The 112157-nt window shown below is 73.1% G+C and carries 101 protein-coding genes, 5 tRNA genes and 1 pseudogene (1 of these 107 only partly in view); 62 read left to right on the forward strand and 45 right to left on the reverse strand.

Features of this window, described 5'->3' with window-relative positions; all coding sequences use genetic code 11:
* The first annotated feature begins 54 nt into the window (after positions 1 to 54).
* The 11 genes and pseudogenes from rsfS (at position 55) to ACZ5D2_RS11735 (ending at position 11812) form a co-directional block, all read left to right on the forward strand.
* Entirely contained in the window at positions 55 to 501 is a 447-nt protein-coding gene (gene rsfS / locus ACZ5D2_RS11685) for a ribosome silencing factor (protein ID WP_030008628.1), read from the forward strand.
* The gene (locus ACZ5D2_RS11690; protein ID WP_371681272.1) at positions 498 to 1154 is read left to right on the forward strand and encodes a histidine phosphatase family protein; all 657 of its coding nucleotides are present in this window, start codon (positions 498 to 500) and stop codon (positions 1152 to 1154) included. The genes rsfS and ACZ5D2_RS11690 overlap by 4 nt, the downstream gene beginning before the upstream one ends.
* A gap of 113 nt (positions 1155 to 1267) precedes the next feature.
* Positions 1268 to 1340 (forward strand) — tRNA-Ala (locus ACZ5D2_RS11695).
* Positions 1341 to 1484: 144 nt separating this feature from the next.
* Positions 1485 to 1718: a hypothetical protein gene (locus ACZ5D2_RS11700; RefSeq protein ID WP_030229679.1), complete on the forward strand. Its 234-nt coding sequence runs from the start codon at positions 1485 to 1487 to the stop codon at positions 1716 to 1718.
* 146 nt (positions 1719 to 1864) lie between these two features.
* A tRNA-Ala gene (locus ACZ5D2_RS11705) sits at positions 1865 to 1937 on the forward strand.
* A 258-nt stretch (positions 1938 to 2195) separates the two neighbouring features.
* Complete coding sequence (gene leuS, locus ACZ5D2_RS11710) at positions 2196 to 5069, forward strand: leucine--tRNA ligase (protein WP_371678576.1); 2874 nt, start codon at positions 2196 to 2198, stop codon at positions 5067 to 5069.
* Between the two features lie 131 nt (positions 5070 to 5200).
* The gene (locus ACZ5D2_RS11715) at positions 5201 to 5920 is read left to right on the forward strand and encodes a hypothetical protein (RefSeq protein ID WP_371678577.1); all 720 of its coding nucleotides are present in this window, start codon (positions 5201 to 5203) and stop codon (positions 5918 to 5920) included.
* Between the two features lie 61 nt (positions 5921 to 5981).
* On the forward strand, positions 5982 to 6827 hold the full coding sequence (locus ACZ5D2_RS11720; RefSeq protein ID WP_371678578.1) for a DegV family protein: 846 nt from the start codon (positions 5982 to 5984) through the stop codon (positions 6825 to 6827).
* A gap of 956 nt (positions 6828 to 7783) precedes the next feature.
* Entirely contained in the window at positions 7784 to 8419 is a 636-nt protein-coding gene (locus tag ACZ5D2_RS11725) for a ComEA family DNA-binding protein (RefSeq protein WP_371678579.1), read from the forward strand.
* Positions 8416 to 10794: pseudogene (locus tag ACZ5D2_RS11730) on the forward strand (ComEC/Rec2 family competence protein); the annotation flags it as partial. The gene ACZ5D2_RS11725 and the pseudogene ACZ5D2_RS11730, both read left to right, overlap by 4 nt.
* Positions 10795 to 10930: 136 nt before the next feature.
* Positions 10931 to 11812 (forward strand): YceI family protein, encoded by an 882-nt coding sequence (locus tag ACZ5D2_RS11735; protein ID WP_371678580.1) that lies wholly within the window; start codon positions 10931 to 10933, stop codon positions 11810 to 11812.
* 8 nt (positions 11813 to 11820) lie between these two features.
* On the opposite strand, the gene ACZ5D2_RS11740 is transcribed toward ACZ5D2_RS11735, so the two are convergent.
* The gene (locus tag ACZ5D2_RS11740; protein ID WP_371678581.1) at positions 11821 to 12063 is read right to left on the reverse strand and encodes a hypothetical protein; all 243 of its coding nucleotides are present in this window, start codon (positions 12061 to 12063) and stop codon (positions 11821 to 11823) included.
* A gap of 61 nt (positions 12064 to 12124) precedes the next feature.
* Between ACZ5D2_RS11740 and holA the strand changes: the two genes are divergently transcribed.
* On the forward strand, positions 12125 to 13117 hold the full coding sequence (holA, locus tag ACZ5D2_RS11745; protein ID WP_371678582.1) for a DNA polymerase III subunit delta: 993 nt from the start codon (positions 12125 to 12127) through the stop codon (positions 13115 to 13117).
* Between the two features lie 162 nt (positions 13118 to 13279).
* Here holA and ACZ5D2_RS11750 read toward each other — a convergent pair whose 3' ends face one another.
* Positions 13280 to 14071 carry a hypothetical protein gene (locus ACZ5D2_RS11750; protein WP_371678583.1) on the reverse strand — a complete coding sequence of 264 codons (792 nt, stop codon included), beginning with the start codon at positions 14069 to 14071 and terminating at the stop codon, positions 13280 to 13282.
* 274 nt (positions 14072 to 14345) lie between these two features.
* Positions 14346 to 14612: a 30S ribosomal protein S20 gene (gene rpsT / locus ACZ5D2_RS11755; protein ID WP_266788134.1), complete on the reverse strand. Its 267-nt coding sequence runs from the start codon at positions 14610 to 14612 to the stop codon at positions 14346 to 14348.
* A 250-nt stretch (positions 14613 to 14862) separates the two neighbouring features.
* Between rpsT and lepA the strand changes: the two genes are divergently transcribed.
* The 4 genes from lepA to ACZ5D2_RS11775 all read left to right on the forward strand — a co-directional run bounded on the left by lepA (position 14863) and on the right by ACZ5D2_RS11775 (position 20856).
* On the forward strand, positions 14863 to 16728 hold the full coding sequence (gene lepA / locus ACZ5D2_RS11760) for a translation elongation factor 4 (protein ID WP_030226936.1): 1866 nt from the start codon (positions 14863 to 14865) through the stop codon (positions 16726 to 16728).
* A 291-nt stretch (positions 16729 to 17019) separates the two neighbouring features.
* Positions 17020 to 18912: an AMP-dependent synthetase/ligase gene (locus ACZ5D2_RS11765; protein ID WP_371678584.1), complete on the forward strand. Its 1893-nt coding sequence runs from the start codon at positions 17020 to 17022 to the stop codon at positions 18910 to 18912.
* A gap of 56 nt (positions 18913 to 18968) precedes the next feature.
* Positions 18969 to 20201: a radical SAM family heme chaperone HemW gene (gene hemW, locus ACZ5D2_RS11770; protein ID WP_266838951.1), complete on the forward strand. Its 1233-nt coding sequence runs from the start codon at positions 18969 to 18971 to the stop codon at positions 20199 to 20201.
* Positions 20202 to 20301: 100 nt separating this feature from the next.
* Positions 20302 to 20856, forward strand: a complete 555-nt coding sequence (locus ACZ5D2_RS11775) for a Uma2 family endonuclease (RefSeq protein WP_371678585.1) — start codon at positions 20302 to 20304, stop codon at positions 20854 to 20856.
* A 6-nt stretch (positions 20857 to 20862) separates the two neighbouring features.
* Here ACZ5D2_RS11775 and ACZ5D2_RS11780 read toward each other — a convergent pair whose 3' ends face one another.
* Together ACZ5D2_RS11780 and ACZ5D2_RS11785 are read right to left on the reverse strand one after the other, a co-directional pair.
* The gene (locus tag ACZ5D2_RS11780; protein ID WP_371678586.1) at positions 20863 to 21663 is read right to left on the reverse strand and encodes a DUF3097 domain-containing protein; all 801 of its coding nucleotides are present in this window, start codon (positions 21661 to 21663) and stop codon (positions 20863 to 20865) included.
* A gap of 28 nt (positions 21664 to 21691) precedes the next feature.
* Positions 21692 to 22423 (reverse strand): MBL fold metallo-hydrolase, encoded by a 732-nt coding sequence (locus ACZ5D2_RS11785; RefSeq protein WP_371678587.1) that lies wholly within the window; start codon positions 22421 to 22423, stop codon positions 21692 to 21694.
* A 210-nt stretch (positions 22424 to 22633) separates the two neighbouring features.
* Here ACZ5D2_RS11785 and hrcA point away from each other — a divergent pair, with 210 nt between their 5' ends.
* From hrcA to ACZ5D2_RS11805, 4 genes are all read left to right on the forward strand, one after another.
* The gene (hrcA, locus tag ACZ5D2_RS11790) at positions 22634 to 23650 is read left to right on the forward strand and encodes a heat-inducible transcriptional repressor HrcA (RefSeq protein ID WP_030226948.1); all 1017 of its coding nucleotides are present in this window, start codon (positions 22634 to 22636) and stop codon (positions 23648 to 23650) included.
* Positions 23651 to 24787: a molecular chaperone DnaJ gene (gene dnaJ, locus ACZ5D2_RS11795; RefSeq protein ID WP_266838944.1), complete on the forward strand. Its 1137-nt coding sequence runs from the start codon at positions 23651 to 23653 to the stop codon at positions 24785 to 24787.
* 145 nt (positions 24788 to 24932) lie between these two features.
* Positions 24933 to 26024, forward strand: coding sequence for a nitronate monooxygenase (locus ACZ5D2_RS11800; RefSeq protein WP_371678588.1), 1092 nt, complete (start codon positions 24933 to 24935; stop codon positions 26022 to 26024).
* On the forward strand, positions 26021 to 26764 hold the full coding sequence (locus tag ACZ5D2_RS11805; protein ID WP_371678589.1) for a 16S rRNA (uracil(1498)-N(3))-methyltransferase: 744 nt from the start codon (positions 26021 to 26023) through the stop codon (positions 26762 to 26764). The genes ACZ5D2_RS11800 and ACZ5D2_RS11805 overlap by 4 nt, the downstream gene beginning before the upstream one ends.
* 12 nt (positions 26765 to 26776) lie before the next feature.
* Here ACZ5D2_RS11805 and ACZ5D2_RS11810 read toward each other — a convergent pair whose 3' ends face one another.
* Both ACZ5D2_RS11810 and ACZ5D2_RS11815 read right to left on the reverse strand, forming a co-directional pair.
* Positions 26777 to 27106 (reverse strand): hypothetical protein, encoded by a 330-nt coding sequence (locus ACZ5D2_RS11810; protein ID WP_371678590.1) that lies wholly within the window; start codon positions 27104 to 27106, stop codon positions 26777 to 26779.
* Positions 27103 to 28032, reverse strand: a complete 930-nt coding sequence (locus tag ACZ5D2_RS11815; RefSeq protein ID WP_371678591.1) for a MerR family transcriptional regulator — start codon at positions 28030 to 28032, stop codon at positions 27103 to 27105. The genes ACZ5D2_RS11810 and ACZ5D2_RS11815 overlap by 4 nt, the downstream gene beginning before the upstream one ends.
* Positions 28033 to 28202: 170 nt before the next feature.
* Between ACZ5D2_RS11815 and ACZ5D2_RS11820 the strand changes: the two genes are divergently transcribed.
* The 9 genes from ACZ5D2_RS11820 to ACZ5D2_RS11860 all read left to right on the forward strand — a co-directional run bounded on the left by ACZ5D2_RS11820 (position 28203) and on the right by ACZ5D2_RS11860 (position 35649).
* Positions 28203 to 28562 (forward strand): histidine triad nucleotide-binding protein, encoded by a 360-nt coding sequence (locus ACZ5D2_RS11820; protein WP_371678592.1) that lies wholly within the window; start codon positions 28203 to 28205, stop codon positions 28560 to 28562.
* 3 nt (positions 28563 to 28565) lie between these two features.
* The gene (locus tag ACZ5D2_RS11825) at positions 28566 to 29471 is read left to right on the forward strand and encodes a ribonuclease Z (RefSeq protein ID WP_371678593.1); all 906 of its coding nucleotides are present in this window, start codon (positions 28566 to 28568) and stop codon (positions 29469 to 29471) included.
* A 238-nt stretch (positions 29472 to 29709) separates the two neighbouring features.
* Positions 29710 to 30810, forward strand: a complete 1101-nt coding sequence (locus tag ACZ5D2_RS11830; protein ID WP_371678594.1) for a carbohydrate kinase family protein — start codon at positions 29710 to 29712, stop codon at positions 30808 to 30810.
* A gap of 142 nt (positions 30811 to 30952) precedes the next feature.
* Positions 30953 to 31990, forward strand: a complete 1038-nt coding sequence (locus tag ACZ5D2_RS11835; protein ID WP_371678595.1) for a PhoH family protein — start codon at positions 30953 to 30955, stop codon at positions 31988 to 31990.
* 13 nt (positions 31991 to 32003) lie between these two features.
* Complete coding sequence (gene ybeY, locus ACZ5D2_RS11840) at positions 32004 to 32501, forward strand: rRNA maturation RNase YbeY (protein WP_356210774.1); 498 nt, start codon at positions 32004 to 32006, stop codon at positions 32499 to 32501.
* On the forward strand, positions 32498 to 33808 hold the full coding sequence (locus ACZ5D2_RS11845) for a hemolysin family protein (protein WP_371678596.1): 1311 nt from the start codon (positions 32498 to 32500) through the stop codon (positions 33806 to 33808). Before ybeY ends, ACZ5D2_RS11845 begins: the two co-directional genes overlap by 4 nt.
* Entirely contained in the window at positions 33805 to 34158 is a 354-nt protein-coding gene (locus ACZ5D2_RS11850; protein ID WP_371678597.1) for an MmcQ/YjbR family DNA-binding protein, read from the forward strand. Before ACZ5D2_RS11845 ends, ACZ5D2_RS11850 begins: the two co-directional genes overlap by 4 nt.
* Before the next feature lie 45 nt (positions 34159 to 34203).
* Positions 34204 to 34581, forward strand: coding sequence for a cytidine deaminase (locus tag ACZ5D2_RS11855; RefSeq protein WP_468928800.1), 378 nt, complete (start codon positions 34204 to 34206; stop codon positions 34579 to 34581).
* Positions 34582 to 34635: 54 nt separating this feature from the next.
* Positions 34636 to 35649 (forward strand): aminoglycoside phosphotransferase family protein, encoded by a 1014-nt coding sequence (locus tag ACZ5D2_RS11860; protein ID WP_371678599.1) that lies wholly within the window; start codon positions 34636 to 34638, stop codon positions 35647 to 35649.
* On the opposite strand, the gene ACZ5D2_RS11865 is transcribed toward ACZ5D2_RS11860, so the two are convergent.
* Positions 35630 to 36943 (reverse strand): MFS transporter, encoded by a 1314-nt coding sequence (locus ACZ5D2_RS11865; protein ID WP_371678600.1) that lies wholly within the window; start codon positions 36941 to 36943, stop codon positions 35630 to 35632. The genes ACZ5D2_RS11860 and ACZ5D2_RS11865 overlap by 20 nt on opposite strands.
* Positions 36944 to 37014: 71 nt before the next feature.
* On the opposite strand from ACZ5D2_RS11865, the gene ACZ5D2_RS11870 reads away from it, so the two are divergent.
* From ACZ5D2_RS11870 to era, 3 genes are all read left to right on the forward strand, one after another.
* Positions 37015 to 38121, forward strand: coding sequence for a GlxA family transcriptional regulator (locus ACZ5D2_RS11870; RefSeq protein ID WP_371678601.1), 1107 nt, complete (start codon positions 37015 to 37017; stop codon positions 38119 to 38121).
* A 107-nt stretch (positions 38122 to 38228) separates the two neighbouring features.
* Positions 38229 to 39512 carry a beta-xylosidase gene (locus ACZ5D2_RS11875; protein ID WP_371681273.1) on the forward strand — a complete coding sequence of 428 codons (1284 nt, stop codon included), beginning with the start codon at positions 38229 to 38231 and terminating at the stop codon, positions 39510 to 39512.
* 923 nt (positions 39513 to 40435) lie between these two features.
* A complete protein-coding gene (gene era, locus ACZ5D2_RS11880) occupies positions 40436 to 41386 on the forward strand; it encodes a GTPase Era (RefSeq protein WP_371681274.1) in 951 nt (316 codons plus the stop codon).
* On the opposite strand, the gene ACZ5D2_RS11885 is transcribed toward era, so the two are convergent.
* The 4 genes from ACZ5D2_RS11885 to ACZ5D2_RS11900 all read right to left on the reverse strand — a co-directional run bounded on the left by ACZ5D2_RS11885 (position 41383) and on the right by ACZ5D2_RS11900 (position 44492).
* A complete protein-coding gene (locus ACZ5D2_RS11885) occupies positions 41383 to 42060 on the reverse strand; it encodes an SAM-dependent methyltransferase (protein WP_371678602.1) in 678 nt (225 codons plus the stop codon). The genes era and ACZ5D2_RS11885 overlap by 4 nt on opposite strands.
* Positions 42061 to 42238: 178 nt before the next feature.
* Positions 42239 to 43057: a GNAT family N-acetyltransferase gene (locus tag ACZ5D2_RS11890; protein WP_371678603.1), complete on the reverse strand. Its 819-nt coding sequence runs from the start codon at positions 43055 to 43057 to the stop codon at positions 42239 to 42241.
* A 54-nt stretch (positions 43058 to 43111) separates the two neighbouring features.
* Positions 43112 to 43384 carry a protealysin inhibitor emfourin gene (locus ACZ5D2_RS11895; protein WP_266838926.1) on the reverse strand — a complete coding sequence of 91 codons (273 nt, stop codon included), beginning with the start codon at positions 43382 to 43384 and terminating at the stop codon, positions 43112 to 43114.
* A gap of 28 nt (positions 43385 to 43412) precedes the next feature.
* Positions 43413 to 44492 (reverse strand): M4 family metallopeptidase, encoded by a 1080-nt coding sequence (locus tag ACZ5D2_RS11900; protein WP_371678604.1) that lies wholly within the window; start codon positions 44490 to 44492, stop codon positions 43413 to 43415.
* Positions 44493 to 44855: 363 nt separating this feature from the next.
* Here ACZ5D2_RS11900 and leuA point away from each other — a divergent pair, with 363 nt between their 5' ends.
* A complete protein-coding gene (gene leuA, locus ACZ5D2_RS11905; protein ID WP_371678606.1) occupies positions 44856 to 46619 on the forward strand; it encodes a 2-isopropylmalate synthase in 1764 nt (587 codons plus the stop codon).
* Positions 46620 to 46708: 89 nt separating this feature from the next.
* Here leuA and ACZ5D2_RS11910 read toward each other — a convergent pair whose 3' ends face one another.
* Positions 46709 to 47467, reverse strand: coding sequence for an SDR family NAD(P)-dependent oxidoreductase (locus ACZ5D2_RS11910; protein WP_371678607.1), 759 nt, complete (start codon positions 47465 to 47467; stop codon positions 46709 to 46711).
* A 180-nt stretch (positions 47468 to 47647) separates the two neighbouring features.
* Here ACZ5D2_RS11910 and ACZ5D2_RS11915 point away from each other — a divergent pair, with 180 nt between their 5' ends.
* The 4 genes from ACZ5D2_RS11915 (at position 47648) to ACZ5D2_RS11930 (ending at position 52230) form a co-directional block, all read left to right on the forward strand.
* Positions 47648 to 48343 (forward strand): TerB family tellurite resistance protein, encoded by a 696-nt coding sequence (locus tag ACZ5D2_RS11915; protein WP_266838922.1) that lies wholly within the window; start codon positions 47648 to 47650, stop codon positions 48341 to 48343.
* Between the two features lie 624 nt (positions 48344 to 48967).
* A complete protein-coding gene (locus ACZ5D2_RS11920; protein WP_371678608.1) occupies positions 48968 to 50512 on the forward strand; it encodes a nucleobase:cation symporter-2 family protein in 1545 nt (514 codons plus the stop codon).
* A gap of 138 nt (positions 50513 to 50650) precedes the next feature.
* Positions 50651 to 51397: a DNA repair protein RecO gene (recO, locus tag ACZ5D2_RS11925; RefSeq protein WP_280917620.1), complete on the forward strand. Its 747-nt coding sequence runs from the start codon at positions 50651 to 50653 to the stop codon at positions 51395 to 51397.
* A gap of 11 nt (positions 51398 to 51408) precedes the next feature.
* Positions 51409 to 52230, forward strand: a complete 822-nt coding sequence (locus ACZ5D2_RS11930) for an isoprenyl transferase (protein ID WP_371678610.1) — start codon at positions 51409 to 51411, stop codon at positions 52228 to 52230.
* Between the two features lie 183 nt (positions 52231 to 52413).
* Here the strand turns inward: ACZ5D2_RS11930 and ACZ5D2_RS11935 are convergent, their stop codons facing one another.
* Genes ACZ5D2_RS11935 through ACZ5D2_RS11950 form a run of 4 tightly spaced genes read right to left on the reverse strand, consistent with a single transcriptional unit; the run spans position 52414 to position 55558 of the window.
* Positions 52414 to 52842, reverse strand: a complete 429-nt coding sequence (locus tag ACZ5D2_RS11935; RefSeq protein ID WP_266838918.1) for a Fur family transcriptional regulator — start codon at positions 52840 to 52842, stop codon at positions 52414 to 52416.
* A 51-nt stretch (positions 52843 to 52893) separates the two neighbouring features.
* Complete coding sequence (locus ACZ5D2_RS11940; RefSeq protein ID WP_371678612.1) at positions 52894 to 53757, reverse strand: metal ABC transporter permease; 864 nt, start codon at positions 53755 to 53757, stop codon at positions 52894 to 52896.
* Complete coding sequence (locus tag ACZ5D2_RS11945) at positions 53757 to 54572, reverse strand: metal ABC transporter ATP-binding protein (protein ID WP_371678613.1); 816 nt, start codon at positions 54570 to 54572, stop codon at positions 53757 to 53759. Before ACZ5D2_RS11945 ends, ACZ5D2_RS11940 begins: the two co-directional genes overlap by 1 nt.
* Complete coding sequence (locus ACZ5D2_RS11950; RefSeq protein WP_371678614.1) at positions 54572 to 55558, reverse strand: metal ABC transporter substrate-binding protein; 987 nt, start codon at positions 55556 to 55558, stop codon at positions 54572 to 54574. Before ACZ5D2_RS11950 ends, ACZ5D2_RS11945 begins: the two co-directional genes overlap by 1 nt.
* Positions 55559 to 55712: 154 nt before the next feature.
* On the opposite strand from ACZ5D2_RS11950, the gene ACZ5D2_RS11955 reads away from it, so the two are divergent.
* Positions 55713 to 57095 (forward strand): glycine--tRNA ligase, encoded by a 1383-nt coding sequence (locus ACZ5D2_RS11955; RefSeq protein WP_371678615.1) that lies wholly within the window; start codon positions 55713 to 55715, stop codon positions 57093 to 57095.
* A gap of 81 nt (positions 57096 to 57176) precedes the next feature.
* Here ACZ5D2_RS11955 and ACZ5D2_RS11960 read toward each other — a convergent pair whose 3' ends face one another.
* The 4 genes from ACZ5D2_RS11960 to ACZ5D2_RS11975 all read right to left on the reverse strand — a co-directional run bounded on the left by ACZ5D2_RS11960 (position 57177) and on the right by ACZ5D2_RS11975 (position 61276).
* Positions 57177 to 57911: a VC0807 family protein gene (locus ACZ5D2_RS11960; RefSeq protein WP_371678616.1), complete on the reverse strand. Its 735-nt coding sequence runs from the start codon at positions 57909 to 57911 to the stop codon at positions 57177 to 57179.
* Between the two features lie 157 nt (positions 57912 to 58068).
* A complete protein-coding gene (locus tag ACZ5D2_RS11965; RefSeq protein WP_371678617.1) occupies positions 58069 to 58662 on the reverse strand; it encodes a TetR/AcrR family transcriptional regulator in 594 nt (197 codons plus the stop codon).
* A gap of 21 nt (positions 58663 to 58683) precedes the next feature.
* Complete coding sequence (locus tag ACZ5D2_RS11970; RefSeq protein ID WP_371678618.1) at positions 58684 to 59736, reverse strand: aldo/keto reductase; 1053 nt, start codon at positions 59734 to 59736, stop codon at positions 58684 to 58686.
* Positions 59737 to 59827: 91 nt separating this feature from the next.
* On the reverse strand, positions 59828 to 61276 hold the full coding sequence (locus tag ACZ5D2_RS11975) for an MFS transporter (protein WP_371678619.1): 1449 nt from the start codon (positions 61274 to 61276) through the stop codon (positions 59828 to 59830).
* 34 nt (positions 61277 to 61310) lie between these two features.
* Between ACZ5D2_RS11975 and dusB the strand changes: the two genes are divergently transcribed.
* The 4 genes from dusB (at position 61311) to ACZ5D2_RS11995 (ending at position 67542) form a co-directional block, all read left to right on the forward strand.
* On the forward strand, positions 61311 to 62471 hold the full coding sequence (gene dusB / locus ACZ5D2_RS11980; protein WP_371678620.1) for a tRNA dihydrouridine synthase DusB: 1161 nt from the start codon (positions 61311 to 61313) through the stop codon (positions 62469 to 62471).
* 366 nt (positions 62472 to 62837) lie between these two features.
* Positions 62838 to 65546 (forward strand): pyruvate, phosphate dikinase, encoded by a 2709-nt coding sequence (ppdK, locus tag ACZ5D2_RS11985; RefSeq protein WP_266838908.1) that lies wholly within the window; start codon positions 62838 to 62840, stop codon positions 65544 to 65546.
* A 423-nt stretch (positions 65547 to 65969) separates the two neighbouring features.
* Complete coding sequence (locus tag ACZ5D2_RS11990; protein ID WP_371678621.1) at positions 65970 to 66998, forward strand: ArsR/SmtB family transcription factor; 1029 nt, start codon at positions 65970 to 65972, stop codon at positions 66996 to 66998.
* A 139-nt stretch (positions 66999 to 67137) separates the two neighbouring features.
* A complete protein-coding gene (locus ACZ5D2_RS11995) occupies positions 67138 to 67542 on the forward strand; it encodes a VOC family protein (RefSeq protein ID WP_266838906.1) in 405 nt (134 codons plus the stop codon).
* Positions 67543 to 67548: 6 nt separating this feature from the next.
* Here the strand turns inward: ACZ5D2_RS11995 and nirD are convergent, their stop codons facing one another.
* From nirD to ACZ5D2_RS12010, 3 genes are read right to left on the reverse strand one after another with little or no spacing between them, the layout of a single operon-like run.
* Positions 67549 to 67881, reverse strand: coding sequence for a nitrite reductase small subunit NirD (gene nirD, locus ACZ5D2_RS12000; protein WP_266838905.1), 333 nt, complete (start codon positions 67879 to 67881; stop codon positions 67549 to 67551).
* Positions 67878 to 70403: a nitrite reductase large subunit NirB gene (gene nirB, locus ACZ5D2_RS12005; RefSeq protein ID WP_371678623.1), complete on the reverse strand. Its 2526-nt coding sequence runs from the start codon at positions 70401 to 70403 to the stop codon at positions 67878 to 67880. The genes nirD and nirB overlap by 4 nt, the downstream gene beginning before the upstream one ends.
* A 1-nt stretch (position 70404) precedes the next feature.
* Positions 70405 to 71694: an NAD(P)/FAD-dependent oxidoreductase gene (locus ACZ5D2_RS12010; RefSeq protein WP_371678624.1), complete on the reverse strand. Its 1290-nt coding sequence runs from the start codon at positions 71692 to 71694 to the stop codon at positions 70405 to 70407.
* 157 nt (positions 71695 to 71851) lie between these two features.
* Between ACZ5D2_RS12010 and ACZ5D2_RS12015 the strand changes: the two genes are divergently transcribed.
* The 3 genes from ACZ5D2_RS12015 (at position 71852) to ACZ5D2_RS12025 (ending at position 74367) form a co-directional block, all read left to right on the forward strand.
* Positions 71852 to 73147 carry a ferredoxin reductase family protein gene (locus ACZ5D2_RS12015; RefSeq protein ID WP_468928811.1) on the forward strand — a complete coding sequence of 432 codons (1296 nt, stop codon included), beginning with the start codon at positions 71852 to 71854 and terminating at the stop codon, positions 73145 to 73147.
* Between the two features lie 121 nt (positions 73148 to 73268).
* Positions 73269 to 73553 carry a hypothetical protein gene (locus ACZ5D2_RS12020; protein ID WP_371678626.1) on the forward strand — a complete coding sequence of 95 codons (285 nt, stop codon included), beginning with the start codon at positions 73269 to 73271 and terminating at the stop codon, positions 73551 to 73553.
* Positions 73554 to 73590: 37 nt separating this feature from the next.
* Positions 73591 to 74367 (forward strand): sulfite exporter TauE/SafE family protein, encoded by a 777-nt coding sequence (locus ACZ5D2_RS12025; protein ID WP_371678627.1) that lies wholly within the window; start codon positions 73591 to 73593, stop codon positions 74365 to 74367.
* A 28-nt stretch (positions 74368 to 74395) separates the two neighbouring features.
* Here ACZ5D2_RS12025 and ACZ5D2_RS12030 read toward each other — a convergent pair whose 3' ends face one another.
* The 4 genes from ACZ5D2_RS12030 to ACZ5D2_RS12045 form a co-directional block, all read right to left on the reverse strand.
* A complete protein-coding gene (locus ACZ5D2_RS12030) occupies positions 74396 to 75064 on the reverse strand; it encodes a class F sortase (protein WP_371678628.1) in 669 nt (222 codons plus the stop codon).
* 149 nt (positions 75065 to 75213) lie between these two features.
* Positions 75214 to 75756 (reverse strand): hypothetical protein, encoded by a 543-nt coding sequence (locus tag ACZ5D2_RS12035; RefSeq protein ID WP_371678629.1) that lies wholly within the window; start codon positions 75754 to 75756, stop codon positions 75214 to 75216.
* 177 nt (positions 75757 to 75933) lie between these two features.
* On the reverse strand, positions 75934 to 77376 hold the full coding sequence (locus ACZ5D2_RS12040; RefSeq protein WP_468928814.1) for an ATP-binding protein: 1443 nt from the start codon (positions 77374 to 77376) through the stop codon (positions 75934 to 75936).
* On the reverse strand, positions 77373 to 78077 hold the full coding sequence (locus ACZ5D2_RS12045) for a hypothetical protein (protein WP_468928815.1): 705 nt from the start codon (positions 78075 to 78077) through the stop codon (positions 77373 to 77375). Before ACZ5D2_RS12045 ends, ACZ5D2_RS12040 begins: the two co-directional genes overlap by 4 nt.
* Positions 78078 to 78247: 170 nt before the next feature.
* Between ACZ5D2_RS12045 and ACZ5D2_RS12050 the strand changes: the two genes are divergently transcribed.
* Positions 78248 to 78697: a gamma-glutamylcyclotransferase family protein gene (locus ACZ5D2_RS12050; protein WP_371678632.1), complete on the forward strand. Its 450-nt coding sequence runs from the start codon at positions 78248 to 78250 to the stop codon at positions 78695 to 78697.
* Between the two features lie 31 nt (positions 78698 to 78728).
* Here the strand turns inward: ACZ5D2_RS12050 and dnaG are convergent, their stop codons facing one another.
* The 4 genes from dnaG to ACZ5D2_RS12070 all read right to left on the reverse strand — a co-directional run bounded on the left by dnaG (position 78729) and on the right by ACZ5D2_RS12070 (position 84146).
* Entirely contained in the window at positions 78729 to 80636 is a 1908-nt protein-coding gene (gene dnaG, locus ACZ5D2_RS12055) for a DNA primase (protein WP_371678633.1), read from the reverse strand.
* Between the two features lie 34 nt (positions 80637 to 80670).
* On the reverse strand, positions 80671 to 81945 hold the full coding sequence (locus ACZ5D2_RS12060) for an NAD(P)/FAD-dependent oxidoreductase (RefSeq protein ID WP_371678634.1): 1275 nt from the start codon (positions 81943 to 81945) through the stop codon (positions 80671 to 80673).
* A gap of 93 nt (positions 81946 to 82038) precedes the next feature.
* Positions 82039 to 83355 carry a deoxyguanosinetriphosphate triphosphohydrolase gene (locus tag ACZ5D2_RS12065; RefSeq protein ID WP_371678635.1) on the reverse strand — a complete coding sequence of 439 codons (1317 nt, stop codon included), beginning with the start codon at positions 83353 to 83355 and terminating at the stop codon, positions 82039 to 82041.
* Between the two features lie 56 nt (positions 83356 to 83411).
* A complete protein-coding gene (locus ACZ5D2_RS12070) occupies positions 83412 to 84146 on the reverse strand; it encodes a sirohydrochlorin chelatase (protein ID WP_371678636.1) in 735 nt (244 codons plus the stop codon).
* Positions 84147 to 84799: 653 nt separating this feature from the next.
* Here ACZ5D2_RS12070 and ACZ5D2_RS12075 point away from each other — a divergent pair.
* The 5 genes from ACZ5D2_RS12075 to ACZ5D2_RS12095 all read left to right on the forward strand — a co-directional run bounded on the left by ACZ5D2_RS12075 (position 84800) and on the right by ACZ5D2_RS12095 (position 89410).
* Positions 84800 to 85414 carry a SanA/YdcF family protein gene (locus ACZ5D2_RS12075; RefSeq protein ID WP_371681275.1) on the forward strand — a complete coding sequence of 205 codons (615 nt, stop codon included), beginning with the start codon at positions 84800 to 84802 and terminating at the stop codon, positions 85412 to 85414.
* 60 nt (positions 85415 to 85474) lie between these two features.
* Positions 85475 to 86245 (forward strand): glucose 1-dehydrogenase, encoded by a 771-nt coding sequence (locus ACZ5D2_RS12080; protein ID WP_371678637.1) that lies wholly within the window; start codon positions 85475 to 85477, stop codon positions 86243 to 86245.
* A gap of 94 nt (positions 86246 to 86339) precedes the next feature.
* Positions 86340 to 86504 (forward strand): hypothetical protein, encoded by a 165-nt coding sequence (locus tag ACZ5D2_RS12085; protein ID WP_371678638.1) that lies wholly within the window; start codon positions 86340 to 86342, stop codon positions 86502 to 86504.
* Between the two features lie 45 nt (positions 86505 to 86549).
* Positions 86550 to 88631, forward strand: coding sequence for a molybdopterin oxidoreductase family protein (locus ACZ5D2_RS12090; protein ID WP_468928819.1), 2082 nt, complete (start codon positions 86550 to 86552; stop codon positions 88629 to 88631).
* Between the two features lie 89 nt (positions 88632 to 88720).
* Positions 88721 to 89410 (forward strand): DUF6445 family protein, encoded by a 690-nt coding sequence (locus ACZ5D2_RS12095; protein ID WP_371678640.1) that lies wholly within the window; start codon positions 88721 to 88723, stop codon positions 89408 to 89410.
* On the opposite strand, the gene ACZ5D2_RS12100 is transcribed toward ACZ5D2_RS12095, so the two are convergent.
* Positions 89407 to 90096 carry a hypothetical protein gene (locus ACZ5D2_RS12100; protein ID WP_468928821.1) on the reverse strand — a complete coding sequence of 230 codons (690 nt, stop codon included), beginning with the start codon at positions 90094 to 90096 and terminating at the stop codon, positions 89407 to 89409. The genes ACZ5D2_RS12095 and ACZ5D2_RS12100 overlap by 4 nt on opposite strands.
* 289 nt (positions 90097 to 90385) lie before the next feature.
* Between ACZ5D2_RS12100 and ACZ5D2_RS12105 the strand changes: the two genes are divergently transcribed.
* Entirely contained in the window at positions 90386 to 91453 is a 1068-nt protein-coding gene (locus tag ACZ5D2_RS12105; protein ID WP_371681276.1) for an RNA polymerase sigma factor, read from the forward strand.
* A 67-nt stretch (positions 91454 to 91520) separates the two neighbouring features.
* On the opposite strand, the gene ACZ5D2_RS12110 is transcribed toward ACZ5D2_RS12105, so the two are convergent.
* The 4 genes from ACZ5D2_RS12110 to ACZ5D2_RS12125 all read right to left on the reverse strand — a co-directional run bounded on the left by ACZ5D2_RS12110 (position 91521) and on the right by ACZ5D2_RS12125 (position 97149).
* Complete coding sequence (locus ACZ5D2_RS12110; RefSeq protein ID WP_371678642.1) at positions 91521 to 93443, reverse strand: ABC transporter ATP-binding protein; 1923 nt, start codon at positions 93441 to 93443, stop codon at positions 91521 to 91523.
* On the reverse strand, positions 93440 to 95173 hold the full coding sequence (locus ACZ5D2_RS12115) for an ABC transporter ATP-binding protein (protein WP_371678643.1): 1734 nt from the start codon (positions 95171 to 95173) through the stop codon (positions 93440 to 93442). The genes ACZ5D2_RS12110 and ACZ5D2_RS12115 overlap by 4 nt, the downstream gene beginning before the upstream one ends.
* A gap of 175 nt (positions 95174 to 95348) precedes the next feature.
* Entirely contained in the window at positions 95349 to 96794 is a 1446-nt protein-coding gene (locus ACZ5D2_RS12120; RefSeq protein WP_371678644.1) for an FGGY family carbohydrate kinase, read from the reverse strand.
* Between the two features lie 52 nt (positions 96795 to 96846).
* The gene (locus ACZ5D2_RS12125) at positions 96847 to 97149 is read right to left on the reverse strand and encodes a YtxH domain-containing protein (RefSeq protein ID WP_371678645.1); all 303 of its coding nucleotides are present in this window, start codon (positions 97147 to 97149) and stop codon (positions 96847 to 96849) included.
* Between the two features lie 145 nt (positions 97150 to 97294).
* Here ACZ5D2_RS12125 and ACZ5D2_RS12130 point away from each other — a divergent pair.
* The 3 genes from ACZ5D2_RS12130 (at position 97295) to ACZ5D2_RS12140 (ending at position 97703) form a co-directional block, all read left to right on the forward strand.
* A tRNA-Asn gene (locus tag ACZ5D2_RS12130) sits at positions 97295 to 97367 on the forward strand.
* Positions 97368 to 97372: 5 nt separating this feature from the next.
* Positions 97373 to 97445 (forward strand) — tRNA-Asn (locus tag ACZ5D2_RS12135).
* Between the two features lie 184 nt (positions 97446 to 97629).
* Positions 97630 to 97703 (forward strand) — tRNA-Ile (locus tag ACZ5D2_RS12140).
* 89 nt (positions 97704 to 97792) lie between these two features.
* On the opposite strand, the gene ACZ5D2_RS12145 is transcribed toward ACZ5D2_RS12140, so the two are convergent.
* Positions 97793 to 98062 carry a hypothetical protein gene (locus tag ACZ5D2_RS12145; RefSeq protein ID WP_371678646.1) on the reverse strand — a complete coding sequence of 90 codons (270 nt, stop codon included), beginning with the start codon at positions 98060 to 98062 and terminating at the stop codon, positions 97793 to 97795.
* A 269-nt stretch (positions 98063 to 98331) separates the two neighbouring features.
* Between ACZ5D2_RS12145 and ACZ5D2_RS12150 the strand changes: the two genes are divergently transcribed.
* Complete coding sequence (locus ACZ5D2_RS12150) at positions 98332 to 99318, forward strand: LuxR C-terminal-related transcriptional regulator (protein WP_371678647.1); 987 nt, start codon at positions 98332 to 98334, stop codon at positions 99316 to 99318.
* A 151-nt stretch (positions 99319 to 99469) separates the two neighbouring features.
* Here ACZ5D2_RS12150 and ACZ5D2_RS12155 read toward each other — a convergent pair whose 3' ends face one another.
* The gene (locus ACZ5D2_RS12155) at positions 99470 to 100684 is read right to left on the reverse strand and encodes a carboxylate-amine ligase (protein ID WP_468928825.1); all 1215 of its coding nucleotides are present in this window, start codon (positions 100682 to 100684) and stop codon (positions 99470 to 99472) included.
* Positions 100685 to 100898: 214 nt separating this feature from the next.
* On the opposite strand from ACZ5D2_RS12155, the gene ACZ5D2_RS12160 reads away from it, so the two are divergent.
* A complete protein-coding gene (locus ACZ5D2_RS12160) occupies positions 100899 to 102152 on the forward strand; it encodes an MFS transporter (protein ID WP_266838879.1) in 1254 nt (417 codons plus the stop codon).
* A 36-nt stretch (positions 102153 to 102188) separates the two neighbouring features.
* Here the strand turns inward: ACZ5D2_RS12160 and ACZ5D2_RS12165 are convergent, their stop codons facing one another.
* Together ACZ5D2_RS12165 and ACZ5D2_RS12170 are read right to left on the reverse strand one after the other, a co-directional pair.
* Complete coding sequence (locus ACZ5D2_RS12165) at positions 102189 to 103541, reverse strand: carboxyl transferase domain-containing protein (protein ID WP_468928828.1); 1353 nt, start codon at positions 103539 to 103541, stop codon at positions 102189 to 102191.
* A gap of 17 nt (positions 103542 to 103558) precedes the next feature.
* Positions 103559 to 104293: a LysE family transporter gene (locus ACZ5D2_RS12170; protein ID WP_371678651.1), complete on the reverse strand. Its 735-nt coding sequence runs from the start codon at positions 104291 to 104293 to the stop codon at positions 103559 to 103561.
* A 70-nt stretch (positions 104294 to 104363) separates the two neighbouring features.
* Here ACZ5D2_RS12170 and ACZ5D2_RS12175 point away from each other — a divergent pair, with 70 nt between their 5' ends.
* Together ACZ5D2_RS12175 and ACZ5D2_RS12180 are read left to right on the forward strand one after the other, a co-directional pair.
* Positions 104364 to 104804 carry an Lrp/AsnC family transcriptional regulator gene (locus tag ACZ5D2_RS12175; RefSeq protein WP_371678652.1) on the forward strand — a complete coding sequence of 147 codons (441 nt, stop codon included), beginning with the start codon at positions 104364 to 104366 and terminating at the stop codon, positions 104802 to 104804.
* A 190-nt stretch (positions 104805 to 104994) separates the two neighbouring features.
* Positions 104995 to 106041 carry a magnesium transporter CorA family protein gene (locus ACZ5D2_RS12180; RefSeq protein WP_468928831.1) on the forward strand — a complete coding sequence of 349 codons (1047 nt, stop codon included), beginning with the start codon at positions 104995 to 104997 and terminating at the stop codon, positions 106039 to 106041.
* Here ACZ5D2_RS12180 and ACZ5D2_RS12185 read toward each other — a convergent pair.
* Positions 106038 to 107684 (reverse strand): sensor histidine kinase, encoded by a 1647-nt coding sequence (locus ACZ5D2_RS12185; RefSeq protein WP_468928833.1) that lies wholly within the window; start codon positions 107682 to 107684, stop codon positions 106038 to 106040. The two genes, ACZ5D2_RS12180 and ACZ5D2_RS12185, sit on opposite strands and share 4 nt — an antisense overlap.
* Positions 107681 to 108718, reverse strand: a complete 1038-nt coding sequence (locus ACZ5D2_RS12190; protein ID WP_266838874.1) for a rod shape-determining protein — start codon at positions 108716 to 108718, stop codon at positions 107681 to 107683. Before ACZ5D2_RS12190 ends, ACZ5D2_RS12185 begins: the two co-directional genes overlap by 4 nt.
* 221 nt (positions 108719 to 108939) lie before the next feature.
* Here ACZ5D2_RS12190 and ACZ5D2_RS12195 point away from each other — a divergent pair, with 221 nt between their 5' ends.
* Complete coding sequence (locus ACZ5D2_RS12195) at positions 108940 to 109638, forward strand: esterase/lipase family protein (RefSeq protein WP_468928835.1); 699 nt, start codon at positions 108940 to 108942, stop codon at positions 109636 to 109638.
* Positions 109639 to 109689: 51 nt separating this feature from the next.
* On the opposite strand, the gene ACZ5D2_RS12200 is transcribed toward ACZ5D2_RS12195, so the two are convergent.
* The gene (locus ACZ5D2_RS12200) at positions 109690 to 110283 is read right to left on the reverse strand and encodes a hypothetical protein (RefSeq protein WP_371678659.1); all 594 of its coding nucleotides are present in this window, start codon (positions 110281 to 110283) and stop codon (positions 109690 to 109692) included.
* A gap of 78 nt (positions 110284 to 110361) precedes the next feature.
* On the opposite strand from ACZ5D2_RS12200, the gene ACZ5D2_RS12205 reads away from it, so the two are divergent.
* Positions 110362 to 111081 carry an SCO2400 family protein gene (locus tag ACZ5D2_RS12205; protein WP_371678660.1) on the forward strand — a complete coding sequence of 240 codons (720 nt, stop codon included), beginning with the start codon at positions 110362 to 110364 and terminating at the stop codon, positions 111079 to 111081.
* A gap of 93 nt (positions 111082 to 111174) precedes the next feature.
* On the opposite strand, the gene ACZ5D2_RS12210 is transcribed toward ACZ5D2_RS12205, so the two are convergent.
* Entirely contained in the window at positions 111175 to 111597 is a 423-nt protein-coding gene (locus ACZ5D2_RS12210; RefSeq protein WP_371678661.1) for a MarR family winged helix-turn-helix transcriptional regulator, read from the reverse strand.
* A gap of 107 nt (positions 111598 to 111704) precedes the next feature.
* Here ACZ5D2_RS12210 and ACZ5D2_RS12215 point away from each other — a divergent pair, with 107 nt between their 5' ends.
* Positions 111705 to 112157: the beginning of an NADP-dependent oxidoreductase gene (locus ACZ5D2_RS12215; protein WP_371678663.1), read on the forward strand. 570 nt of this gene lie beyond the right edge of the window; only the first 453 of its 1023 coding nucleotides appear in the window; the start codon lies at positions 111705 to 111707; its stop codon lies beyond the right edge, outside the window.

Consider the following 112157-nt stretch of genomic DNA (forward strand, 5'->3'; position numbering starts at 1 on the left):
GGCGGTACATGAGACCCTTGTAAGGATCTGCCCGCCAACCCGAAAGCATGGCCAGTGACCGCCACGGACCGCTCCATCGAGCTCATCACCGCCGCCGCCCAGGCCGCGGCCGACCGGCTCGCGCACGACATCATCGCGTACGACGTCAGCGACGTGCTGTCGATCACCGATGCCTTCCTGCTCGCCTCCGCGCCCAACGACCGCCAGGTCAAGTCGATCGTGGACGAGATCGAGGAGCGGCTGCTCAAGGAGCTCGGTGCCAAGCCGGTGCGCCGCGAAGGCGACCGCGACGCCCGCTGGATCCTGCTCGACTACGTCGACATCGTCGTGCACGTCCAGCACAGCGAGGAGCGCGTCTTCTACGCGCTGGAGCGCCTGTGGAAGGACTGCCCCGAGATCGAGCTCCCCGAGGACGCCAAGCTCACCATCGGCAAGGCCGAGGAGCACGCCAAGCTGCGCGAGGCGGCGGGCGACGACGAACTGGACGGTGATCTGTTCTGAGCACGGCCGACGCGGGCAAGTCCGGCAGGAAGATCGTCCTCTGGCGGCACGGCCAGACCTCGTGGAACCTGGAGCGCCGCTTCCAGGGCTCCACGGACATCCGGCTGACCGAGACCGGTGTGGCGCAGGCGCGCCGTGCCGCCCGGCTGCTCGCCTCCCTCCGGCCCGACGCCATCGTGGCCTCCGACCTGAGCCGGGCCTCCGCCACGGCGGCCGAGCTGGCCGCCGTCACGGGCCTGCCGGTGGAGCACGACGAGGCGCTGCGCGAGACGTACGCCGGTGACTGGCAGGGGCTCACCCACGAGGAGATCCTCGACAAGTACGGCGAGCAGTACGCCGCGTGGAAGCGTGGCGAGCCCGTCCGCCGCGGCGGCGGCGAGCTGGAGACCGAGGTGGCCGACCGTGCCGCCCCGGTGGTCCTGCGCCACGCCGGCCAACTGCCGGAGGGCGGCACGCTCGTCGTCGTCAGCCACGGCGGCACCATCCGTACGACGATCGGCCGCCTGCTGGGCCTGGAGGCGCACTACTGGGAAGGCCTCGGCGGCCTCTCCAACTGCTGCTGGTCCGTCCTCGGCGAGGGCGCGCGCGGCTGGCGCCTGATGGAGCACAACGCCGGCACGCTGCCGGAGCCGGTCCTCGGCGACGACGACTGAGGGCCGCCGCAGGGCGCCTCGGACCCGGATTTCACTTTCCGGCTGGTCACAGGCTAGAGTTCTTCTTGTTCGCAGCGAAGAACACCGGAAACGGGGGAAGCGCGGCGGAGAGCGGGGCTATAGCTCAGTTGGTAGAGCGCCTGCATGGCATGCAGGAGGTCAGGAGTTCAATTCTCCTTAGCTCCACAGTGAAGGATCCCGTCCCCAACAGGGGGCGGGATCCTTGCGTTTGTTCCCTTTGCGCTTGCTGACCCGGCCGGTACGGGCATGGCAGAATCGGACGGCCGGAGGGGGACACGACGGCCCGACGCGGGAGGGAGTCGCTGACGGATGGGTGCACACCGGCGGCGGTGCGACTGGTGCGACAACGGCACGCCGATCGTGCGGGACATGGACCCGGTCAATCCCGACTACCAGTACTGGTGCGAGGAATGCGCGCGGGCGCTGATCATAAAAGGCGACCCGATCGAGACGTACCGGGAGCTGGAGGGCGAGCCGATCTACGGCCGGCTGCTCGACGAGCACTGCACGCTGAAGCGGTTCTACCAGTTCGCACGCGCGTGACGCGGTAAGTCTGGATGATGTGGGTCATATCGGACATGGCTCGGGTTCCGCGGAAACCGATTTTTGGACCAGGGCCATGACCGTGTAATGTTTGGGACGTCGCCAAGGGGAACCGGAAACGGGAAGCCGGGCGGCAGGCAAGACGAGGGGCTATAGCTCAGTTGGTAGAGCGCCTGCATGGCATGCAGGAGGTCAGGAGTTCAATTCTCCTTAGCTCCACAGTGAAGAAGCGGGCCGCCCGGATCGGGTGGCCCGCTTCTCGTTGTGCCCGTTGTGCGGAACGGCAGAGCGTCCGCGGGAGGCCCTGCGGTACCCTGGCGCCATGCGTGCCGTACGCCTTCTGCTTACCGAGCCGCGCTGATCAGTACCGACCCCTTCGAGCGAGTCGGCATCGGCGCGGCGTCCCCTCCTGTGCGAGGGGTTTTTTCGTTTGGGCGGGCAGAGACGGCAGAGACGATCGATGGAGCTTCAGGAATCATGAGCGAGACGAACACCCCGGCCCCCGAGGCGGCCGAGGCGCACCGTTACACGGCTGCCATGGCCGCCGACATCGAGGCACGCTGGCAGGACGTATGGGACGCGGAAGGCACCTACGAGGCGCCGAACCCGACCGGCGACCTGGCCGGTGACCCGGCGGTCGTCGCACGCCCCAAGAAGTTCATCATGGACATGTTCCCGTACCCCTCCGGGGCGGGCCTGCACGTCGGCCACCCGCTCGGGTACATCGCCACCGACGTCTTCGCGCGCCACCAGCGGATGTCCGGCCACAACGTCCTGCACACCCTGGGCTTCGACGCCTTCGGCCTGCCGGCCGAGCAGTACGCCGTGCAGACCGGCACGCACCCGCGGGTCTCGACCGAGGCGAACATCGAGAACATGAAGGTCCAGCTGCGCAGGCTGGGCCTGGGCCACGACAAGCGCCGGTCGTTCGCGACGATCGACCCCGAGTACTACAAGTGGACCCAGTGGATCTTCCTGCAGATCTACAACTCCTGGTACGACGCGGACGCGAAGAAGGCCCGGCCTATCGCCGAGCTGGTCGCCGCCTTCGAGGACGGCTCCCGTGAGCTGCCCGGCGGCGCTTCCTGGGCCGCGCTGAGCGCCGGCGAGCGCGCCGACGTCCTGAACGGCTTCCGGCTGGCCTACGCCTCCGACGCGCCCGTCAACTGGTGCCCCGGGCTGGGCACCGTACTGGCCAACGAGGAGGTCACCGCCGACGGCCGGTCCGAGCGCGGCAACTTCCCGGTCTTCAAGGCCAAGCTGAGCCAGTGGAACATGCGGATCACGGCGTACGCCGACCGCCTGCTGGACGACCTGGACGCGCTGGACTGGCCCGAGGCCATCAAGCTGCAGCAGCGCAACTGGATCGGCCGGAGCGAGGGCGCGCGCGTCGACTTCCCCGTCGGTGACGCCGGCGCGATCACCGTGTTCACGACCCGCCCCGACACGCTGTTCGGCGCGACGTACATGGTGCTGGCGCCCGAGCACGACCTGGTCGGGAAGATCGTCCCGGCCGAGTGGCCCGAGGGCACGCACCAGCTGTGGACCGGCGGGAACGCGACCCCGCGCGAGGCGGTGGACGCGTACCGCAAGCAGGCCGCCGCGAAGTCGGACGTCGAGCGCCAGGCCGAGGCCAAGGACAAGACCGGCGTCTTCACCGGCGCGTACGCGACGAACCCGGTCAGCGGCGACCTGGTCCCCGTGTTCATCGCGGACTACGTGCTGATGGGCTACGGCACCGGCGCGATCATGGCCGTCCCGGCGCACGACAGCCGCGACTTCGAGTTCGCGCGCGCCTTCGAGCTGCCGATGCGCTGCGTCGTGCAGCCCACGGACGACCGTGACGCCGACCCGCTGGAGTGGGAGGACGCGTTCTCCTCGTACGACGGCACCATCGTCAACTCGACGGGCGAGGGCGTCTCGCTGGACGGCCTGGGCGTCGTCGAGGCCAAGGCCGCGATCACCGACTGGCTCTCCGGGCGCGGTATCGGCGAGGGCACCGTCAACTTCCGGCTGCGCGACTGGCTGTTCAGCCGCCAGCGCTACTGGGGCGAGCCCTTCCCGATCGTCTACGACGAGGACGGCGTCGCCTACCCGCTGCCCGAGTCGATGCTGCCGCTGGAACTGCCGGAGGTCGAGGACTACTCGCCGCGCACCTTCGAGCCGGACGACGCGACCTCCAAGCCGGAGACCCCGCTGTCCCGCAACGAGGCGTGGGTCAACGTCGAGCTGGACCTGGGCGACGGCCGCGGGGTGCGCGCGTTCCGGCGCGAGACCAACACCATGCCGAACTGGGCCGGCTCCTGCTGGTACGAGCTGCGCTACCTGGACCCGAACAACGGCTCGGCCCTGGTCGACCCGGCGATCGAGCAGTACTGGATGGGACCGAACGAGGGCGCTCCGCACGGTGGCGTCGACCTGTACGTCGGCGGTGCCGAGCACGCGGTCCTGCACCTGCTGTACGCGCGGTTCTGGTCCAAGGTCCTGTTCGACCTGGGACACGTCTCCTCGGCCGAGCCGTTCCACAAGCTGTTCAACCAGGGCATGATCCAGGCCTACGCGTACACGGACGCGCGCGGCGTGTACGTGCCGGCGGCCGAGGTCGAGGAGCGCGACGGCGGCTACTTCCACCAGGGCGAGCCCGTCAAGCGCGAGCACGGCAAGATGGGCAAGTCCCTGAAGAACGCCGTCACGCCCGACGAGATCTGCGAGGAGTACGGCGCGGACACCCTGCGCCTGTACGAGATGGCGATGGGCCCGCTGGACGTCTCGCGCCCGTGGGACACGCGTGCCGTGGTCGGCCAGTACCGGCTGCTGCAGCGCCTGTGGCGCAACGTCGTCGACGAGGAGAGCGGCGCGGTCACCGTCGTGGACGGTGAGCCGGGCGAGGACACCCTGCGCGCCCTGCACAAGGCGATCGACGGGGTCGGCGGCGACATGGCGGGCCTGCGGTTCAACACCGCCATCGCCAAGATCACCGAGCTGAACAACACCCTGACGAAGGCGGGCCGGCCGCTGGAGCGCTCGGTCGCCGAGCGGCTGGTGCTGCTGGTCGCCCCGCTGGCGCCGCACATCGCGGAGGAGCTGTGGCGCCGGCTGGGCCACACCGACTCGGTGGTCCACCAGGACTTCCCGGTCGCGGACCCGGCGTACGTCGTGGACGAGACCGTCACCTGCGTGGTGCAGGTCAAGGGCAAGGTCAAGGCGCGCCTGGAGGTGCCGCCGGCCATCTCGGACGCGGACCTGGAGCAGCTGGCGGTCACGGACGCGGCCGTCGTGGCGGCCCTGGGCGGCGCCGAGATCCGCAAGGTGATCGTGCGCGCGCCGAAGCTGGTGAACATCGTCATCTGAGCCATCTGAGCCGAGTGGACCCCCGGCATGGGGGAGATCCCGTACGGGCAGGTTGGGGGTTCGTTTGGAACCCCCGACCTGCCCGTGGCGTTTACGGTGGAAGGGGACGGACGGCGGAGGAAGGAAACCTCATGGAGGCGGGCGCTTTGATCATCTTTGCCCTGTTGGTGCTGTTCGCCTTTCTGGGGCTGGGCGTGTGGGTCACCGTGAAGGTGGTCGGCGCGGCGAAGCGCGGCGTGGACCGGACGATCACCCAGGCCCGCCGCCACGTCGAGGACACGACCCTGAAGGCGAAGAGCCTCGGTCAGGTCGGGGTCGCGGGGGCCCTGGCGCAGTTGCGGCTGGATCTGCGGACCTCGATGCGGGCCACGCAGCAGGCGCTGTACCAGGGGGTGCAGACGGACAGCTCGCTTAAGGAGTCGATCGGGCTCTTCGAGCGGCTGAGCGCGCACGGCCACGAGCTCGACGAGGAGCTGAAGCGGCTGGAGCAGGAGCCGGACCGGCGCCGGATCGCCGACGGCCTTCCTGAGCTGCGGGAACGCACCGCGAAGATCAAAGAGGCCTCGGACTCGCTGCGGTGGGCCGCGCGGGACCGGGCCCGCAGGTTCGCGCAGGACGACCTCACGGCCCTGTCGGAGCAGATCGAGGTCGAGTCGGGGGCGCTGCGGGACTGGTCCCGGGAGTCGGTGGACGACCTCGCGGCCGCGGCGGAGACCGCGGCGAAAGCCGGCGGGGCTGCTGCCGGTGGCGGGGCTCCGGCCGCCGGGCCGCGCCCGGCGGCGCTGAACCCCTCCACACCGGTGACGCACTACCCCTGGCAGAAGACGCCCAGGCCGGAGGCCACCACCTGAAGGGAGGGGCGGGCGAGGGCCGGGCTGCCGGATGCACCGCAGTGGCGGTAACCTCCGGCTCATGTCCCGCCATGTCGCGATCGTCACCGATTCCACGGCCTATCTGCCCCCACCGGCGATGGCGCGGCACGGAATCACCGCAGTCCCCCTGACCGTGGTCCTGGGGGACGAGGCCCTCGAAGAGGGCACCGAGATCTCGGCCCGCAGCCTCGCCGTGGCCCTCCAGAAGCGCCGGCCCGTGACCACCTCCCGCCCAGGTCCGGAGGAGTTCGTACGGGCCTACCGGGCGGCCGCGGACGCCGGTGCGACGGGCATCGTGAGCCTGCACCTGTCCGCCGAGTTCTCGGGCACCTACGACGCCGCCGTGGTCGCGGCCAAGACGGCCCCCGTCCCGGTCCGTGTCGTCGACACCGGGATGGTCGCGATGGCCCTCGGCTTCTGCGCCCTCGCCGCGGCGGAGGCGGCCGACGCGGGGGGCTCCGTCGACGAGGCCGTGGCCGCGGCCGAGAAGCGGGCCGGGGAGATGGCGGCGTACTTCTACGTGGACACCCTCGACTACCTGCGCCGGGGCGGCCGGATCGGGGCCGCGCAGGCCCTCCTGGGGTCGGCACTGGCCGTCAAGCCGCTGCTGACGCTGGACGGCGGGCGGATCGAGATGCTGGAGAAGGTACGGACCGCCTCCAAGGCCATCGCGCGCCTGGAGGAGCTGGCGGTCGAGCGGGCCGGGACGCGCAGCGTCGACGTCGCCGTGCACCACCTCGCGGCCCCGGAGCGGGCCGAGAAGCTCGCCCAGCGGCTCCGCGAACGCATCCCGGGTCTGGTCGAGCTGCACGTCAGCGAGGTCGGAGCTGTGATCGGCGCGCACACCGGGCCGGGGCTGCTGGCGGCGGTCGTGTCGCCCCGCTGATCACCGGAACGGGTGGCGGAGTTGTCCACAACGGGCGCTCCATCCACCGGAATCGGTGACTCCGAACGGGGATCGGGGATCGGTCCTAGCGTCGTGGCATGACTCTTCGCATGCGTGCCCCGCGCCGTTCCGGGGCTTCTGAAGTGGTGGTCGGTCACGACGCCGCCCTGCGGGGCGGGGGTGGCGCGGGTGGTGCTCGCGGGTTGGGTGCCGCGCCTGGGCGGGTCCGTGGCTCCGACGGGCGGATCCGGTCGAGGCCCCGGGCGGACCCCGCCGTGGTACGGCGCCGGGCGCAGGCCCTGCTGGCGGGCAACCCGCGGGCGACGCCGGGAGCGGCAGGGGCAGGGGCGGGACCGGGGTCGAGGCCGGGGGCGAACCCCGGGGCCGGGGTGCTGTCGCAGCTGGAGCCGCAGCCGCGGGCGGAGCCGGGGCCGGAGCGGCCTTCGCGGACGCGGTCGGGGCCGGGAGCCGGGGCCGGGGTGGAGGTCCCGGGGCGGGTGGCCGATCCACCGCCCGACGCGGAGCCCTGGCCGGGCGCCTATCCCCAGGTCTGGCCCGAGGTGGCGGGGCCGGCGGAGGCGGCAGCGGGGGTGACGTCGGGGGCGGCGAGGGCATTCGTCGGGCCGGTGGAGCGGACGGGGCCGGTTGGGCTGGTGAGTCCGGTTGGACTGGTGAGCCAAGAGGGTTCGGTGGGACCGGTCGAGCCAGTGGAGCCCGGGGTGACCGGGGCGGGTGGGGTGCCCAGAGTGCCGCGGGTGCGGAGAGTGTCTCTGGCGGCTGTTGGGCGGTCGGTGACCCGGGTGCCGGGGGCGCACGCCGGGCGGGGGGTGCCCGGGGGGTCGGACGAGCCGGTCGGGCCCGTGGAACCGGCCGTCCGGGCGGCGGAGGGGCGCGGCACGTCGGCCGGGCCGAGGGGGGCCGGTGCGGGGGCTCGGTGGCCGGCGGTGCGGGAGCGGATGCCGGTGTGGGTGCAGGCCCGGTGCGGGATGGAGCCGCGGACGGTGGTGGCCGTCGCCGTCGTGTTGGTCGCGGCGCTCGGATTCGCCGCCCAGCAGTACTGGTCCGGGCGTCCGCGGCCGGTGACGGCCCCCGCGGTGGTCGCCCCGCCGTCCGTGCCGTCCTCGCCGCCCTCGGTCCCGGGCGCCCCGGCCGTCGGCGGAGGGGAGCGGATCGTGGTGGACGTCGGCGGTGGGGTCCGGGAACCGGGGGTGCGGCGGCTGCCCGGCGGCTCGCGGGTGGAGGACGCGCTGGCCGCCGCCGGGGGAGTGGTGCCCGGCACCGACACCACCGGGCTCAACCGGGCCCGGATCCTGGTGGACGGCGAGCAGGTGCTGGTGGGAGCCACCGCGCAGCCGGGTCAGGGCGGCCCGGGAAGCCCGGGGGCTGCCGGACCGGGCCCCGGCCCGTTGAGCCTGGCCAGTGCCACCGTCGAGCAGCTGGACGGGCTGCCCGGGGTCGGCCCGGTGCTCGCGCGGCACATCGTCGACTTCCGTACCGCCCGGGGCGGCTTCCGCACCGTCGAGGACCTCCGGCAGGTCGACGGCATCGGCGAGCGCCGGTTCGCCGACCTGCGCGGGCTGGTGCGGCCGTGAGCACCCCGGAGCGGGGCGGGGCCGTGGCGGTGGACCTGCGGCTGGCGGGGCCGGCGGTGGCCGTCTGGGGAGCGGCCGCTCTCGCGCTAGGGCTGCCCGGGGCGTGGACCGCCGTCGGAGCGGGGCTCGCGGTGGCCGTGGCGGGGGTGCTGCTGCTGGCGGCCTCCCGCCGGCCGCAGCCGCTGTGGCGGGTAGGTACGGCCGCGGCCGCCGCGCTGCTGTGCGCGGCCGCCGGGGCGGGGGTGGCCGGGCTGGAGCGGGCGGAGGCGCGGGCGGGGCCCGTGGCCGGGCTGGCCCGGGAGCACGCCCGGGTCCTGGTGGAGCTCACCGTCGGCTCGGACCCCCGCGCCACCCGGGGCGGGAGCGGGCCGCCCGGGGTGGTCCTGGACGCGGTGGTGACCCGGGTGACCGGGCCCGACGGGGTGACGACCCGGGTCCGGACACCGGTGCGGGTGCTGGCCGGGCACCCGGGATGGGCCGCGCTGCAACCCTCGACCCGGCTGACGGTGGCCGCCCGGCTGGCACCGGCGCTGGACGGGGAACGGGCCGTGGCGCTGCTGCGGCCGGCCGTCGGCACCCCGCCCGGGGTGAGCGGCGGCCCCGGTGCGGCGCAGCGCCTGGCGGGGAGCCTGCGGGCCGGGCTGCGGGAGGCCACCGAAGGGCTCCCCGCCGACGCGCGGGCCCTGCTGCCGGGGCTGGTGGTCGGCGACACCTCCCGGGTGCCGCCCGACCTGCACGCGGCGTTCGAGGCCACCGATCTGCTGCACCTGCTGGCCGTCTCCGGGTCCAACCTGACCGTGGTGCTGTACCTGCTCATCGGGTCCCCGGCCCGCGCGCAGCAGGCCGAGCGGAGCGGGCTCGCGCCCCGCCTGGGGCTGTCGCTGCGGGCCACGGCCCTGGGCGGGGCCGCGCTGACGCTGGCGTTCGTGGTGGTGTGCCGGCCCGAGCCGAGCGTGCTGCGGGCCGCCGCCTGCGGGGCGGTGACCCTGCTCGCCCTCGCCACCGGGCGGCGCAGGTCCCTGATCCCGGCGCTGGCCGCGGCCGTGGTGCTGCTGGTGCTGTACGACCCGTGGCTGGCGCGCAGCTACGGTTTCCTGCTCTCCGTGCTGGCCACCGGGGCGCTGCTCACCCTCGGGCCGAGGTGGGGCGAGGCCCTGCGGCGGCGGGGGATGCGGCCGAGGCTCGCCGACGCGCTCGGGGCGGCCGCCGCGGCGCAGGCGGTGTGCGCGCCGGTGGTGGTCGTGCTCTCCGCCCGGGTGAGCCTCGTCGCGGTGCCCTGCAACCTGTTGGCGGAGCTGGCGGCGGGTCCGGCCACGGTGCTCGGCTTCACGGTCCTCGCAGTGGCCCCGCTGTCCCTGCCCGCGGCGAAGGCGCTCGCCTGGTGCGCGGGGGTACCGGCGGGGTGGATCGCGGCCGTGGCGCGGGCGGGGTCCCGGCTGCCGGGGGCGGAGCTGCCCTGGCCCGGCGGGCTCGGCGGAGGGCTGCTCCTGGTCCTCGTCACGGCGGCCGTCGTCGGGCTCGGAGTCCGCTACGGACGGCGGCGCGGGGTCCGGGCCGGCCTGGTGGTGTTGCTGCTGGTCGCGGTGGTGCGGCCGCCGCTGCCGACCCGGGTGATCACCGGCTGGCCGCCGCCGGACTGGACCTACGCGCAGTGCGCGGTGGGGCAGGGGGACGCCGCCGTCCTCTCCGCCGGTCCCGGGACGGCCGTCGTCGTGGACACCGGTCCGGAGCCCGGCCCGGTCGACTCCTGCCTGCGGGCCCTGGGTGTGAGACGCGTCCCACTGCTCCTGCTGACGCATTTTCACGCCGACCACGTGGGAGGGCTGTCCGGGGTGCTGCGGGGCCGCTCCGTCGGTGTGATCCAGACCACCGTCCTGCAGGAGCCGGCCGCGCAGGCGGCCGTGGTCCGGCGCACCGCGGCGGCCGCCCGGGTCCCCGTCGTCCCGACGGCGGCGGGGGAGCGGCGCAGGGCCGGGCCGCTGGAATGGCAGGTGCTCTGGCCGCCGGCTTCCGGCCCGCCCCCGGACGGCCCCAACGACGCGAGCGTCGTCCTGCTGGTGCGCACGTCGGGTCTGACGCTGCTGCTGCCGGGAGACCTCGAACCGCCCGCCCAGCAGGCCCTCTTGAGGGCGCATCCGGAACTGGGCCCGGTGGACGTGCTCAAGGTGGCCCACCACGGCTCGGCGCACCAGGACCCCGGTCTGCAGGACCGGATCCGGCCACGACTCGCGATCGTCCCCGTCGGCGCGGGCAACCGCTACGGACACCCCGCACCGGGTACGCTCGCGCAGCTGAGGGCGCGTGGGACGACTGTGCTGCGCACGGATCGGGACGGCTCCGTGGCCGTCGCCGGAAGCGGCTCGGGGATGCGAGCATTTCCAGCCGGACGGCGCCGGAACCGGCGTGGTCATACCGGGCGCGACCGCTCTGTTTGCCCACAACCCGACAGCATGATCGAATGCGTCTTCGCCAGAACGGTCCAAGTCCACACAGCACGGGGGTGCATTAGCCATGTTCGGTCGCAGACGGGGGATGGAGACGGCGGGGAGCGCCGGCTCGCACACATCCGCGACCCTTTCACTGCCGCCCACGGCGCGGTTGTTGAGCTGCAGGGTGCTCGATACGGTCCACCAGCCCATCCGCCAGGCCAAGTTCGAGGTGACCGACCCGATCGGAAGACGGGTCGTCAGCGGGGAGACAGACCCCTACGGCGGGTTCACGGCGGCCATGCCGGAGGGGGAGTACCGGCTCTCGGTCACCGCGGAGGGGTACGCGCCGTTCCACGGTGCCACGCTGGTGGGGGACCCGGCGCAGCCCGGCACCGCGGAGATCATCCTGGACGCGGTGGAGCCGCCGCTGCTGCCGCAGCCCGGCCACTGGGAACTCGACCCGACGCACTCCTCGATCGGCTTCACGGCCCGGCACATCGGCTTCGCCAGGATCCACGGCCGGTTCACCACCTTCGCCGGCGCGGTACGGATAGCCGAGCGCATGGAGGACTCCTCCATGCACGTCATCATCGACGCGGCGAGCATCGACACGGGTCTGCGGATGCGGGACGACCACCTGCGCTCCGCCGACTTCCTCGACGCCGCCCGGTACCCGACGGTCGAGTTCTACAGCGAGCGGTTCATCCACCGCAGCGGCAGCCGCTGGGCGGTCGCGGGAGCCCTGACGCTGCACGGTGTCAGCCGCTCCGTGACCCTCGACACCCAGTACCTGGGCAACGGCACGGGCCTGGAGGGCGAACCGCGCGCCGCCTGCCGTGCCACGGCCGAACTGCACCGCGAGGACTTCAGCCTGAACTGGCAGTCGGTCCTGGCGCAGGGGATCGCGGCGATCGGTTCGAGCGTGGAAGTGGAGCTGGACGTGCAGATCGTCCACAAGGCGTAGGGCCCGCCCTACGGGGCTTCCAGCCAGCCCTCGTACTCGGCGGCGAGCTCGTCCAGCGAGGCCGCCTCCAGCCGTTCCTGCGGGTCCTCGACGACCACCAGCCACTGGGCGTCCTCGGCGTCGTCCTCTCCGGCGAGGGCGTCGCGGACCAGTTGGGGTTCCTCGGGCAGGCCGAAGCGGTCGACGGCCTCCTGGGCCACCTCCTCGGCGGCGTCGCGGTCGGGCAGGACCAGTACGTGTCGCTCGTTCACCCGACCATTCTCGGGCACCGGGCGCGGGGCACTGTCGGTGCGGCGTGGGATGCTGGGGGCGATGGCCACCAGGAAGAACTCCACCGACGAACCGCTTGCCCCGCTCACCGTCGCGGTGGGGCAGGAGGACCTGCTGCTCGACCGCGCCGTGCGGGACGTCGTGACGGCGGCCCGCGCGGCCGACGCCGACACCGATGTGCGGGACCTCACGTCCGATCAGCTCCAGCCCGGCACGCTGGCGGAGCTGACGAGCCCTTCGCTGTTCTCCGAGCGCAAGGTCCTGATCGTCCGCAACGCGCAGGACCTGGGCGCGGACACGGTGAAGGAGGTCAAGGCCTACCTCGCCGCGCCGTACGAGGAGATTGCCCTGGTCCTCCTGCACGCCGGCGGGGTCAAGGGCAAGGGTCTGCTGGACGCGGCCCGCAAGGCCGGGGCCCGGGAGATCGCCTGCCCGAAGATGACGAAGGCCGCGGACCGGCTGTCGTTCGTGCGGGGCGAGTTCCGCGCGCTGGGGCGCTCCGCGACCCCGGAGGCCTGCCAGACCCTGGTCGACGCGATCGGCAGCGACCTGCGGGAGCTGGCGAGCGCGGCGGCGCAGCTGTGCGCGGACGTCGAGGGCACCATCGACGAGGCGGTGGTCGGCCGCTACTACACGGGCCGGGCCGAGGCCTCCAGCTTCACGGTCGCCGACCGTGCGGTGGAGGGGCGGGCCGCCGAGGCCCTGGAAGCCCTGCGCTGGTCGCTGTCCACGGGAGTGGCCCCGGTGCTGATCACCAGCGCGCTGGCCCAGGCGGTCCGGGCGATCGGGAAGCTCGCCTCCGCCCCGCGCGGCGCCCGTCCGGGCGACCTCGCGCGGGACCTGGGAATGCCGCCGTGGAAGATCGACCGGGTCCGTCAGCAGATGCGGGGCTGGTCGGCGGACGCGGTCTCGGACGCCCTGCGCGCCGTGGCCGCGGCCGACGCGGGCGTCAAGGGCGGCGGGGACGACCCCGAGTACGCCCTGGAGAAGGCCGTCGTGGCCGTGGCCCGCGCGGCCCGCCCCCAGCGCCGCTAGTGCTCTGACCGGAAGGTCCACCGGGTCACGGCGCCCGGCACGCCATTCCGGCCATCGCACCAGGTCCCGCCCCCGGCGCCGCCAGGTCCTGCTGGCGTCGGCCTCCCGGCCCCGCCCGCCCCCGGTCCGCCGGGGGGTCCGCCGGGCACCCCGGCCGCGGCGTCAGGACGCGCGGGGCCGGTGTCCGGTCAGCTTCTGCCAGACGTCGCACTCCGCCTCCCAGTCGGCGAGGGCCCGCAGCAGGCGGGGGTCCGCCCGCTGCGTCTCGCCGAGGGCCGTGGCCTCCATGCGGGCCTGGTCCCGCCGCGCCGCGGTGTCGGACTCCAGCTGCTGGAGCTCGGTGTCGATCTCGGCGGTGCGTTCCCGCGCCGTCTCCCGGAAGGCCCTGGCCGCCAGCACCTGGTTGTGGATCCGGTCGCAGAAGTGCCGCACCGTCGTCTCGCGGTGGTCGGCCCGCGCGTACGAGGCGGTGCGGTGGGTGCCGTCCTGCCGGGTGACGTGGAGGAAGAGGTGCTCGCGGGCGTCCGAGAAGCTGACGGTGAGGTCGGCCAGGGGGAGCGTCTCGTCGATCCCGGTGGGAGCCTCCTCGCCTTCGGGAGCCTCCTTCATGAACAGCAGGACGTGCTGGTGCAGCCGGAGCTGTCCCAGACGGGGTCCCACGGCCGCGCCCCACCCCGGCCGCAGCAACCGCTGCCGCTCCGCCTTCAGGGTCCGGGCCTCGTGCCGGCCCCGCTGCTCGATCCCCTCGACGTGCTCCCGCGCCCGTGCCAGGTGCCGCCGCTGCTCGCCCTCCACGGCCCGCCTGTTCACACGGGTGCGGTGCAGGGCCTCGCGCTGGTCACGGTGCGCGGCGGCGAAGGCGTAGCGCCATTCGCTCATGCGGCACGGGTACAGGCGCAGCCGCCGCAGCGCCCAGAACGCTCCGAATCCCAGGACCACGAGCACTATGAGCACGGCGTTCAAGGTCCGCCCTTCTCCCCGGAGCCACGTCGCCAGCAGTGTCCCAGAGGGCCGGAGCGCGGTGAAGGGGGCCGACCCGGAAATGCGGACGGCCCACCCGGTGGGGCCGGGTGGGCCGTCAGTCACCCGGTCGGTGACCGGGGTGATGCTGTGAAGATGCTTGCGCCGCACCCGCGTGGCGAACGCAGGCCGCGTGCGGCGCGGTGTGCCGGCGAGGGAGCGGGAGAGAGGGCCCGCTGGTTCCCTACCGGCGATTCACATCAGGAGCTCAGCCCTGGAGGGTGGCAACCTTGGAGGCCAGCGCCGACTTCTTGTTGGCGGCGGCGTTCTTGTGGATGACACCCTTCGAGACAGCCTTGTCGAGCGCACGCGCGGCGGCGCGGGAAGCCACGGTGGCCTTCTCGACGTCACCGGCGAGGACGGCCTCGCGGGCCTTGCGGATCGCGGTCTTGAGCGAGGACTTGACGGCCTTGTTGCGCAGGCGCGCCTTCTCGTTCGTCTTGTTCCGCTTGATCTGGGACTTGATGTTCGCCACGAAAGAGCCTTTTCAGGTTCAGAGTTTGATCTTCGGATTGTGTCCCGACAGCTGAGAGGGCATACGAGACACAGCTGCCCAGGCTACCAGGCGCGCTCCGACCGGCCCAAACCGAGCGCACTGCCCCGTCCATGGGACCATGGGAGCCTGCGTACAGATCCGACATCGCGCCGACGAAGCCGAAGGCGACGAGATCCGACCTTCGCTGAAGAGACCGCTTCCGACTGCGCCCCGAGAATCAGGACACTGCGTGCCCGCGATCCCCAGCCACGTGCCCGAGCCGAGCCGTACCGACCCGGCGCTGATCCGCAACTTCTGCATCATCGCGCACATCGACCACGGCAAGTCGACGCTCGCCGACCGGATGCTCCAGCTCACCGGTGTCGTCGACCAGCGGCAGATGCGCGCTCAGTACCTCGACCGCATGGACATCGAGCGTGAGCGCGGCATCACGATCAAGTCGCAGGCGGTCCGTCTGCCCTGGGCACCCACCGAGGGTGCGGGCAAGGGCAGCACGCACATCCTGAACATGATCGACACCCCCGGTCACGTCGACTTCACCTACGAGGTCTCGCGCTCCCTCGCGGCGTGCGAGGGCACGATCCTGCTGGTGGACGCCGCCCAGGGCATCGAGGCCCAGACCCTCGCCAACCTGTACCTGGCGATGGAGAACGACCTCGCGATCGTCCCGGTCCTCAACAAGATCGACCTGCCGGCCGCGCAGCCGGAGAAGTTCGCCGAGGAGCTCGCGAACCTGGTCGGCTGCCAGCCCGAGGACGTCCTGCGGGTGTCGGCGAAGACCGGTCTCGGCGTCGACGCCCTGCTCGACAAGGTCGTCGCCACCGTCCCGGCCCCGGTCGGCGTCAAGGACGCCCCGGCCCGCGCGATGATCTTCGACTCGGTCTACGACTCGTACCGCGGCGTCGTCACCTACGTCCGTGTCGTCGACGGCCAGCTCAACAAGCGCGAGCGCATCCGGATGATGTCCACCGGCGCCACGCACGAGCTGCTGGAGATCGGCGTCTCCTCCCCGGAGATGACCTCCTCCGACGGCCTCGGCGTCGGCGAGGTGGGCTACATCATCACCGGCGTGAAGGACGTCCGTCAGTCCAAGGTCGGTGACACCATCACCAGCCTGCACAACGGCGCGACCGAGGCCCTCGGCGGCTACAAGGACCCGCGGCCGATGGTCTTCTCCGGCCTCTACCCGCTCGACGGCTCGGACTACCCGGACCTGCGCGAGGCGCTGGACAAGCTCCAGCTCAACGACGCCGCGCTCGTCTACGAGCCCGAGACCTCGGCGGCCCTCGGCTTCGGCTTCCGCGTCGGCTTCCTCGGCCTGCTCCACCTGGACGTGGTCCGCGAGCGCCTGGAGCGCGAGTTCGGCCTCGACCTGATCGCGACCGCGCCCAACGTGGTCTACCGGGTGGTCCTGGAGGACGGCAAGGAAGTCACCGTCACCAACCCGAGCGAGTTCCCCGAGGGCAAGATCTCGGACGTGTTCGAGCCGGTCGTGCGGGCCACGATCCTCGCGCCCAGCGAGTTCATCGGCGCGATCATGGAGCTCTGCCAGACCCGCCGCGGCACCCTGCTCGGCATGGACTACCTCTCCGAGGACCGGGTCGAGATCCGCTACACCCTCCCCCTCGCGGAGATCGTCTTCGACTTCTTCGACCAGCTGAAGTCCAAGACGCGCGGCTACGCCTCGCTGGACTACGAGCCCACCGGCGAGCAGTCCTCCAGCCTGGTCAAGGTCGACATCCTGCTCCACGGCGACAAGGTCGACGCCTTCTCCGCCGTCACGCACAAGGACGCCGCCTACGCCTACGGCGTGCGCCTCGTCGCCAAGCTGCGCGAGCTCATCCCGCGGCAGGCGTTCGAGGTGCCGATCCAGGCGGCCATCGGCTCGCGCGTCATCGCCCGCGAGACCATCCGCGCCATCCGCAAGGACGTCCTCGCCAAGTGCTACGGCGGTGACATCTCCCGTAAGCGGAAGCTGCTGGAGAAGCAGAAGGAAGGCAAGAAGCGGATGAAGATGGTCGGCTCCGTGGAGGTCCCGCAGGAGGCCTTCATCGCCGTCCTCTCCAGCGACGAGTCCGGCGGCAAGAAGAAGTAACCGGCCGGTAACCGACAGCGGTCGGAGGCGGCCGTGTCAAGCGGTCGCCAAGGGCGGGTCAAGAACCACCCTCGCCCCAAGTCGGACGAATGGGCCCACATGCGCACGCATGGGGGCCCTTTTCGTTATGAAGCGGCCGCTCGGAGGCTCTTACGCGCCGGGCGCACGGCCTCTACGCTGATCACTGCTCGATGGTTACTCGCCAGTTTCAAAAAGGTGCCAGCACCACCCGCCCGTCCCAAAGCGCCCCCACGCCCACGCCCTGCCGCGTGGACCGGTCCGGAGGATGTCGTGAGCGACACACAGACCTTGATCGAGAACCGCCCGCCCACCGTGGCGGCCCTCTTCCTTGACCGCGTCGCCGCCACACCGAACGCGGAGGCCTACCGCTTCCCGGTGCCCGCGGCCGGCCCCGAGGGCGGTCCGGACGACTGGAAGTCGCTGAGCTGGGGGCAGGCGGCCGAGCGGGTCTTCGCCATCGCGGCGGGCCTGATCTCCCTGGGCCTGCGCCCGGAGGAGCGGGTCGCGCTCGCCTCCAACACCCGGGTCGAGTGGATCCTGTCCGACCTCGGCGTGATGTGCGCGGGCGGCGCGGTCACCACGATCTACCCCAGCACCAACGCCGAGGAGTCCTCGTACATCCTCGCGGACTCCGAGAGCCGGGTGCTGATCGCCGAGGACGCCAAGCAGCTCGCGAAGGCCCGCGAGCGCCGCGCCGGCCTGCCGAACCTCGCCCACGTGGTGGTCCTGGACGCGGCCGACGCCGTCGGCGCCGACGGCGACCCCGAGGGCTGGGTCCTCTCCCTCGCCGACCTGGAGGCGCTCGGCAACGAGCACCTGGCCAAGCACCCCGAGGCGGTCAAGGAGCGGATCGCGGCCATCACCGCCGACCAGCTCGCCACCCTCATCTACACCTCCGGCACCACCGGCCGCCCCAAGGGCGTCCGTCTGCCGCACGACAACTGGTCGTACATGGCCAAGGCCACCGTGGCCACGGGCATGATCCACTCGGACGACGTCCAGTACCTGTGGCTGCCGCTGGCGCACGTCTTCGGCAAGGTGCTGACCTCCGGGCAGATCGAGGTCGGGCACGTCACCGCGGTCGACGGCCGGATCGACAAGATCATCGAGAACCTGCCGGTGGTCCAGCCGACGTACATGGCGGCCGTCCCGCGCATCTTCGAGAAGGTCTACAACGGCGTGGCCGCCAAGGCGCGGGCCGGCGGCGGGGCCAAGTACAAGATCTTCCAGTGGTCGGTCGGCGTCGCCCGCGAGTACGCCAAGGTCACCCAGGACAACTTCCGCCGCACGGGCCAGGCCACCGCCCCCTTCGGCCTCGCCACCAAGCACAGGATCGCCGACGCGCTCGTCTACTCCAAGCTCCGCGAGGCCTTCGGCGGCAAGCTGCGGGCCGCCGTCTCCGGCGCCTCCGCCCTCGCCCCCGAGATCGGCTACTTCTTCTCCGGCGCGGGCATCCACATCCTGGAGGGCTACGGCCTGACGGAGTCCAGCGCGGCCTCCTTCGTCAACCCCGGCGAGGCCTACCGCACCGGCACCGTCGGCAAGCCGCTGCCCGGCACCGAGGTCCGCATCGCCGACGACGGCGAGGTCCTGCTGCGCGGCCCCGGCATCATGCAGGGCTACCACGGGCAGCCCGACAAGACCGCCGAGGTGCTGGAGAGCGACGGCTGGCTGCACACCGGCGACATCGGCGAGCTGTCCCCCGACGGGTACCTGCGGATCACCGACCGCAAGAAGGACCTGATCAAGACCTCGGGCGGCAAGTACGTCGCCCCGGCGGAGATCGAGGGCCACTTCAAGGCGATCTGCCCGTACGTGTCGACCATCGTCGTGCACGGCGCCGACCGGAACTTCTGCTCGGCCCTGATCGCCCTCGACGAGCCGGCGATCCTCGGCTGGGCCGCCGAGAACGGCCTGGAGGGCAAGTCGTACGCCCAGGTCCTGGCCGCGCCGGAGACCGACCGCCTGATCGAGACCTACGTCCAGACCCTGAACGAGGGCCTCCAGCGCTGGCAGACGATCAAGAAGTTCCGGATCCTCCCGCGCGACCTGGACGTCGAGCACGGCGACCTGACGCCCAGCCTCAAGCTGAAGCGCCCGGTCGTCGAGCGTGAGTTCAAGCACCTCATCGACGAGATGTACGCGGGTTCCCGGGAGGCCTGACCGGCGCCCGGCCCGACGCGGGAAACGACCTTGGGGCAGTGCGGGACAATGGGCCCATGCCTTCCGCACTGCCCGACGGTGAACCCATGCCCGAAGACGGCTCGCTGCCGTCGCACGCCCTGGCGGGTGCCGGGGACCGGCCGCTCGGGTTCTACCTGCACGTCCCGTACTGCGCCACGCGCTGCGGGTACTGCGACTTCAACACCTACACGGCCACCGAGCTGCGGGGGACCGGCGGGGTGCTCGCCTCCCGGGAGAACTACGCCGACACCCTGATCGACGAGGTCCGCCTGGCCCGCAAGGTGCTCGGGGACGACCCCCGGGCCGTGCGGACCGTCTTCGTCGGCGGCGGCACGCCCACGCTGCTGCCCGCCCGCGACCTCGTCCGGATGCTCGCGGCGATCCGCGACGAGTTCGGGCTGGCCGAGGACGCCGAGGTCACCACCGAGGCCAATCCGGAGTCCGTGGACCCGCGGTACCTCGCGGAGCTCCGCGAGGGCGGCTTCAACCGGATCTCCTTCGGCATGCAGAGCGCGAAGCAGCACGTCCTGAAGGTGCTCGACCGCACCCACACCCCCGGCCGCCCCGAGGCCTGCGTCGCGGAGGCCCGCGCGGCGGGCTTCGAGCACGTCAACCTGGACCTGATCTACGGCACGCCGGGGGAGACGGACCAGGACTGGCGCGACTCCCTGGCCGCGGCCATCGGCGCCGGGCCCGACCACGTCAGCGCCTACGCCCTGATCGTCGAGGAGGGCACGCAGCTGGCCCGCCGGATCCGCCGCGGCGAGGTCCCGATGACCGACGACGACGTCCACGCCGACCGGTACCTGATCGCGGACTCCGTCATGGCGGAGGCCGGGTACTCCTGGTACGAGGTGTCGAACTGGGCCACGACCGAGGCCGGCCGCTGCCTGCACAACGAGCTGTACTGGCGCGGGGCCGACTGGTGGGGCGCGGGCCCGGGCGCCCATTCGCACGTCGGCGGGGTGCGCTGGTGGAACGTGAAGCACCCCGGTGCCTACGCCGCGGCCCTCGCGGAGGGCCGTTCCCCCGGCGCGGGGCGCGAGCTGCTGTCCGCGGAGGACCGGCGCGTGGAGCGGATCCTGCTGGAGCTGCGGCTGGTCGACGGCGTCCCGCTGTCGCTGCTGGCCCCGGCCGGCCTGGCGGCCGCCGGGAAGGCGCTGGCGGACGGGCTGCTGGAGCCGGCCCCGTACGGTGCGGGGCGCGCGGTGCTGACCCTGCGCGGGCGGCTGCTGGCCGACGCGGTGGTGCGGGACCTGGTGGACTGACCACTCCACGGAGTGAATCGCTGCGGATCGGGGCAGGTGCGGCCTAGCCTGTTCGTAGCCTTCTGCCGCAAGCCCGGCGGCAGAAGTGGAGGGCACGGAGATGACCGCTGTGGACGATCGCCGGATGACCGAGTACTTCGAGAGCTTCGAGGCTCCCGAGGGGGTCAAGGTCGAGCTCCTCAGGGGTGAAATCGTGATGATGGCGGGGCCGGACGTGGTCCACAACCTGATCGTCATGTTCGTGCAGCGGCAGATCCCCATGGACCGCTGGTACCCGCTCCAGACGCAGGACGTGGATATTCCGGGGGAATCGTCGGAGCCGCAGCCGGACCTCGTCGTCCTGCCGAGCGAGGCGGCGCCGGAGTCGGGCCGTCTCCTGCCCGCAGCCGCCCTGGCGATGGTGGTCGAGGTCGTTTCCAAGACCAGCAAGCTGCGCGACTACGTGACGAAGCGCTCCATCTACGCGGCCGGCGGCATTCCCGCCTATCTGATCATCGACCCCTTCCAGGCCACGTGCGTGGTGCTCACCGAGCCCTTCGGTGCCGGAGAGGAAGCCGACTACCGGGGCGCGCGGACCAGCAAGTTCGGTGAGCCGGTCCCGCTCGACGTCCTCGGCGTCACGCTCGACACCACGGAGTTCGCCACCCTGCCGTAGACCGGGTCAGGGCGCCGTGACGAAGTCGATCAGCTCCTCCACCCGGCCCAGCAGGGTCGGCTCCAGGTCGCGGTAGGACGTGACGCGGGACAGGACGTGCTGCCAGGCGGCCCCGGTGTTCTCCGGCCAGCCCAGGGCCCGGCAGACGCCCGTCTTCCAGTCCTGGCCGCGCGGCACCTCGGGCCACGCCCGGATGCCCAGCGCGGACGGCTTCACCGCCTGCCAGACGTCCACGTACGGGTGACCCACCACCAGCACGTCCGGGGAGGTGACCGATGCCGCGATCCGGGATTCCTTCGACCCCGGCACCAGGTGGTCCACCAGGACGCCGAGGCGGGCGTCCGGCCCGGGGGCGAACTCCTCCACCACGGCCGCGAGGTCGTCGACGCCCTCCAGGTACTCCACCACCACGCCCTCGATGCGCAGGTCGTCACCCCAGACCCGCTCCACCAGTTCGGCGTCGTGACGGCCCTCCACGTAGATCCGTCCGGCGCGCGCCACCCGGGCCCGCGCCCCCGGGAGGGCCAGCGAGCCCGAGGCCGTACGGGCGGGCGCGGCGGGTGCCCGCGACGGGCGGGTCAGGGTCACCACGGCGCCGTCCAGCACGAAGCCGCGCGGCTCCAGGGGGAAGACCCGGCGCTTGCCGAAACGGTCCTCCAGGGTCACCGTGCCCGCCTCGCACGCCACCACCGCACCGCAGAAGTCGGTGCCCGCCACCTCGACCACCAGATCGGGGTCCGCGGCCACCTCCGGCACGGCCTTGGCACGCTTCCACTGCGGGGTCAGGTCGGGGGAGTACTCGCGCATCCGGCCGACACTAGGAGAACCGCCGCCGTCAGGTCCGCGACACGCCGAACAGGTCCGCCAGTGTGTCGTGTTGGGCACGCACGAAGCCGGCACCGACCACCGCTCCGTGACCCGGCACGTACAGCGCGTCGTCCCCGCCCAGCGCGAGCAGGCGGTCCAGGGCGGCGGGCCACTGCCCGGGCACCGCGTCCGTGCCGGCCTGGGGCTCGCCCGACTCCTCCACCAGGTCCCCGCAGAACACCACCTCCCGCTCGCCCGGCACCAGGACCGTCAGGTCGTGCTGCGAGTGCGCGGGCCCGACGTTGGCCAGCAGTACCTGTACGCCGCCCAGCTCCAGCGTCCACTCGCCCGACACCAGGTGCTCCGGCGCCCGCAGCAGGCCCGCCGCCTCGGCCGCCTCCGCCTCGTCCAGGCCCTGGCTGACCGCGCTCACGCGCAGCTCCTCACGGCCGCCGGGGGTCGCCAGCAGCCGGTCGAGGCCGACCGCCCCGTAGAACCGGGCGCCCTCGAAGGCCGGGCCGCCCAGCACGTGGTCGAAATGTCCGTGTGTGAATGCGATATGGGTCACGCGCCGGCCCGTCAGCCGCTCCGCCTCGGCCCGCACCAGGGCCCCCTCGCGCACGCAGGATCCGGGGTCGATCAGGAGCACCGACTCGTCCCCCACCACCAGTCCCACCGTGCAGTCCCACACCGGGAGCCGCCGCCGGCCGGCCCGCCCGGTCAGCCGTTCCCAGCCCGCCTCTTCCCAACGTACGTCCATGGGGCGACGCTACCCTGGCGGGCCGCCCTTGCCCCCGGTGTACTACCCGGCCGTACACTGACCGGGGGATCTCTGGCACTCGGGCGCTCGGAGTGCCAACCAGGGCCCGGGGGAAGCTCCGGCGGACCGCCGGCGGCGGGCCCGCCGCCCGCGAACCCCACGACCGACCGACGACCGACCGACGACCGACCGCATCCGGAGGTGTGCGCGATGCTCAGTGAACGCAGGCTCGAAGTGCTGCGCGCCATCGTCCAGGACTACGTCGGGACGGAGGAGCCGGTCGGTTCCAAGGCCCTCACCGAGCGCCACCGCCTCGGCGTCTCGCCCGCCACCGTGCGCAACGACATGGCCGTGCTGGAGGAGGAGGGCTACATCGCGCAGCCCCACACCAGCGCCGGCCGGATCCCCACCGACAAGGGCTACCGCCTCTTCGTCGACAAGCTGGCGGGGGTCAAGCCGCTGTCGACGCCCGAGCGGCGGGCCATCCAGAACTTCCTCGACGGCGCCGTCGACCTCGACGACGTGGTCGGCCGCACGGTGCGGCTGCTCGCGCAGCTCACCCGGCAGGTCGCCGTCGTCCAGTACCCCTCGCTGACCCGCTCCACCGTCCGGCACGTCGAGCTGCTGTCGCTGGCCCCGGCCCGGCTGATGCTCGTACTGATCACGGACACCGGGCGGGTCGAGCAGCGGCTCGTCGACACCCAGACGCCCTTCGGTGAGACCTCCCTCGCCGACCTGCGGGCGCGGCTGAACAGCCGGGTCGTCGGCCGTCGGTTCACCGACGTGCCGCAGCTCGTGCAGGACCTTCCGGAGTCGTTCGAGATCGACGACAGGGCGACCGTCAAGGCCGTCCTGGCGACCCTTCTCGAAACGCTGGCCGAGGAGGCGGAGGAGCGGCTGATGATCGGCGGCACCGCCAACCTCACTCGCTTCGGACATGATTTTCCCTTGACGATCAGGCCGGTGCTCGAAGCGCTCGAGGAGCACGTCGTGCTCCTCAAGCTGCTGGGCGAGGCGGGGGAGTCGGGGATGGCCGTACGGATCGGGCACGAGAACGCCTACGAGGGACTCAACTCCACGTCGGTCGTGTCCGTCGGCTACGGTTCGGGCGGCGAAGCAGTCGCCAAACTCGGCGTGGTCGGACCGACCCGCATGGACTACCCCGGAACGATGGGAGCGGTACGCGCAGTGGCACGTTACGTCGGACAGATCCTGGCGGAGTCGTAAGTGGCCACGGACTACTACGCCGTACTCGGCGTACGCCGCGACGCGTCCCAGGATGAGATCAAGAAGGCCTTCCGGCGGCTCGCGCGCGAGCTGCACCCGGACGTCAATCCCGATCCCAAGACGCAAGAGCGCTTCAAGGAGATCAACGCCGCCTACGAGGTCCTCTCGGACCCGCAGAAGAAGCAGGTCTACGACCTCGGCGGCGACCCGCTGTCCTCCTCGGGCGGCGGCGGCGCGGGCGGCTTCGGCGCGGGCGGCTTCGGCAACTTCTCGGACATCATGGACGCCTTCTTCGGCCAGTCCCAGCAGCGCGGCCCGCGCTCGCGGACCCGCCGCGGCCAGGACGCCATGATCCGTCTGGACCTGGAACTGGACGAGGCCGCCTTCGGCACGACCAAGGACATCCAGGTCGACACGGCCGTCGTCTGCACCACCTGCTCGGGCGAGGGCGCCGCCCCCGGCACCTCCGCGCAGACCTGTGACATGTGCCGCGGCCGCGGTGAGGTCTCGCAGGTCACCCGGTCCTTCCTGGGCCAGGTCATGACCTCGCGTCCCTGCCCGCAGTGCCAGGGCTTCGGCACCGTGGTCCCGACCCCGTGCCCCGAGTGCGCGGGCGACGGCCGGGTCCGCTCCCGCCGCAGCCTGACGGTCAAGATCCCCGCCGGTGTCGAGAACGGCACCCGGATCCAGCTCGCGGGTGAGGGCGAGGTCGGCCCCGGCGGCGGCCCCGCCGGCGACCTGTACGTGGAGATCCACGAGCTGCCGCACCCGACCTTCCAGCGGCGCGGGGACGACCTGCACTGCACGGTCACCATCCCCATGACGGCGGCGGCCCTGGGCACCAAGTGCCCGCTGGAGACGCTGGACGGCATGGAGGAGATCGACATCCGGCCCGGCACCCAGTCCGGCCAGGCGATCCCGCTGCACGGGCGGGGCGTCACGCACCTGCGCGGCGGCGGGCGCGGCGACCTGATCGTCCACGTCGAGGTCACCACCCCCGGCAAGCTGGACCCCCAGCAGGAGGACCTGCTGCGCCAGCTCGCGAAGCTGCGTGGCGAGGAGCGCCCGACGGGCCAGTTCGCCCCCGGCCAGCAGGGGCTCTTCAGCCGCCTGAAGGACGCGTTCAACGGCCGCTGACCGGCCCGCGGCAGCACGCAGGAGCCCGGTCCGGGGACGCCCCGGACCGGGCTCCGCGCTTTCCTCGCGGCCGGAGGGAACTGGACTATGCCAGGCGAATTGCCGTGATTCGGTCCGGTGCGCGGGACGTGGCACGATGCAGTCCATGTCCTCCGCGCCGAACGGTCTCCCCCGGTACCCGATCGTGCAGGCTCCCATGGCGGGCGGCGCCTCCTGCCCGCCGCTCGCCGCCGCCGTGTGCGAGGCCGGCGGGCTCGGTTTCCTGGCCGGCGGCTACAAGACCGCCGACGGCATGTACCAGGAGATTAAACAGCTCCGCGGCCTCACCCGACGGCCCTTCGGAGTGAACCTCTTCCTGCCGCAGACCGGGTACGTCGACCCGGCCGCCGTCGAGGCCTACCGCGGCCAGCTGGCCGGCGAGGCGAGCTGGTACGAGGTCTCGCTCGCCGAAGAGGACATCATCGGCACCTGCGACGACGGCTACGAGGCCAAGCTGGCGATCCTGCTGGAGGACCCCGTCCCGGTGGTCTCCTTCGCCTTCGGCTGCCCCGCGCCCACCGTGATCGGGCGCCTGCGCGCCGTCGGCACGCACACCGTCGTCACCGTGACCTCCGCCGACGAGGCCCGCACCGCCCAGGAGGCGGGCGCCGACGCCCTGTGCGTCCAGGGCGTCGAGGCCGGCGGACACCAGGGCACCTTCCGCGACGACCCGCAGACCGACGGCACGGCGGGCGTCGGCCTGCTCGCCCTGGTGGCGCAGGTCCGCGAGGCCGTGGCCCTCCCGATCACCGCCTCGGGCGGGCTGATGCGCGGGGCGCAGATCGCGGCGGTGCTCGCGGCGGGCGCGGAGGCGGCGCAGCTCGGCACGGCCTTCCTGGTCTGCCCGGAGTCCGGGGCGCACCCCCTGCACAAGAAGGCGCTGACGGACCCGCTGTTCGGTCACACGGAACTGACCCGGGCCTTCACCGGCCGCCCCGCCCGGGGCCTGGTCAACCGCTTCATGCGGGAGCACGGGCCGTACGCCCCTTCCGCGTACCCCCAGATCCACCACATGACCTCGGGGCTGCGCAAGGCCGCCGCCGCGGCCGGGGACCCGCAGGGCATGTCCCTGTGGGCCGGGCAGGGGCACCGGCTGGCGCGGGCGCTGCCCGCCGGGGAGCTGGTGGAGGTGCTGGCGGCCGAACTGGCCCAGGCGCAGAGTGCGTTGAAGGTGTTGCAGATGAGGAGAGCGTCATGACGGCCCCCGTGTTCGTGGTCGAAGAGGTCCCCGCGGGGCCGGAGTTCGTGCTGGACGGCCCCGAGGGCCGGCACGCGGTGTCGGTGAAGCGGCTCGAACCGGGCGAGGAACTCGTCCTCACGGACGGCCGCGGCCGCTGGGCCGACGCCGTGGTGAAGGCGGCGGAGGGCAAGGACCGGCTGGTCGTCTCCGTCTCTGGGGTCGCGCAGGAGCCCGAACCCGCCGTGCGGATCACGGTGGTGCAGGCGCTGCCCAAGGGCGACCGGGGCGAGGTCGCCGTCGAGACGATGACGGAGACCGGCGTCGACGCCATCGTGCCGTGGCAGGCCTCCCGGTGCATCACCCAGTGGCGGGGCGAGCGCGGGGCGAAGTCCCTGGCCAAGTGGCGGGCCACCGCCCGGGAGTCGGGCAAGCAGTCGCGCCGGGTGCGGTTCCCCGAGGTGGCCGAAGCGCTGTCCACCAAACAGGTGGCCGCGCTGCTGGCGGAGGCCGACCTGGCGATGGTGCTCCACGAGGACCGCGAGGCCGCCTCCGAGGCCCTGGCGACGGCGGAGCTGCCCGCGGCCGGCTCGGTGGTGCTGGTGGTCGGCCCCGAGGGCGGGGTGTCCCCGGAGGAGCTCGCGGCCTTCGCGCAGGCGGGTGCCCGCCCGTACCGGCTGGGCCGCTCGGTGCTGCGCACGTCCACGGCGGGCACGGCGGCGACCGCGGTCCTGCTGGCGCGCACGGGGCGCTGGGCGTAGGACGGCCCCGTCTCAGAGGGCCGTCCACGGGACGCGGCAGGTGTGCGGAGCCGGCCCCTCCGGGCACAGGGCCGCGATCACGCTCTTGCGGAGGGCCCCGCGCGTCCGCAGGGAACACACCAGGCGGACGCGCAGCTCGGCCGGCTGACGTGCGCCGCTGCTCCGGCCGGGATGTTCCACGGCCCACTGCGGCGCCAGGAAGCCGTACGCGCCGGGGGCCGGCGTCAGGCCCACGCCGACGATCCGGGCGCTGGGGGAACCGACGGCGTCCTCGACGAGGGCCCTGACGCGGCCGGCCCCCTCCGCGTCCGCGTACGGGCCGAACGCCGGCTCGCGCGTCATCGCGCCGCCGCCCCGGTGAACCAGGAGTGCACGGGAGCGAGGGTGGGCGACGGGGGCCAGCCGTTGACCGTCGCCAGGAGCCTCCAGTAGCGCTGCACGAGCGGGTCGGCGCCGGTCCGCAGGCGGGCGAGGAGCCAGCGGGGCAGATCGCTCTCCGCGGCACGCTCGAACGCGCGGGCGTAGAGGTCGCCCAGCGGGTCGGCCGGGAACGTGCCCGCGGCGGGGGCCGGCAGCAGGCCGGCGCGCCCGGCCTCGTCGATCCGTTCGCGCATCGCCCGGTCGAGGGCCTCGTGCAGGGCGTGGACGTCCCCTCGGGAGAGCTCTTCCACCTGGTCCTCGGCCGTACGCCGGATCGCGTCACGGAACTCCGCCGTCCGGAAGAGTCCGGCGAGTTCCACCCAGGCGTCGACCTGTTCGGGCGTGGGTTCCTCGGGGAGTTCGGGCAGGGCGGACCGCATCAGGGTCACGAACTCGGGGTTGTTGTGGAGGTCCGTGAAGGCGTCGTCGACGAAGTCGGTGACGAGCCGGTGGCGTTCGGTGCGGGAGAGCGTGGCGAGCCGGTGCACGAGGTTCATCTCCAAAGGGGTGGGGCGGTCGCGTCCGGCGACCGCGCGGAGCAGGGCGCGACGCAGGCGCAGGGTCCGGATCTGCACGTCCAGGGCGTCGGCGTGCGCCCGGGTGACCTCGGACAGGGACACCTCCCGGTCCAGCACCCTGCGTACGGTCTCCAGGCCGAGCCCGAGTTCGCGCAGTGTGCGGGCCAGGTCGAGGCGGGCGAGCGCGTCGGGGCCGTAGAGCCGGTAGCCCGCCGGGCTCCGGTCGGCCGGCGGGACGATGCCCCGGTCGGAATAGAAGCGGATCCGCTTCACCGGCAGTCCGGTCCGACGGGACAACTCCCCGATGGAATAGAGCGTGTCGCTGTCCATGCCCCCAGCCTGCGGTCTCCCCCCGGGGGAGACGCAACCGCGCGCCGGCCGTGACCGGTGCGGGGCCGTGGGCCCCGCGGGGTGCCGCCCCGGCGGCGGGCGGGGCGTCCGTGGCCGGGGCGCGGGCGGTTACGATGCCCCGACCGATCCACCTCACGGGAGGCGCAGCCATGGCCGGGGAACCGCAGGCGGACTGCCTGTTCTGCAAGATCGTCGCGGGGGGCATCCCGGCGACCGTGGTCCGCGAGACCGAGACGACCATCGCCTTCCGGGACATCAACCCGCAGGCGCCGACGCACGTCCTGGTCATCCCGAAGGTCCACTACCCCGACGCCGCCTCCCTCGCGGCGGCCGAGCCGGGCGTCGCCGCCGACGTGCTGTGCGAGGCCGGGCGGATCGCCTCCGACGAGAAGGTCGACGGCCACGGCTACCGGATCGTCTTCAACACCGGTGCCGGCGCCGGGCAGACCGTCTTCCACGCGCACGCCCACGTCCTGGGCGGCCGCGGCCTCCAGTGGCCCCCCGGATAGACCGTGTCCGTACGAGAGTTCGTGGTCCTCGGCACCGCCAGCCAGGTTCCCACCCGCCAGCGCAACCACAACGGCTACCTGCTGCGCTGGGACGGTGAGGGCATCCTCTTCGATCCGGGCGAGGGCACGCAGCGCCAGATGCTGCGGGCCGGGGTCGCCGCGCACGACATCAACCGGATCTGCGTCACGCACTTCCACGGCGACCACAGCCTCGGTCTGGCCGGGGTCATCCAGCGGATCAACCTCGACCAGGTCCCGCACCCCGTGACCGCGCACTACCCGGCCTCGGGGCAGAAGTTCTTCGACCGGCTCCGGTACGCGACCGCCTACCGGGAGACCGTCCGGCTCCGGGAGGAGCCGGTGGAGCGGGACGGGACGCTGGCGGGCGGGCCCCCGTACGTCCTGGAGGCCCGGCGGCTCTCGCACCCGGTGGAGTCCTTCGGCTACCGGGTGACCGAGCCGGACGGGCGCCGGATGGTGCCGGAGCTGCTCGCGCGGCACGGGATCAAGGGACCCGACGTGGGCCGGATCCAGCGCGAGGGACACCTCGGCGCGGTCACCCTCGACGAGGTCAGCGAGCATCGGGCGGGGCAGCGGTTCGCCTTCGTCATGGACACCCGGCTGTGTTCCGGTGTGGACGAGCTGGCGGAGGGCTGCGACATGCTGGTCATCGAGTCGACCTTCCTCGACGCCGACGTCCGGCTGGCGACCGACCACGGGCACCTGACCGCCGGCCAGGCGGCGGGGGTGGCGCGGGACGCGGGCGTGCGGCACCTGGTGCTGACGCACTTCTCGCAGCGCTACTCCGACCCGTCGGAGTTCGAACGCGAGGCCCGTGCGGCGGGCTTCGAGGGTGAGCTGACGATCGCGGCGGACCTGGTGCGGGTCCCGGTGCCGAAGCGCCCCTAGGGGGTGTCTGACGGATGTCCGCGACGCCGCGGATATCCGTCAGACACCCCCTAGCCTCGCGGCCGACACCGGTCCTCGGGTGGAGCGGGAGGTTCCGGGGTGGGGAGAAGAGCGTTCTGTGGGTGAGGTGCGTCACACTGGGTTTCGGTCCTGCCGGCCACGGGCAGGGCTGGCAGCTTTCCACCCGTGAACCCGCAAGCAGAAACGACACTTCAGACACCTCAACGGGGAGCACACCGTGACCAGTCGGGACAGCCGCACCAACCGCCCGGGCAAGCTGGATCCTCTGGGGCCCTTGCGCGACCCCCAAGAGCCGGGCTGCGACGTCTTCCTGACCGGCACGGTCTTCCTCGACATCATCTTCACCGGACTCGACTCGGCACCCGTGCGCGGCACGGAGTCCTGGGCGCGCGGCATGGGATCCAGCCCCGGCGGCGTCGCCAACATGGCCACGGCCCTGGCCCGGCTCGGCCTGCGCACCTCGCTGGCCGCCGCGTTCGGCGACGACCACTACGGCGAATACTGCTGGGACGCCCTCGAACAGGGCGAGGGCATCGACCTGACGATGTCGCGGACCGTGCCCGGCTGGCACAGCCCCGTCACCGTCTCGATGGCCTACGAGGGCGAGCGCACGATGGTCTCCCACGGCCACGAGGCCCCGCCCCCCACCGGCCCCGGGCCCTTCCCCTGGTGTCCCCCGAAGGCCCGCGCCGCGGTGGCCTCGCTGGCGGCGGGCCCCGGCGAGGGGTGGGTCGCCGAGGCGGCCCGCCGCGGCTCGCGGATCTTCGCGGACGTGGGCTGGGACGACACCGGCCGCTGGGACCTGGGGGCCCTGCCCGACCTGTCGCACTGCGAGGCCTTCCTGCCCAACGCGGGCGAGGCGATGCGCTACACCCGCACCGAGTGTCCGCGCGCCGCGGCCCGGGTCCTGGCGGAGAAGGTGCCGGTCGCGGTGGTGACCATGGGGGCGGAGGGCTCGTACGCGGTGGACAGCCGCACCGGGGAGACGGCCGAGGTCCCCGCGATCACGGTGGAAGCCCTGGATCCGACGGGGGCCGGGGACGTGTACGTCGCCGGGTTCGTCACCGGCAGCCTGGCGGGCTGGCCGCTGGCGGACCGGCTCGCCTTCGCCGGGCTGACCGCCGCCCTGTCGGTGCAGGAGTTCGGCGGCTCCCTCTCGGCCCCGGGCTGGCCCGAGGTGGCCCACTGGTGGCGCACCGCCCCGGAGGCCCTGCGCGGCCGCTACGGCTTCCTCGACGCCCTCGTGCCGCCGGGCGCCACCCCGTCCCCGCGCCGCCGGGCCGTTCCCACGATCGGCTTCCGCCACCCGGTCCAGTAGCCGTCCGGTCCAGTAGCCGTCCGGGGCCGGGCCGGAAAACCCCTCGGGGATGCCCGGGGGTGGACGTACCCTTGGTACTCCGGAGGTCGACGATCGGCGCGGCCCCTCAGCGGGAGGTATGCGCAGGCCACAGTGCCGGCCCATGACTCAGACACCGACAGCCCAGACCCCCGCGCCGGGCCAGGCGCGAGCCCACTTCACCGTACCGGCGACGCACCCGATGGTGACGGTGCTCGGCTCGGGCGACGCGCTGCTGCGCGTGATCGAAAAGGCTTTCCCGAAGGCCGACATCCATGTTCGGGGCAATCAGGTCAGCGCGATCGGCCCGGCGGTGGAAGTCGCCCTGATCCAGCGCCTGTTCGACGAGATGATGCTCGTGCTGCGCACCGGGCAGTCGATGACGGAGGACGCAGTGGAACGCTCGATCGCCATGCTCAAGGCGAACGGCACCGGTGGCGGCGAGGCGGAGACCCCGGCCGAGGTGCTGACCCAGAACATCCTCTCCAGCCGCGGGCGCACCATCCGCCCCAAGACCCTCAACCAGAAGCGGTACGTCGACGCGATCGACAAGAACACGATCGTCTTCGGCATCGGCCCCGCCGGTACCGGCAAGACCTACCTCGCCATGGCGAAGGCGGTCCAGGCCCTGCAGTCCAAGCAGGTCAGCCGGATCATCCTGACCCGCCCCGCGGTCGAGGCGGGCGAGCGCCTCGGCTTCCTCCCGGGCACCCTCTTCGACAAGATCGACCCGTATCTGCGGCCGCTCTACGACGCCCTGCACGACATGATCGACCCGGACTCGATCCCCCGCCTCATGGCCGCCGGCACCATCGAGGTGGCGCCCCTGGCCTATATGAGGGGTCGCACCCTTAACGAGGCCTTCGTCGTGCTCGACGAGGCGCAGAACACCACCACCGAGCAGATGAAGATGTTCCTCACCCGGCTCGGGTTCGATTCCAAGATCGTGGTCACGGGTGACGTCACGCAGGTCGACCTGCCCGGCGGGGCCCGCAGCGGTCTGCGGCAGGTGCAGGACATCCTGGAGGGGGTGCCGGACATCCACTTCTCGCGGCTCACGTCCGAGGATGTCGTCCGCCACAAGCTGGTCGGCCGTATCGTCGATGCGTACGAGAAGTACGACGACGCCCACCCGGCCCCGAACGGCCACCAGCGGAAGTAGAGCTCAGCGCACCATGTCGATCGACGTCAACAACGAGTCCGGAACCGAGGTCGACGAGCAGGCGATCCTCGACATCGCCCGCTACGCGCTCACCCGGATGCGGATCCACCCGCTGTCCGAGCTCTCCGTCATCGTCATCGACGAGGACGCCATGGAGCAGCTCCACATCCAGTGGATGGACCTGCCCGGTCCGACCGACGTCATGTCCTTCCCGATGGACGAGCTCCGTCCGCCGTCGAAGGACGACGAGGAGCCCCCGCAGGGGCTCCTCGGCGACATCGTGCTGTGCCCCGAGGTCGCGAAGAAGCAGGGCGAGGACGCACCGACGCAGCACTCCATGGACGAGGAGCTCCAGCTCCTGACCGTCCACGGGGTGCTGCACCTGCTCGGCTACGACCACGAGGAGCCGGACGAGAAGGCCGAGATGTTCGGCCTCCAGGCGGCCATCGTCGACGGCTGGCGCGGTGAGCGCGGCATGACCGGTCCCTCGCCGGCGCCCACCGTCTCGTGACCGCCCCCCAGCTGATCACCGGCGCGGTCCTGCTGGTCGTGGTGGCCTGGTTCGCGGCGTGCGCGGAGTCCGGCATCGCCCGCATCTCCGCCTTCCGCGCCGAACAGGCCGTACGGGAGGGCAGGCGCGGGAGCGCCAAGCTCGCCCAGGTGGCCGGGGATCCGACCCGCTACCTGAACGTGGCGCTGCTGGTCCGGGTGACCTGCGAGATGGCGGCGGGCGTGCTCGTCACGTACGTGTGCCTCGACGCGTTCGGGGAGAACTGGACCGCGCTGCTGGCGGCCATCGGGGTGATGGTCCTCGTGTCCTTCGTGGCGGTCGGGGTGTCCCCGCGCACCATCGGCCGCCAGCACCCGCTGAACACGGCGACCGCCGCGGCCTACGTGCTGGTGCCGCTGGCCCGGGTGATGGGTCCGATCCCGCAGTTGCTGATCCTCATCGGCAACGCGCTCACGCCGGGGAAGGGCTTCCGCAAGGGGCCGTTCGCCTCCGAGGCCGAGCTGCGCGCCATGGTGGACCTCGCGGAGAAGGAGTCGCTGATCCAGGACGAGGAGCGCCGGATGGTGCACCAGGTCTTCGAGCTCGGCGACACCCTCGTGCGCGAGGTGATGGTGCCGCGCACCGACCTGGTGTGCATCGAGCGGTACAAGACGATCCGTCAGGCGACCACGCTCGCCCTGCGGTCGGGCTTCTCGCGGATCCCCGTCACGGGGGAGAACGAGGACGACATCGTCGGCATCGTGTACCTGAAGGACCTCGTCCGCCGGACGCACATCAGCCGCGACGCGGAGAGCGACCTGGTCTCCACGGCGATGCGGCCGGCGGTGTTCGTGCCGGACACGAAGAACGCGGGCGATCTGCTGCGCGAGATGCAGTCGGTGCGCAACCACGTGGCCGTGGTCATCGACGAGTACGGCGGCACCGCCGGCATCGTGACCATCGAGGACATCCTGGAGGAGATCGTCGGTGAGATCACCGACGAGTACGACCGGGAGATCGCGCCGGTGGAGGAGCTGGGCGACGACCGGTACCGGGTCACGGCCCGGCTCGACATCACCGACCTCGGCGAGCTGTTCGGGGTGGAGGCCTTCGACGACGAGGACGTGGAGACGGTCGGCGGGCTGCTGGCGAAGGCGCTGGGGCGGGTTCCGATCGCCGGTGCGTCGTCGGTGGTGGAGCTGCCGGACGGGCGCCCGCTGCGGATGACGGCGGAGTCCCCGGCGGGGCGGCGCAACAAGATCGTGACGGTGCTGGTGGAGCCGGTGCAGCCGGTGCCGGCGGCCGACGGCGAGGAGGAGGACGGATGACCCCGGCGGAGCTGCGAGCCTTCTGTCTGGAGTTCAACGCGGCGGTCGAGGAGTTCCCCTTCACGCCGGAGACCTCGGTGTTCAAGGTGCTGGGGAAGGTGTTCGCGCTGTCGGCGCTGGACGCCGAGCCGCTGAAGATCAACCTCAAGTGCGATCCGGAGGAGGCCCTCCGGCTGCGCGCGGAGCACGCGGCGATCGTCCCGGGCTGGCACATGAACAAGCGGCACTGGAACACGGTGACCGTCGCGGAGCTGCCGGACGCGCTGGTGCGGGAGCTGGTGGAGGACTCGTACGACCTGGTCGTGGCGGGTCTGCCGAAGGCGGAGCGGCTGCGGCTCGACCGGTCCTGAGGCGCCTCGGCGGGGTCGTCTCACGGCCGCGCCGGGGCGCTCCCTATGCTTTCGACCATGAGCGAGAGCACCGTGGGCACCGGGATCGACCCCGAGGACAGCAAGATCATCACGCTGGCGCGCAGCGCCCGGGCCCGCAACGGGGTCCAGGAGGGTGCGGCGGTCCGCGACGAGACCGGCCGGACGTACGTCGCCGGCACCGTGGAGCTGGAGTCCCTGAAGCTGAGCGCCCTGCAGACGGCGGTCGCGATGGCGGTGGCCAGCGGCGCCCGGTCCCTGGAGGCGGCGGCCGTGGTGAGTGCGGCCGACGCGCCGGCCGAAGCCGACCGTGCGGCGGTCCGTGACCTCGGCGGTCCCGCCACCCCCGTCCTGCTGGCCGGCCCGGACGGCACCCTGAAGTCGACCACGCCCGCCGGGGCCTGACCACCCGCCGGTAATCCGGTGGCCCGGCCCAGCGGCCGGTGGTGGGATGGCCCGATGGGCGAAGACGTACGGGCAGCGGTGGACCGGGGCGACCATCCGAGGGGGGTGACCCCCTGGGACCGGGCCCCGTGGCGCGCCGCCGCCCTCGCCTGGGCCGGGGACGCGCTCGCCGCGCACGGCCTGCGGGCGACGGGGGAGCGGCGGGTCCGGCTGCGGCCCTGGTCCGTGCTGGTCCGGATCGCCGTCGAGGGCGGCACCCCCGTCTGGTTCAAGGCGAACCCGCCCGCCGGCGCCTTCGAGGCCGGGCTGACCGAGGCCCTGTCCCGCTGGGCCCCCGCCCACTCGCTGCGGCCCCTGGCCGTGGACCCGGGCCGGGGCTGGTCGCTGCTGCCGGACGGCGGACCGCTCTTCCGGGACGTCCTGGACGGCGGCCCCGCCGACCCGCGGGCCTGGGAGGCCCCGCTGGCCCGGTACGCCGAACTCCAGCGGGCCCTGATGCCGCGCACCGCGGAGATCGAGGCCCTCGGCGTACCCGTGGCCCGGACCGCCGGACTGGCGGGGGTCTTCGACCGGCTGGTCGCCGGGAACACCGTCCTGGACGGGGACGACCGCCGGGCGCTGCGGGCCCTGCGGCCCCGGCTCGCCGACTGGTGCGCCGAGCTCGCGGACGCGGGCATCGCGGACTCCCTCGACCACGCGGACCTGCACGAGGGGCAGCTCTTCGCCCCGGGACCGGACCGGTTCACCTTCTTCGACTGGGGCGACGCCTCCGTCACCCACCCGTTCTGCGGGCTGCTCGTCCCCCTGAGGGCGGCGCGGGCGCGTTACGGGTCCGAGGTGCTGCCCCGGCTGCGGGACGCCTACCTGGAGCCCTGGGGCGGCGCGGGGTCCGACGCCGCCGGCCTGCGCCGCGCGGCGAGCCTGGCCCTGCGGCTCGGGGCCATCGGCCGGGCCGGGGCCTGGGGCCGGGTCTTCCCCGAGGCCCTGGCGGCCGGGGCCGGGGCCGGTTCCGGGGCCGCCGACAGCGCCCGCTGGCTGCGCGAACTGCTCAGGGAGCCACCGCTGTAGCGGCCGGGGCGGCGGTCGCGGCGGGGCGGCGGATGACCATGGCCATCAGGGCGGCCATCGCGCACAGGCCGCCCGCCGCGTACCAGACGAGGTCGTAGGAGCCGAAGGTGTCGCGGGCCACGCCGCCGAGGAAGGCCACCAGCGCCGCGCCGACCTGGTGGGAGGCCAGCACCCAGCCGAAGACGATCGCGCTGTCCTCCCCGTAGTGCTCGCGGCACAGCGCGATGGTGGGCGGGACGGTGGCGACCCAGTCCAGGCCGTAGAAGACGATGAAGAAGACCATCGGCGGGTGCACGGACGGGGCCAGCAGCACCGGCAGGAACAGCAGGGACAGCCCGCGCAGGGCGTAGTACACGGCCAGCAGGCGGCGGGGCGCGAAGCGGTCGGTGAACCAGCCGGAGGCGATGGTGCCGAGGACGTCGAACACGCCGATCACCGCCAGCAGCCCGGCGGCCGCCGTCACCGGCATCCCGTGGTCGTGGGCGGCGGGCACGAAGTGGGTCTTGACCAGGCCGTTGGTGGAGGCGCCGCAGATCGCGAAGGTGCCCGCGAGCAGCCAGAACGGTCCCGTCCGGGCCGCCTTGAAGAGCACGCCGACGGCTCGCCGCGCCGCGCCCGGGACCGGCGCGGGCTTGTCGGCCCAGGTGCCGCCGTAGGGGGCGAGGCCCACGTCGGCGGGGTGGTCGCGCAGCAGCAGCCAGACGAAGGGGACGACGGACAGGGCCGCGAGGGACACCGTCACGGCGGCCGGGCGCCAGCCGTGGTGCTCCACGAGCCAGGACAGCAGCGGCAGGAAGATCAGCTGTCCGGAGGCGCCCGCGGCGGTCAGGATGCCGGTGACCAGGCCGCGCCGGGCGGTGAACCAGCGGTTGGTCACCGTCGCCGCGAAGGCCAGGGCCATCGAACCGCTGCCCAGCCCCACGAGCACGCCCCAGTACAGGACCAGCTGCCAGGAGGCGGTCATCCACACGGTGGCCACGGAGCCGCCGGCTATGACGGTCAGGGCGAGGGCGACGACCCTGCGGATGCCGAAACGGTCCATCAGGGCGGCGGCGAAGGGCGCGGTGAGCCCGTAGAGCGCGAGGTTGACGGAGACCGCGAAGCCGATCGTGCCGCGCGACCAGTCGAACTCCGCGTGCAGCGGCTCGATGAGCAGTCCGGGGAGGGAGGCGAAGGCGGCCGCGCCGATGATCGTCACGAAGGCGACGGCCGCGGCGAACCAGGCGCGGTGGATGCGTCCGGCGCGGCGGGGAGCGGGCGCGCGGGTCGTGGAGGGGGGTGCTGTCTGCGTCACGCCGACAGCTTCCGGCCTGCGGGGGCCCCGGCGACAGTGGCCTGACCGACACGGTTCGCTACGATCGGGCCATGGCCACGGAACGCAGTCCCCGGACCCACCGCGTCGTCGTCCTCGCGCTCGCCGGGCTGCTGCCCTTCGAGCTCGGCATTCCGCACCGGATCTTCGGCCGCGCCAAAGACCCGTCAGGGCGGCCCCTGTACACGATCCTGACCTGCGGGATCACCCCCGGGCCGGTGCGGACGGACGCCGATTTCGCGATCCACGTCGAACACGGCCCGGAGCTGCTGGCGACGGCCGACACGGTGGTGGTGCCCGCCTCCTACGAGCTGGGGCCGGTGCACAGCGAGGGCCGGCTGACCGAGGAGCTCGCCGGCGCCCTCGCCCACATCCGGCCCGGCACCCGGCTGGTGTCCATCTGCACGGGCGGCTACGTCCTGGCCGCCGCCGGCTACCTGGACGGCCGCCCGGCCACCACCCACTGGGCCTCCGCCGAGCACTTCCAGCGGATGTTCCCCGCCGTACGGGTCGACGCGGGCGTGCTCTACACCGACGACGGGGACGTGCTGACCTCGGCCGGGGTCGCCGCGGGCATCGACCTGTGCCTGCACATCGTGCGCCGCGACCACGGCGCGGCCGTCGCCAACGAGACCGCCCGGCGGACCGTGGTCCCGCCCCACCGGGAGGGCGGACAGGCGCAGTTCGTCGACCGGCCCGTGCCCGAGCCGCAGCGGGCCAGCACCTCGGCCGCTCGCGCCTGGGTGCTCGACCGGCTGCACGAGCCGCTGCGGCTGGTCGACCTCGCCCGGCAGGAGGCCATGTCGGTACGGACCTTCACGCGCCGCTTCCGCGAGGAGTCGGGGGTCAGCCCCGGCGAGTGGATCACCGCCCAGCGGGTGGAGCGGGCCCGGCGGCTGCTGGAGCGCACCGAGCTGCCGATGGAGGCGGTGGCGCGGGAGACGGGCTTCGGGACGGCCCAGTCGCTGCGCAAGCACGTCCAGGCGGCTCTGGGGGTGAGCCCGACGGCCTACCGGCGCACCTTCCGCGCGGCGGAGCCGGACCCGGAGCCGGACCCGGAGGCGTTCCGGGAGGCCCCTTCGCGGGCGGCTCCGGCGGCTCCGGCGGCCACGGTGCCATCTTCTGATGGGCCATCAGTCGCTGCCGGGTCCGTGCATTGACTTCTCCCGCCGCCCGCTCGTGAATGTCCCCCTGTCGGGGCGACGGAACGCGGGGGGCTCAGTTGCGAACAGGCGCGCGCAGCAGGGGATGGCGGGCGGCCGTCGGCATGGCCGTGCTCGCGGCCGCGAGCGGGGGAGCGCTGGGCGGTCCGGCGGCCGCCGTGGAGGAAACGTCCCCGGGGCAGGTGGAGTTCCCCGCGCACTGCCTGCCGCCCCAGGAGGCCGGACTGCCGCCCGCCGACGGCCCCACCACGGCCCGGATCACCGTCGACAACCCCGCCCCGCGCGTCGGCGACACCGTGACCGTCACCTACCGGATAACCCGGTCCCCCGCGGTGAACCCACTGTCCGCACCCCTGCCCGCCGACGTCCTCACCCCGGCCGGGACGGTCCTGCTCAGCGGCGCGCAGAGCGGCGAGGTCACCGTGGTCGGCGCCAAGCGCAACGAGCCCGTGCCGACGGGGGCCGCCCTGCCCGCCGTCACCATGACCGGCACCTTCACCGTCACCTCCCCGGGCGACATCACCCTCGCCCCCGGCGCCTACACCCTCCACACCGGCCACCTCCTCGACCTGGACACGGTCTGCGGCGTCACCGGCGCACCCGTCTCGGAGCGCCTCACCGTCACCGAGCTGCCCACCGCCAACCTGCGCCGCGTCCTGCTGGGCTCCGGCTACGGAGCCCCGGGCGCCCGCGTCACCGTCACCGGGGCGGGCTTCGCCCCGGGCGCAGCCGTGACCGTGACCGGCCGCGCGGGCGCCGCCGAGACCGCCGACCGGGTGGCGGCCACCGCGGACGCGCGAGGGGAGGTCACCGCGCTGCTGCCCGTCACGGACCGGGCGACGACGGCGGTGGTGGCGTACGAGGGCGCGGCCTGGTCGGCGCAGCGGGGCACGGGCCCGGCCGCGTACACGGTGGTCGAGCCGGCCGTGACACCACCCGGCACCCAGCGGCTGACGGCGACCGTCGAGCCGGGCAGCCTCGCCATGACCCAGACGGGTGACGCGGTGACCCTGGGCGCGGTCCCGTACGGGGACGGCGGCGCGGCCCCCGGCCGGATCGGCACCGTCACCGTCAAGGACGCCCGGGGCGGCCCGGCGGGGTGGTCGCTGGTCGGCCGGGTCGGCGACTTCGCGGGCCCCGGCGGCCTGCGCATCCCGGGAGGCTCACTCTCCTGGACCCCGTCCTGCACGGCCGCGCCGGGCAGCCCCAGCCCCTGCGCACCGGGCAGCCCGGGCCCGGTCGGCCCGGACGGCGCGGTCCTCGCCTCCACCGCCGACGCCCCCCTGACCGGGGGCACCTTCACCGTCGACGCCACGGTCGCCCTCCGGGTCCCCGCCTACACCCCGCCGGGGGCGTACACGGCGGTGCTGACCCTGACCCTGTCGTGATCCGGACCGCGGCCGCCGCCCTGGCCGCGGCGGCCCTCGCGCTGTTCGCGCTGCTGGCGCCCGCCCGGCCGGCGGCCGCCGCCGACAACGGGCAGTGGTCCGTGCTGCCCGTCGCCACCGCCGTCGGGCAGCGCCCGTACTTCTACCTCGCCGCCTCCCCCGGCGCCACCGTCCGGGACACCGTCACCGTCGCCAACCGCACCGACCGGCCGCGCACCTTCCGGCTCTACGCCGCCGACGCCCACAACACCGCCCGCGACGGCGGATTCGCCCTGCGCGGCCCCGACGAGCCGCGCGGCGCCCCCGCCGGGTGGGTGCGGCTGGAGCGGGACCGGGTCACCGTGCCGGCCCGGGGGACGGTGGACGTCGGCTTCGAGCTGACCGTCCCCGAACGGGCCGAACCCGGGGACCACCCGGGCGCCCTGGTGGCCCTGGAGGACGCGCCGGCCGCCGCGGGCACCGCCCCGGGCATCGGGATCCGGCAGGCCGTCGGGGCCCGGCTCTACCTGCGGGTCGCGGGGCCCACCGCGCCCGCCCTCGCGGTGGAGGACGTACGGGCCGTCGCCTCCGCGGGCGGCGCGGGCGCGGAGGTCTCGTACACCCTGCGCAACCTCGGCAACGTCACCCTGCGGCCCCGCGCCGTCCTCGCCGCCACCGGGGCCCTCGGCCGGCCCCTGCTGCACCGGGCGCTCACGGGCCTGCCCGCCGAGCTGCTGCCCGGTCAGCAGGCCCGCCTCACCACCCGCTGGGACGGTCCGCCGTCCCTGGAGTGGGCCCGGCTGACGGTGCGCGCCGAAGCCTCCGGGGTCACCGCCGCCGGCGGCGCCGACCACGCCGCGCACCCCCTGCTCGCACCCGTTCTGGCACTCGCCCTGACCCTCGTGGCGGTGGCCTGGTCGGCGCTGGGAGCGGCATCGGGGAGAATGGCCCGTATGAGCGATCGTTCCCCCGAGCCCACCGCCCCGCACCGCGCGGGCTTCGCCTGTTTCGTCGGCCGCCCCAACGCGGGCAAGTCGACCCTGACCAACGCGCTCGTGGGCACCAAGGTCGCGATCACCTCCAACCGGCCGCAGACCACCCGCCACACCGTCCGCGGCATCGTGCACCGCCCCGACGCCCAGCTGGTGCTGGTCGACACCCCCGGGCTGCACAAGCCGCGCACCCTGCTCGGCGAGCGGCTGAACGACGTCGTCCGCACCACGTGGGCCGAGGTCGACGTCATCGGCTTCTGCCTGCCCGCCGACCAGAAGCTCGGCCCCGGTGACAAGTTCATCGCCAAGGAGCTCGCGGCGATCAAGAAGACCCCCAAGATCGCCATCGTGACCAAGACCGACCTGGTCGAGTCGAAGGCGCTGGCCGAGCAGCTCCTGGCCATCCACCAGCTCGGCGCCGAACTCGGCATCGAGTGGGCCGAGATCGTCCCCGTCTCGGCGGTCGGCGACACCCAGGTCCAGCTGCTGGCCGACCTGATCGCCCCGCTGCTGCCCGAGAGCCCCCCGCTCTACCCGGAGGGCGACCTCACCGACGAGCCCGAGATGGTGATGGTCGCGGAGCTGATCCGCGAGGCCGCCCTCGAAGGCGTGCGCGACGAGCTCCCGCACTCCATCGCGGTCGTGGTCGAGGAGATGATCCCGCGCGAGAACCGGCCCGCGGACCGGCCGCTGCTCGACATCCACGCCAACGTCTACATCGAGCGCCCCAGCCAGAAGGGCATCATCATCGGCCCCAAGGGCTCGCGCCTGAAGGAGGTCGGCATGAAGTCGCGCAAGCACATCGAGGCGCTGCTCGGCACCCCGGTCTTCCTCGACCTGCACGTGAAGGTCGCCAAGGACTGGCAGCGCGACCCCAAGCAGCTGCGCAAGCTCGGCTTCTAGACCAGGCGCCGTACCTTCACCGCGTTGTCCGTCCGGGTCCCGGGCGTGCCGTCCGGCATGCTCTGGACCCGTTCGTGTTCCTCGGCCAGCAGCACCTCCCAGGCCCCCTCGGGCAGCTCCAGCTCCGCCACGACCCGGTCGGGGGTGGGGAAGCGCACCGCGCGCCGGACCGGGTCCATGGCCGCGGTGTCCTGCCAGGGCGCCCAGCCCGCGTGGCCGGCCACCAGCAGCACCCCGCCGGGGGCCACGGCCGCGGCGGCCGTCCGCAGGATCCGCTCGCGCGGGAACTCCCCCAGGGTGTGCAGGAAGCAGGCGGAGACCAGGTCGAACTCCCCGGCGGGGAAGGACTCGGCCAGGTCGTGCCGCTCCCACCGCACCCGGTCGGCGACCCCGGCCCCGGCGGCGTGCTCGGCCGCCCGCTCCAGGGCCACGCCGGAGATGTCGGTCCCGGTCACCCGCCAGCCGCGCCGGGCCAGCCAGATCGCGTCGCCGCCCTCGCCGCAGCCCAGGTCCAGGGCCCGGCCGGCGGTCAAGTCCGCGGCCTCCCGGACCAGGACGGCGTTGGCGGCGCCGCTCCAGACCCGCTCGCTCTCGCGGTAGCGGCCGTCCCAGTACGCCCGGCCGAAGCCGCTCTCGGGGGTGTGCTGACGGTCGTGCGGCTGGTGGTCGGCCACGGGGCCTCCTCGGTGGTGCCGGCAGGGACACCGGCGATGCTGCGCCCGGCGGGGCCCGGCGGCAAACATCGTTGCCGTTCCGGCAAAAAGCGCCCGCCCCGTCGCCCCGCTGTCCCGCCCCGCCGCCCCGTCGCCCCGCTGTCCCGCCCCGCCCCGCCCCGCCCCGCCGTCCGCCGGCTCAGGCGTCCTGCGCCGCGGGCTCCGCGATCAGGGCCGTGCCCACGCGGCGGAAGCCGGCCCGGCCGTAGATCCGGGCCACGTCCTCGTCGCCGGCCGACAGGAACACGGTCCGGGCCCCCCGCTCCAGCGCGTGCGCGACCAGGGCCGCCGTCACGGCGAGGGCCAGCCCCTGGCGGCGGGCGGCGGGCAGCGTGCCGACGCCGACGACCTCGGCGACCTCGCCGACCGGGTTGTACTGGCCGGAGCAGAGCACCACCCCGTCGCGTACCGCCGCCGCCATGCCGGTGCGGCCGTCCGCGAGCATTCCCGAGACGCGGGCCCGGCGGGCCTCGGTCCCCGGGTCCTCCAGCGCCGCCGCCAGCTCGGCGGTGCCGGCCTCGCCCGTGGCCGTCCCCGGCGCGGCGAAGGCCAGCGCGGGCACGGTCACCGCGGCCCGCAGCAGCGGGTCGTCGGCGCCCAGCAGCCGTACCTCCGGGTGCGGGGGCAGGGGCCGCGCCCCCGCGTCCAGGACCATCAGGGGGTGCGCGTGAACGTGCAGCCCGGCCGCCTCCACGGCGGCCCGCAAGGAGGGGCTGGTTTCGGCCACCCATTCGAATGCCTCGGGCACCCCCAGTTCCCGTTGCCTCTCCAGCACCTTCCGTACGTCCCCGACGCGCACGTCGGCGGGGCCGCCCAGCGCGGGCCGCGCGTAGTAGGGCCAGCCCTCGCCCTCCTGGACGAAGAGGGTCAGCGGGCCGAAGTCCTCGCCCCGCGCGCCGCCCACGCGGGGGACGGTGTCGTAGTACCGCTCCAGGGCAGCCAAGATCGTTTCGCTCATCCGGCCATCCAAGCAAAACCGCCCCGCCCGGTCACCCGCTTTCCGGGACCCCGCTCAGGCGCCCTCCTTCAGCAGCCGCGAGATCAGGCTCCGCTGGGCGTCCGAGAGGTGCGGGTCCTGGCAGGACACCGTCCGTCCGTCCACCGTGATCCGGTACGAGAACCCGTCCCGCACCCCTCCCGCACCCCGGCCGGCCGCCGGGTCGGGCCGCAGCGCCAGCAGGGCCAGCGCCCGCAGTTCGTCCTCGTCGGGCCGGCCCGAGGTGTCCACCTCGGCCCGGCGCTCGATCCCCGCGAAACCGCCCGTCCGCACCACTTCGATCCGCATGCGGCCCTTCATACCCCAGGAGGGCCCGCTACCCCAGGCCGACGGCCGCCCACGCCTTCTGGAGGGCCTGGTGCTCGGCGCCGCCCTCCCCGTAGCGGGCGACGGCGGCCGCCGTGGACAGCCGGGCGAAGGCCGCGAAGTCCGCCCGCGCCTCCAGCTGCCCGCCCGTGAGCGCGTCGTACCAGATCTGCCCGGCCCGCTCCCAGGCCTTGCCGCCGAGCTCGCTCGCCACGATGTAGAAGGCGTGGTTGGGGATGCCGGAGTTGATGTGGACCCCGCCGTTGTCGCGCGAGGTGGTGACGTAGCCGTCCATCGTGGCCGGCTGGGGGTCCTTGCCGAGCTCGTCGTCGTCGTACGCCGTGCCGGGCGCCTTCATCGAGCGCAGCGCGACCCCGGTCACGTTCGGGCCGAGCAGCCCGGCGCCGATCAGCCAGTCCGCCTCGTCGGCGTTCTGGCCGAGGGAGTACTGCTTGATCAGGGAGCCGAACACGTCGGACATCGACTCGTTGAGGGCCCCGGACTGGCCGTGGTAGTCGAGGTTGGCGGTGTACTGGGTGACGCCGTGGGTCAGCTCGTGCCCGATGACGTCCACGGACACGGTGAAGTCCAGGAACAGGTCGCCGTCGCCGTCGCCGAAGACCATCTGCTGCCCGTCCCAGAAGGCGTTGTTGTAGTCCTGGCCGTAGTGCACGCTCGCGTCCAGCGGGAGCCCGGAGCCGTCGATCGAGCGCCGCCCGAAGCCCTTGAGGAACAGGTCGTACGTCGCCCCCAGCCCGGCGTACGCGCGGTTCACGGTGGCGTCCTTGCTCGGCTCGGCCCCCTCCCCGCGGACCTTCTTCCCGGGCAGCCGGGTGCGGTGCTGGGAGTCGTAGATCGTCCGCCGGGGCCCGTCCGCCGCGGGCGCTTCCGGCGCGGGCGGGGCGATCCCCCGGACGGCGCTGATCCGGCGCCGGGTCCGCAGGGAGGCGTCCAGCTCCAGGGTGCGCTGCGCGGCGTCGGCGCGGGCGGAGTCCGCGGACCGGGCGGCCCGGTCGAGCAGGTGCGGCGGCACGACGGTGCAGAAGACGGGGTGGAGGCGGGCGTGGTCAGGGGTGTGGGAGGCATCCATGCCGGAAATGTGGCAGTGGGTCACCTCGATGTCACTAGCCGCAACCATGATTCATTCGACTGTCTGAAAGCCGTCATGCCGCGTTGACGGATCCGCCGGACCTCACCGGAGAGACCGAGACGTAACCCACAAAGGGTGCAAAACGGACGTGGGGGTCTTGCATACTGAAACAGGTCCTCGCGATACGGCGCGGCTCGGCTAGGCTCGGTGCATCATGCGTTTCGGGCTGCTTCTCCTTAGCTGCCGCGGCGAGGGTCTGTAGTCGTAGGCCGACCCCCTCCCCGCGGAGTTTGGTGTTGCGGTTTTCACTACCGCCGTCGGCCGTCCCAGCGAACTACGCGGACACGCGAGGAGCCCAACGCCATGAGCCAGCAGCCTTTTGTCGGTCGCCCCACGCCCATCACCAACGCGACCCACTCCCAGAAGCCCTCCGGGATGCCGATCCACAAGTACGGCCGGTACGAGCAGGTCGACATCCCCGACCGCACCTGGCCGGACGCCCGCGTCACCAAGGCCCCCCGCTGGCTCTCGACCGACCTGCGCGACGGCAACCAGTCGCTGATCGACCCGATGACCCCCGCCCGCAAGCGCGAGATGTTCGACCTGCTGGTGCGCATGGGCTACAAGGAGATCGAGGTCGGCTTCCCCTCCTCCGGCGAGACCGACTTCGCCTTCGTGCGCTCCATCATCGAAGAGGGCGCGGTCCCGGACGACGTCACCATCTCCGTACTGACCCAGGCCCGCGAGGACCTGATCGAGCGGACCGTGGAGTCCCTGGTCGGCGCCAAGCGCGCCACCGTACACCTGTACAACGCCACCGCCCCCACCTTCCGCCGCGTGGTCTTCCGCGGCTCGAAGGAGCAGATCAAGCAGATCGCCGTCGACGGCACCCGCCTGGTCATGGAGTACGCCGAGAAGCTGCTGGGCCCGGAGACGACCTTCGGCTACCAGTACAGTCCGGAGATCTTCACCGACACCGAGCTGGACTTCGCCCTGGAGGTCTGCGAGGCCGTCTGTGACGTCTGGCAGCCGGCCGAGGGCCGCGAGATCATCCTGAACCTGCCCGCCACCGTGGAGCGCTCGACGCCCTCCACCCACGCGGACCGCTTCGAGTGGATGGCCCGCAACCTGACCCGCCGCGAGCACGTCTGCATTTCCGTGCACCCCCACAACGACCGCGGCACCGCCGTCGCCGCCGCCGAGCTGGCCCTGATGGCCGGCGCCGACCGCATCGAGGGCTGCCTGTTCGGTCAGGGCGAGCGCACCGGCAACGTCGACCTGATCACGCTGGGCATGAACCTGTTCTCCCAGGGCATCGACCCGCAGATCGACTTCTCGCAGATCGACGAGATCCGTCGCACCAGCGAGTACTGCAACCAGATGGAGGTCCACCCGCGCCACCCCTACGCGGGCGACCTGGTCTACACCGCCTTCTCCGGCTCCCACCAGGACGCCATCAAGAAGGGCTTCGACGCCATGGAGGCCGACGCGGCCGCCCGGGGCAAGACCGTCGACGACATCGAGTGGGCCGTTCCGTACCTGCCCATCGACCCGAAGGACGTCGGCCGCTCCTACGAGGCGGTCATCCGCGTCAACTCGCAGTCCGGCAAGGGCGGCATCGCCTACGTCCTGAAGAACGACCACAAGCTGGACCTGCCGCGCCGCATGCAGATCGAGTTCTCGCGGATCATCCAGGCCAAGACCGACGCCGAGGGCGGCGAGGTCACGCCGAAGGCGATCTGGGACGTGTTCTCCGACGAGTACCTGCCCAACCCCGAGAACCCGTGGGGCCGCATCCAGCTGCGCTCCGGTTCGACCGCCACCGACAAGGACGGCACGGACACGCTGACCGTCGAGGCGGTCGTGGACGGCGTGGAGACGGTCCTGAACGGCACCGGCAACGGTCCGATCTCGGCCTTCTTCGACGCGCTGGCCGGCATCGGCGTCGACGCCCGCCTGCTGGACTACACCGAGCACACGATGAGCGAGGGCGCCTCCGCCGTGGCCGCCTCGTACATCGAGTGCGCGATCGACGGCCGCGTCCTGTGGGGCATCGGCATCGACGCCAACACCACCCGCGCCTCCCTGAAGGCGGTCATCTCCGCCGTCAACCGCGCGGGCCGCTGACGCCCCGTACGACCCCCGTACGAGAACCCCGCCCCCCGCCGCACGGCAGGGGGCGGGGTTCCGCCGTTCCGGGGAGCCGTACGGGCCCCTCAGCGGGCCAGGTAGCCGCCGTCGACCGGGAGCACCGCGCCCGTCACGAAGGAGGCCGCGTCCGAGGCGAGGAACGCGATGACCCGGGCCACCTCCTCCGGCTCGCCGAGCCGCCCCATCGGATGGGCGGCGGTCACCTCGGCCAGGTACTCCGGCCCGCCCGGCTCGCCCTCCAGCGCCAGCACCCGCTCCGTGAGGATGGTTCCGGGTGCCACCGCGTTGACGCGGATCCCGTGCGCGGCCCACTCCACCGCCAGGTGCTTGGTCAGCCCGGAGGCCACGAACTTCGCGGGCCCGTACGCCGCCTGGCGCGCCTGCCCGGCCACTCCGGAGATCGAGGACACGCACACCAGCGCCCCGCCGGGACGGGGCTGCGCGGTCATCGCCTCGATCGCGTACTTGCAGGTCAGGAACATTCCCCGGCCGTCGACGGCCATCACGTGGTCCCAGTCCTCGGGACTGGTCTCCCGTACGTCCGAAAGGGGGAGCACCCCGGCGTTCGCCACGGCGACGTCGAGGCGGCCGTAGGCGCCGACCGCCGCCGCGACCATCGCGCGGTTGGCCCCGGGATCGGACACGTCACCGGTGACGACGGTGATGCTCCGGCCCTCGGCGGCCAGTTCCGCGCGCAGGGCCTCCAGGCCCGGGGCGTTGACGTCGGCGGCGGTCAGCAGGGCCCCCGAGCGGGCCAGAAGCAGGGACGTGGCCCGGCCGATGCCGCTCGCGGCACCGGTGACCAGACAGGACTTCTCGTTCATGGCGCCGAGGGTAGGGACTGCGGGAAGGGCCCGGGGGGCGCACACGGCGGCGGGGGCGCAACTCGGCCAACTGCGCGCCCCCGCCCGATGTTGTCTTGTCACACGGCTGACGCATCCTCACCGATGTGGCTAACATCACGCCAACCCGGCGGTGCTGCCGGAAGGTGACGGAGGTGCGACGTGCTGCCAGTTCGGGGTGGGGACGGCCGGAAGCTGACGGCCTGGGGCATCCGTACCACCTGGAGCACCGTGGGCGACGGGGAGTTCTTCTGCCCCGGCTGCGGCGGTGACCGCAACTACCGCCGGCGCACCGGGCGCCGCCGCTTCACCGTGCTCGGAGTGCCGCTGCTGCCGCGCGGGGACGCGGGCCCCGTCGTCGAGTGCCAGGCCTGCCGGGACCGCTTCGGCACCGAGGTGCTCGACCACCTCACCACCACCCGTTTCTCCGCGCTGCTGCGCGACGCCGCGCACACGGTGGCCCTCGCCGTACTGGCGGCCGGCGGCACCTCCTCGCGCAGCGCGCTGGAGGCCGCCGTGACGGCCGTACGGGCCGCCGGGTTCCAGGACTGCACGGAGGAGCAGCTGGAGTCCATGGTGGAGGCCCTGGCCACCGACGAGGGCCGGCTCGGGCTCTACGACGGGCCCGAGTGCTGCGGGGCGGCCCTGTCGATAGAGCTCCACGAGGCGCTGGAACCGCTGGCTCCGCACCTGGCCGGACCGGGCCGCGAATCGATCCTGCTCCAGGGTGCCCGGATCGCCCTCGCGGACGGGCCGTACATCCCCGCCGAGCGCGAGGTGCTGGCCACCGTCGGTGCCGCGCTGCGCATGGACGCGCAGGAGGTGGCCCGGCTGCTGTCGGCGGTGCGGGCGCCCTAGACGACGCGCGCGCGGGCGGATCGGGGCCCGGCGGGGCAGTCGCCCGCCGGGCCCCGGCGCGTCCCGGGCCCGGTCGGGACCCCGCGGCCGGGCCCGGGCGAGGGCCCCGCGGCGGCCCCGGCGGCCCGGAACGAGGTAACGATCCGGCCTTACGGCGGTGAACCGGGGCCCCACGGGATCCGTGCAACGGGGTGGAAGTGCCCCCTCCCTATCCGGCCATCCAGCATGTGGACGGCCGAAATCATGCGCTCCCCTTTGCCGGGTCGACGCCCCTCGCGGAATGTCCGGGCACGTCAGAGCCGTGGCGCTTCGCCGCCGCACAGCCGGAGCGGGCGTTTTCGGGGCCCGGAGCCATACGCCCCTCGCCCCGCTCGCGCCACTGGCGGAACCTCCAGATCGAATGTCCCTGGACGTCAACACTTTGTGGAAGTCGACGATATCTGTGAGCGCGCCCACAGGCGTTCAATTCCGGTCACACGACGAGACACCGCCGGAAACACAGCGGGGCTTCGATCTCCGTGTTCCCCCTGAAGACCCCGGCGGACCAACGGGTTAGCGACCCACTCCGACCAGGGACAACCAGCTTCCTCTCCATCACCTACCTCATTGAAGGGCAAGGCAGAGATGGCACGTGTCGCCGCCCGGCTTTCCGCCAACGGAGAGCAGAGCTCGCACCCGGTCGACGAGGTGCTCCCCCTCCCCAAGCTCGCGCTGTACGGCTTCCAGCACGTACTCGCCTTCTACGCCGGTGCGGTGATCGTCCCGATCATCGTCGGCAGCGCACTCAAGCTGAGCCCGGAACAGCTGGTCTACCTGATCAACGCGGACCTCTTCACCTGCGGTATCGCCTCGATCATCCAGGCCTGGGGCATCGGCCGCGTCGGCGCGCGGCTCCCGCTGATCCAGGGCGTGACCTTCACGGCGGTCTCGCCGATGATCGCCATCGGTCTCGGCGCCGGCGGCGGGACCGCGGCCCTGCTGGTGATCTACGGCGCGGTCATCACGGCCGGTCTGGCCACCTTCGCCTTCGCCTGGCTGCCCGCCAAGGCCTTCCGCGCCGTCATGCGGCTCTTCCCGCCGGTGGTCACCGGCACGGTCATCACGGTCCTCGGCATCGTCCTGATCCCGGTCGGCCTCAAGGACGCGGCCGGCGGAGCCCCGACGATCGCCGACGGCGGCGTCCCGACGCAGCTGGCCTACGCCGGCGGCACCATGCTCTTCATCCTCGTCCTGATGAAGTTCGGCGGACCGTTCCTGCGCAGCATCAGCATCCTGCTCGGCCTGGTCGGCGGCACGGTGGCGGCCTTCCTGCTCGGGGACGCGAAGTTCGGCAGCGTCGGCCGGTCCGACTGGATCGGCGTCACCACGCCCTTCCACTTCGGGGCCCCGAAGTTCGAATGGTTCCCGATCCTCCTCATGCTGATCGTCATGCTGATCACCATGGTCGAGACCACCGGCGACACGTACGCGGTCGGCGACATCGTCGGCAAGGAGGTCGACAGCGAGACCGTGGCCCGCGCCCTGCGCGCCGACGGCGCCGCCACCGCCCTCGGCGGCATCCTGAACTCCTTCCCGTACGTGGCCTTCGCCGAGAACGTCGGCCTGGTGCGGATGACCAAGGTCAAGAGCCGCTTCGTGGTCGTGGCCGCAGGCGCCTTCATGATCGTGCTCGGCCTGATCCCCAAGGCCGCCGCGATCGTCGCCTCCGTCCCGCCGGGCGTCCTCGGCGGCGCCGCCACCGTGATGTTCGGCATGGTCGCTCTGGCCGGTATCCAGACCCTCGCCAAGGTGGACCTGAAGGAGGAGAAGAACGCCCTGATCGTCGGCGTCTCGCTGGCCTTCGCCCTCTTCCCCGCCACGGTTCCGGCCTACTTCGACAAGCACGTCAGCCCGGACGTCTCCTCGCTCCTCAACAGCGGTGTCACCCTCGGTGCCACGGCCGCGATCCTCCTCAACCTGGTCTTCAACGGCCTGGCCAAGGACGACGCCGGGTCCGCGCCGCAGGCCGAGCCGGCCGCCGGGCAGGCCGCCCCGCCGGCCGTCGAGCCGGCCGAGGCGGTCGCCGAGCCGGCCGCCAAGCCGGCCCCGCCGGTCGAGCTGCCCGCACAGCCGGTGGCGGCCCCGGCCGGGGCCGAGAAGGCCGACGGAGCCGGAACCACCACCTCCTGATCCTCCTGATCCTCCCAAGGGGTGCCGTCCCCGCCCGGACCGCGGTCCGGGCGGGGACGAGCGCTGTTCCCCGCGGGCGGGGGCGCCGCCGCACGCCGCCGTCCCCGTACGGGGTTCCGTACAGGTGACAATGGGCGCATGAGTCTGTTCCGCGACGACGGCATCGTGCTGCGCACCCAGAAGCTGGGTGAGGCGGACCGCATCATCACCCTGCTCACCCGCGGTCACGGCCGCGTACGGGCCGTCGCACGCGGGGTGCGCCGTACGAAGTCCAAGTTCGGCGCCGGGCTGGAACCTTTCTCCCACGCCGACGTGCAGTTCTTCGCCCGCGGCAGCGAGCTCATCGGCCGCAGCCTGCCGCTGTGCACCCAGACCGAGATCATCGCCCCCTACGGCAACGGCATCGTCACCGACTACGCCCGGTACACCGCCGGCACCGCGATGCTGGAGACCGCCGAACGCTTCACCGAGAACGAGGGCGAACCCTCCGTCCAGCAGTACCTGCTGCTGGTCGGCGCCCTGCGCACGCTCGCGCGCGGCGAACACGAACCGCACCTCATCCTCGACGCCTTCCTGCTGCGCTCCCTCGCCGTCAACGGCTACGCGCCCAGCTTCGAGGACTGCGCGAAGTGCGGGATCCACGGCCCCAACCGGCACTTCTCCGTCGCCGCGGGCGGGGTCATATGCGGAGACTGCCGCGTCCCCGGCTCCGTCGTACCCTCGTCGGAGGCCATCGCACTGCTCAGCGCGCTGCTGACGGGCGACTGGAAACACGCGGACGCCTGCGAGGCGCGCCACGTGCGGGAGGGCAGCGGGCTGGTCTCGGCCTATTTGCACTGGCATCTGGAGCGCGGGCTACGCTCCCTGCGTTACGTCGAGAAATAGGAGCTGGGCACATGGCACGACGCGGGATTCTGGGACGCTCTCGCCGCGAGTACAAGGTTCCCGAGCCGCACCCGTCCGGTGCGCGCCCGCCGAAGATCCCCGGTGAGCTGGTCCCGAACCACGTCGCCGTCGTCATGGACGGCAACGGCCGCTGGGCCAAGGAGCGCGGCCTGCCGCGCACCGAGGGCCACAAGGTGGGCGAGGGCGTCGTGCTCGACGTGCTCAAGGGCTGCCTGGAGATGGGCGTCAAGAACCTGTCCCTGTACGCCTTCTCGACGGAGAACTGGAAGCGCTCGCCCGACGAGGTCCGCTTCCTGATGAACTTCAACCGCGACGTCATCCGCCGCCGCCGCGACGAGATGAACGAGCTCGGCATCCGGATCCGCTGGGTCGGCCGCATGCCGAAGATGTGGAAGTCCGTCGTCCAGGAGCTCCAGATCGCCCAGGAGCAGACCGTCGACAACGACGCGATGACCCTGTACTTCTGCGTGAACTACGGTGGCCGCGCGGAGATCGCCGACGCGGCGCAGGCGATCGCCCGTGACGTGGCCGCCGGCCGGCTGGACCCGTCGAAGGTCAACGAGAAGACCTTCGCGAAGTACATCTACTACCCGGACATGCCGGACGTGGACCTGTTCCTGCGTCCCAGCGGCGAGCAGCGCACCTCCAACTACCTGCTCTGGCAGAGCGCGTACGCCGAGATGGTCTTCCAGGACGTGCTGTGGCCGGACTTCGACCGCCGCAACCTCTGGGCGGCCTGCCTGGAGTACGCCCAGCGCGACCGCCGCTTCGGCGGCGCCGTCCCGAACCAGTCCGAGGGCTCCACGGGCTGACCGGTCGGCCGGGCTCCGCCGCCACGGACACGCCCCGACCGGGCGGTGGAGCCGCGTCACCGCGCCCGCCGTCCGGAGGGCGCGCAGGCGGGCGGCAGGAGCGGCAGACAGGGCTCGCCTTTCGGATCCGGCCGATGTCGACCGGATCCGATCGGTCTTCGGCCGGATCCTGACCAGGATCGGTCAGCCGGCCGCCGCGCAGTCGGCGCAGGTGCCGAAGATCTCGACGGTGTGGGCCACGTTCACGTAGCCGTGTTCGGCCGCGATGGCGTCCGCCCACTTCTCCACGGCGGGGCCCTCGACCTCCACCGCCTTGCCGCACTTGCGGCAGACCAGGTGGTGGTGGTGCTCCCCGGTGGAGCAGCGCCGGTACACGGACTCGCCGTCGCTGGTGCGCAGCACGTCGACCTCGCCCGCGTCGGCCAGGGACTGCAGGGTGCGGTACACGGTGGTCAGGCCCACGGAGTCGCCGCGGTGCTTGAGCATGTCGTGCAGCTCCTGGGCGCTGCGGAACTCGTCCACCTCGTCCAGCGCCGCCGCCACTGCGGCCCGCTGCCGGGTGGACCGTCCTCGTACTGGCGCGGTATTCGTCTCGCCAGGCGCAGTCGCCACCGGTTCCTCCTCGTTTCGGCCTCGGCCCATTGTGCCAGGCGGCCGTCCCTCTCAGACTGTCACGTCATCCCGCGTACAGACCTCCTCCGCCGCGCGGGCGGACGCCGCGCGGCGCCGGGCCAGGGGCGCCGAGACGGCCGTCAGGGCCATGAACACCGCGATGGCGAGCAGCACGATCGCGGCGCCGGACGGCGCGTTGAGGTAGTACGTGGCGGTCGTGCCGACCAGGGAGACGGTGAGGCTGATGCCGATGGCCAGCCCCAGCGTGGCGGCGAAGCCCCGGGTGATCCGCTGCGCGGCCGCGACCGGGATCACCATCATGGCGCTGACCAGCAGCAGTCCCACGATGCGCATGGCGACCGTCACGGTGACGGCGGCGGTGACCGCGATCAGCAGGTTCAGCAGGCGCACCGGCAGGCCGGTGACCTTGGCGAACTCCTCGTCCTGGCAGACGGCGAAGAGCTGTCGGCGCAGGCCGAGGGCGACGGCGAGGACGAAGGCGGCGAGGAGCGCCATCGCGGTGACGTCCTCGGGCGCGACGGCGGTGATCGAGCCGAACATGGGGCCCAGGAGCTTCGCGGTGGAGCTGCCGCCGAGGTTCACGATCATCACGCCGCCCGCCAGGCCGCCGTAGAACAGCAGCGACAGGGCGACGTCGCCGCTGGTCCTGCCGCGGGAACGGATCATCTCCATCGCGACGGCGCCGACGACCGCCACGAGGGTGGCCATCCACACCGGGCTGGTGTTGGTGACGAGGCCGAGCGCGACACCGGTCATCGCGACGTGGCCGAGGCCGTCGCCCATGATCGCCTGGCGGCGCTGGACCAGGTACGTGCCGATCGCGGGCGCCGTCACGCCGACCAGTGCGGCGGCGATCAGCGCGCGCACCATGAAGGGGTCGTTGAGGAAGCCCATCAGCTCAGCAGTCCCGTCCGCAGGGGTTCGGCGTCGTGCGCCGAGTGGGGGTGTACGTGGTCGTGGCCCGGCAGGGCGTGCTGCCCCACGGCCTCGGGGGGCGGGCCGTCATGCGTGACGCAGCCGTCGCGCAGTACGACCGCCCGGTCGATCAGGGGTTCCAGGGGACCCAGCTCGTGCAGGACCAGCAGGACGGTGGTCCCGGCCTCGACCTGGCGGCGTACGGCGTTGGCCAGGACCTCCTGGTTGCCCAGGTCCACGCCGGCCATCGGCTCGTCCATGATCAGGAGTTCGGGTTCGGCGGCGAGCGCCCGGGCTATGAGCACGCGCTGGTGCTGGCCGCCGGAGAGGGCGTTGACCGAGGCGTCGGCGTGGCCCTCCATGTCCACCAGGGACAGGGCGTGCTCGACGGCGGCCTTGTCGGCCCTGCGCAGGATCCCGAAGCGGGTGCGGGTCAGCCGGCCGGAGGAGACGACCTCGCGGACGGTGGCGGGTACGCCCCCGGCGGCGGTGGTCCGCTGGGGGACGTAGCCGATCCGCGACCACTGGCGGAAGCGCTTGAAGTCGGTGCCGAAGAGGGACAGCTCGCCGGAGGTCAGGGGGACCTGGCCGACGACGGCGCGGACGGCCGTGGACTTGCCCGAGCCGTTGGCGCCGAGCAGGGCGACGACCTCACCCCGGTGCACGGTGAGGTCGACCCCGCGCAGCACGGGGCGCGAGCCGAGCGAGGCCGTGGCCCCGCGCAGGGATATGACGGTCCGGTCCTGGCCCTCTTGCGGCGTGGACTGCATGGTGCGCGCCTCCGTTACTGCCATTACTTGCTCCCGAGTGCCTTCTGCAGGTTCTTCAGGTTGGAGCGCATGACCTCGAAGTAGTCGGCGCCCTGGGACGAGTCGGTGATGCCTTCGAGGGGGTCCAGGACATCGGTCTTGAGGCCGGTGTCCCGGGCGAGGGCCTTGGCCGTCTTGTCGCTGGCCAGGGCCTCGAAGAACACGGTCGTCACATTGTCCTTCTTCGCGACGGCCTGGAGTTCCTTCATCCGGGCCGGGCTGGGCTCGGCCTCGGGGTCGACGCCGGAGATGCCCTCCTGGTGCAGGCCGTAGCGCTCGGCGAGGTAGCCGAAGGCGGAGTGCGTGGCGATGAAGGTCTTGGTGGCCGTGTTCTGCAGGCCGTCCTTGAACTCGGTGTCCAGGGCGCCCAGCTTGGCGACGAGTTCACCGGCGTTCTTGCGGTAGTCGGCCGCGTTGGAGGGGTCGGCCTTCTCCAGTGCGGCGCCGACGCCCTGGGCGATCTCCGCGTACTTGACGGGGTCCAGCCACACGTGGGGGTCGGTTCCGGCCTCGCCGTGGTCGTGCCCGTGGTCGTGCCCGTCGTCCTCGCCCTCGGCCGCGTGGTCGTGGCCCTCGTGCCCGGCGGCGGAGTGGGTCTCCAGCTTGGTGAGGGTGGCGGCGTCGACGACGTTCTTCGCGCCGGACAGCTCGACGGCCTTGTCCACGGCGGGCTGGAGGGTCTTGAGGTAGAGCACCACGTCGGCGTCGCCCAGCTGCGAGGTCTGCCGGGGGGTGATCTCCAGGTCGTGCGGTTCGACGCCCGGCTTGGTGAGGCCCGTGACCTTCACGTGGTCCTTGCCGATCTGCTCGGCGAGGAACTGCAGCGGGTAGAACGACGCCGTCACACCCAGTCTGCCGCCCTTGTCGTCACCGGGCTGGGCTCCGGCTCCGGAGCAGGCGGTGAGGGCCGTCGCGGCCAGGGCGACGGCACCGGCGAGGGCGGCGGTGGGTATGAGGCGTCGTACGTTCATGACATCCATTTTCATCAAAGATGGAAACGATTGTCAAAAGCCCCGGTGAGCGGACTGCCGTCCTCCGTAGAAGGGGTCCCCGATTTGATAGGCGGGGTGCGGGCGCCGGTAACCTAAAGACTTCGCCGTTCGTCCTCGTAATGAAGAGAGCACCGTGGCCGCCGACAAGATCGAAACCATCGTCAGCCTGAGCAAGCGCCGTGGCTTCGTTTTCCCGTGCAGTGACATCTACGGCGGCTCCAGGGCTGCCTGGGACTACGGCCCGCTCGGTGTCGAGCTCAAGGAGAACATCAAGCGCCAGTGGTGGAAGGCGATGGTCACCGGGCGTGAGGACGTCGTCGGCCTCGACTCTTCCGTGATCCTGGCCCCCGAGGTGTGGGTGGCCTCCGGCCACGTCGCGACCTTCTCCGACCCGCTCACCGAGTGCACCTCCTGCCACAAGCGCCAGCGTGCCGACCACCTGGAAGAGGCGTACGAGGCCAAGCACGGCCGCCTGCCCGCCAACGGCCTTGCCGACGTCAACTGCCCCCACTGTGGCGTGAAGGGCCAGTTCACCGAGCCCAAGCAGTTCTCCGGCATGCTGGAGACCCACCTCGGCCCGACCCAGGACACCGGTTCCAAGGCATACCTGCGCCCGGAGACCGCCCAGGGCATCTTCACCAACTTCGCCCACGTGCAGACGACTTCGCGCAAGAAGCCCCCGTTCGGCATCGCGCAGATGGGCAAGTCCTTCCGCAACGAGATCACGCCGGGCAACTTCATCTTCCGCACGCGCGAGTTCGAGCAGATGGAGATGGAGTTCTTCGTCAAGCCGGGCGAGGACGAGCAGTGGCAGGAGTACTGGATGGCCGAGCGGTGGAACTGGTACCGCGGCCTCGGTATCCGCGAGGAGAACATCCGCTGGTACGAGCACCCGAAGGAGAAGCTGTCCCACTACTCGAAGCGCACCGCCGACATCGAGTACCGCTTCAACTTCGGTGGCAACGAGTTCTCCGAGCTGGAGGGCGTGGCCAACCGCACCGACTTCGACCTCAAGGCGCACTCCGCCGCCTCCGGCCAGGACCTGACGTACTTCGACCAGGAGGCCGGCGAGCGTTACACGCCGTACGTCATCGAGCCGGCGGCCGGTGTGAACCGCGCCATGCTCGCCTTCATGCTCGACGCGTACAACGAGGACGAGGCCCCCAACGCCAAGGGCGTCATGGAGAAGCGCACCGTCATGCGCCTCGACCCGCGCCTGGCGCCCATCAAGGTCGCCGTCCTGCCGCTGTCCCGCAACGCGACGCTGTCGCCGAAGGCCAAGGGCCTGGCCGCCGACCTGCGCAAGAACTGGAACATCGAGTTCGACGACGCCGGTGCCATCGGCCGCCGCTACCGTCGCCAGGACGAGATCGGTACGCCGTTCTGCGTCACCGTCGACTTCGACACCCTGGACGACAACGCGGTGACCGTGCGCGAGCGCGACACCATGAAGCAGGAGCGCGTCTCCCTGGACCAGATCCAGAGCTACCTCGGCAGCCGTCTGCTCGGCTGCTAGGTCCCGACGCGAGAAAGCCGGTGGCCCGGTGCGCGATCCGCGCACCGGGCCACCGGCTTTCGTGTGTTCCTGCGCGGCGGGTCAGGCCGCGGGGGTTCCTCCGGCGGTCTGCACGGCCGGCTGCCCGGCCGCCTGCGCCGCCGCCTCGGCCGCCCGCCTCTCACCCTCGGCCTGGGAGCGCTTGCCGTAGCGGGTCGTCCACACCGCCAGGCCGATCATGGTCCCGTAGATCATGAACGGGCTGATCACCACCATGGTCGAGGTGCTCAGGGCGAAGGCCAGGGCGATCCGGACCAGGGCCTCGATGACGTAGGCGGCGCCCCACACCAGGGTCATGCGGCGCATCGTGGTGCGGAAGCCCTCGTACTGCCACAGGCCGTTCCACCAGGCGGTGCTCTCCGGAGTGCCGTCCGTGGCGAACTTGCGGCCGAAGTAGAAGATCAGCGGGCGGGCCGTGGCCAGGGTGGCCAGGCAGAGCAGCCCGAACAGGCCCGTCACGCCCGAGTCCTTGATCAGCAGGGCCCGCGCCGAGTGGGCGCCGATGAGCGAGACGACGGCGGTGATCACCAGGAACACGATGGTGACCAGGGCGAATTCGTCGAGCTTGCGCCGCCAGGCCACGACGATGGCGGTGTCGAGAACCGCCCAGGCGCCACTGATGAGCAGCGCCGCGAACTCGCTCCAGCCGTGGTCCTTGAGCGCGTTGTACGTGAGGATCGGCGCGACCACATTCAGGCCGATCGTCAGGATCCAGCTGACGGCGGCGGCCGCGCCGGAGCGCGCGGGAGGTGCGGGACGTGAGACGTCGGTGGACAAGGTTCCCCCTGGAACGTACATGGTGAAGTGTGCGGTAAGGGGACCGTAAAGAAATGACAGGGACATGTACAAGTTGGCTGACCCAAAATGATCGCCAAGCCGTCCGGAGGGTTTCATTCCGGATGGTGGGTTTCGTTCCGGACAGCGGAGTCCCAGGTCAGGCGCGCAGGCCTCGGATGATGAGCGAGGTGACGGCCTCGAACTCGGGCACGATCGTCGGCGAGATCCAGTCGGCCGCGTACTGCGGATCGTGGAAGCGCCCGGTGGCGTCGAACACGGCGCGGGCGGCCGCGGGGACATCGGGAGCGGCCAGGGTGCCGGCCGCGACGCCCTCGGCGATGATCCGTGTCAGCTGGTCGATGAGCTGGGTCAGGTGGGCGTCGACCACCCCGCTGTTCTCGGCCAGCAGCACGGTGTAGGTGGCGAACAGCTCGGGATCCGCCCCGGCCTTCTTCCGCTTGGCCTCGAAGAGGGCTTCGAGCCACGTCTCCAGCTTGGTGGGGGCCGCCTCGGCCGGAGCCGAGGCGATGCGCTCCAGCACGACCACGCTCTTGGCGAGCCAGCGGTCCGTGACGGCCTCGCGCAGTGCCGCCTTCGACGGGAAGTGCCGGTACACGCTGCCGTGGCTGACGCCCAGGGCGCGCGCCACGTCCACCACGGTCGCCTTGCCCGGGCCGAAGCGCCGCAGCACCTCCTCGGTCGTTTCGAGGATGCGCTCGGGGGTCAGGGGCTCGGCGGCAGCGGAGGGCATGGGTACGACCGTACCGCCCGCTCAGTGCTCGCTGTCCAGGTGGGCCATCTGGGCCGCCGGGTAGCGATCGCCGGCCGCCGCTCCCGCCGGGACCGCCGCTTCGACGGCCGCCAGGTCCGCCGGGGTCAGCTCCACCCGCATGGCACCGAGTGCCTCCGCCAGCCGGTCCCGGCGCCGGGCCCCGACCAGCGGCACGATGTCGACGCCGTGGCGCGGCCCCTGGGCGAGCACCCAGGCGATGGCGGTCTGCGCGACACTCACGCCCTTCTCCGCGGCCACCTTGCGCAGTACCTCGACCAGGTCGAGGTTGCGCTGGAGGTTCTCGCCCTGGAAGCGGGGGCTCATCCCGCGGAAGTCGCCCGGGGCCAGCTCGCGGTCGCGGGAGAAGTGGCCGCTGATCAAGCCGCGGGAGAGCACCCCGTACGCCGTGATCCCGATGCCGAGTTCTCTGGCGGTCGGCAGGATCTCGTCCTCGATGCCGCGGGAGATCAGGGAGTACTCGATCTGGAGGTCGGAGATCGGGGCCACGGCGGCGGCCCGGCGCAGGGTGTCGGCGCCGACCTCGGAGAGGCCGATGTGCCGTACGTGTCCCGCCTGCACGGCCTCGGCGATGGCCCCGACGGTTTCCTCGATCGGGACGTCCGGGTCCACGCGGGCGATCCGGTAGACGTCGATGTGGTCCCGGCCGAGCCGCTGCAGGGAGTAGGCCAGGAAGTTCTTCACGGCCGCGGGCCGGCCGTCGTACCCGGTGAAGCCGCCCTCGACGGTGCGCAGGGCTCCGAACTTGACGCTGGTCAGCGCCGCCTCGCGGGCGGCCGCGGGGGCGGTGCGCAGGGCTTCGTTGATCAGCAGCTCGTTGTGGCCCATTCCGTAGAAGTCGCCGGTGTCGAGCAGCGTGTTCATCCCGGCGGGAGCCGCTTCGAGGAAGGCGTGGACGGTCGCGAGGGACTCGGAGCGGTCGGCCTCGCCGTAGAGCGCGGACATGCCCATGCAGCCCAGCCCCAGGGGGAAGACGGTGGGGCCCGTGGCGCCGAGCGTGCGGGGGGTGGCGGTGGTGTTCTCGTGTGTCGTCATGGAACAACAATGGCATGACGGGTGACAGATTTCAATATCTGTCACCCGTCGGTGTGAAGCGCCCGCGGTCCCGCCGCGGACCGGTGGCCCGTCAGGCCATGGGGGGAGCGGCCGCCGCCGCGGGGCTGGGGGCCGGTTCGAGCTCGCGGGCCGTGCGCCGGGCCGTGGCATCGGCCCACGCGCCGGTCGTCGCCGCGCCCACGAGCAGGACCAGCAGCCCGCAGGCCGTGATGATCCACCAGGCGGGCCGGGTGGCCGCCGCGAAGTCCCCGCCGCCCGCCGTCCCGGCCGCCAGCACCGCGCCGATCACCGCGACGCCCAGCGCCCCGCCGGTCTGCCGGCTGGTGGAGGCCACGGCGGCCGCGACCCCCGCCTGGGCGCGCGGCATCCCGGAGATCGCCGTATTGGTGATCGGGGCGTTGACCAGGCCGAAGCCGATGCCGAAGAGCACGTACCCGGCGAACATCAGGGGGGTGGAGCCCTCCGCCGAGAACGCTGCGAACAGCAGCCCGCTCGCCCCCATCGCCACCCCCGCGATCAGCAGCGGGAGCCGCGGCCCCCGGGTGGCGACCAGCCGGCCGGCCAGCGGCGCGCACAGGAACGCCGGCACGGCCATCGGCAGCATGTAGAGCCCGGCGTCGAGGGCGCCCAGCCCCCGTACGTCCTGGAGGTAGAGGGTGTTCAGGAAGAGGAACCCGGACAGCGCGGCGAAGGCGCTCACCGCCATCACCGTCGCCCCGCTGAACGGCGCGCTCCGGAAGAACCGGGGGTCGATCAGCGGCTCCGCGCGCCGGGGCTCGTAGACGATCAGCGCGGTCAGCGCGGCCACGGCGGCCAGGGCGCAGCCGACGATGACCGGGGAGGTCCAGCCGGCCGCCGGGCCCTCGATGATCCCGTACGTCATCGCGCCGAGCAGGACCATGACCAGCAGCTGGCCCACCGGATCGGACCGGCGGGGGTGCTCGGCCCGGGACTCGGGGAGGTAGCGCAGGGTCAGGGCGAGGGCGAGGAGGCCGACGGGCAGGTTCACCCAGAAGATCGACCGCCAGCCGACGGAGTCCACCAGCAGGCCGCCGATCAGGGGCCCGGCGGCCATGGAGATGCCCACCACCGCACCCCAGACGCCGATGGCGCGGGCGCGTTCCTTCGGGTCCGTGAACGTGTTGGTGATGATCGACATGGCGACCGGATTGAGCATCGAGCCGCCGACGGCCTGGACCATCCGGAAGGCGATCAGCCATTCGAGGGTGGGGGCGAGCGAGCAGAGCGCCGAGCCCGCGGTGAAGAGGACCAGGCCCGCCGCGAAGACCCTGCGGCGCCCGATCCGGTCGGCCGTGGACCCGGCCAGTATCAACAGCGAGGCCAGGACCAGGGTGTACGCGTCGATCGTCCACTGCATGCCCGAGACCGAGGCGTGCAGTTCGTGGCGCATCGAAGGGAGCGCGACGTTCAGGACGGTGTTGTCGAGACTGACGATGAGCAGGCTCATGCAGCAGATCGCCAGGACGAGCACGCGCCGCCGGTGACTCATGTGATGCATGCCGCCGATAGTACGTCTAACTAACAACAAGGGCATGCGCGACAATGGGGGGATGACCACGCTCCCCCCGCCGCTCGCGATCGGCCCGCACACCGTGCAGCCCCCGGTGGTGCTCGCGCCGATGGCCGGCATCACCAATGCCCCGTTCCGCACCCTCTGCCGCGAGTTCTCGGGCGGCAAGGGGCTGTTCGTGAGCGAGATGATCACGACCCGCGCCCTGGTCGAGCGCAACGACAAGACCATGCAGCTGATCCACTTCGACGCGACGGAAAAGCCGCGCTCGATTCAGCTGTACGGGGTGGACCCGGTGACGGTCGGCAAGGCCGTCCGGATGATCGTCGAAGAGGACCGCGCCGACCACATCGACCTCAACTTCGGCTGCCCCGTCCCCAAGGTCACCCGCAAGGGCGGCGGCTCGGCCCTGCCCTACAAGCGCAACCTGCTGCGGGCGATCCTGCGCGAGGCCGTCGCGGGCGCGGGCGACCTGCCGGTGACGATGAAGATGCGCAAGGGCATCAACGACGATCACCTCACCTACCTCGACGCCGGCCGGATCGCCGTCGAGGAAGGGGTCACCGCCATCGCCCTGCACGGCCGCACCACCGCCCAGCACTACGGCGGGACGGCCGACTGGGAGGCCATCGCCCGCCTCAAGGAGCACGTGCCGGAGATTCCGGTGCTCGGCAACGGCGACATCTGGTGTGCGGAGGACGCCCTGCGCATGGTCCGCGAGACGGGCTGCGACGGCGTCGTCGTGGGGCGCGGCTGCCTCGGGCGGCCGTGGCTGTTCAACGACCTGGTGGCGGCCTTCGAGGGCAGGCCCGAGGACTTCCACAAGCCCACGCTGCGCGAGGTCGCGGCCACGATGGTCAGGCACGCGCAGCTGCTGGGGGAGTGGATCGGCGACGAGGCGCGCGGGGTGATCGACTTCCGTAAGCACGTGGCCTGGTACCTCAAGGGCTTCGCGGTGGGGTCCGAGATGCGGGGGAAGCTGGCGGTCACCTCCTCCCTGGCCGAACTGGACGCTCATCTGAGCGAGCTCGATCTGGATCAGCCGTGGCCCGAGAGTGCGGACGGTCCGCGCGGCCGGACGTCCGGAAACAACCGGGTTGTCCTGCCCGAGGGCTGGTTGAACGATCCGTACGACTGCGCCGGCGTGAGCGAGGACGCCGAGCTGGACACCTCCGGGGGCTGACAAATCGCCCTCCGTGCGGCGTGATATACGCCACGCATGGGAGGGGTTTCGCTCAGATGAGCACATAAGTCACGGGTAAGACTTTCAAAGGGTGGCACTGGGTGCCACCCTTTGTGCGTTCAAGACTTGAACGCAAATGTATCGATGATCGCTCATCCGAGCGTGATCAGGCCTCAAAACCCCCCTCTCCCTTCGGGTTCTGAATGCTGCGGGCCGGTTTTCCTTACCCGTGAGTTACTTTCGATGTGGTGGCGCACGGGTGGTTACAGCCGCATGACGGCCAAGTGGACGTACCCAGAAGCCTTCGATCTGGGTATGTTCCTGGCCGTCAGGGCAGCCACCCGAGTCCTCGAGGAGTCGAGACCCGTGTCGGAAAACAAAGATCAGAAGTTCGTCTACGACTTCACCGAGGGCAACCGGGACCTCAAGGACCTTCTCGGCGGCAAGGGAGCCAACCTCGCCGAGATGACCAACCTTGGTCTCCCCGTGCCCCCCGGCTTCACCATCACCACCGAGGCCTGCAAGGTCTACCTGGAGAGCGGCTCGGCCCCGGCCGAGCTGCGCGACGAGGTCGGCGCGCACCTCGCCGCCCTCGAGGCGAAGATGGGCAAGAAGCTCGGTCAGTCGGACGACCCGCTGCTGGTCTCCGTCCGCTCCGGAGCCAAGTTCTCCATGCCGGGCATGATGGACACGGTCCTCAACATCGGCCTCTCCGACGAGTCCGTCACCGGCCTCGCCGCCCAGGCGGGCAACGAGCGCTTCGCGTGGGACTCGTACCGCCGTCTCATCCAGATGTTCGGCAAGACCGTCCTCGGCGTCGAGGGCGAGCTCTTCGAGGACGCCCTCGACGAGGCCAAGGCCGCCAAGAAGGTCACCGTCGACACCGACCTCGACGCCGCCGACCTCAAGAAGCTGGTCAAGGCCTTCAAGAAGATCGTCTCGAAGGAGGCCGGCCGCGAGTTCCCGCAGGACGCCCGCGAGCAGCTCGACCTCGCCGTCGAGGCCGTCTTCAACTCCTGGAACACCGACCGCGCCAAGCTCTACCGCCGCCAGGAGCGCATCCCGAGCGACCTGGGCACCGCGGTCAACATCTGCTCGATGGTCTTCGGCAACCTCGGCCCCGACTCCGGCACCGGCGTCGCCTTCACCCGTGACCCGGCCAGCGGCCACGCGGGCGTCTACGGCGACTACCTGCAGAACGCCCAGGGCGAGGACGTCGTCGCGGGCATCCGCAACACCGTTCCGCTCGCGGACCTGGAGGCCATCGACAAGGCCTCGTACGACCAGCTCATGGCGATCATGACGAAGCTGGAGACCCACTACAAGGACCTCTGCGACATCGAGTTCACCATCGAGCGCGGTCAGCTGTGGATGCTCCAGACCCGTGTCGGCAAGCGCACCGCCGGCGCCGCGTTCCGCATCGCCACCCAGCTCGTGGACCAGGGCCTGATCGACGAGGCCGAGGCGCTGCAGCGCGTCACCGGCCACCAGCTGGCCCAGCTGATGTTCCCGCGCTTCGACGAGGACGCGAAGACCACCCTGCTGGGCCGCGGTATCGCCGCCTCCCCGGGTGCGGCGGTCGGCAAGGCCGTCTTCGACTCGTACACGGCCGTCAAGTGGTCCCGTTCCGGCGAGAAGGTCATCCTGATTCGCCGCGAGACCAACCCCGACGACCTCGACGGCATGATCGCCTCCGAGGGCATCCTGACCTCGCGCGGCGGCAAGACCTCGCACGCCGCCGTCGTCGCCCGCGGCATGGGCAAGACCTGCGTCTGCGGCGCCGAGGAGCTCGACGTCGACACCAAGCGCCGCCGGATGACGGTCGGCGAGACGGTCATCGAAGAGGGCGACGTCGTCTCCATCGACGGCTCCACCGGCAAGGTCTACCTCGGTGAGGTACCCGTCGTACCGTCCCCGGTCGTCGAGTACTTCGAGGGCCGCATGCACGCCGGCGCCGACGACGCCGACGAGCTGGTCGCCGCCGTGCACCGGATCATGGCCTACGCGGACCGCGTGCGCCGCCTGCGGGTGCGCGCCAACGCCGACAACGCCGAGGACGCGCTGCGCGCCCGCCGCTTCGGCGCCCAGGGCATCGGCCTGTGCCGCACCGAGCACATGTTCCTCGGCGAGCGCCGCGAGATGGTCGAGCGCCTGATCCTCGCGGACACCGACGAGGAGCGCGAGGGCGCCCTGTCGGCCCTGCTGCCGCTGCAGAAGAAGGACTTCACCGAGCTGTTCGAGGCGATGGACGGCCTGCCCGTCACCGTCCGGCTGCTCGACCCGCCGCTGCACGAGTTCCTGCCCGACATCACCGAGCTGTCGGTCCGCGTCGCCCTCGCCGAGTCCCGCAAGGACGCCAACGAGAACGACCTGCGCCTGCTCCAGGCCGTGCACAAGCTGCACGAGCAGAACCCGATGCTGGGTCTGCGCGGCGTCCGCCTCGGCCTGGTCATCCCCGGTCTGTTCGCCATGCAGGTCCGGGCGATCGCCGAGGCCGCGGCCGAGCGCAAGAACGCCAAGGGCGACCCGCGCGTCGAGATCATGATCCCGCTCGTGGGCACCGTCCAGGAGCTGGAGATCGTCCGCGACGAGGCCGACGGGGTCATCGCAGAGGTCGAGGCCGCCACCGGCACCAGCCTCAAGCTCTCGATCGGCACGATGATCGAGCTGCCGCGCGCCGCCCTGACCGCCGGCCAGATCGCCGAGGCCGCGCAGTTCTTCTCCTTCGGCACGAACGACCTGACCCAGACGGTGTGGGGCTTCTCCCGGGACGACGTCGAGGCCAGCTTCTTCACCGCCTACCTGGAGAAGGGCATCTTCGGGGTCTCGCCCTTCGAGACCATCGACAAGGACGGCGTCGGCTCGCTCGTGCGCCACGCGGTCGAGCAGGGCCGGGCCACCCGTCCCGACCTCAAGCTCGGCGTCTGCGGTGAGCACGGCGGCGACCCGGAGTCGGTGCACTTCTTCCACGAGGTGGGCCTCGACTACGTCTCCTGCTCGCCCTTCCGGATCCCGGTGGCGCGCCTGGAGGCCGGCCGTGCGGCCGCCGAGGCGAAGGGCTCCGACAGCCGCTGAGCCCCGCCGGGAGCGGCCGTGGCCGCTCCCCCCTGACCGCGCCTGTCCCCGGTTGCCTGACCTCCGGGGGCAGGCGCGCCTTCATTTCGAAGGCGGCGGCGAAGCCGGGTATCGCCGCATATTCAACGAAGTCTTTACGGCGCCAGGCGGTGGACGGATCCCCACCCGTCCACCGCCTGCCGCCTATCCGCCAGGCACGTCGGCGCTTCCCTGTGCGACCGACCGCCAGGCCCCGCAAAGCCCCCCACGGCCTTCACGGAGCGTTTCGGTCGCACCGGAGTGTGCCTGGCGGAGTACAGGATTTCGCTTGTCACGCCCCTGCCGAAAGGGGTTTCAACTGTGGCCGAAAGGGCGTGGTGACCACGTGTGACGGCATGCATACTCATAGGGCGGGGGGATTGCGGTTGCACAGCTGGGGGTTCGGTGCTTCGTATCCATTTCACTGGAGTGGACCTGGCACGCGTACGGATGGCAGGACGTCCCGATGCGTTGTGGGAAACGATTCTGAGTTTTCACCGCTTAAGAGACCGGCGTGATGCCCGGTTGTTCGGTGAATGGCGTACGGAAACCCGTAGCCGGTTGAATGGTGAAACAAGGCTGCTGGGTGCGCTCATACCCGCGCGCGGCTATTTCCCGGATTTCCTGACCCCCGCCGAGGGGCAGTACGGATGGGACGTGGGCCTCGACGCCCTGCGCGCGCTCCGGCCCGAACGGCTGCGGCGCGAGCTGTCGCTCGTGGGCGCGGGCGCCGGGACGGGCTTCGGGGCGGCCTTCGGGACCCCCGCGCCGGCCCGGCTGCGGGAGTTCATCGACGGCGGCACCAAACACCTGCCCCGGCTCCTGGGCGAGCTGCGGGGCTACCACCGCGCGGCCGTGGAGCCGTACTGGACCCACATCCAGGCCCAGATAGAGGCGGAGCGGGCGGCGCGCGGCCGGGCGCTGCTGGACGGCGGCGCGGACGAGCTGCTCGCCTCGCTGCCGCCGATGCTGCGCTGGCGGGCCCCGGTGCTGGAGTGCGAGTACCCGGTGGACCGGGACGTACGGCTGCGGGGGCGCGGGCTGCTGCTCCAGCCGTCCTTCTTCTGCCGGCGCACGGCGGTGACCCTGCACGACCCGGAGCTGCCGCCCGTGCTCGTCTACCCGGCCGCGGCCCAGCTGGCCTCCTCGACGGCCGGCGGCGAGGCCGCCCGGCCCGCGGAGGAACAGCGTCAGCGGACCCTGGGCAAGCTGGTGGGCCACACGCGTTCCGTGGTGCTGCGGGCCATCGGCGACGGGGCCACCACCAGCGAACTGGCCCGCCGGGCCGGGGTCTCCCTGGCGTCGGCGAGCCAGCACGCCTGCGTGATGCGCGAGGCCGGCCTGGTGACCACCCTCCGCCACGGCAACGCCGTCCTGCACACCGTCACCCCCCTGGGCGCGGCCCTCCTCAAGGGGGGCGCCGTGGTGTCCTGATCCGGTGCGCACGGCTCTGACCTGCGGTTTCGTGGCGCTGCAAGGAAACTTCGAAAAAGTTTCCCGCGGAGCGATGAGTTCGCCGGGGGGCCACGGTCTACCTCTCGAAAGCACCACACGAGAGAAGAGAGAGACCGAGATGGCCACCATGATCTTCGTCAACCTGCCCGTCAAGGACCTGGAGGCGACCAAGGCCTTCTGGAGCGCGCTCGGTTACTCCTTCAACGCGCAGTTCACCGACGAGAACTGCGCGTCCATGCCCATCACCGAGAGCATCGTCGCGATGTTCCTCACCGAGGCCCGCTACAAGGACTTCACCCACAAGGCCATCGCCGACGCCACCACCACCTCCGAGGTGCTGCTCTGCCTGAGCGCCGAGAGCCGCACCGCGGTCGACGCGCTGGTCGACGGGGCCCTGGCGGCCGGGGCCACCGAGCCCCGGCCCGCCCAGGACCACGGCGTCATGTACGGCCGGGCCTTCGACGACCTCGACGGCCACACCTGGGAGATCATGTGGATGGACCCCTCGATGGTCCAGGGCTGACCTGCGCTACGAGGCCGCGGCGGTCCGCACCGGATACGTCCGGACCGCCACCTCCTCGTCGTCCAGGCAGCGCCCCGACTCCAGGTCGAAGCGCTGCTTGAGCAGCGGCGAGGCCACGAACGGCCGGCCCGCCGCCCACCCCAGGAGCCCGCGCGACAGGACGTGCGCGCCGGTGAAGGGGTCCTGGTTGCCGATCGCGTACGGGCGCCCGGCGCGGTCGAGGAACACGGCGGCCTGGCTCCCGTCCGGCAACAGGGCGGCGACCCCCCGCCCCGGGGTGAGCGAGGACAGCTCGCACACCGTCAGCCAGCCTTCCGCCACCCGCAGTTCTACGCTCATCGGACGGGACCTCCCACGGTCAGGACGGCCAGGTCGGGCTTGACCTGGTCGCGTTCGGGCACGAACTTCACGGTCGGGTCGGGGGCGCCGGGGGCGTTGACGAAGGACACGAACCGGCGCATCCGCTCCGGGTCCCGGAGGGTCTCGGCCCACTCGTCGCGGTAGTGCGCGACGTGGTCGGCCATCAGCGCCTCCAGTTCCGCGCACAGTCCGAGCGAGTCGTGCACGATCACGTCCCGCAGGTGGTCCAGGCCCCCCTCCAGCCGGTCCAGCCAGGTCGACGTGCGCTCCAGCCGGTCCGCGGTGCGGATGTAGAACATCAGGAACCTGTCGATGAGCCGGACCAGTTCGGCGTCCGACAGGTCCTGCGCCAGGAGGTCGGCGTGGCGCGGGACGGCCCCGCCGTTGCCGCCGACGTAGAGGTTCCAGCCGTTCGCCGTGGCGATGATCCCGAAGTCCTTGCTCTGGGCCTCGGCGCACTCGCGGGTGCAGCCCGAGACCGCCGACTTCAGCTTGTGCGGGGCGCGCAGGCCCCGGTAGCGCAGCTCCAGGTCGATGGCCATGCGGACGCTGTCCTGGACCCCGTAGCGGCACCAGGTCTGCCCCACGCAGGACTTCACCGTCCGCAGGGCCTTGCCGTAGGCGTGGCCGGATTCGAATCCTGCGTCGACCAGGCGCGCCCAGATGCGGGGGAGCTGGTCCACGCTCGCGCCGAAGAGGTCGATGCGCTGGCCGCCGGTGATCTTCGTATAGAGGCCGAAGTCGCGGGCCACCTCGCCGATCACGATCAGCTTGTCCGGCGTGATCTCCCCGCCGGGGATGCGCGGGACGACCGAGTAGGAGCCGTTGCGCTGCAGGTTCGCGAGGAAGTGGTCGTTGGTGTCCTGGAGGGCGGCCTGCTCCCCGTCCAGGACGTAGCCGCTCGCGCCCAGGGTGGGGGCGAGGGAGGCGATGACCGAGCCGACGGCCGGCTTGCACACCTCGCAGCCCTCCCCGCCCCGGGCCTCCTCGCGGCCGTGACCGTCGAGGATCTCCCGGTACGAGGTGAGGCGACGGGTGCGGACGATCTCGTAGAGCTCGGCGCGGGTGTACGGGAAGCAGCCGCACAGCCCCTTGTCGGCGGCGGCCGGCAGCAGCTGGCCGATCACCTTCAGGCAGCCGCCGCAGCCCGTGCCGGCCTTGGTGCACTTCTTGACCTCGGGCAGGGTCGCGCAGGCGGTGATCGCCTTCTTGGTGACGTTGTGGCAGGAGCAGATCACCGCGGTGTCCGGGAGCGCGGCCGGGCCCAGCTGGGTGGCGGGGCCGAGCCCGGCGGGCAGGACCAGCTGCTCCGGGGCGACGGGCGGGACGCTGCCGGTGAGCGGGCGCAGCAGCCCGTACGCGTCGGCGTCGCCGACCAGCACCCCGCCGAGCAGGACCCCGTCCGCGGAGACGACGAGCTTCTTGTAGACGCCGCTGCGCGAGTCGGACCAGACCACGTCCAGGCTGTCGGGGGAGGTGCCGTGCGCGTCGCCGAAGGAGGCCACGTCCACGCCGAGCAGCTTCAGCTTGGTGGACAGGTCGGCCCCGGTGAACTCCCGTTCGCGCCCGAGCAGGTCCTCGGCGGCCGTCTCGGCCATTTCGTAGCCCGGTGCGACCAGGCCGTACACCCGGCCGTCGCAGGCCAGGGCGCACTCGCCGATGGCGTAGATCCGCGGGTCGGAGGTGCGGCAGCGGGAGTCGACGGCGATCCCGCCGCGTTCGCCGACGTCCAGGCCGCTGTCGCGGGCGAGCCCGTCGCGGGGACGGACCCCGGCGGAGAAGACGACGAGCTCCGTGTCGACGGTGGAGCCGTCGGAGAGCCGCATCCCCGTGACCGCGCCGTCCTCGCCCGTCAGCACCTCCTGGGTGCCGACGCCGGTGTGCACGGTCAGTCCCATGGATTCGATGGTCCGCAGCAGGGCGGCGCCACCGCCCTCGTCCACCTGGACGGGCATCAGCCGGGGCGCGAACTCCACGACGCGGGTGGCGAGTCCGAGGCCCTTGAGCGCCCCGGCCGCCTCCAGGCCGAGCAGGCCGCCGCCGACGACGGCGCCGGCGGTGCGCGTCCTGGCGTACTCCTCGATCGCGAGGAGGTCCTCGATCGTGCGGTACACGAAGCAGCCTGGGGCGTCCTTGCCGGGGACGGGCGGCACGAAGGGGAAGCTGCCGGTCGCCAGGACCAGGACGTCGTACGGGAACACGTGCCCGGAGCGCGAGGTGACGGTGCGCGCGTCCCGGTCGATGCTCTCGGCGGGGTCGTCGAGGTGCAGCGCGATGCCGTGCCGCTCCATGAACCCGTCCGGGACGAGGGACAGGTCCTCGGGGGTGCTGCCGGAGAAGTACGAGGTCAGGTGTACGCGGTCGTAGGCGGGCCGGGGCTCCTCGCAGAGCACGGTGATCCGGTGCGTGGCGGTGGCGCCGCGTTCGGCGAGGGCCTCCAGGTAGCGCTGGCCGACCATGCCGTGGCCGATCAGCACGATCGCGGGCAGGGGCTCGGTCATGTCAGTGGCCTCCGTCGTCGGTGAGCAGGTGGAACAGGTCGTCCAGTGATTCGTCGCCCTCCCAGCTGCGAGCGAGGGCGCCCACGGTGGAGAGCTCGCCCAGCAGCACCCCGCCGACGAGCCGGTCGCCGCGGACGACGACCTTGCGGTAGGTGCGGCGGGTGGCGTCGGCGAGACGGACCACGTCGTCGCCGGGGAGCGGGGTCGGCTCGCCGAAGGCGGCGAGGTCGAAGGGGCCGGTGCCTGCGGCGCTCAGGGTGAGGCGGGTCAGGGCGCGGGTCCCGGTGTAGCCGGCCGCGCGGTCGCCGGCGGGCCCGCGGCCGGTGGCGTCCGCGCCCGTCAGGACCGCCGCCAGGGCGTCGGCCTGTTCCAGGGCGGGGCCCGCCAGGCCGTACACCCGGCCGGCGTGCTCGGCGCAGTCCCCGATGGCGTGGACGCGGGGGTCGCCGGTGCGCAGCCGGTCGTCGACCACCACGCCCTTGCGGACCTCCAGCCCGGCGGCGCGGGCGAGTCCGGTACGGGGGCGCACGCCGCAGGCGAGCACGACGAGGTCGGCGTCGAGGCGGTAGCCGTCGGCGAGTTCGACTCCGGTGACCCGGCGGGCGGCGTGGCCCGGCCGGGCGGCGGGGGTGCCGGGGGCGGTGGTGGCGGCGGTGGTCAGGCCGCGGACGCGGCAGCGCGTGTGGATCTCGACGCCGAGGGTGGTCAGGTGTGCGTGCAGCAGCGCGGAGGCGTCCGCGTCCAGTTGGCGCTCCATCAGGCGCTCCGCCTGCTGCGCCAGGACCACCTGCGCGCCCCGGGCGGCCAGCGCGCGGGCGGCGGAGACGCCCAGGAGCCCGCCGCCGATCACCACCGCGCGCAGGTCCGGCCGTACGGCGGCGGCCAGGGCCAGGCAGTCGTCCATCGTGCGGAACGCGTGTACCCCGTCCGGGAGTTCCCGCCCGCCCGGGGTGAACAGCCCGCGCAGCGGCGGCAGCACCGGGTTCGAGCCGGTGGCCAGCACCAGCGTGTCGTACGTCTCCACGCTGCCGTCGTCGCAGTGCACCCGCCGCTCGGCGCGGTCGACGCGCACGGCCCGCACCCCGCGGCGCAGCACGGGACCGGGGTCCGGGAGGGCGGTCACCGCGGGGGCGTACCGGCCCGCCAGGACCTCGGCGAGCAGGACCCGGTTGTAGGGGGCGTGGGTCTCCTCGCCGAGGACGCTCACCTCCGCGGCCGGGCCCAGCCGCGCGGCGAGCCGCAGGCCCGCCAGGCCGCCGCCGATCACCACCACACGCTGTTGCGAGGTCATGGCACGAGCGTGCGGGCTCGCTGTTTCCCTGCCGCATCACCTCTGTTACCCGGGCGGAACGCCGACCTCAGCGCCCGGATTAAGGGCCGGTGAGGCCTTCCTCAAGGCGCCCTTAAGGACCACCGGGAGGGCTGCGGAGGCCCTTAGCGTGGGCGCCATGCGAGATGTGGCGGTGCGGGTCAAGGGCGGGATGCTGGGCGGCGCGGGGCTGGTGGTCCTGCTCTGGGCCGCCCAGGTGCGGCCCTCGGCCCGGCTCGACGCGCTCTTCGCCACCGCCGCGCACCTGACCGGGCTGCTCGCCGGGTACGGGATCCTCGTGCTGCTGTTCCTGATGGCCCGGGTGCCCGCCGTGGAGCACGGCGTCGGCGGCGACCGGCTCGCCCGCTGGCACGCGCTGGGCGGCCGCCACGTGCTCCTCCTCTGCTTCGGGCACGGGCTCCTGGCCCTGCTCGGCTACGCCGTGCACGAGGGGGTGGACGCGCTCTCCGCCGGCCGGGGGCTGCTCGGCTACCCCGCGCTCGCGGCCGCCGCGGCCGGGACCGGTCTCCTGGCCGCGGTCGGGGCGACCTCCGCCCGCGCCGTACGCCGCCGCCTCGCGCACGAAACCTGGCGCGGGGTGCACCTGGTCGTGTACCTCGCCGCCGCCCTGGCCTTCGGGCACCAGCTCGCCGGGCCCGATCTGGCGGTGGCCGCCTGGTTCTGGGCCCTGGCCCACGCCCTCGTCGGCGTGTTGCTGGTCTGGTACCGGGCCGTGGTGCCCGTACGGCAGGCCCTCCGGCACGCGCTGCGCGTCGCCGAGGTACGCGCGGAGGGCCCCGGGGTGGTCTCCGTCGTCGTGCACGGGCGGGACCTCGCGGAGCTGCGGGCCGAGCCCGGACAGTTCCTGCGCTGGCGGTTCCTGCGGCGGGGGCTCTGGTACACGGCGCTGCCCTTCTCGCTGTCCGCGCCGGTCAGCGGCGCCACCCTGCGGATCACCGTCAAGGGGCTCGGCGGGCACTCGCGGCGGATCCGCCGGCTGCGTCCCGGTACGCGGGTCGTCGCCACGGGGCCGTTCGGGGCGCTCACCGCCGCCCGGCGGACGCGGCCCAAGGTGCTGCTGATCGCGGGCGGGGTCGGGATCACCCCGATGCGGGCCCTGTTCGAGACGCTGCCCGGCGGGCCGGGCGACATCACCCTGCTCTACCGGGCCGGGGCCGAGGAGCAGCTCGTGCTGCGGGACGAGCTGGAGGCCATCGCGGCTGGGCGGCGGGCCGGGCTGCACTACCTGCTCGGACCGTCCGACGGCCCCTACGACCCCCTGGCCCCGCGGGCGCTGACCGTGCTCGTCCCGGACCTGGCGGAGCACGACGTGTACCTGTGCGGGCCGCCCGCGATGGCGGAGGCGACACGCGCGGCGCTGCTGCGTGCGGGGGTGCCGGCCGGGCGCGTCCACAGCGAGTGCTTCAGCTTCTGACCCGGCCGCGGACGGCCCCCGGCTTCCCCTTGCTCGCCCTTGCCCATGCTGCCCGCCACCCGGCTTCCCCCGGCCGCCCGCCCCCGCGTCTTCGATCCGCTTCCGAGAGGTCCCCCGCGCCATGCGCCATCCCCTGCACGTCGCCGTGCCCGTGTCCCCGCCGGACGCCGCCGCGCCGCGCGCCGCCGCCCGGCACCGCAAGCCGCGCCGGGACTCCGTCCTGCGGGCCGGGACGGCCGGGCTGGTCCGCGTACCGCCCGCGCGGCGGCTCGCGGCGGGGCTGGGGCTGGCCGGCGTACTGGCCGCGACCGCGCTGACGGCATGGGTGGAACCTGCTGCTCCGGTGGCCCCGGACCGGGTGCCGGCCGGGCGAAGCTCAACCTTTGCGCAAGTTTCCCGGGATTGATGGATGGTGCATGGAACCTGTCCCTAGGGTCGGGTCCGTGCCTGACATATCAATCACCATGATCATCGTGCTGTGCGTGGCCGCAGCCGCCGCCGGCTGGATCGACGCGGTGGTCGGCGGCGGCGGACTGCTGCTCCTGCCCGCCCTGCTGCTCGGCCTGCCGCACGCCCACCCCGCCACCGTGCTCGGCACCAACAAGGCGGTGGCCATCGTCGGCACCACCGGTGCGGCCGTCACCTACGCGCGCAAGGCCCCGGTCGACGTGAAGCTCGCCGTCCGGATCGGTCTGGCCGCCCTCGCGGGATCGATGGGAGGCGCGGCCCTCGCGGGCGGGATCAGCAAGGACGCGCTGCGCCCGCTGATCATGGGGGTGCTCGTGGTGGTGGCCGCCGTGGTGATCTTCAAGCCCGGTTTCGGCGCCGCCCCCTCCGCCGCGCCCGTCTCCCGGCAGCGGGTGCTGCTCGCGATCGGCCTGGCCGGCCTGGGCATCGGCTTCTACGACGGCCTCATCGGGCCCGGTACCGGCACCTTCCTGGTGCTGGCCCTCACCGCCCTGCTCCACCTCGACCTGGTCACCGCCTCCGCCACCGCCAAGATCGTCAATGTGTGCACCAACGCGGGGGCGCTCGCGATGTTCGCGTACCAGGGGATGGTGCTGTGGCAGCTGGCCGCCCTGATGGCGGTCTTCAACCTGGCCGGGGGGATGATCGGCGCCGGGATGGCGCTCAAGAAGGGCAGCGGTTTCGTCCGCGGCGTCCTGCTGACGGTGGTGGGCGCGCTGGTGATCAAGCTGGGTCTCGAACAGTGGGGGTGACCTGGGTGACCGGGGTGGCCGGCGGGGGTCAGTACGTCCCGGTGAGGTGCGCGAAGACCACCACGTTGCCCTGGTAGCCCGTGCGCGGCGAGAAATCGCCGCCGCAGGTGATCACCCGCAGCTCCGCGCGCGGCGAGGGGCCGTAGACGCGCGCGTCCGGGAACGCCTTGGCGTCGTAGACCTCGACCGCGTGGACCGTGAAGACGGCCGTGCGTCCGTCCGCGCGGGCGACCTCGATCACGGCTCCCCGGCGCAGCGCGCCCAGGTGGTAGAAGACGGCCGGGCCGCTGGCGTCGTCGACGTGGCCCGCGATGAGGGCCGTGCCCGTCGCGCCGGGAGTGGTCCCGTCCCGGTACCAGCCCGCGAGGTCGCGGCGGGTCGGCGGGGGCACTTCGAGACCGCCGTCGCGGTCGAGGCCGAGCCCGGTCAGCGGGGCGTCGACGCGGATGGACGGGATCCGGATCCGGGTGGGCGGGGAGCCGGTGAGCGGGGCGATGGCCCCCGGGTAGCGGTCCTGCGTGCTCAGCGCCTCGGCGGGGGAGGGCAGCGGGGGCCCGACGGGCTCACGGGAGCCGCTGGTCACGAGCCAGATGCCGATGCAGGCGGCGACCGCGACCAGCCCGGCGGGACCGCGCCGTCCGGTCGGACCCCGGCCGGCCGCGAGGCGCCCGCGCGGGCGCCGGAAGCCGCCGTGCATGCCTACCCCCTCGTCGTGCCGTTCCGTTCCGTGGGTTGCCGTTCGGAGGACTGGCCGTCGCCCGGCCCCGCGAACGGGGGGGACCTCGCGGGGCGGGCGACGGGGGGCGGTACCGGTCGGACCGCGGCCGGGGCCGCGGTGGGCGCCCGTCAGCTCCGCGTGCCGCTCGCCCGGCGACGCAGGAGCCAGGTACCGCCGACGGCGGCCGCGGCCAGGGCGACCGCTCCCGCCGTGATCTTGGCGGGGTCGGTGGTGGTGGTCGTGCCACCGCCCACCCCGGTGTGCACGTGGCCCTGCGGGCCGTGCTCGGTGACGACCAGGTCACCGGTGGCGAACTTGCCGTTCGCGCAGGTCGCGCCGATGCCGTAGGTGCCCGGCCGGAGGCCGTGGTCGACCCGGAACTGTCCCTCGACCACTTCCTTGTGCGTGCCGGGGACCAGCTTGAAACGCCCTCCGCCGACGGTGCTGGCGTCTCCCTCGGCGAGGCTGCCCGAGCCGCAGGCCTTGGTGTTCACGGTGACCGTGGCGCCCGGGGTGGCGGACTTCGGCCAGACCTCCAGCACGGCGAAGTCCCCGGGTGCGAATCCGGCCATGCCGAGGTCCGCGGCGGCCACCGCTCCGGCGACCGGGCCGGCGAAGGCGACGGCGGTCAGCGCGGTGGCGGTGAGCACGTGGGCGGTGCTGCGGCGCATGGGTACTCCTGGGGACACGGGGTCGTGTTCCGAGGAAAACCGGCCGGTCCGGCGCGCGCCTGCTGAAGCACCGTCAGATTTCCCGCGAGGTGACCCGCGGGACGGGATCCGTGCACGTCAGACCCCCTGGAAGGGCATCAGGGTGCCCCCACCCCGTCCGGGTGACGGGCCCCTTCCTCAGGCCCGCGGAAGGGTCACCGTGGCTGCCGCGCCCGAGGGGTCCGGGTTCGACAGGGTCACGGCGGCGCCGATCACCTGGGCCTGGCCGAAGGCGATGGTCAGGCCGAGCCCCGTGCCCTGGCCGCGCTCCGCCGCACCCGTCTTGAACCGCTGCGGACCCTCCCGCAGCAGGCTCTCGGGGAAGCCCGGCCCGTGGTCCCGTACGGTCACCGAGGCCCCGGACACCGTCACCGTGATCGGGCCGGCCCCGTGCCGACGGGCGTTGAGCAGCAGGTTCGTCAGGATCCGCTCCAGGCGCCGGGCGTCCGTCCGCACCAGCGCGCCGGCGCCCGCACGGCCGTCCGTCCAGCGGCCCGTCCCCCCGTCCGCACGGCCGTCCGTCCGGTCCCGCGCACACCCGGCCGGCCGCTCGTCGGGCGCGCAGTTCCGCCGCTCGTCGGGCCCGCCGGCCGGCCGCCCGTCCGGCCCGCCGCCCGCCGCGCCGGCCCGTACGTCCTCCGTGCCCGACAGCCGTGCGCTCACGCCCGAGCGCCGCGTGATCGAGGCGACCAGCGGCCCCAGCCGGTGCTCCTCCAGCTGCGCCTCCTCCCGGTTCGCGTCGAGCCGGGCCACCTCCAGCAGGTCCTCCGTCAGCGTGCGCAGCGCTCCCACCCGGTCGCGCACCAGCTCCGTCGGCCGTCCGGGAGGCAGCAGCTCGGCCGCCGTGTGCAGCCCCGTCAGCGGGGTGCGCAGTTCGTGCGCCACGTCCGCCGTGAACCGCTGCTCGGCCTCCAGCCGCTGCTGCAGGCTCGCCGCCATCGTGTCGACCGCCGAGGACAGCTCGGCGACCTCGTCGCGGCTCCCCGGGACCCCCGAGGCCCCGATCCGCGCGTCCAGGTCGCCCGCGCTGATCCGCCGGGCCGTCTCCGCGGCCGACCGCAGGTCCTTGCTGAGCCGGCTGGCCAGCAGCGCCCCGCCCACCGCGGAGAGCGCCACCACGCCGGTCCCGGACGCGATCAGCTGCCCGTCCAGCTCCGCCAGTTCGGCCTGCTCGGCGGTGAGCGCCTGCCGCACCGTCAGCACCCGGCCGCCGCCCACCGGCCGCGCCGCCCACACCGCCGGGTGCGGTCCGGACAGGTCGAGATAGGTGCTCCGCCGTCCGGCCAGGGCGGCCTCGCGCAGCGGCGCCGGCATGCCGGGGCAGTCGATCCGGGCGTGGGCCTCCCCGACCTTGTCGAAGTCGAGCCGGCCGGTGAGTTCGTAGACCTGCCGTACGCGGACCAGCTGCTCGGTGGCGCTCTTGCGGGCCGCGTCGGCCACCTGGCGCACCCGTGCCTGGTGGATCAGGACGCCGATGGTGACCGCGACCAGCGAGCAGCCGACGGCCAGCAGCACGGCGATCTTCCAGCGCAGTCCCAGGGCCCGCAGCGGCCGCCGACCGCGGGCCGGCAGGACCCTCACCGCGGGGCCGGCCCGTCCGTGCCGGCGCGTTCCGAGGGACCGGGGGACCCGGGGCCGCGGCTCGGGCAGGACGTGTTGAAGTGCCGTTCGTCGCTGACCACCGTCATCCGTTCGCCGTCCCAGCGGTAGCGGACGGCCTGCTCGGATCCGTCGTCGGCGGCGATCCGGACCAGCAGGTCCGGGCCCAGGGACTCGACGGCCATCCGCCGCCCGACGGTGAAGAGGATGGGGACGATCCGCTCGCCCCGGGCGGTGTAGACGCTGAGGGCGGTCCGCCCGCTCTCGGTGTCGGTGGCGACGAGGAGGTCCTGCTTCCCGTCCCCGGTCACGTCGAGGTGGACGGCCGGGCGGACCCCGGCCCGCCCGGGAGCGTCGATCCTCCCCTTGCCCAAGAACGGCTTCATCCGCTTGTCCGCCCGTACGACGTCCAGCTCGTTCACCGCCGCGAGGCCCTCAGGACCCACCGCGGGCGCGCCCGCCAGCGGCGCCGGGGGTGGCTGCCGGGTCCCCGTCTCGACCCCCGCGGCCCTGGGCGAGTCGTCGGCCCAGGCCGGCCAGAGCGTCCGCGGCAGCGGCTGGAGGGAGACGGCAGCGACGGGCTCGCCGACGGCCAGTCCGCCGGGTGCGGCGCACCCGCCCAGGGCCAGCGCGGTGGCGGACAGCAGCAGGGCGGCGGTGGTGCGGCGGGGTGATCGCGTCATGGGGAGGGAACCGTCGGGGTGGGGAGGGGGGCGGCTTCCGACCGTAGTCGGCGACCGTCACGGGGGCCGGGAGAACGTGTAACAGCGGGGCGTACGGTGGTGGTCCGCGCGCAGGTCGGGACCTTCGGCCCGGAGCGCGGACTGCCCAGTGTGAGCCGAGGGAGGGCCCTGTGACATCGGTCGATCGGCCGCAATCCGGCGTACTGCCGTTCTTCGTGTACGGGACGCTACGGCCGGGGGAGGTCAACCACGCCCTGTTCCTGCGGGGCCGGACGGCGGCCGAGGAACCCGCCCGGCTGCCGGACGCGGCGCTCTACGAGGGGCCCGGCTACCCGTACGCCGTCGAGCGGCCGGGCTCAGCCATCGCCGGGGAGCTGATCACCCCGGCGCCCGGCGCGTACGGGGAACTGCTGGCCGCGCTGGACCTGCTGGAGGAGTACGCGGGCCCGGACCGCCCGGGGAACGTCTACGACCGGGTCGCCCGCGCGGCCGTCCGCCCCGACGGCACCCGCGTCCGCGCCTGGGTCTACCTGGCGGCGGCCCCGCTGGCCCGGCGCCTCGCCGCATCGGGCACCGAGATCCCGGGCGGCGACTGGCTCCGCCGCGGCGACCGGGTGTAGCAGCCGGGACGGCCCGGCCGCCGGCCCCGGCTCAGAGCCCTTCGGCCCCGCGGTTGCGCAGGCGCTGCCCGTACTGCTGGAGGACCCACAGTTCCTGCTGGACCGCCGCGTGCTGCTCCGGCGGGGCCTGCGGGCTCAGGCGGGTCAGGGCGCCCTGGATCTCCAGGACGCGGCGGTCCACGGCACGCAGCCGGACCTGGACCAGCTGCACCCCCGCGTACACCTCGTCCACCGTCTTGGCGTGGATGGCCTCCACCGCCAGCTCCGTGACCATCGCGCGGACGGTGTCGTTCGGCGCGGCCTCGCGGACCCGGACCAGGTAGTCCTCCGTGCCCTGGGCGGCGCCCCCGGCGTCCTGGATCGCCTGGCGGACCGCGGCGTAGGGCGGGGCGGTGAACTCGTCGATCCCGTAGGCGTCGAAGGCGGGGGAGACCAGCGCGGGGCGCTGGAGCGCCAGCTTCAGCAGCTCGCGCTCCGTGCGGTGGGCGGGGCTGCGCAGGTTCAGTGCGGGACCGCCCCGGTCCGCGGCGGGCGGCTGCGCGGCCGGGGCCTCCTGGGGCGCCCGCCCGCCACCCCGGCCCTGCTGCGGCTGGTTGCCGCGCTCGCGGGCCCAGCGCGCCAGTTGCGCGACCCGCTTGACGACGAACTGCTCGTCGAGGATGCCCAGCATGCCCGCCAGCTGGACGGCCGACTCGTGCTGGATCGACAGGTCCTTGATGCTCGCGACGACCGGAGCGGCCTCGGCCAGCGCGGCCGCGCGGCCCGCCGGGTTCTCCAGGTTGTGCCGGCCCACGATGTGCCGCAGCGCGAACTCGAACAGCGGGGTGCGGGAGTCCACCAGCCCGGACACGGCGGCGTCGCCCTGAGCGAGCCGCAGGTCGCAGGGGTCCATCCCGCCCGGGGCGATGGTGATGGAGGTCTCCGCGGCGAACTTCTGGTCGTCCTCGAACGCCCGCAGGGCCGCCTTCTGCCCGGCCGCGTCACCGTCGAAGGTGAAGATCACCTCAGCGGTCGCGTTGTCCATCAGCAGCCGGCGCAGGATCTTGATGTGGTCCCCGCCGAAGGCCGTGCCACAGGTGGCGATGGCGGTGGTGACCCCGGCCAGGTGGCAGGCCATGACGTCGGTGTAGCCCTCGACGACCACGGCCCGGGAGGTCTTGGCGATCTCCTTCTTGGCCAGGTCGATGCCGTACAGCACCTGGGACTTCTTGTAGATCGCCGTCTCGGGGGTGTTCAGGTACTTCGGGCCGTTGTCGTCGTCGCGCAGCTTGCGCGCGCCGAAGCCGACGACCTCGCCGCTGATGTCGCGGATCGGCCACATGAGCCGGCCGCGGAACCGGTCGATGGGCTTGCCGCTGCGGCTGTCCTGGGCCAGGCCGGAGAGGATCAGCTCCTTGTCGCTGAAGCCCTTGCCGCGCAGGAACCGGGTCAGGTGGTCCCAGCCGGCCGGGCTGTAGCCCACGCCGAAGTGCTCGGCCGCCGCCTGGTCGAAGCCGCGCTCCGCCAGGAACCGGCGGCCGATCTCCGCCTCGGCCCCGCCGAGCTGCTCCGCGTAGAAGAGGGCGGCGGCCTTGTGGGCCTCGACCAGGCGGATGCGCTCGCCGCGGCCGCTGGTGCCGGCGGTGTAGCCGCCCTCCTCGTACCGCAGGGTGATGCCGGCCTGGCCGGCCAGCCGCTCGACCGCCTCCGAGAAGGAGAGGTGGTCGATCTTCATGATGAAGTCGAGGGTGTCCCCGCCGGCCTGGCAGCCGAAGCAGTGGTAGAAGCCCTTGCTGGGGCTGACCTGGAAGGACGGGGACTTCTCGTCGTGGAAGGGGCACAGGCCCTTGAGGTTGCCGCCGCCGGCGTTGCGCAGCTGGAGGTACTCGGAGACCACGGCGTCGATCGGGACCGCGTCCCGTACCGCCTTCACGTCGTCGTCGTTGATCCGTCCTGCCACGCGTGAAGTCTACGGCCGGGCGCGGACAAACCCGTCAGGCCCCCTGCGCAGGCAGCAGCGAGGTGAGCGGAACCTCCGGGTCCGTGAGCAGGTCGGCCTGCACCGGACGTCCCGACCTGATCAGGGCCTGGATCTGTTCGGTGACGTCCCACACGTTCACGTTCATGCCGGCCAGCACCCGGCCCCCGGAGAGCCAGAAGGCGATGAACTCCCGCTTGCCCACGTCCCCGCGGATCAGCACCTGGTCGTAGCTCCCGGCCGGGGCGTACCCCGAGTACTCCAGGCCCACGTCGTACTGGTCGGAGAAGAAGTACGGCACCCGGTCGTAGCTGACCTCCCGGCCCAGCATCGCCCGCGCGGCGGCGGGGCCGCCGTTGAGGGCGTTGGCCCAGTGCTCCACCCGCAGCCGGGACCCGATCCACGGGTGGTGCGCGGCGGCCACGTCCCCGGCCGCGTAGATGTCCGGATCGGAGGTGCGCAGCGACTCGTCGACCGCGATCCCGCCGCCGTGCTCCCGGTCGACCAGGGCCAGGCCGGAGGTCTCGGCGAGCGCGGTCCGCGGCGCGGCGCCGATCGCCGCGAGCACCGCGTGCGCCGGGTGCTCCTCGCCGTCCTCCGTCCGTGCGGCCAGCACCATGCCGTCCTGGCCGACGATCTCGGTGAGCCGCGCCCCGAAGTGGAAGCGGACCCCGTGCTCGGCGTGCAGGTCCGTGAAGAGCCGGCCGACCTCCGGGCCCAGCACCGCGTGCAGCGGGGTGGCCAACGGCTCGACCACGGTGACCTCGGCCCCGTACTCGCGGGCCGCCGCCGCGACCTCCAGGCCGATCCAGCCGGCGCCCGCGATCAGCAGGTGGCCGTTGTCCCGGCCCAGGGAGGCCAGGACGCCCCGCAGCCGCTCGGCGTGCGCGAGGCGCCGCAGGTGGTGCACGCCGGCCAGGCCCGTTCCCGGGACGTCCAGGCGGCGCGGTTCGGCGCCGGTGGCCAGCAGGAGCTTGTCGTAGTGCAGCAAGGTGCCGTCGCCCAGGCGCACCGTCTTGGCGGCCCGGTCCAGGTGGACGGCGGGCTGGCCCAGGTGCAGTTCGATCTCGGCGCTCGCGTACCAGGACGGCTCGTGGACGAAGACGCTGTCGCGGTCCTCCTTGCCCACCAGGTAGCCCTTGGACAGCGGTGGCCGCTCGTACGGATGCTCGCGCTCGTCCCCGATCAGGATCACCCGCCCCGTGAACCCCTCCGCCCTCAGCGTCTCGGCGGCTTTCGCCCCGGCGAGCCCTCCGCCGACGATGATGAACGTCTGGTGTGCGTCGACCACCTGATGCCTCCTCATAACCTCTTCGCCACATGCGACCACATGCGAGCGTCCCGCACCGAGCCTGCCGCGTGAAGGGGGAATGGCCCGATCGGCTCACCCCCCGGTGCGCCGCCCGCGTCTGGTGAGGCGTGCGTGCAGGGAGCGGGCGGAGGCATCGGTCAGGCACGCGATCTGGTCGATCACCGCGCGCTTGCGGGCCCTGTCGTCCGGGGCGGCGTCGAAGATCGCCCGGAACTGGGGGTCCAGCCCCTCGGGTGCGCGGGCGCTGAGCGCCTCGGCGAGTTCGGCCAGGACGATGCGCTGGTCCGCGCGCAGCCGCTCCTGTTCGTCGCGCTGCATCACGTACAGGTCGGCGACGGCCTTGAGGACGGCGCATTCGTTGCGCGCCTCGCGCGGCACCACCAGCTCGGCGCCGTAGCGGGTGAGGCGGCCGGAGCCGTACGCCTCACGGGTGGCGCCCTCGGCGGCCAGGCAGAAGCGGCCGACCAGCTGGCTGGTGGCGTCCTTCAGCCGGGCCTGGGCCACGGCCGAGCCGTCGTAGCCGTGCGGCCACCAGTCCTCCTCCATCAAACGGTCGAGCGCCTCGCGCAGTTCCTCGGGCTCGGTGTCGGCCGGGACGTAGCGGCCGATGGCGACCCGCCAGATGACGGCCCGCTCGGGCTCGGCGAACAGGAGGTTGGGGTCGAGGTGCCCGGCGTGCAGACCGTCCTCGAAGTCGTGCACCGAGTACGCGACGTCGTCCGCCCAGTCCATGACCTGGGCCTCGAAGCACTTGCGGTCGGCGGGCGCGCCGCGGCGCAGCCATTCGAAGACCGGCAGGTCGTCCTCGTAGGCGCCGAACTTCACCGAGCCGGGGTCGGTGGGGTGGTTCCCCCGGGCCCAGGGGTACTTGGTGGCGGCGTCCAGGCAGGCGCGGGTGAGGTTGAGGCCGACACTGACGGGTTGCCCGCCCGCCGGGTCCGGCACGAACCGCTTGGGCTCCAGCCGGGTCAGCAGGCGCAGCGACTGGGCGTTGCCCTCGAAGCCGCCGCAGTCCTTGGCGAACTCGTTGAGCGCCTCCTCGCCGTTGTGCCCGAAGGGCGGGTGGCCCATGTCGTGGGAGAGGCAGGCCGCCTCGACGAGGTCGGGGTCGCAGCCCAGGGCGGCGCCGAGCTCCCGGCCGATCTGCGCGCACTCCAGGGAGTGGGTCAGCCGGGTACGGGGGCTCGCGTCCCACTCGTAGGAACGTGTCCCCGGGGTGACCACCTGGGTCTTCCCGGCGAGCCGGCGCAGGGCGGCCGAGTGCAGCACGCGCGCGCGGTCGCGCTGGAAGGCGGTGCGGCCGGGGCGCTTGTCGGGCTCGGGGGCCCAGCGCTCGGTGGCGGCCGTGTCGTAGGACTCGTAGGCGGGGGCGTGCGGGGTGCCTTCCATGCTCAGACGTTAACCGGAGTCACCGACAATCCGAGCAATCCGAACGAACACCGCCTTTATGCGCTGGCCAGTTCGCGCCGGTCGGCCTCGCGGGCGAGGGCCTCGTCGTAGCGCTGGAGGACCAGCCTGGCCAGCGCCGGATGGGCGCCGAGCGGGGCGGACGCCGGACCGGGCGCGGCGGCGGCGCCCGCGGAGGCGAACCGGCCCGGGGCGGCGAAGTACGAGGCCACCGCGATCCGGTGGTGGCCGCGTGCGGTCAGCGCGCGCACGACCTCGGGGACGCCCGGTGTGGCGGCGGTGTTGGCGGAGGCGTAGGCCGGCGCCACGGGTATCCCGCCGAGCCGCTCGGACAGCTGGGCGGCGGTGCGCCGGGTGTCGGCGGCGGATTCGGGGTCGCGGGATCCGGCGGCGGCCAGCACGACGGCCGCGCCGTCGCGTCGGCCCGGGTTCCAGCCGGCCTCCAGGAGACGTTCGAACAGGGCCTCGACGAGCAGCGGGTGCGGCCCCAGCGGCGCGGCGACGCGGACCCGCAGGTGTGCGGCCCGGGCGGCGGAGGCGGGGAGGTCCCGTTTGACGTGGGTGCCGCGCCCGAGCAGCAGCGGCACGAGCACCGCCTCCCCGGACAGTGCGCGCAGGGTGTCGCCGAGCAGGGGCCGGTTCAGCTCGATGTGGCCGAGGCGGACGTCGAGGCGGGGGCGGAGCTCGCGGACCCGTTCGAGGAGGGCGAGGACGGTACGCGGGGCGCGCGGGTCGCGGCTGCCGTGGGCCACGGCGACGAGGGTGGGCTGCATGGGTGGGCTCCGTGGTGCCGGGCGCGTGGCGGGCGCAGTCCGCTGAGCTGGGTGCCGAGCTGGTCGGTGATCCGGGACAGCAGCTCGGCCGCGCTGCCGAAGGGGAGGGGGAGGGGAAGGGTTTCGGGAGGGTGCACCGGCTCCGTCATGAACCGATACTGCGCGCCGGAGGTTGCGTGGGCGTTGCGCCGGGGTGACGGGTCGTTTCGGCCGGCTCACTCGCTCATTCGTACGGGTGAAAGCGGGGGCGGGTGGAACTGGCGGGCCGGGGCGGTTCGTCAATCCGTGCGAACGAGGCGTGGAGCGAGGGGGGATCGGTCATGGGGAAGCCGGAGCAGGTCAGGGGCGCGGGCGCGGGCAGGGGCGCGGGTACGGACGCGGGCACGGACCTGAGTGCGGACGCGGGTACGGACGCGGGTACGGACGTGGGTACGGGCATGGGTAAGGGCGTGGGCGCCGACATGGGCGCGGGCGGGAACGCGAGCGTGGGGACGGGCGCGGGGGCGAGTTCGGGCGTGGTGAGGGACGGGGTGACGGACCGGGTGACGGGCGGGGTGGTGGTTGCCGGGCCGGAGCTCGGTGCGGGGTCCGGGCGGTCGCGGGCGGGGTGGCCGCGGACGGTGCGGGCGAGGCGGCGGGCGGTGCGGGTCGTGATGGGGCTGTGCGTGCTGGCGCTGCTGCCCGCGACGTGGACCCACGTGAGCGCGGCCGACCGGCTGCGGACCACCGCCCGCGCGCCCGCGGCGGAGGTGGCCGTGGTCTTCGGGGCGGGGCTGTGGAACGGCCGCCCGACCCCGTACCTGGCCAACCGGCTCGACGCGGCCGTGGAGCTGTACCGCGCCGGCAAGGTGAAGGTGGTCCTGGTCACGGGGGACAACAGCCGCCGGGAGTACGACGAGCCCGACGCGATGCGGACCTACCTCACCGCTCACGGGGTCCCGGACGGGCGGGTGGTCAGCGACTACGCCGGCTTCGACACCTGGGACTCCTGCGTGCGGGCCCGGGAGATCTTCGGGGTGCACCGGGCGGTCCTGGTCAGCCAGGGGTTCCACATACACCGGGCCGTGGCCCTGTGCCAGGCCGCGGGTGTGGACGCGTACGGGGTCGGGGTCGACGACGCGCACGACGCGACCTGGTACTACGGCGGGGCCCGCGAGGTGTTCGCGGCGGGCAAGGCGGCGCTGGACGCGGTCCTCCGACCGGATCCGACGTTCCTCGGGCCGAAGGAGGAGGGGGTGTCGCGGGCCCTGGGCGGTCTGGCAGACTGACGCCGCGATCGGCTATGCCGATTAGTCATATACCGATCTGTCTGGCAGGGGCGTGGAACCGTGGCTGTTGTGGATCTGAGCGGCAAGGTCGTCGTCATCACCGGTGGGGCCCGGGGGCTCGGCGCGGCGGTCGCGCAGGCCGTCGTGGACGGCGGCGGCCGGGTTCTGATCACCGACGTGCTGGAGGCGGAGGGCGCCGCGACCGCGGCGAAGCTCGGCGACGCGGCCCGCTTCCTGCGGCACGACGTGACCAGCGAGGACGACTGGCAGGCGGCCCTGGAGCACGCGGTCGCCGAGTTCGGCCGGATCGACGGGCTCGTCAACAACGCGGGCATATCCACCGGCCGGTTCCTGGAGCACGAGAGCGTCGAGCACTTCCGCCGGGTCGTCGAGATCAACCTGGTCGGCGTGTTCATCGGGATCAAGGCGGCGATCCCGCTGCTCCGGGCGAACGGCGGCGGTTCCATCGTCAACATCTCCTCCGCGGCCGGGCTCACCGGACTCGCCCTCACCGCCGGGTACGGGGCCTCCAAGTGGGGCGTGCGCGGCCTGTCGAAGATCGGCGCGGTCGAGCTCGCCGAGGCGGGGATCCGGGTGAACTCGGTGCACCCGGGCATGACGCTGACCCCGATGACGGCCCCTATCGGCATCCAGGCCGGCGAGGGCAACTACCCCGGCGCCCCCCTCGGCCGGGTCGGTGTCCCCGAGGAGATCGCCGCCGCCGTCGCCTTCCTGCTCTCGGACGCCGCCGGATACGTGACCGGCGCCGAGCTGGCCGTGGACGGCGGCTGGACGGCCGGCCTGACGGTGAAGTACCTGACCGGCCAGTGACGGGGCGTGCGGCTGTGCGGACGACTTCTGCCAGAGCATCCGGGGTGCCCGGCACGCACGTGCCGGGCACCCCCTACGGCCCGGCTTCCGCAACGTGCCCCTGCTCCCCGACCGGGGCATGCTGATCCTCGACGTCCTCCACGGCCGGATCGAGTACGTCGAGGTCCCGGACCGGCCCGAGTACCGCCTGCCGTTCTCCTCGCCGTCCCCCTCACCGTCCCCGCGGGACGGCGCTGAGGGGGAGAACCCCTGTCCGTAACGCGGGGGCGCGACCCGTGTAACACCCCCGGAGCAGGCTGGACGCATGTCCACGCCGGAAGCCGCCGCCCCCACCGCCACCCACTGCCCGTACTGCGCGCTCCAGTGCGGGATGCTGCTGCGTCCCACCCCGGACGGCACCACGGTGACGGTCGAGGAGCGGGCCGACTTCCCCGTCAACCGGGGCGCGTTGTGCGGCAAGGGCCGCACCGCCCCCGCCGTGCTCTCCTCCCGGGTGCGCCTGACCGAACCGCTCGTCCGCACCCACGCCGGGCGGCTCGTCCCGGCCACCTGGGAGGAGGCCCTCGACGCCGTCGCCGCGGGCCTCGCCCGCACCGCCCGCGCGCATGGCCCCGACGCGGTCGGCGTCTTCGGCGGCGGCGGGCTGACGAACGAGAAGGCGTACACCCTCGGCAAGTTCGCCCGCGTCGCCCTGCGGACCTCCCAGATCGACTACAACGGCCGGTTCTGCATGTCCTCGGCCGCCGCCGCGCACCAGCGGGCGTTCGGGCTCGACCGCGGCCTGCCCTTCCCGCTGGAGGACGTCCCGCGCACCGGCTGCGTGATCCTCGTCGGCTCCAACCTGGCCGAGACCATGCCCCCCGCCCTGCGCTATCTCACCGAGCTCAAGGCGAACGGCGGCACCCTGATCGTCGTGGACCCGCGCCGCACGCGCACCGCCGAGCAGGCCGACCTGCACCTGGCCCCGCGCCCCGGCACCGACCTCGCCCTCGCCCTCGGGCTGCTGCACCTGGTGGTCGCCGAGGGCCGCACCGACGAGGAGTTCATCGCCGCGCGCACCACCGGCTGGGAGGAGGCGCGGGCCGCCGCCATGGCCCACTGGCCGGAGCTGGTGGAACGGATCACCGGGGTACCGGTGCCCCGGCTCCGCGAGGCGGTGGGGATGTTCTGCGACGCCCCCTCCGCCATGGTCCTCACCGCGCGCGGCCCGGAACAGCAGTCCAAGGGCACCGACACCGTCGGCGCCTGGATCAACCTCTGCCTCGCCACGGGCCGGGCCGGCCGCCCCCTGTCCGGCTACGGCTGCCTCACCGGCCAGGGCAACGGCCAGGGCGGCCGCGAGCACGGCCAGAAGGCCGACCAGCTCCCCGGGTACCGCAAGCTCACCGACCCGGCGGCCCGCGCGCACGTCGCGGGGGTCTGGGGAGTCGACCCCGACACCCTGCCAGGCCCCGGACGCAGCGCCTACGAACTCCTCGACGCCCTCGGCACCGACGTACGGGCCCTGCTCCTGATGGGCTCCAACCCGGTGGTCTCCGCACCCCGCGCCGCCCACGTGGAGGAACGCGTCCGCGCCCTGGACTTCCTCGCCGTCGCCGACGTCGTCCTCTCCGAGACGGCCGCCCTCGCGGACGTGGTCCTGCCCGTGACCCAGTGGGCGGAGGAGACCGGCACCACCACCAGCCTGGAGGGCCGCGTCCTGCTGCGCCGCCGCGCCCTCACCCCGCCGCCCGGGGTCCGCAGCGACCTGGAGGTGCTGCACGGGCTCGCCGGCCGCCTCGGAGTGGAGAAGGGCTTCCCCACCGACCCGGAGGAGGTCTTCGAGGAACTCCGCCGCGCCTCCGCCGGCGGCCCGGCCGACTACTCCGGCATCTCCTACGCCCGCGTCGAAGCCGAACAGGGCGTCTTCTGGCCCTGCCCCGAGGGCTCGCCGGGAGAGCCCCGGCTCTTCCTGGACCGCTTCGCCACCGACGACGGCCGGGCCCGTTTCGTGCCCGTCGCCCACCGGGACGCCGCCGAGACCCCCGACGCCGACTACCCCCTGCTGCTCACCACCGGCCGGGTCGTCGCCCAGTACCAGTCCGGCGCCCAGACCCGCCGGGTGCCCGAGCTCAACGCCGCCGCGCCCGGCCCCTTCGTGGAACTCCACCCGCGCCTGGCAGCCCGGCTCGGGGTGAGCGACGGCACCCCGCTCGCGGTGACCTCCCGTCGGGGACGGGCGGTGGCCCCGGCCCGCGTCACCGACACCATTCGGGCCGACACGGTGTTCATGCCGTTCCACTGGCCGGGGGAGGGGCGCGCCAACTCCCTCACCAACCCCGCCCTGGACCCCGTCTCCCGGATGCCGGAGTTCAAGGTGTGCGCGGTCCGCGTCGAGCCGGCGTAGCCCGCCCGACGGTACCGAGACCATCTCTTGCCGCAGTCTTGGTCGACGCTTTGGCGCGGGGTCGAGAGCCCCGAACTACCGTTCCGGCCATGGTATTCCGCCCCCAGCAGCCTCCGGCCTCCCGCGCCCTCCCGGTGCTTCCGTACCGCAAGCCGACCCGAGGCCGCGACTACTGGGTCCTGGACGACGTGCTGCCCGACGTGGACGCCGTCCGGGCCCGTTGCCTGGCCAAGGAGGACTGGGTCCAGGGGGCCCCGCACAAGCCCGAGCCCTGGCCGGGACTGCGGGCCATGCCCGGTCTGGAGCCGCCCGAACTGGCCCGCGTGGAAAGGCTGGTGCGACAGGCGACGGGCGCCCGGCGGATCTGGCCCGAGAACCCGGAGGGCGCCGGCACCTTCAACCACAACTGCGTCCAGGTCGTCGGCGAGGGCGAGTGCGATCCCCGCCCGCACACCGACTCCCGCACCCTGTGCCGCTACGCCGCCGTGCTCTACCTCAGCCCCGGCACCCCGAAGGACTGCGGCACCAGCTTCTACCGCCAGAGCCTCCCCGGCGGCGTCCTCGGCGGCAACCAGGTCCTCGCCCCGCACAACAACCTGGTCGACGCCCTGGGCACCCGCTTCGTCCCCGAGGACTCCTTCACCGAGGACGTCCGCGTCCCGCACCGCTACAACCGGCTCCTGCTCTACTCCGCCAACCTGATCCACAGCGCGACCGGTTACTGGGGCACGACCCTGGAGGACAAGCGGATGACGGCCGTCTTCTTCTGGATGGCCTAAAGCCCCTCCCCGGCCCGCCCCTTCCCGGGCCACCCCTTCCCGGCCCGCCCCTCCCCGCTCCGCCGCTCGCCGCCCGGCTTCTCGCCGCCCGGCTCCGGCCCGTCCGCCGGGCCCGCCGGCGACAGGTCGCTGTCGTAGAGCACGAGTTCGCGCAACTCGCACGCGATCTCGTAGCCGGCCGCCACCAGTTCCGCGATCAGCGTGTCGCAGGCCGCCGCCGCCCGCGAGGCGCTGCCGCGCACCCGCTGGGTCACGTACCGCTCCTGCTCCGCTCCCGCGCCACCGGACCCCGGCCGGCCGCCGCCGGCCGTCCACGACAGACGGGCCCCGTGCGGGAGCACCAGCGCCTCCAGCGCCCCGTGGTCGTACCCGGGCGGCAGCAGCAGCCGCAGGTGGTGTTCGTGGTAGCCCCCGCCTGGGCCCGCCGGCTCCGTGCTCCAGGGCACCGTCTCCACCTTGACCCGGACCGGGTCGAAGCCCGCCGCCCGCAGCTGCGGCACCAGCCTCTCGTGACCCGTGCGGTCCGGCAGCGTCAGCATCGACCGGGAGCGTGCCCGGCCCCGGACCGGCGTGATGTGCGTGACCTTCAACTCCCGTGCCCCGGCCCATGATTCGAGCCGGGCCAGCTCCGCCGCGTCCGGACACAGGACCGTCACGTGGGTTTCGTAGGTTCCGTACGAAGACATGATGTCGATCATCTCGGACATGCGTCCGATCCGCATCGGGGTTCCCGGCGGGGGGTAACCATCCGGTCACGCACCGGACTCAGAAAGTGCTCGCACGCCCCTCGTGGCGGCGATGTGTCGTACCCCACACTGAGGTGCGGTGCTTGAGTCCTCGCCAGCCCTGGAGGTCGCCCCCGTGCAGACCCAGACCCTGACCGTGAACGTGAGCCGGCCGGTCGACGAAACCGCCGATGCGACCGGCACGGCCCGGACCGCCGCCGCTCCCGAGGCCCGAAGGGCGGACGAGGCCGTGGACGAGGCCGTGGACGAAGCGGCGGATCCGGCGGCCGAGGCGGCCGAGGACGGAGCGGCCGAGGACGGAGCGGCCGACGAGGGGCCCGAGGTCCTGGAACCGATCGAGCACGCGCCCCCGCCCCGGGCCCGCGGCGCGGAGGGCGGCGGGGCCGGACCCTCCGCGGACCTCTTCCGGCAGTACCTGCGCGAGATCGGCAGGATCCCGCTGCTCACCGCCGCCGAGGAGGTCGACCTCGCACGGCGGGTGGAAGCCGGGCTCTTCGCCGAGGAGAAGCTCGGCGGCGCCGCCGACCTCGACTCCCAGCTCGCCGTGGACCTCGACAGGCTCGTCGTCATGGGCCGGATGGCCAAGCGCCGGCTGATCGAATCGAACCTGCGCCTGGTCGTCTCCGTCGCCAAGCGCTACGTCGGACGCGGCCTCACCATGCTCGACCTGGTCCAGGAGGGCAACCTCGGACTGATCCGGGCCGTCGAGAAGTTCGACTACGCCCGCGGCTACAAGTTCTCCACCTACGCCACCTGGTGGATCCGGCAGGCGATGTCACGGGCCCTCGCCGACCAGGCCCGCACCATCCGCGTGCCCGTCCACGTTGTGGAGCTGATCAACCGTGTCGTGCGCGTCCAGCGCCGGATGCTCCAGGAGCGCGGCTACGAACCCACCGCCGAAGAGGTCGCCGTCCACCTGGAGCTGACCCCCGAGCGGGTGCTGGAGGTGCTCCGCCTCGCGCAGGAGCCGGTCTCCCTGCACGCGCCGGTCGGCGAGGAGGACGACGTGGCCCTCGGCGACCTCATCGAGGACGGCGACGCCGCCTCCCCCGTGGAGTCCGCCGCGTTCTTCCTCCTGCGCGAGCACCTGGAAGCCGTGCTGTCGACCCTCGGGGAGCGCGAGCGCAAGGTGGTCCAGCTCCGCTACGGGCTCGCCGACGGGCGGCCGCGCACCCTGGAGGAGATCGGCCGGATCTTCGGCGTGACCCGCGAACGGATCCGCCAGATCGAGTCCAAGACCCTCAACAAACTGCGCGACCACGCCTTCGCCGACCAACTGCGCGGCTACCTCGACTGACCGGCCCGCCCGGACGTGCGGAAGGGGGCGCCCCGAGGGGCGCCCCCTTGTCGCAGCCCGGCCGAAGCTAGTCGACCTCGGCGACCGCCTGGGCGAACTGCGCCGCGTACAGGCGCGCGTACGCGCCGTCCGAGGCCAGCAGCTCCTCGTGGGTGCCCTGTTCCACGATCGAGCCGTTCTCCATCACCAGGATCACGTCCGCGTCGCGGATCGTGGACAGCCGGTGCGCGATCACGAAGGACGTACGGCCGTGCGCCAGGCGCGCCATCGCCTTCTGGATCAGCACCTCGGTACGGGTGTCCACCGAGCTCGTCGCCTCGTCGAGCACCAGGATCACCGGGTCCGACAGGAACGCCCGGGCGATCGTGATCAGCTGCTTCTCGCCCGCGCTGACGCCCGCGCCCTCGTCGTCCAGCACCGTGTCGTAGCCGTCCGGCAGGGTGCGGACGAAGCGGTCGGCGTGCGCCGCCCGCGCGGCCTCCTCGATCTCCGCGCGGGTGACCTCGCGCGAAGCGCCGTAGGCGATGTTCTCCGCGATCGTGCCGCCGAACAGCCAGGTGTCCTGGAGCACCATGCCGATCCCGGAGCGCAGCTCCTCGCGGGTCATCTTCGCGATGTCCACCCCGTCGAGGGCTATCTCCCCGCCCGTGACCTCGTAGAACCGCATCAACAGGTTGACCAGCGTGGTCTTGCCGGCGCCCGTCGGCCCGACGATCGCGACCGTCTGGCCCGGCTCCACGCTCAGCGAGAGGTTCTCGATGAGCGGCTTGTCGGGCTCGTAGCGGAAGGCCACCTTGTCGAGGGTGACCTGGCCGCGCAGCTGCTCCGGACGCTCCGGAACCTCTGCGTCCGGCTCCTGCTCCTGCGCGTCCAGCAGCTCGTACACCCGCTCCGCCGACGCGACGCCCGACTGCACCAGGTTCGCCATCGAGGCCACCTGCGTCAGCGGCATCGAGAACTGGCGCGAGTACTGGATGAAGGCCTGCACGTCACCGATCGACAGGGTGCCAGAGGCCACCCGCAGACCGCCGACCACGGCTATCAGCACGTAGTTGATGTTCGAGATGAAGAACATCACCGGCTGCATGATGCCGCTGACCAGCTGCGCCTTGAAGGAGGCCCGGTAGAGCTCCTCGTTCTGCTCGGCGAAGACCGCCGCCGACTCCTTCTGCCGCCCGAAGACCTTCACCAGGGTGTGGCCGGAGTACATCTCCTCGATGTGCGCGTTCAGCGCGCCGGTGCTCTTCCACTGCGCCACGAACTGCGGCTGCGACTTCTTGCCGATCTTCGCCGCGACGAAGATCGAGACCGGTACGGTCAGCAGCGCGACCAGCGCCAGCAGCGGCGAGATCCAGAACATCATCGTCAGCACGCCGACGATCGTCAGCAGCGAGTTCAGCAGCTGACCCATCGTCTGCTGCAGGGTCTGCCCGACGTTGTCGATGTCGTTCGTCGCCCGGCTGAGCACCTCGCCGCGCTGCTGCTGGTCGAAGTACGACAGCGGCAGCCGCGACAGCTTCGCCTGGAGCTCCTCGCGCATCCGGTACACGGTGCCGTTCATGACGTGGTTCGACAGCCGCGTCGCGACCAGCATGAGCAGCCCCGCCAGCGTGAACACCACCAGCGCCCAGATCGCCACGACCCCGACGGCGCCGAAGTCGATGCCCTCGCCCGGGGTGAAGTCGGTGCCGGACAGCATGTCCGCCATCCCGTCCTGACCCTTGGCGCGCAGACCCTCCAGGGCCTGCTCCTTGGATATGCCGGCCGGCATCTGCCGGCCGACGATCCCGGCGAACACCAGGTCGGTGGCCTCGCCGAGGATCTTCGGTCCGACCACCGCGCAGGCCACGCTCGCGAACACGGCCGCGACCATGCCCCAGAGCTTGGCCCGGTCCTGCGCCAGCTGCCGCAGCAGCCGCTTGCCCGACCCCTTGAAGTCCATGGACCTCTGGGCCGGGCCCATCATCATCCGTCCTCCGGGCCCGCTCATGCGGCCTCCGCCTCCGTCAGCTGGGAGAGCACGATCTCCCGGTAGGTCTCATTGCCGGCCATCAGCTCGTGGTGGCGGCCCTCGCCGACCACCTGGCCCTCGTCGAGGACGATGATCCGGTCGGCGTCGCGGATCGTGGAGACCCGCTGCGCCACGATGACCACCGTCGCCTCCTCGGTCTCGCGGGCGAGCGCCGAGCGGAGCGCCGCGTCCGTCGCGTAGTCCAGGGCGGAGAAGGAGTCGTCGAAGAGGTAGATCTCGGGCCGCTGCACCAGGGTGCGGGCGATCGCCAGACGCTGGCGCTGGCCGCCGGAGACGTTCGTTCCGCCCTGGGTGATGGGCGCGTCGAGCCCGCCCTGCAGCTCGGAGACGAACTCCCTGGCCTGGGCCACCTCCAGGGCGTGCCACAGCTCTTCGTCGCTGGCGTCCGGGCGCCCGTAGCGGAGGTTGGAGGCGACCGTTCCGGAGAACAGGTACGGCTTCTGCGGGACGATGCCGACCGTCCTGGCCAGCAGCTCCGGGTCGAGCCGGCGCACGTCCTCCCCGTCGACCAGCACGTCGCCGCCGGTCGCGTCGAAGAGCCGGGGGACCAGGCCGAGCAGCGTGGACTTGCCGCTGCCGGTGGAGCCGATCACCGCGGTGATCTCGCCGGGGCGGGCCACCAGGTCCACCCCGCGCAGCACCGGCGCCTCGGCGCCCGGGTAGCGGAAGTCGGCGCCGCGCAGTTCCAGCTGCCCGCGCCGCAGGAGCTTGCGGACCGGCTCGGCCGGCGGGACCACGCTGGACTCGGTGTCCAGGACCTCCTGGATGCGCTCGGCGCAGACCTCGGCGCGCGGCACCATCATGAACATGAAGGTGGCCATCATCACGGACATGACGATCTGCATCAGGTAGGCCAGGAAGGCCGTCAGCTGGCCGATCTCCATGCCGTTGCTGTCCACGCGCATGGCGCCGAACCAGATGACGGCCACGCTGGAGATGTTCACGACGACGATGACGGTCGGGAACATCAGCGCCAGCAGCTTGCCCGAGGCGAGCGAGACGCCGGTCAGGTCGGAGTTCGCGGTGCGGAACCGCTCCTCCTCGTAGCCGTCGCGGACGAACGCGCGGATCACGCGGTTGCCGGTGATCTGCTCGCGCAGCACCCGGTTCACGGTGTCGAGGCGGTCCTGCATCTGGCGGAACAGCGGCCGCGTCCTGAAGACGATCGCACCGACCGCGAGACCGAGCACGGGCACCACCGCGAGGAGCACGCCCGACAGCTTCACGTCGAGGGAGAGCGCCATGGCGATGCCGCCGACGCACATGATCGGCGCCGAGACCATCAGGGTGAAGGTCATCAGGGTCAGCATCTGGACCTGCTGGACGTCGTTCGTCGTCCGGGTGATCAGCGAGGGTGCGCCGAACTGGCCCAGTTCGCGGGCGGAGAAGCTCTGCACCCGGTCGAAGACGGCGGCGCGGACGTCCCGGCCGAGTGCGGCCGCGGTGCGGGCGCCGTAGTAGACGGCGCCGACGTTGCACACGAGCTGCACGAGGGAGACGCCGAGCATCAGCGCGCCGAAGCGCAGGATGTAACCGGTGTCGCCGCTGACGACACCGTTGTCGATGATGTCCGCGTTGAGGGTGGGCAGGTAGAGGCTCGCACTGGTCTGCAGCAGCTGCAGCAGCACCAGTACGGTGATCGGTTTCCGGTACGGACCGAGGTGGGTCCGCAAAAGTCGTATGAGCACGCGCAGGCTCCGGTCGGCATGATCGAGGGGGTTCGGTCCATCTTGTGCCAACCGGACGGGTGATCCCCACCCGTTTTCGCAAAGCCCGGTCAAAAGGAGTAGGCCACCGCGCACCCCGCGACCTACGCCGCGCCGGGTCCGGTGGAGGGCCCCGGCGCGGGGCCGGCGGTGCGGGCTAGCCCTGGAAGGCGCCCGGGTGGAGCTGCTCGCGCGTCGTCGCGTACTGCTGGCGCACCGCCTGCCAGGCCGGGAGTTCGTCGCCCGGCTCGAAGACCTGCGCCGCCGCGGCCGGCCAGACCGGCGGGGTGTGCGGGGCCAGCGTGCCCTGCCGCACCCCGAGCGCCCAGGCCGCCTGACGTGCGGCGCCGAGCGCCGCGTAGTCCGCGGGCGCGGGGACGACGACCTGCGTGCCGAACAGCCCCGGGGCCGCGGCCTGTACGGCGGGCAGTTCGGCCGCCGCGCCCAGCAGGAACACCCGCCGGATCGGCACCCCCCGGTGGCGCAGCACGTCGAGGGCGTCCACCAGCCCGCAGAGCATGCCCTCGAAGGCCGCCCGCGCGAGGTGTTCGGGCTTCATCGAGTCCCGGCGCAGCCCCGACAGGGTGCCCGCGCTGTGCGGGAGGTTGGGGGTGCGCTCCCCCTCCAGGTACGGCAGGAGCACGAGTCCGTGTGCACCGGGGGTCGACTTGAGCGCGAGCGCGCTGAGACCTTCCAGGTCGGTGCCCAGCATTTCGGCGGTGCCGCGCAGGACCCGTACGGCGTTCGAGGTGTTCACCACTGGCAGGTGCATGCCACCCGCGTCGGCCAGGGAGGTGATCAGCCCGCTCGGCTCCAGCAGCGCCTCGTGGTGCACCGCCATCACCGAGCCCGACGCGCCCAGCGAGACCACCGCGTCGCCGGGCCCCAGGCCCAGGCCGAGCGCGGCGGCCGTGGTCTCCCCGGTCCCGGCCGATATCAGCAGTCCCTCGGGGGTCGTCCCGGCGGCGTCGGCGGGCCCGAGCACCTCGGGCAGCAGCGCCTGGTGCCCGAGCGCGAGCTCGACCAGGTCGGGACGGTAGGCACCGGTGGCCGCCGACCAGTACCCGGTCCCGGACGCCCCGGCCCGGTCGGTGGTGCGGCGGGCGGGGCGGCCGAGCAACTGCCAGACGAGCCAGTCGTGCGGGGACATCACCACCGCCACCCGGCGTGCGGCCTCCGGCTCGGTACGGGCCAGCCAGGCGAGCTTCGTGATCGGCTGGGCGGAGTGCGGGACGGAGCCGACGGCCGAGACCCAGGCCTGCCGGCCGCCCAGCGCCTCGACGAGATCGGCGGCGGCGACCTGGCCGCGCTTGTCGTTGCCGACCAGGGCGGGCCGGACGAGCGCGCCCTGAGAGTCCAACGGCAGGACGCCGTGCTGCTGCGCGGAGACGCCGATGGCCTGGACGCCCTCCAGCAGTCCGCCGCCGGCGGCTTCGCCGAGGGAGAGCAGCCAGGCCTGCGGGTCGGTCTCGTGGGGGACCGTCTCACCGGCGGGCTGCGGATGGGGCGCGTAGCCCTGGCGCAGCACGGCGCCCGTGTCGGTGTCACAGACCACGATGCGAGTGAAGGTGGAAGAGCTGTCCAGCCCGGCGACTATCCCCATGCGGAGAATTCTGCCGCACGCCGGGCCGGACTCGACTCGTCCGGAACGGCCCTCAGGTGTTGCTGGTGCCCCACTCGTCCTCGGAACCGGCGCCGCCCCGGCCGCGCAGACCGCGGACACGCTCGGAGAGGGAGTCCGGCACGGCGTCGCCCACCTTGTCGCCCACCGCGGCGAACGCCTTGCCCGCGAAGGCGCGCCCGCTCTGGCCGGCCGTCTCGGCGGCGTTGCGGACAGCCGGGTTCTGCACGAACCCCCGGACCGACTTCTTCAGCTGCTCGTACCGCTCCCGTCCGGCCCGGGTCCCGAGCACGTACCCGAGGGCCAGTCCGACCACGAACGTGACCTTGTACCGCATGCCTGTCACCCTTCGTCGTGTGGTGCCCGGCCTGCCGTCGATACCGATTGGCGGAGCACCCCCCTGCTTGCGCTAATCTATGACTCGCAACGGGCACTCGCCCCCCGGCAAGGCCGGAGGTGGGCTGTTCGATGCACCGCAGCAATCCCCTGTAGCTCAATTGGCAGAGCAGCCGGCTGTTAACCGGCAGGTTACTGGTTCGAGTCCAGTCGGGGGAGCGCGGTCCCCTGTAGCTCAATTGGCAGAGCAGCCGGCTGTTAACCGGCAGGTTACTGGTTCGAGTCCAGTCGGGGGAGCAGGAGAGAAGAGGACCCCGGGCGGGTCCTCTTTCTTTTTGCCCTGAACGGGGAACCGGGCAGCACTCGGCGCGGTCTCTCTGAGCAGGCGAAGCCGATCATGCGAGGCATCCGGAGCAGGAGATCGTATGAGCGGCTATGCTGCGGCAGACGGCGCGCACACATGTACGCGCCACGCCGTAAAGGGGCGGTAGCTCAGCCGGTTAGAGCAGCGGACTCATAATCCGTCGGCCGTGGGTTCGAGTCCCACCCGCCCCACCTCTGCACACACGGCATGCAGAAACGATAAGGCGGCCCCTCGGGGCCGCCTTTCGCGTGTGCGGGGGCGGCTCGGGGCCGCAGGGGGGTCAGTCCCAGCCGATGACGGCCTTGTCCGCGGGCGCCGAGTCCCAGCCGATGACCTGGGGGGCGGCCGGGCCCGCGGCGCGGACCGAGTCCCAGCCGATGACCGCCGTGTCGGCGGGCGCCGAGTCCCAGCCGATGACGGCCGGACCGGCGGCGCGGACCGAGTCCCAGCCGATCACCTGGGGGGCGGCGGTGGCGGCGACCGCGAGGGCGGTGAAGGAGAACACGGTGGTGAGGCCGGCGGCAGCGATCAGGCGAGCGGTGCGAGACATGGAATCCCCCTGGAAACACGAGCGGACGAGACGGGGCGCGCTGCTCCGGTCCGGCCTTTCGGCCCTGGCCTGGGGTGGGGCTCCGTGCCCCGCCGTCCCGGTGAACACCATCCTGCTGGCCGTCGGGGGAGTGCAGAAGGGGAAGCGGGTGGCACCAAAGTGCCCTGTCACCTTGGTGCCGTCCACCGTTCTGATCAGGCCACCTTTAGGATCATGACACCGACGGGCCTCAGTCCGTCGGCAGGGGATTCGTGCCGGGGGGCTGAAGCATGCTCGAAGCGCTGGGACTGGACTCGCACGTGGAGCGCGTCTACCGCGAAATGCTCGCGGATCCGACCGGGGGAGTGGCCGAACTCGGCGCCCGGCTCGGGCTGACGGAGGAGCAGGTGCGCGACGGGCTCGACCGGCTCGTCGACCTCGATCTGCTCACTCCCTCCCGGGAGAACTCCGGCGGACTGCGGGCCGTCAGCCCCGAGGCGGGGCTGGAGCAGATCCTGCGCCGCCAGGAGGAAGACCTGATCCGCCGACAGCAGGAGCTGGCGCTCAGCAAGGCGGCCGCCGCCCGCGCCGTCGCGGAGTTCGCGACCCTGCGGCCGAACACGGAGACCGACGGCGCCGAACGGCTCGTCGGGCTCGACGCCATCCAGTCCCGGCTGGAAGTGCTCGCCAAGGGACTCGTCCGGGAGTGCCTCGCGATCATGCCGGGCGGCGCGCAGTCCCAGGCGAGCCTGGACGCGTCGCGGCCCCTGGACGAGGACGCGCTCAACCGGAAGGTCGCCATGCGGGTGGTCTACCAGGACAGCGCCCGCAACGATCCGGCCACCCTCGCCTACGCGCAGTGGACCACCGAGCGGGGTGGCCAGGTGCGCACCAGCCCGGTCCTGCCGCCCCGTCTGGTGATCTTCGACCGGGCCACCGCCGTGGTCCCCATCGACCCCGAGAACTCCAGGCTCGGCGCGCTGTGCACCACGGCCCCCGGCATCGTCGCCTCGCTCGTCACCCTCTTCGAGCAGACCTGGGGGACGGCCGTCCCCCTCGGCGCCGCACGTGAGCAGGCCGGGGATGACGGGATCACCGCGGCCGAGCGGGAACTGCTGAAGCTGCTGGCCTCCGGGATGACCGACGAGGCCGCCGGCAAACGCCTCGGGGTCTCCCTGCGCACCGTGCGCCGCCAGATGTCGGGGCTGATGGAACGCCTCGACGCGACGAGCCGCTTCGAGGCCGGTCTCCGCGCCGCCCAGCGGGGCTGGCTCTGAGAGAGACCCCGTCCGGGGTCGCACCGGGTCGCCGCCGGACCGCCTTCGGCCGCCCCCGGTGCGGCCGTCACCCCCGGCCCGCGCCCGTACGCGACGGGGCCGCGGGTGCCCGTCCCGCGCACCAGCGGCCCCGTCACCCCGCGCCCGGGGTCTAGAAGTTCTCCGTCTCCTCCACCAGGTGGCGTAGTACGTCCGTCAGGTCGTGCCGGCGCGCGAACGCCGCGCGCTGGCGGGCCGCGCCCGAGCCGTCGCGCAGCAGACCGCCGAGGGTCTTCGCCGCGTGGTCGAGGTCACCGGCCGCGGCCAGTTCCGGGGCGACCAGGTCGAGCAGCGCCTCCGCGAGATCGGCCGCGGGGAGCTCGGCGCCCGTGTACGGGTCCAGGCCGAAGCCCTCCAGCCCGTCGTGCGCCGCCCGCCAGCGCGCGAGACGCAGTACGTCGTCCCGTACGGGCGGATCGGGCCGCTGCTCCGCGAGCTCGCGCAGGGCCGTCGCCACCAGGGCGCGGCCCAGCTCGGCCTGGAGGACGGCCGTGTCGATGTCCGGGGACATGTCGGGCGCCCGGATTTCGAGCGTGGGCCAGTTCCCGGAGGGGCGGAGGTCCCAGTAGACCATCTTCGTGTCCAGGGCCGCCCCCGAGCCGAGCAGGGTCTGCACCGAGCGCCGGAAGTGGGCCGTGGACGTGAAGTGCGGGGGCGGGCCCGCGGAGGGCCAGCCCGACCAGGCCATCGCCCGCCAGCTGGAGTGGCCGGTGTCGCGGCCGCCCCAGAAGGGGGAGTTGGCGGCCAGCGCGATCAGCGTGGGCAGCCATGGTCTGACCCGGTTGGACACGGCCACCGCCGTGTCCACGTCGAGGGTGCCGATGTGGATGTGGCGGCCGCAGCTGACCAGGGTGTCGGTCAGGGCGCCGAACCGGCGGTGCTGCTCGCGCTGGCGCGGCTCGTCGTCGGTCAGGTGCAGCGGCCCCTCCACGGCCACCACGGGTGAGGGGGCGGCCAGCAGCCGGCAGCCGTGCGCGCGGGCCGCCGCGGCGAGGGTGCGCCGCAGGCCCGCGAGGTCCGCGCGCAGGGTGGCCGCCGATGCGGCGACCGGGGTGGCGAGCTCCACCTGGTACCGGGTCCCCTCGGCGTGCACCTGCTGGGGGAGTCCGGCGGCGGTGGTGAGGACGAGCGGGGCGGCGGGGACCACCCGCAGGGTGTGGGCGTCGACGAGCAGGAACTCCTCCTCGACCCCCACGGTGAGGGGGGTGGTGACACCGCTCGCGACGCGCGTGCTTCTGCCGGCGGAGCCCGGGGCGCCGGGGGCGCCGGTATGGCCGGAGCGGCCGGTGTCACTGGTGCTCGTGGTGCTGTTGCCAGGTTCGATCACTACGCCTCCCTGGACATACGAGTCTTTCATCATGAGCCGAACGGGAGGCCGGACGGCTACGTCGATTCGGTCAAATGTCGGGTGATAGTGGCGGGTTAGCGGCAAGCTCCACCCCGTTGTGGGGCCGCGGGTCCGGGTGGGGAGGACGTTGCGGGTGTGTGAAGGACCACCCGCGCTCCAGGGCCGCCCGACGGGGCGGTGGTTATCATCCGCTGTGACCGGTACCGCCTCCCCGCCCCGCCCCCGGCGGCGCATATTCGCCGACCTGACCCCGCTGCGCAGCTCCGCCCACTACCGGCGGCTGTGGGTCGGCGGCACCATTTCCTGGATGGGTCAGGCGATGACCGCCCTGGCCATCTCGCTCCAGGTCTACGAGATCACCGGGTCCAGCTTCTCGGTCGGTCTGGTCGGCCTCTTCTCGCTCGTCCCGCTCGTCGCCTTCGGCCTCTACGGCGGGGCCATCGCCGACACCGTGGACCGGCGCAAGCTCGGCCTCTACAGCGCCTCGGGGCTCACCGTCCTGTCGATCGGGCTGGCCGCCGCCGCGCTGCTCGGCTACCACCGGGTCTGGCTGCTGTACACCGTCGTCGCGCTCCAGGCGGTCTGCGGAGCACTGAACGGGCCCGCCCGGTCCGCCATGATCCCGAAGCTGCTGCCCCCGGAGCAGCTGCCCGCCGCCAACGCGCTGAACTCCGTCACCATGACGACCGGGACCATGGCGGGCCCGGTGCTGGGCGGGCTGATCGTCGGCTGGTGGGGCTACCAGGCGGCGTACCTGATCGACGCGGTGACCTTCGTCGCCGCCCTCTACGCCATGTGGCGGCTGCCGTCGATGCTGCCGGAGGGGCGTCGGGGGCGGGCCTCGGTCCTGGACGGGCTGCGCTTCCTCGGGACCCGGCCGAACATCCGGATGACCTTCTTCTCCGACCTGGCCGCCATGGTGCTGGCCCAGCCGAAGGCGCTGTTCCCGGCCATCGCCGTGCTCTGGTACGGCGGTGACGCCAAGACGGTCGGCCTGCTGGTCGCCGCGCCCGCCGTGGGGGCGCTGCTGGGCGGGCTGTTCTCCGGCTGGCAGGGGCGGATCCGGCGGCACGGGCTGGCGATCCTGCTCTCCGTCGCCGGGTGGGGGCTGGCCATCGCCGTCTTCGGGCTGACCCGCAACCTGTGGCTCGGGCTGCTGTTCCTGGCGCTGGCCGGATGCGCCGACACGATCTCGATGGTGTTCCGCTCCACGATGATGCAGACCGCGACCCCCGACGGGATGCGGGGCCGGCTCCAGGGCGTGTTCATCGTGGTCGTCGCGGGCGGGCCCCGGCTCGGGGACTTCCTCGCCGGAACCGTCGCCGACCTGACCTCTCCGGCCGTCGCCATCACCGGCGGGGGCCTGGGCTGCGTGCTGGTGCTGGGCCTGCTCGCCGCGCGCTGGCGCGCCTTCGCCCGCTACGACGCCCGCTCCCCGCAGGCCTGAGCCCGCGGCGGGGCCGGGGTTCGTCCGCGGCCGCTTCTAGGCGCCGGCCGCCGGGGCCACCACGCCCCGCGCCACCCCCAGGGCGACCAGGTCCTGGGGGCGGATGCGGAGCTGGTCCGCCGTCGCGGGGGCCTCGGCGGAAGGGCGCTTGAGGATGGCCGCCGCCAGCTCCGGGGCGATGACGGAGAAGTAGCTGTCGGGGGTGACCCAGGTGTTCCCCGGGGCGGCCAGGGCCAGCGCCCCGCCCGAGCCTCCCTCGCCGATGAGCAGGGTGGTCACCGGGACCGTCGCCGCCGCGAGCGCCGCGAAGGCGTCGGCGATGGCCGGGCCGGCGCCCGCGTGCTCGGCGGCGGCGTCGTTGGCCGCTCCCGGGGTGTCCACCAGGGTGAGCACCGGGATCCCCAGCCGGTCCGCGAGGCGGATCACGCGGGCCGCCGTACGGTAGCCCGCCGGGCGGGTGGCGGTGCCGCACTGGGCCGCGTACGCCACGGCCCGGCCCCCGCGCAGCCCGATCCCGCACAGCATGCCGGGATCGGCGCCGCCGGAGCGGTCCCCGCGCAGGGGCAGGCGCAGCTCGAAGTACGCCTCCAGGTAGGCCTGCGCGCGCGGGCGGTCCGGGTGCCGGGCCTGCCGGACGGCGTCCCAGCCGGTCTCCGGGGGCGCTACGCCGGCCAGCGCGGCCGGGGGTTCGACGGGCGCGGTGGCCCGGGGTGCGGCCAGTACGCGCAGCCAGTCCCCGAGGACGGCCGGGAGCTCCCCGGGCGGCACGACGGCGTCCACGTGTCCGGCGGCGTACTGCCCCTCGGCGGTGTAGGCCGCCGGATCGGCGTCCGCCGGCCGCACCCGGGATCCGGCGAAGCCGACCTGGGCCCCCGGCAGCGCGAGCACCACGTCGGCCCCCGCACCGAGGGTGGCCCAGCCGCCGCCGGTGGTGGGGTCGCGCAGCACCGCGATCTGCGGGAGGCCGGCGGCGCGGGTCAGCACGCACTGCCGGGCCACGCGCTGGAGCTGCGTCAGCGCGAGCATGCCCTCCTGCATGCGGGAGCCGCCGGTCGCGATCAGGGACACCAGGGGCAGGCGGTGCGCGCGGGCATGGGCGTAGGCGGCTTCGAGGAGGTCCCCGGTGCGTTCGCCGAGCGACCCGCCGAGGAAGCCGAACTCGAAGGCGATCAGGGCGGCTTCGCGGCCCCGGACGCGGGCGGTGCCGGTGACGACGGACTCCCGCTCGCCGGTACGGGCCGTGGCGCGGGCGCGCGAGGCGTCGTAGCCGGTCCAGCCGAGGGGGCCGTCGTCGGCGGACTCCCTCTGGGGCGCCGGGAGTTCGGTGAAGCTGCCGGGGTCGGCGAGGGCGGCGATGGCCGCGCGGGCGGAGAGGCGGGTCGTCGTCACGGATTCACCCTATGGGGTCATGTCAGGTCCGGCAGGGGGAAGGCGATCTTCAGGGCGTAGGCCGCGACGAGGCCGTATCCGAGGCGGAAGGTCCAGGCGCGGGCGGCGGGGGAGATCTTGCGGCCGGCGAAGGCGCCGAGGGCGACGAGCGTCTGCTGCCACAGGAGGGAGGCGGCGGCGACTCCGACGAGGAAGGCGGTGGCGGCGGCGGGGGTGGTGAGGGCGGAGGCCTGGGCGGTGGTGAGGGCGGCGAAGTAGAGGGCGGTGGTGGGGTTCACGGCGGTGAGGCCGACGTACCGGCCGAACGCCCTGACGAGCCCGGCGCCGTTCCCGGTCCCAGTCCCGACCCCGCTCCCGACCCCGCTCCCGACCCCGCTCCCGACCCCGGTTCCGGCGCCGTTCCCGCCCCCCGGGTCCCGGGCCTCGTGCGGCGGCGGGGCCGAAGGGGTGGCGGGGGCGGGGCGGGCGGAACGGAGGAGGGCGTGGACGGCGATGGACAGGAGGACCGCGGCCGCGGCGAGGCGGATCCAGGCCTCGACGGGGGAGACCCGGGAGGCCACCCACGGTCCCACCGCGGTGGCCAGGGCCGCATAGCCCAGGTCGACCGCCGCGATGCCCGCCGCCGCGGCCACCGCCGTGCGGCGGTGGCGCATCGCCTCCTGGAGCAGCAGCACGCTCATCGCGCCCATCGGCATCGCCACGCCCAGGCCCGCGACCGCGCCCGACAGGGCGGGGGAGAAGAGTTCGCTCATGGAGGGGAGGGTGGGGTGCGGGGGCGCGCGGTGGACGGCCCTTATCGGCTCCGGCTGCGAGAATCGCGGTATGGACCGCCTCGACAGGGAAATCCTCGGCATCCTGCAGCAGGATGCGCGGATCTCGTACCGCGACCTCGGCGTCCGCGTCGGGCTCAGTGCCAACGCCACCGCCGACCGGGTGCGCCGGATGCGGCGGGACGGGGTGATCCGCGGGTTCACCGTCATCGTGGATCCGGCCGCCGACACCCGGGGCGGGCTCGTGGTCTTCATCGACCTCGTCCTGCGGCAGGACACGACCAACGAGGAGTTCGAGCAGCGGGTCGCCACCCTCGCGGGGATCACCGAGGTGGTGCACGTGACGGGGGAGTACGACTACCTCGTGCGGGCGCGGGCCGCGGACCCCGCCGCGCTCGACGCGCTGCTGCGCCGGCTCAAGCGGGAGGCCGGGGTGGCGCAGTCCAGTACCCGGATCGCGCTGCGGGCCGCCACGAGGCACCCGGCCGGGTGATGTCGCCCGGATGTCCGCGACCCGGCGGCCAGGACCGCGGCCCCGCCCGGGGCGGACGGTAGCGTGCCGGTGGAGGTCGGACGTTCGGGGCGGGCGTCCCGCGCCCGTGACCGGAGCGGGGGGACATCAAGCGGGGAGCCGGGGCGTACCCGTCTGTCCGGCGGCGCACTGTCATCCTCGGTGAGGGGCGATGATCGTTTCGGTGGTGTCGATGCCGGAGGGCGTCGTCACGCGCACGGACCTGTCCCGGGCCCGGGAGCGCCTCGCGGGCTCCGACTTCGTGATCGTCGACATCGACCTGGGCGAGGAGCCCTTGTCCGGCGGGCAGCCGCTCGCCCTCGGGCTCGGGCTGGACGACGAGGTCTGGGGATGGTTCGGCAGGGCCCGCGAACCCGTGCGGGCCACGTACGACGAGGGCACCACCGGGTGCGTCGTGCCGGTGGTCGACGACGGCCGCGTCACCCGCATCCACCTGCTCGCGAGCGAGACCTTCCTCGTCACGGTCCACCACGGTCGCGTCGGGCTGATCGAGGACTTCGTCGAGCAGCTGCCGAAGACCCCGCCCTCCGACCTTGTGACCACGGCGTTCCTCCTCCTGCACGGTGCGCTGGAGGGCTTCCGCCGGGCCGCTTCCGAAGCGCTGCTGGAGGTCGAGGACGTGGAGGAGGCGATGTTCGAGCACTGGGAGCCGAGGGACGTCCAGCGCCTGGCCGACCTGCGGCGCCGCTCGGCCCGGCTGCACCGGGCCTTCCTCCCCTACGCCGCGGTCGCCCAGGAGTTCCTCACGCGCCGCAGGATGGCCTACCACGACATCCCGGAGGAGCGGCTGGCGCTGAACCGCCAGCACGAGAGCACGGTGCAGCTGGTGGTGCTGGAGATCGAGGCCCTGCGGGAGGAGACCCGGCGGGCCGCCGACAGCTACGCCTCGCTCGTCGCCGACCGGCAGAACCTCGTGATCAACCGACTCGCCATCGTCTCGGTGATCTTCCTGCCGCTGTCGTTCCTGACCGGCTTCTTCGGCATGAACTTCGGCTACCTGAGCACGCTGGTGACGAGCGAGCGGTCCTTCCTGACGCTCGGCCTCGGCATGCAGGTGTGCGCGCTGGTGGTGGCCCTCTACTTCGTGCTGTACCGCACGCACTGGCGCCAGCTGCGGGGCGGCCCGGTGGAGGACGCCGCCGGCCGCCGGCGCCGCTGGGCGCTGCGGGCCGGCCGCCACCCCGGCGACGGGTACTAGAGCGCGGACTCCCACCGCAGCGTCGTCCCTCGGGCCCCCGCCTCGGTACGGCCGTCGTCCGTGACCGTCAGGCGGACCCGGGTCCGGGTCGCGTCCACCCGGACCTGGATGGAGGTGACCCCCGAGCGCCGGTGGGCCGCGGCCAGGGCGCCGCGCAGGGCGGAGAGCAGGTCGCCCGCCACCGGATCCGGGACCAGTGCGTCCACCGCCCCCGTGAAGTGCACCGACGGCTGGAAGCCCAGGGGCACCGCCGCCCCGCCGGTCTCGCGCAGGACCCGGCCCCGGAAGGTCGCGGGGGCGTCGCTCGGGGGCTGCTGGAGGGCGAAGATGGCCGTGCGGACCTCCTGGATGGTGGAGTCCAGTTCGTCCACGGCCCGGCTCAGTTCCTCCCCGACCGTGTCCCCCGACGGGGCGTTCGAGGAGCGCCGCCGGGTGCTCTCCAGCATCATCTCCGTGGCGAACAGCCGCTGGACCACCAGGTCGTGGAGGTCGCGGGCGATCCGGTCCCGGTCCTCGTACACCGCGAGCTGTTCGCGGTCGTGCTGGGCGTCGGCCAGGACCAGGGCCAGTGCCGCCTGCGAGGCGAACTGCGAGGCCAGCAGCCGGTCCACCGCGTCGTACGCGGGCCCGCCCCTGGCCCGCGGCAGGGCGAGGGTGCCGATCAGCTGGCCGCCGCTCTGGAGCGGCAGCATCATGCTGGGGCCGAAGCGTTCCCGTACGTGGGTGGTCATCCGGGGATCGGTCGCGGAGTCCTCGATGAAGACCGGCTCCCCGCCCAGGAGCTGCTCCAGCACCGCCGATCCGGGGGCGATGGCCGTGCCGACCAGGTCGCCGGGGTCCCCGTGCGTGGAGGCGGCGACGATCTCCATGCCGCCCTCCGGGGTCGGCTGGAGCACCACCCCGGCCGCGGCGTCCGCGAGGAGCCGGGCGCGCTCGGCCACGCACATCAGGGCGTCGGCCGCCGGACGCCCCGCCAGCAGGGTGGTGGTCACGGCCGCGGCGCCCTCGATCCAGCGCTCCCGGCGGCGGGCGGTCTCGTAGAGGCGGGCGTTGCCGATCGCTATGCCCGCCTGCGAGGCCAGGACCCGGACCAGCGCGAGGTCCTCCTCGGTGAAGGGGCCGCCGCCGGCCTTCTCGGTGAGATAGAGGTTGCCGAACACCTCGGTGTGCACCCGGATGGGCACGCCGAGGAAGCTGCGCATGGGCGGGTGGCCGGGCGGGAAGCCCACCGAGCGGGGGTCCTTGGTCAGGTCGTCCAGCATCAGCGGCCGCGGGTCGTCGACGAGCGCACCGAGCACGCCCGAGCGTCCGTCGGGCAGGCGGGCGACGGCGGCCCGTTCGGCCTCGCTCATCCCGGCGGTGAACAGCTGGGTCAGCCGGGCGCGCTCGGGGTCGACGACCCCGAGCGCGCCGTACCGCGCCCCGCACAGTTCGGCGGCGGACTCCACGATGTGCTGGAGGGTGGTCCGCAGCTCCAGCTCGGAGCCGACGTTGAGGACCGCCTCCAGGAGCACGGGAAGGCTGGACGGCTCTTCCGGTGCCGGTGCCGGTGCCGGTGCCGGTGCCGGTGCTGGTGCCGGTGCTGGTGCCGCCGCCGGTGCCGCGGCCGGCCGGGGTTGCGGATTCTGTGGGTCCGGCGTCATTCGGACAGCGGGTTGAGGACCATGGGGGCGATCTTTCCTTCGAGCATCGCGCCGAGACCCATCACGGCGCACACGTCGGGCCGTTCGGCGATGGCCACGGGCATTCCGGTCGCGTCCCGCAGCATCTGGTCCAGGCCCGGCAGCAGGGCGCTGCCTCCCACCATCATGATCCCCCGGTCCGTCAGGTCCGCGACCAGGTCGGGCGGGCACTCCCGGAGGATCTTGCCGATGCCGTCCAGGACGGCGGTCAGGGGGGTGTGGATGGCGTCCCGGACGGCCGCGGTGTCCACGTGGACGGAGCGGGCGAGTCCCGTGGCCACGTCGCGGCCGTGGATGAGGGTGGAGGCCGGGCCCTCGGCGGTGATGCCGTTGCCGTGCAGGGCCAGTTGCAGGGGGCGCACCGCCTGGCTCGGCAGCATCAGCTCGTGCGCGTGCCGCAGGTGCTGGACCACGGCGTGGTCGATGGCCTCGCCGCCGACGGGGATCCGCTCGGCGGTGACGATCGAGCCGAGGGAGAGGACCGCCACCTGGGTGGCCGCCGCCCCGCACACCATGATCATCGTCGCGGTCGGCTGCTCCACGGGCAGGCCGCAGCCGACGGCCGCCGCGATCAGGGTGTCGACCAGTTCGACGCGGCGGGCGCCGAGTCCGACGAGGGTCTCGACGGTCGCCCGCTGGGCGAGCGGGTCGGCGTCGTGCGGGGTGCAGGCGGCTGCCCGCAGCCGCGGCTTGCGGCGCAGGGCGCGCCGCAGCTTCTCGCCGAGGAGGTGACGCAGCATCCGCTGGGCCATCTCGATGTCGACCACGGTGCCGCCGGAGACGGGCCGTACGACCCGGATGTAGTCGGGCGTGCGGCCCGTCATCCGCTCGGCGAAGGAGCCGACGGCGATGAGCGCGCCGGTCCGCGTGTTCACCGCGGCGACGCTGGGCTCGTCGACGACCAGTCCGGCTCCCTTGACGTAGACGCGGGTCCTGGCGGCCCCCAGGTCGACGGCGACGTGGCAGCGGCGCAACTGCTCAAGACTGACGGTCACGGCAGATCCTCCCGAGTGCGCTGACGCAAGAAGACCGGCGGTTGCCGGTCGCAATTCATATCTTCTCGGGTAAATGGGTCAACCCGCCCGTTGAAATGCTCCGGGTGGGGTGGGGCGCATGCGTCCCGGGGTGCTGCACGGGGGTGGATTTCTGTACCGACAGGCACCACCATGCGCGCACCGCCCGCGCTACCGGCGCGTAACAAGGTAAAGGGGACCCGATGCTGACGACCCGCCAGGCGATCCTGGCCCTCCCGGCCCTCTGCCTCGCCCTCCTCGCGCCCGTCCCGGCCCACGCGCAGGACGCCCCGGCCGTCCGGGCCGCGCCGCGCGTTCCGGTGGTCTTCGTCCACGGCTACAACGCCGACCCTGGCGTCTGGGGCGCCCTGCGCGAGGACCTGCGCGCCGACGGGTACGCGGACTCGGAGCTCTTCTCCTGGGGTTACGACACCCACCAGTCGGTCAACGAGGTGCTCTCCGGACGGCTCGCCGCCTACGTCGACCAGGTCCGCCGGCAGACGGGCGCGGCCCGGGTGGACATCGTCGGCCACTCCTTCGGGTCGCTCGTCAGCCGCTGGTACGTCAGGTTCGGGGGCGGAGCCGCGGCCGTGGGCCACTGGGTCTCCCTGGCCGGCCCCAACCACGGCACCTCCACCGCCTGGGCGTGCGCCCTGTGGGACCAGGCGTGCCGGGACATGACCCCCGGGTCGTACGTGGTGAAGAACCTGGCCTCGGGGGACGAGACCCCGGGCGCGGTGAAGTACGCGACGTTCTGGTCGGAGTGCGACGAGGTGGTCAACCCGGACGACAGCGTCCCGCTCGCCGGGGCCCTCAACACGCCGGTCGGCTGCCTGAAGCACAACGACCTGCTCGGCGACGAGGCCACCTCGGCCGGTGTCCGGGCCTTCCTCGCCTCCTAGGCCCTGCGACCCCGCGGCCCCGCGGCCCTGCGGCCGTCCGGCCGGGTCCGGTCAGGCGGCCGGTCCTTCGGGGCGTGCCGCGTCCCCGGGCTGCACCCGCTGGAGCAGGCCGTACGTGAACTCCGCGACCAGCGGCCGCCCGGACGCGGTGAACGCCAGGCGCCAGCGGGTCGGCGCGGTGCCCTCCATCGGCCGCGCCGGGGGGAAGGCCCGCGCCACCTCGTCCACCGTCGCCGACCAGGGCCGCAGGTCCTCGGCCGCCGTGAGGACGGGCCCCGGTGCGCCCGGGGCCCGGACCAGCCACTCGTTCCACACCGCCCCGTCCGGCGCGGCCAGCACCTCGAAGCGCAGCCCCGGCCAGAGCCGCACCGGCCACAGCAGCGCCTCGCACTCCAGGTCCCCGATCCGGCGCCGCTCGGCGGACTCCGGCGGTCCCAGCACCGACCGGTAGCGGGCCAGGGCCCCGCGGGAGCGCGGCGAGCGGACCATCGCCTGCCAGCGCCGGTTGGCCTCCCGCTGTTCGGCGAGCGTGGCGCCGAGGCGCAGCCGGGCCTCCTCGGCCAGGTCCGGCTGGAAGTCCGCCATCCGCCGCAGCAGCACCAGCTGGAAGGCGGCGGGACCGAAGGAGCCGGGGGTCGCGGTCATGGAGGCAACGATTCCACACAGGATCCTTACGTTCCCGGAATGCCGTTGTTGCCGAGAGCGGCATAGCCTGCGGGCGCCATGAACTACTGCCCCGCCTGCCACAGACACCTCAACGGCGCGCTCGCCTGCGCCGGGTGCGGAACTCCGGCCGAGTACCTGACGGTCGCCCCGCCGCCCGGCCCCGCGGTGCCGCCGGCCCCGCAACCCGCCCTGGCGGAGGTGTTCGCCGACTCCCTCGTGGTGCTCTCGACGCCGAACGAGGGGCGCGCGGGTACCCGCCGCAGGGCAGTCACCCAGCGCAGGCGCCGCCGGACCGTGCTGACGGTCGGCCTCGGGCTGCTGCTGGCGACCGGGGGCTCGATGGCGGTGGCCCGGATCGTGACGGGTGACGAGGGCGTCGACCGGGCCGCCGAGGTGGTGCTGACGGACGACGGTCCGAAGGATCCGGAGCCGCTGCCCAGCCTGGGGGGCGGGCCCGCCGCGCCGTCGGCCCTGCCTTCGGCGAAGGCCGCCGCGGGGGCGGCGAAGTCGGCCGGGGCCGGGGGCGGGCCGAGCGGGTCCGCGCAGCCGTCGGCGGGAGTGAGCGCCTCCGCCACCGGGACGGCGGGGCCGTCGCAGGGCGCTCCCGGCGACGGGGCGTCCGTACGGCCGTCGACGTCGGGCAGGCCCGGGCCCGGTGCCACCGGTACGGCGAAGCCGCCCGGGAAGCCCCCGAAGCCGTCCGCGACGACCCCCGCGCCGACGCCCACGCCGAAGCCGACCAAGACCTGCGTGTTCTGGTTCTTCGGCTGCTCCTGACGCGTCCTGCCCTGACGCGCCTTGCCCTGACGTGGCCTGCCCTGACGCGGCCTGCGGGTCGCGCGGGCCGGTGCCCGCGCGTGCCGGGGTGCGCTAGGCCAGCATGCGCCTGAGCAGGTCCCGCAGAGCCGTGCGCTCCTCGACGGAGAGCCCGGCGAGCGGTTCGCGCGCGAAGTCCAGCGACTCGCGCAGCCGCTCCGCGGTCTGGAGCCCCTCAGCGGTGGGGGCGGCCAGCTTCACCCGGCGGTCGGCCGGGTCCGGGCGGCGTTCGACCAGGCCGCGGGTCTCCAGCCGGTCGACGATGCCGGTCACGTTCGAGGGCTCGCAGCGCAGCTTCTGTGCGATGCGGCGCATGGGGAGCGGCTCCAGGGACAGCAGCGTCAGCACCCTGGCCTGGGCGCCGGTGAGCTGGTGGCTGGCGGCCGCGTCCTCGTACTCCGTGTGGTAGCGGGCCACGACATCGCCGATGAGCTCGACGACCTCGACGGTCACTGGGTCTGCGCGACGACTGGGCATGGATCCAGCGTACCCATTTACTTGACAACATGAAATATCCAGGAGCATGGTTGTTTCACGTTGTGAAGTATTCCTTCGTCCCGCACAGCTTCCCCCAGGAGTTCCGCATGTCTCAGATCCCCGCCGTCAGCCGCGAGTGGCACCTCGTCCGCCGTCCGCAGGGGTGGCCGGTCGCCGAGGACTTCGCCCTGCGCGAGGCGCCCGTCTCTGCCGAGCCCGCCCCCGGCCGGATCCTGGTCCGCAACCTCCACATGTCCGTGGACCCCTACATGCGCGGCCGGATGAACGACGCCAAGTCCTACATCCCGCCCTTCCAGCTCGACGAGCCGATGCAGGGCGGTGCGGTCGGCGAGGTCGTCGCCTCCGCCGCCGAGGGCTTCGCGGTCGGCGACCACGTCCTGCACAGCCTGGGCTGGCGCGAGTACGCCGACCTCGACGCGCAGCACGCCGTCAAGGTCGACGCCTCCCTCGCCCCGCTCTCCGCCTACCTCGGCGTCCTCGGCATGCCGGGCCTGACCGCCTACGCCGGCCTCTTCGAGGTGGCCTCCTTCAAGGAGGGC

Source organism: Streptomyces sp. NPDC031479 (genome assembly GCF_055581065.1).

Bases quoted from the DNA above. Each gene is read 5' to 3' on its own strand.
- ACZ5D2_RS11700 (WP_030229679.1), top strand. From the start codon at position 1,485: ATGGGTGCACACCGGCGGCGGTGCGACTGGTGCGACAACGGCACGCCG.
- leuS (WP_371678576.1), top strand. From the start codon at position 2,196: ATGAGCGAGACGAACACCCCGGCCCCCGAGGCGGCCGAGGCGCACCGT.
- ACZ5D2_RS11715 (WP_371678577.1), top strand. From the start codon at position 5,201: ATGGAGGCGGGCGCTTTGATCATCTTTGCCCTGTTGGTGCTGTTCGCC.
- ACZ5D2_RS11720 (WP_371678578.1), top strand. From the start codon at position 5,982: ATGTCCCGCCATGTCGCGATCGTCACCGATTCCACGGCCTATCTGCCC.
- ACZ5D2_RS11725 (WP_371678579.1), top strand. From the start codon at position 7,784: ATGCCGGTGTGGGTGCAGGCCCGGTGCGGGATGGAGCCGCGGACGGTG.
- ACZ5D2_RS11735 (WP_371678580.1), top strand. From the start codon at position 10,931: ATGTTCGGTCGCAGACGGGGGATGGAGACGGCGGGGAGCGCCGGCTCG.
- holA (WP_371678582.1), top strand. From the start codon at position 12,125: ATGGCCACCAGGAAGAACTCCACCGACGAACCGCTTGCCCCGCTCACC.
- hemW (WP_266838951.1), top strand. From the start codon at position 18,969: ATGCCTTCCGCACTGCCCGACGGTGAACCCATGCCCGAAGACGGCTCG.
- ACZ5D2_RS11775 (WP_371678585.1), top strand. From the start codon at position 20,302: ATGACCGCTGTGGACGATCGCCGGATGACCGAGTACTTCGAGAGCTTC.
- ACZ5D2_RS11780 (WP_371678586.1), bottom strand. From the start codon at position 21,663: ATGCGCGAGTACTCCCCCGACCTGACCCCGCAGTGGAAGCGTGCCAAG.
- ACZ5D2_RS11785 (WP_371678587.1), bottom strand. From the start codon at position 22,423: ATGGACGTACGTTGGGAAGAGGCGGGCTGGGAACGGCTGACCGGGCGG.
- hrcA (WP_030226948.1), top strand. From the start codon at position 22,634: ATGCTCAGTGAACGCAGGCTCGAAGTGCTGCGCGCCATCGTCCAGGAC.
- ACZ5D2_RS11800 (WP_371678588.1), top strand. From the start codon at position 24,933: ATGTCCTCCGCGCCGAACGGTCTCCCCCGGTACCCGATCGTGCAGGCT.
- ACZ5D2_RS11805 (WP_371678589.1), top strand. From the start codon at position 26,021: ATGACGGCCCCCGTGTTCGTGGTCGAAGAGGTCCCCGCGGGGCCGGAG.
- ACZ5D2_RS11810 (WP_371678590.1), bottom strand. From the start codon at position 27,106: ATGACGCGCGAGCCGGCGTTCGGCCCGTACGCGGACGCGGAGGGGGCC.
- ACZ5D2_RS11815 (WP_371678591.1), bottom strand. From the start codon at position 28,032: ATGGACAGCGACACGCTCTATTCCATCGGGGAGTTGTCCCGTCGGACC.
- ACZ5D2_RS11820 (WP_371678592.1), top strand. From the start codon at position 28,203: ATGGCCGGGGAACCGCAGGCGGACTGCCTGTTCTGCAAGATCGTCGCG.
- ACZ5D2_RS11835 (WP_371678595.1), top strand. From the start codon at position 30,953: ATGACTCAGACACCGACAGCCCAGACCCCCGCGCCGGGCCAGGCGCGA.
- ybeY (WP_356210774.1), top strand. From the start codon at position 32,004: ATGTCGATCGACGTCAACAACGAGTCCGGAACCGAGGTCGACGAGCAG.
- ACZ5D2_RS11850 (WP_371678597.1), top strand. From the start codon at position 33,805: ATGACCCCGGCGGAGCTGCGAGCCTTCTGTCTGGAGTTCAACGCGGCG.
- ACZ5D2_RS11855 (WP_468928800.1), top strand. From the start codon at position 34,204: ATGCTTTCGACCATGAGCGAGAGCACCGTGGGCACCGGGATCGACCCC.
- ACZ5D2_RS11860 (WP_371678599.1), top strand. From the start codon at position 34,636: ATGGGCGAAGACGTACGGGCAGCGGTGGACCGGGGCGACCATCCGAGG.
- ACZ5D2_RS11870 (WP_371678601.1), top strand. From the start codon at position 37,015: ATGGCCACGGAACGCAGTCCCCGGACCCACCGCGTCGTCGTCCTCGCG.
- ACZ5D2_RS11875 (WP_371681273.1), top strand. From the start codon at position 38,229: ATGGCCGTGCTCGCGGCCGCGAGCGGGGGAGCGCTGGGCGGTCCGGCG.
- era (WP_371681274.1), top strand. From the start codon at position 40,436: ATGGCCCGTATGAGCGATCGTTCCCCCGAGCCCACCGCCCCGCACCGC.
- ACZ5D2_RS11890 (WP_371678603.1), bottom strand. From the start codon at position 43,057: ATGAGCGAAACGATCTTGGCTGCCCTGGAGCGGTACTACGACACCGTC.
- ACZ5D2_RS11895 (WP_266838926.1), bottom strand. From the start codon at position 43,384: ATGCGGATCGAAGTGGTGCGGACGGGCGGTTTCGCGGGGATCGAGCGC.
- ACZ5D2_RS11900 (WP_371678604.1), bottom strand. From the start codon at position 44,492: ATGGATGCCTCCCACACCCCTGACCACGCCCGCCTCCACCCCGTCTTC.
- leuA (WP_371678606.1), top strand. From the start codon at position 44,856: ATGAGCCAGCAGCCTTTTGTCGGTCGCCCCACGCCCATCACCAACGCG.
- ACZ5D2_RS11910 (WP_371678607.1), bottom strand. From the start codon at position 47,467: ATGAACGAGAAGTCCTGTCTGGTCACCGGTGCCGCGAGCGGCATCGGC.
- ACZ5D2_RS11920 (WP_371678608.1), top strand. From the start codon at position 48,968: ATGGCACGTGTCGCCGCCCGGCTTTCCGCCAACGGAGAGCAGAGCTCG.
- recO (WP_280917620.1), top strand. From the start codon at position 50,651: ATGAGTCTGTTCCGCGACGACGGCATCGTGCTGCGCACCCAGAAGCTG.
- ACZ5D2_RS11930 (WP_371678610.1), top strand. From the start codon at position 51,409: ATGGCACGACGCGGGATTCTGGGACGCTCTCGCCGCGAGTACAAGGTT.
- ACZ5D2_RS11940 (WP_371678612.1), bottom strand. From the start codon at position 53,757: ATGGGCTTCCTCAACGACCCCTTCATGGTGCGCGCGCTGATCGCCGCC.
- ACZ5D2_RS11945 (WP_371678613.1), bottom strand. From the start codon at position 54,572: ATGGCAGTAACGGAGGCGCGCACCATGCAGTCCACGCCGCAAGAGGGC.
- ACZ5D2_RS11950 (WP_371678614.1), bottom strand. From the start codon at position 55,558: ATGAACGTACGACGCCTCATACCCACCGCCGCCCTCGCCGGTGCCGTC.
- ACZ5D2_RS11965 (WP_371678617.1), bottom strand. From the start codon at position 58,662: ATGCCCTCCGCTGCCGCCGAGCCCCTGACCCCCGAGCGCATCCTCGAA.
- ACZ5D2_RS11970 (WP_371678618.1), bottom strand. From the start codon at position 59,736: ATGACGACACACGAGAACACCACCGCCACCCCCCGCACGCTCGGCGCC.
- ACZ5D2_RS11975 (WP_371678619.1), bottom strand. From the start codon at position 61,276: ATGCATCACATGAGTCACCGGCGGCGCGTGCTCGTCCTGGCGATCTGC.
- dusB (WP_371678620.1), top strand. From the start codon at position 61,311: ATGCGCGACAATGGGGGGATGACCACGCTCCCCCCGCCGCTCGCGATC.
- ACZ5D2_RS11995 (WP_266838906.1), top strand. From the start codon at position 67,138: ATGGCCACCATGATCTTCGTCAACCTGCCCGTCAAGGACCTGGAGGCG.
- nirD (WP_266838905.1), bottom strand. From the start codon at position 67,881: ATGAGCGTAGAACTGCGGGTGGCGGAAGGCTGGCTGACGGTGTGCGAG.
- nirB (WP_371678623.1), bottom strand. From the start codon at position 70,403: ATGACCGAGCCCCTGCCCGCGATCGTGCTGATCGGCCACGGCATGGTC.
- ACZ5D2_RS12010 (WP_371678624.1), bottom strand. From the start codon at position 71,694: ATGACCTCGCAACAGCGTGTGGTGGTGATCGGCGGCGGCCTGGCGGGC.
- ACZ5D2_RS12015 (WP_468928811.1), top strand. From the start codon at position 71,852: ATGCGAGATGTGGCGGTGCGGGTCAAGGGCGGGATGCTGGGCGGCGCG.
- ACZ5D2_RS12020 (WP_371678626.1), top strand. From the start codon at position 73,269: ATGCGCCATCCCCTGCACGTCGCCGTGCCCGTGTCCCCGCCGGACGCC.
- ACZ5D2_RS12030 (WP_371678628.1), bottom strand. From the start codon at position 75,064: ATGCACGGCGGCTTCCGGCGCCCGCGCGGGCGCCTCGCGGCCGGCCGG.
- ACZ5D2_RS12035 (WP_371678629.1), bottom strand. From the start codon at position 75,756: ATGCGCCGCAGCACCGCCCACGTGCTCACCGCCACCGCGCTGACCGCC.
- ACZ5D2_RS12045 (WP_468928815.1), bottom strand. From the start codon at position 78,077: ATGACGCGATCACCCCGCCGCACCACCGCCGCCCTGCTGCTGTCCGCC.
- ACZ5D2_RS12065 (WP_371678635.1), bottom strand. From the start codon at position 83,355: ATGGAAGGCACCCCGCACGCCCCCGCCTACGAGTCCTACGACACGGCC.
- ACZ5D2_RS12070 (WP_371678636.1), bottom strand. From the start codon at position 84,146: ATGCAGCCCACCCTCGTCGCCGTGGCCCACGGCAGCCGCGACCCGCGC.
- ACZ5D2_RS12075 (WP_371681275.1), top strand. From the start codon at position 84,800: ATGGGGCTGTGCGTGCTGGCGCTGCTGCCCGCGACGTGGACCCACGTG.
- ACZ5D2_RS12090 (WP_468928819.1), top strand. From the start codon at position 86,550: ATGTCCACGCCGGAAGCCGCCGCCCCCACCGCCACCCACTGCCCGTAC.
- ACZ5D2_RS12095 (WP_371678640.1), top strand. From the start codon at position 88,721: ATGGTATTCCGCCCCCAGCAGCCTCCGGCCTCCCGCGCCCTCCCGGTG.
- ACZ5D2_RS12100 (WP_468928821.1), bottom strand. From the start codon at position 90,096: ATGTCTTCGTACGGAACCTACGAAACCCACGTGACGGTCCTGTGTCCG.
- ACZ5D2_RS12110 (WP_371678642.1), bottom strand. From the start codon at position 93,443: ATGAGCGGGCCCGGAGGACGGATGATGATGGGCCCGGCCCAGAGGTCC.
- ACZ5D2_RS12120 (WP_371678644.1), bottom strand. From the start codon at position 96,794: ATGGGGATAGTCGCCGGGCTGGACAGCTCTTCCACCTTCACTCGCATC.
- ACZ5D2_RS12125 (WP_371678645.1), bottom strand. From the start codon at position 97,149: ATGCGGTACAAGGTCACGTTCGTGGTCGGACTGGCCCTCGGGTACGTG.
- ACZ5D2_RS12145 (WP_371678646.1), bottom strand. From the start codon at position 98,062: ATGTCTCGCACCGCTCGCCTGATCGCTGCCGCCGGCCTCACCACCGTG.
- ACZ5D2_RS12150 (WP_371678647.1), top strand. From the start codon at position 98,332: ATGCTCGAAGCGCTGGGACTGGACTCGCACGTGGAGCGCGTCTACCGC.
- ACZ5D2_RS12170 (WP_371678651.1), bottom strand. From the start codon at position 104,293: ATGAGCGAACTCTTCTCCCCCGCCCTGTCGGGCGCGGTCGCGGGCCTG.
- ACZ5D2_RS12175 (WP_371678652.1), top strand. From the start codon at position 104,364: ATGGACCGCCTCGACAGGGAAATCCTCGGCATCCTGCAGCAGGATGCG.
- ACZ5D2_RS12180 (WP_468928831.1), top strand. From the start codon at position 104,995: ATGATCGTTTCGGTGGTGTCGATGCCGGAGGGCGTCGTCACGCGCACG.
- ACZ5D2_RS12185 (WP_468928833.1), bottom strand. From the start codon at position 107,684: ATGACGCCGGACCCACAGAATCCGCAACCCCGGCCGGCCGCGGCACCG.
- ACZ5D2_RS12195 (WP_468928835.1), top strand. From the start codon at position 108,940: ATGCTGACGACCCGCCAGGCGATCCTGGCCCTCCCGGCCCTCTGCCTC.
- ACZ5D2_RS12200 (WP_371678659.1), bottom strand. From the start codon at position 110,283: ATGACCGCGACCCCCGGCTCCTTCGGTCCCGCCGCCTTCCAGCTGGTG.
- ACZ5D2_RS12205 (WP_371678660.1), top strand. From the start codon at position 110,362: ATGAACTACTGCCCCGCCTGCCACAGACACCTCAACGGCGCGCTCGCC.
- ACZ5D2_RS12210 (WP_371678661.1), bottom strand. From the start codon at position 111,597: ATGCCCAGTCGTCGCGCAGACCCAGTGACCGTCGAGGTCGTCGAGCTC.